This is a genomic window from Nocardia jiangsuensis (assembly GCF_042650385.1).
Lineage (GTDB): Bacteria > Actinomycetota > Actinomycetes > Mycobacteriales > Mycobacteriaceae > Nocardia > Nocardia jiangsuensis.
Genome location: NZ_JBHSAX010000022.1, coordinates 110509 through 223458, shown reverse-complemented (window position 1 = coordinate 223458; position 112950 = coordinate 110509). Strand labels below are relative to the sequence as shown.

At 71.7% G+C, this 112950-nt stretch carries 105 protein-coding genes, 4 pseudogenes and 1 other annotated feature (2 of these 110 cut by a window edge); of the genes and pseudogenes, 54 read left to right on the top strand and 55 right to left on the bottom strand.

The window, feature by feature from the left end; translation table 11 throughout:
- The 5 genes from ACFO0B_RS27165 to ACFO0B_RS27145 form a co-directional block, all read right to left on the bottom strand.
- Window positions 1-185: the 5' end (the start) of a crotonase/enoyl-CoA hydratase family protein gene (locus tag ACFO0B_RS27165; protein WP_378615743.1), read on the bottom strand. It extends 577 nt beyond the left edge of the window; only the first 185 of its 762 coding nucleotides appear in the window; the start codon lies at window positions 183-185; its stop codon lies off the left edge, out of view.
- A gap of 126 nt (window positions 186-311) precedes the next feature.
- Complete coding sequence (locus ACFO0B_RS27160; protein ID WP_378615741.1) at window positions 312-509, bottom strand: ferredoxin; 198 nt, start codon at window positions 507-509, stop codon at window positions 312-314.
- Window positions 506-859, bottom strand: a complete 354-nt coding sequence (locus tag ACFO0B_RS27155) for a hypothetical protein (RefSeq protein ID WP_378615739.1) — start codon at window positions 857-859, stop codon at window positions 506-508. The genes ACFO0B_RS27160 and ACFO0B_RS27155 overlap by 4 nt, the downstream gene beginning before the upstream one ends.
- Complete coding sequence (locus tag ACFO0B_RS27150; RefSeq protein ID WP_378615737.1) at window positions 859-1677, bottom strand: ABC transporter permease; 819 nt, start codon at window positions 1675-1677, stop codon at window positions 859-861. Before ACFO0B_RS27150 ends, ACFO0B_RS27155 begins: the two co-directional genes overlap by 1 nt.
- 121 nt (window positions 1678-1798) lie before the next feature.
- A complete protein-coding gene (locus ACFO0B_RS27145) occupies window positions 1799-2212 on the bottom strand; it encodes an ATP-binding protein (protein WP_378615735.1) in 414 nt (137 codons plus the stop codon).
- A 154-nt stretch (window positions 2213-2366) separates the two neighbouring features.
- Here ACFO0B_RS27145 and ACFO0B_RS27140 point away from each other — a divergent pair, with 154 nt between their 5' ends.
- A complete protein-coding gene (locus ACFO0B_RS27140; RefSeq protein ID WP_378615733.1) occupies window positions 2367-2708 on the top strand; it encodes an STAS domain-containing protein in 342 nt (113 codons plus the stop codon).
- Between the two features lie 75 nt (window positions 2709-2783).
- Window positions 2784-4238 (top strand): MFS transporter, encoded by a 1455-nt coding sequence (locus ACFO0B_RS27135; RefSeq protein ID WP_378615731.1) that lies wholly within the window; start codon window positions 2784-2786, stop codon window positions 4236-4238.
- 165 nt (window positions 4239-4403) lie between these two features.
- Here the strand turns inward: ACFO0B_RS27135 and ACFO0B_RS27130 are convergent, their stop codons facing one another.
- From ACFO0B_RS27130 to ACFO0B_RS27110, 5 genes are all read right to left on the bottom strand, one after another.
- Window positions 4404-5315, bottom strand: coding sequence for a helix-turn-helix transcriptional regulator (locus ACFO0B_RS27130; protein WP_378615729.1), 912 nt, complete (start codon window positions 5313-5315; stop codon window positions 4404-4406).
- On the bottom strand, window positions 5308-6273 hold the full coding sequence (locus ACFO0B_RS27125; RefSeq protein ID WP_378615727.1) for a helix-turn-helix domain-containing protein: 966 nt from the start codon (window positions 6271-6273) through the stop codon (window positions 5308-5310). The genes ACFO0B_RS27130 and ACFO0B_RS27125 overlap by 8 nt, the downstream gene beginning before the upstream one ends.
- A 6-nt stretch (window positions 6274-6279) precedes the next feature.
- The gene (locus ACFO0B_RS27120; protein ID WP_378615725.1) at window positions 6280-6888 is read right to left on the bottom strand and encodes an AraC-like ligand-binding domain-containing protein; all 609 of its coding nucleotides are present in this window, start codon (window positions 6886-6888) and stop codon (window positions 6280-6282) included.
- A 514-nt stretch (window positions 6889-7402) separates the two neighbouring features.
- A complete protein-coding gene (locus tag ACFO0B_RS27115) occupies window positions 7403-8218 on the bottom strand; it encodes an alpha/beta hydrolase (protein ID WP_378615724.1) in 816 nt (271 codons plus the stop codon).
- Between the two features lie 15 nt (window positions 8219-8233).
- Window positions 8234-9061, bottom strand: coding sequence for an alpha/beta fold hydrolase (locus ACFO0B_RS27110; protein ID WP_378615723.1), 828 nt, complete (start codon window positions 9059-9061; stop codon window positions 8234-8236).
- A 208-nt stretch (window positions 9062-9269) separates the two neighbouring features.
- Between ACFO0B_RS27110 and ACFO0B_RS27105 the strand changes: the two genes are divergently transcribed.
- Entirely contained in the window at window positions 9270-10100 is an 831-nt protein-coding gene (locus ACFO0B_RS27105) for an alpha/beta fold hydrolase (protein WP_378615722.1), read from the top strand.
- 15 nt (window positions 10101-10115) lie between these two features.
- Here ACFO0B_RS27105 and ACFO0B_RS27100 read toward each other — a convergent pair whose 3' ends face one another.
- The gene (locus ACFO0B_RS27100; RefSeq protein WP_378615720.1) at window positions 10116-10523 is read right to left on the bottom strand and encodes a roadblock/LC7 domain-containing protein; all 408 of its coding nucleotides are present in this window, start codon (window positions 10521-10523) and stop codon (window positions 10116-10118) included.
- A 1-nt stretch (window position 10524) separates the two neighbouring features.
- Window positions 10525-12897, bottom strand: coding sequence for a nitrate- and nitrite sensing domain-containing protein (locus ACFO0B_RS27095; protein ID WP_378615718.1), 2373 nt, complete (start codon window positions 12895-12897; stop codon window positions 10525-10527).
- A 205-nt stretch (window positions 12898-13102) separates the two neighbouring features.
- Between ACFO0B_RS27095 and ACFO0B_RS27090 the strand changes: the two genes are divergently transcribed.
- Window positions 13103-14560 (top strand): aldehyde dehydrogenase family protein, encoded by a 1458-nt coding sequence (locus ACFO0B_RS27090; protein WP_378615716.1) that lies wholly within the window; start codon window positions 13103-13105, stop codon window positions 14558-14560.
- On the opposite strand, the gene ACFO0B_RS27085 is transcribed toward ACFO0B_RS27090, so the two are convergent.
- The 4 genes from ACFO0B_RS27085 to ACFO0B_RS27070 all read right to left on the bottom strand — a co-directional run bounded on the left by ACFO0B_RS27085 (window position 14551) and on the right by ACFO0B_RS27070 (window position 16959).
- A complete protein-coding gene (locus ACFO0B_RS27085; RefSeq protein WP_378615714.1) occupies window positions 14551-15846 on the bottom strand; it encodes a uracil-xanthine permease family protein in 1296 nt (431 codons plus the stop codon). The genes ACFO0B_RS27090 and ACFO0B_RS27085 overlap by 10 nt on opposite strands.
- A 58-nt stretch (window positions 15847-15904) precedes the next feature.
- Window positions 15905-16096 carry a DUF3072 domain-containing protein gene (locus ACFO0B_RS27080; RefSeq protein WP_378615712.1) on the bottom strand — a complete coding sequence of 64 codons (192 nt, stop codon included), beginning with the start codon at window positions 16094-16096 and terminating at the stop codon, window positions 15905-15907.
- Between the two features lie 78 nt (window positions 16097-16174).
- A complete protein-coding gene (crcB, locus tag ACFO0B_RS27075) occupies window positions 16175-16540 on the bottom strand; it encodes a fluoride efflux transporter CrcB (RefSeq protein ID WP_378615710.1) in 366 nt (121 codons plus the stop codon).
- Window positions 16537-16959 carry a fluoride efflux transporter FluC gene (locus ACFO0B_RS27070; protein ID WP_378615708.1) on the bottom strand — a complete coding sequence of 141 codons (423 nt, stop codon included), beginning with the start codon at window positions 16957-16959 and terminating at the stop codon, window positions 16537-16539. Before ACFO0B_RS27070 ends, crcB begins: the two co-directional genes overlap by 4 nt.
- 177 nt (window positions 16960-17136) lie before the next feature.
- Between ACFO0B_RS27070 and ACFO0B_RS27065 the strand changes: the two genes are divergently transcribed.
- The gene (locus ACFO0B_RS27065) at window positions 17137-18213 is read left to right on the top strand and encodes a PucR family transcriptional regulator (RefSeq protein WP_378615706.1); all 1077 of its coding nucleotides are present in this window, start codon (window positions 17137-17139) and stop codon (window positions 18211-18213) included.
- 137 nt (window positions 18214-18350) lie between these two features.
- Complete coding sequence (locus ACFO0B_RS27060) at window positions 18351-18545, top strand: hypothetical protein (protein WP_378615704.1); 195 nt, start codon at window positions 18351-18353, stop codon at window positions 18543-18545.
- Between the two features lie 9 nt (window positions 18546-18554).
- Here ACFO0B_RS27060 and ACFO0B_RS27055 read toward each other — a convergent pair whose 3' ends face one another.
- Window positions 18555-19202, bottom strand: a complete 648-nt coding sequence (locus ACFO0B_RS27055; protein WP_378615703.1) for a phosphate signaling complex PhoU family protein — start codon at window positions 19200-19202, stop codon at window positions 18555-18557.
- A 109-nt stretch (window positions 19203-19311) separates the two neighbouring features.
- Here ACFO0B_RS27055 and ACFO0B_RS27050 point away from each other — a divergent pair, with 109 nt between their 5' ends.
- Window positions 19312-19767, top strand: a complete 456-nt coding sequence (locus ACFO0B_RS27050) for a hypothetical protein (RefSeq protein ID WP_378615701.1) — start codon at window positions 19312-19314, stop codon at window positions 19765-19767.
- 80 nt (window positions 19768-19847) lie between these two features.
- On the opposite strand, the gene ACFO0B_RS27045 is transcribed toward ACFO0B_RS27050, so the two are convergent.
- Complete coding sequence (locus tag ACFO0B_RS27045) at window positions 19848-20093, bottom strand: hypothetical protein (RefSeq protein ID WP_378615699.1); 246 nt, start codon at window positions 20091-20093, stop codon at window positions 19848-19850.
- Between the two features lie 54 nt (window positions 20094-20147).
- Between ACFO0B_RS27045 and ACFO0B_RS27040 the strand changes: the two genes are divergently transcribed.
- Window positions 20148-20495 carry a hypothetical protein gene (locus ACFO0B_RS27040; RefSeq protein WP_378615697.1) on the top strand — a complete coding sequence of 116 codons (348 nt, stop codon included), beginning with the start codon at window positions 20148-20150 and terminating at the stop codon, window positions 20493-20495.
- On the opposite strand, the gene ACFO0B_RS27035 is transcribed toward ACFO0B_RS27040, so the two are convergent.
- The 3 genes from ACFO0B_RS27035 to ACFO0B_RS27025 all read right to left on the bottom strand — a co-directional run bounded on the left by ACFO0B_RS27035 (window position 20407) and on the right by ACFO0B_RS27025 (window position 23964).
- Window positions 20407-21672 carry an MFS transporter gene (locus tag ACFO0B_RS27035; RefSeq protein WP_378615696.1) on the bottom strand — a complete coding sequence of 422 codons (1266 nt, stop codon included), beginning with the start codon at window positions 21670-21672 and terminating at the stop codon, window positions 20407-20409. The two genes, ACFO0B_RS27040 and ACFO0B_RS27035, sit on opposite strands and share 89 nt — an antisense overlap.
- 90 nt (window positions 21673-21762) lie before the next feature.
- Entirely contained in the window at window positions 21763-22755 is a 993-nt protein-coding gene (locus ACFO0B_RS27030; RefSeq protein WP_378615694.1) for an alpha/beta hydrolase, read from the bottom strand.
- A gap of 201 nt (window positions 22756-22956) precedes the next feature.
- The gene (locus ACFO0B_RS27025; protein ID WP_378615692.1) at window positions 22957-23964 is read right to left on the bottom strand and encodes an alpha/beta hydrolase; all 1008 of its coding nucleotides are present in this window, start codon (window positions 23962-23964) and stop codon (window positions 22957-22959) included.
- Window positions 23965-24246: 282 nt separating this feature from the next.
- Between ACFO0B_RS27025 and ACFO0B_RS27020 the strand changes: the two genes are divergently transcribed.
- The 5 genes from ACFO0B_RS27020 to ACFO0B_RS27000 all read left to right on the top strand — a co-directional run bounded on the left by ACFO0B_RS27020 (window position 24247) and on the right by ACFO0B_RS27000 (window position 28459).
- On the top strand, window positions 24247-25803 hold the full coding sequence (locus ACFO0B_RS27020; RefSeq protein WP_378615690.1) for a glycosyltransferase family 39 protein: 1557 nt from the start codon (window positions 24247-24249) through the stop codon (window positions 25801-25803).
- A 374-nt stretch (window positions 25804-26177) separates the two neighbouring features.
- The gene (locus tag ACFO0B_RS27015; protein WP_378615688.1) at window positions 26178-26636 is read left to right on the top strand and encodes a hypothetical protein; all 459 of its coding nucleotides are present in this window, start codon (window positions 26178-26180) and stop codon (window positions 26634-26636) included.
- The gene (locus ACFO0B_RS27010) at window positions 26633-27436 is read left to right on the top strand and encodes a hypothetical protein (protein ID WP_378615686.1); all 804 of its coding nucleotides are present in this window, start codon (window positions 26633-26635) and stop codon (window positions 27434-27436) included. Before ACFO0B_RS27015 ends, ACFO0B_RS27010 begins: the two co-directional genes overlap by 4 nt.
- A complete protein-coding gene (locus ACFO0B_RS27005) occupies window positions 27405-27731 on the top strand; it encodes a transposase (protein WP_378615680.1) in 327 nt (108 codons plus the stop codon). The genes ACFO0B_RS27010 and ACFO0B_RS27005 overlap by 32 nt, the downstream gene beginning before the upstream one ends.
- Window positions 27692-27820 (top strand) — a sequence feature (AL1L pseudoknot). (Overlaps the previous gene by 40 nt.)
- A complete protein-coding gene (locus ACFO0B_RS27000) occupies window positions 27728-28459 on the top strand; it encodes an IS3 family transposase (protein WP_378615678.1) in 732 nt (243 codons plus the stop codon). (Overlaps the previous feature by 93 nt.) The genes ACFO0B_RS27005 and ACFO0B_RS27000 overlap by 4 nt, the downstream gene beginning before the upstream one ends.
- Here the strand turns inward: ACFO0B_RS27000 and ACFO0B_RS26995 are convergent.
- Window positions 28356-29590, bottom strand: a pseudogene (locus tag ACFO0B_RS26995) (IS30 family transposase). The gene ACFO0B_RS27000 and the pseudogene ACFO0B_RS26995 sit on opposite strands and share 104 nt — an antisense overlap.
- 153 nt (window positions 29591-29743) lie before the next feature.
- On the opposite strand from ACFO0B_RS26995, the gene ACFO0B_RS26990 reads away from it, so the two are divergent.
- Entirely contained in the window at window positions 29744-30034 is a 291-nt protein-coding gene (locus ACFO0B_RS26990) for an integrase core domain-containing protein (protein WP_378615676.1), read from the top strand.
- A 355-nt stretch (window positions 30035-30389) separates the two neighbouring features.
- On the opposite strand, the gene ACFO0B_RS26985 is transcribed toward ACFO0B_RS26990, so the two are convergent.
- From ACFO0B_RS26985 to ACFO0B_RS26975, 3 genes are all read right to left on the bottom strand, one after another.
- On the bottom strand, window positions 30390-31382 hold the full coding sequence (locus ACFO0B_RS26985) for a hypothetical protein (protein WP_378615674.1): 993 nt from the start codon (window positions 31380-31382) through the stop codon (window positions 30390-30392).
- A gap of 450 nt (window positions 31383-31832) precedes the next feature.
- Window positions 31833-32516, bottom strand: coding sequence for a hypothetical protein (locus ACFO0B_RS26980; RefSeq protein ID WP_378615672.1), 684 nt, complete (start codon window positions 32514-32516; stop codon window positions 31833-31835).
- Window positions 32517-32534: 18 nt separating this feature from the next.
- Window positions 32535-32690, bottom strand: coding sequence for a hypothetical protein (locus tag ACFO0B_RS26975; protein ID WP_378615670.1), 156 nt, complete (start codon window positions 32688-32690; stop codon window positions 32535-32537).
- A 150-nt stretch (window positions 32691-32840) separates the two neighbouring features.
- On the opposite strand from ACFO0B_RS26975, the gene ACFO0B_RS26970 reads away from it, so the two are divergent.
- The 17 genes from ACFO0B_RS26970 to ACFO0B_RS26890 all read left to right on the top strand — a co-directional run bounded on the left by ACFO0B_RS26970 (window position 32841) and on the right by ACFO0B_RS26890 (window position 49159).
- Window positions 32841-33494: a sigma factor-like helix-turn-helix DNA-binding protein gene (locus tag ACFO0B_RS26970; protein ID WP_378615668.1), complete on the top strand. Its 654-nt coding sequence runs from the start codon at window positions 32841-32843 to the stop codon at window positions 33492-33494.
- On the top strand, window positions 33494-35686 hold the full coding sequence (locus tag ACFO0B_RS26965) for a sensor histidine kinase (RefSeq protein WP_378615666.1): 2193 nt from the start codon (window positions 33494-33496) through the stop codon (window positions 35684-35686). Before ACFO0B_RS26970 ends, ACFO0B_RS26965 begins: the two co-directional genes overlap by 1 nt.
- Window positions 35687-35876: 190 nt before the next feature.
- Window positions 35877-36131 (top strand): hypothetical protein, encoded by a 255-nt coding sequence (locus ACFO0B_RS26960; protein WP_378615664.1) that lies wholly within the window; start codon window positions 35877-35879, stop codon window positions 36129-36131.
- Window positions 36128-36478: a hypothetical protein gene (locus ACFO0B_RS26955; RefSeq protein WP_378615662.1), complete on the top strand. Its 351-nt coding sequence runs from the start codon at window positions 36128-36130 to the stop codon at window positions 36476-36478. Before ACFO0B_RS26960 ends, ACFO0B_RS26955 begins: the two co-directional genes overlap by 4 nt.
- Window positions 36479-37760: 1282 nt before the next feature.
- Window positions 37761-38288, top strand: coding sequence for a hypothetical protein (locus ACFO0B_RS26950; RefSeq protein ID WP_378615660.1), 528 nt, complete (start codon window positions 37761-37763; stop codon window positions 38286-38288).
- 35 nt (window positions 38289-38323) lie between these two features.
- Window positions 38324-39040: a hypothetical protein gene (locus ACFO0B_RS26945; RefSeq protein ID WP_378615658.1), complete on the top strand. Its 717-nt coding sequence runs from the start codon at window positions 38324-38326 to the stop codon at window positions 39038-39040.
- 22 nt (window positions 39041-39062) lie between these two features.
- The gene (locus ACFO0B_RS26940; protein ID WP_378615656.1) at window positions 39063-39308 is read left to right on the top strand and encodes a hypothetical protein; all 246 of its coding nucleotides are present in this window, start codon (window positions 39063-39065) and stop codon (window positions 39306-39308) included.
- A complete protein-coding gene (locus ACFO0B_RS26935) occupies window positions 39305-39571 on the top strand; it encodes a hypothetical protein (RefSeq protein WP_378615654.1) in 267 nt (88 codons plus the stop codon). The genes ACFO0B_RS26940 and ACFO0B_RS26935 overlap by 4 nt, the downstream gene beginning before the upstream one ends.
- Window positions 39572-40085: 514 nt before the next feature.
- Window positions 40086-40301 carry a TetR family transcriptional regulator C-terminal domain-containing protein gene (locus ACFO0B_RS26930; protein WP_378615652.1) on the top strand — a complete coding sequence of 72 codons (216 nt, stop codon included), beginning with the start codon at window positions 40086-40088 and terminating at the stop codon, window positions 40299-40301.
- Window positions 40302-40483: 182 nt separating this feature from the next.
- Entirely contained in the window at window positions 40484-40957 is a 474-nt protein-coding gene (locus tag ACFO0B_RS26925; protein WP_378615650.1) for an RrF2 family transcriptional regulator, read from the top strand.
- Window positions 40958-40998: 41 nt separating this feature from the next.
- On the top strand, window positions 40999-42216 hold the full coding sequence (locus ACFO0B_RS26920; protein WP_378615648.1) for an MFS transporter: 1218 nt from the start codon (window positions 40999-41001) through the stop codon (window positions 42214-42216).
- A 105-nt stretch (window positions 42217-42321) separates the two neighbouring features.
- Window positions 42322-43329 (top strand): GHMP family kinase ATP-binding protein, encoded by a 1008-nt coding sequence (locus ACFO0B_RS26915; RefSeq protein WP_378615646.1) that lies wholly within the window; start codon window positions 42322-42324, stop codon window positions 43327-43329.
- Window positions 43251-44381, top strand: a complete 1131-nt coding sequence (locus ACFO0B_RS26910) for a pyridoxal-phosphate dependent enzyme (protein WP_378615644.1) — start codon at window positions 43251-43253, stop codon at window positions 44379-44381. The genes ACFO0B_RS26915 and ACFO0B_RS26910 overlap by 79 nt, the downstream gene beginning before the upstream one ends.
- Window positions 44378-45880 carry a lyase family protein gene (locus ACFO0B_RS26905; protein WP_378615642.1) on the top strand — a complete coding sequence of 501 codons (1503 nt, stop codon included), beginning with the start codon at window positions 44378-44380 and terminating at the stop codon, window positions 45878-45880. The genes ACFO0B_RS26910 and ACFO0B_RS26905 overlap by 4 nt, the downstream gene beginning before the upstream one ends.
- A complete protein-coding gene (locus ACFO0B_RS26900; RefSeq protein ID WP_378615640.1) occupies window positions 45877-47112 on the top strand; it encodes an ATP-grasp domain-containing protein in 1236 nt (411 codons plus the stop codon). Before ACFO0B_RS26905 ends, ACFO0B_RS26900 begins: the two co-directional genes overlap by 4 nt.
- 2 nt (window positions 47113-47114) lie before the next feature.
- Window positions 47115-48158 (top strand): GntG family PLP-dependent aldolase, encoded by a 1044-nt coding sequence (locus ACFO0B_RS26895; protein ID WP_378615638.1) that lies wholly within the window; start codon window positions 47115-47117, stop codon window positions 48156-48158.
- Window positions 48155-49159 (top strand): EamA family transporter, encoded by a 1005-nt coding sequence (locus ACFO0B_RS26890; RefSeq protein ID WP_378615636.1) that lies wholly within the window; start codon window positions 48155-48157, stop codon window positions 49157-49159. The genes ACFO0B_RS26895 and ACFO0B_RS26890 overlap by 4 nt, the downstream gene beginning before the upstream one ends.
- A gap of 41 nt (window positions 49160-49200) precedes the next feature.
- Here ACFO0B_RS26890 and ACFO0B_RS26885 read toward each other — a convergent pair whose 3' ends face one another.
- Window positions 49201-50766, bottom strand: a complete 1566-nt coding sequence (locus ACFO0B_RS26885) for a class I adenylate-forming enzyme family protein (protein WP_378615634.1) — start codon at window positions 50764-50766, stop codon at window positions 49201-49203.
- A gap of 308 nt (window positions 50767-51074) precedes the next feature.
- On the opposite strand from ACFO0B_RS26885, the gene ACFO0B_RS26880 reads away from it, so the two are divergent.
- Complete coding sequence (locus ACFO0B_RS26880) at window positions 51075-52586, top strand: 3-deoxy-7-phosphoheptulonate synthase (protein ID WP_378615633.1); 1512 nt, start codon at window positions 51075-51077, stop codon at window positions 52584-52586.
- Window positions 52586-53674, top strand: a complete 1089-nt coding sequence (locus tag ACFO0B_RS26875; protein ID WP_378615631.1) for a tyrosine-type recombinase/integrase — start codon at window positions 52586-52588, stop codon at window positions 53672-53674. Before ACFO0B_RS26880 ends, ACFO0B_RS26875 begins: the two co-directional genes overlap by 1 nt.
- A gap of 495 nt (window positions 53675-54169) precedes the next feature.
- Here ACFO0B_RS26875 and ACFO0B_RS26870 read toward each other — a convergent pair whose 3' ends face one another.
- Window positions 54170-54400: a hypothetical protein gene (locus tag ACFO0B_RS26870; RefSeq protein WP_378615872.1), complete on the bottom strand. Its 231-nt coding sequence runs from the start codon at window positions 54398-54400 to the stop codon at window positions 54170-54172.
- Window positions 54355-54768, bottom strand: coding sequence for a methyltransferase family protein (locus ACFO0B_RS26865; RefSeq protein WP_378615878.1), 414 nt, complete (start codon window positions 54766-54768; stop codon window positions 54355-54357). Before ACFO0B_RS26865 ends, ACFO0B_RS26870 begins: the two co-directional genes overlap by 46 nt.
- A gap of 547 nt (window positions 54769-55315) precedes the next feature.
- Here ACFO0B_RS26865 and ACFO0B_RS26860 point away from each other — a divergent pair.
- The 5 genes from ACFO0B_RS26860 (at window position 55316) to ACFO0B_RS26840 (ending at window position 63510) form a co-directional block, all read left to right on the top strand.
- Window positions 55316-56278 carry a LysR family transcriptional regulator gene (locus ACFO0B_RS26860; protein WP_378615629.1) on the top strand — a complete coding sequence of 321 codons (963 nt, stop codon included), beginning with the start codon at window positions 55316-55318 and terminating at the stop codon, window positions 56276-56278.
- Window positions 56279-56372: 94 nt separating this feature from the next.
- On the top strand, window positions 56373-59936 hold the full coding sequence (gene dnaE, locus ACFO0B_RS26855) for a DNA polymerase III subunit alpha (protein WP_378615627.1): 3564 nt from the start codon (window positions 56373-56375) through the stop codon (window positions 59934-59936).
- 356 nt (window positions 59937-60292) lie between these two features.
- Complete coding sequence (locus ACFO0B_RS26850; protein WP_378615625.1) at window positions 60293-60790, top strand: DinB family protein; 498 nt, start codon at window positions 60293-60295, stop codon at window positions 60788-60790.
- 213 nt (window positions 60791-61003) lie between these two features.
- Window positions 61004-62389 (top strand): DUF2254 domain-containing protein, encoded by a 1386-nt coding sequence (locus tag ACFO0B_RS26845; RefSeq protein ID WP_378615623.1) that lies wholly within the window; start codon window positions 61004-61006, stop codon window positions 62387-62389.
- 605 nt (window positions 62390-62994) lie between these two features.
- Window positions 62995-63510: a hypothetical protein gene (locus tag ACFO0B_RS26840; protein WP_378615876.1), complete on the top strand. Its 516-nt coding sequence runs from the start codon at window positions 62995-62997 to the stop codon at window positions 63508-63510.
- Window positions 63511-63816: 306 nt separating this feature from the next.
- On the opposite strand, the pseudogene ACFO0B_RS26835 reads toward ACFO0B_RS26840, so the two are convergent.
- Both ACFO0B_RS26835 and ACFO0B_RS26830 read right to left on the bottom strand, forming a co-directional pair.
- A pseudogene (locus ACFO0B_RS26835) lies at window positions 63817-64011 on the bottom strand (MerR family transcriptional regulator); the annotation flags it as partial.
- A gap of 251 nt (window positions 64012-64262) precedes the next feature.
- Entirely contained in the window at window positions 64263-64961 is a 699-nt protein-coding gene (locus tag ACFO0B_RS26830; RefSeq protein WP_378615621.1) for a sensor domain-containing protein, read from the bottom strand.
- Window positions 64962-65244: 283 nt separating this feature from the next.
- Between ACFO0B_RS26830 and ACFO0B_RS26825 the strand changes: the two genes are divergently transcribed.
- The gene (locus ACFO0B_RS26825; protein ID WP_378615619.1) at window positions 65245-70707 is read left to right on the top strand and encodes an ATP-binding protein; all 5463 of its coding nucleotides are present in this window, start codon (window positions 65245-65247) and stop codon (window positions 70705-70707) included.
- A 129-nt stretch (window positions 70708-70836) separates the two neighbouring features.
- Here the strand turns inward: ACFO0B_RS26825 and ACFO0B_RS26820 are convergent, their stop codons facing one another.
- On the bottom strand, window positions 70837-72099 hold the full coding sequence (locus ACFO0B_RS26820; protein WP_378615617.1) for a KasA/KasB family beta-ketoacyl-ACP synthase: 1263 nt from the start codon (window positions 72097-72099) through the stop codon (window positions 70837-70839).
- 177 nt (window positions 72100-72276) lie between these two features.
- Between ACFO0B_RS26820 and ACFO0B_RS26815 the strand changes: the two genes are divergently transcribed.
- Genes ACFO0B_RS26815 through ACFO0B_RS26805 form a run of 3 tightly spaced genes read left to right on the top strand, consistent with a single transcriptional unit; the run spans window position 72277 to window position 75517 of the window.
- On the top strand, window positions 72277-73689 hold the full coding sequence (locus ACFO0B_RS26815) for a basic amino acid/polyamine antiporter (protein ID WP_378615615.1): 1413 nt from the start codon (window positions 72277-72279) through the stop codon (window positions 73687-73689).
- Window positions 73690-73702: 13 nt separating this feature from the next.
- On the top strand, window positions 73703-74938 hold the full coding sequence (locus tag ACFO0B_RS26810; protein WP_378615613.1) for an arginine deiminase: 1236 nt from the start codon (window positions 73703-73705) through the stop codon (window positions 74936-74938).
- Window positions 74939-74947: 9 nt separating this feature from the next.
- Window positions 74948-75517 (top strand): NAD-dependent epimerase/dehydratase family protein, encoded by a 570-nt coding sequence (locus ACFO0B_RS26805; protein WP_378615611.1) that lies wholly within the window; start codon window positions 74948-74950, stop codon window positions 75515-75517.
- Window positions 75518-75521: 4 nt separating this feature from the next.
- Here the strand turns inward: ACFO0B_RS26805 and ACFO0B_RS26800 are convergent, their stop codons facing one another.
- The 3 genes and pseudogenes from ACFO0B_RS26800 to ACFO0B_RS26790 form a co-directional block, all read right to left on the bottom strand.
- The gene (locus ACFO0B_RS26800) at window positions 75522-76169 is read right to left on the bottom strand and encodes an MspA family porin (protein WP_378615609.1); all 648 of its coding nucleotides are present in this window, start codon (window positions 76167-76169) and stop codon (window positions 75522-75524) included.
- Between the two features lie 360 nt (window positions 76170-76529).
- Window positions 76530-77447: pseudogene (locus tag ACFO0B_RS26795) on the bottom strand (ADP-ribosylglycohydrolase family protein); the annotation flags it as partial.
- A gap of 106 nt (window positions 77448-77553) precedes the next feature.
- The gene (locus ACFO0B_RS26790) at window positions 77554-77985 is read right to left on the bottom strand and encodes a GNAT family N-acetyltransferase (RefSeq protein ID WP_378615607.1); all 432 of its coding nucleotides are present in this window, start codon (window positions 77983-77985) and stop codon (window positions 77554-77556) included.
- Between the two features lie 128 nt (window positions 77986-78113).
- Between ACFO0B_RS26790 and ACFO0B_RS26785 the strand changes: the two genes are divergently transcribed.
- A complete protein-coding gene (locus tag ACFO0B_RS26785) occupies window positions 78114-79064 on the top strand; it encodes an adenylate/guanylate cyclase domain-containing protein (RefSeq protein WP_378615870.1) in 951 nt (316 codons plus the stop codon).
- On the opposite strand, the gene ACFO0B_RS26780 is transcribed toward ACFO0B_RS26785, so the two are convergent.
- Window positions 79055-79543, bottom strand: a complete 489-nt coding sequence (locus ACFO0B_RS26780; protein ID WP_378615605.1) for a nitroreductase family deazaflavin-dependent oxidoreductase — start codon at window positions 79541-79543, stop codon at window positions 79055-79057. The genes ACFO0B_RS26785 and ACFO0B_RS26780 overlap by 10 nt on opposite strands.
- Before the next feature lie 75 nt (window positions 79544-79618).
- Here ACFO0B_RS26780 and ACFO0B_RS26775 point away from each other — a divergent pair, with 75 nt between their 5' ends.
- The 3 genes from ACFO0B_RS26775 to ACFO0B_RS26765 all read left to right on the top strand — a co-directional run bounded on the left by ACFO0B_RS26775 (window position 79619) and on the right by ACFO0B_RS26765 (window position 82447).
- Window positions 79619-80266: a TetR/AcrR family transcriptional regulator gene (locus ACFO0B_RS26775; protein ID WP_378615602.1), complete on the top strand. Its 648-nt coding sequence runs from the start codon at window positions 79619-79621 to the stop codon at window positions 80264-80266.
- A gap of 100 nt (window positions 80267-80366) precedes the next feature.
- Complete coding sequence (locus tag ACFO0B_RS26770; protein ID WP_378615600.1) at window positions 80367-81197, top strand: alpha/beta fold hydrolase; 831 nt, start codon at window positions 80367-80369, stop codon at window positions 81195-81197.
- Entirely contained in the window at window positions 81194-82447 is a 1254-nt protein-coding gene (locus ACFO0B_RS26765) for a PP2C family protein-serine/threonine phosphatase (protein ID WP_378615598.1), read from the top strand. Before ACFO0B_RS26770 ends, ACFO0B_RS26765 begins: the two co-directional genes overlap by 4 nt.
- Here ACFO0B_RS26765 and ACFO0B_RS26760 read toward each other — a convergent pair.
- Entirely contained in the window at window positions 82426-83439 is a 1014-nt protein-coding gene (locus tag ACFO0B_RS26760) for an alpha/beta hydrolase (protein WP_378615596.1), read from the bottom strand. The two genes, ACFO0B_RS26765 and ACFO0B_RS26760, sit on opposite strands and share 22 nt — an antisense overlap.
- Before the next feature lie 94 nt (window positions 83440-83533).
- Window positions 83534-83965, bottom strand: coding sequence for a MarR family winged helix-turn-helix transcriptional regulator (locus ACFO0B_RS26755; protein WP_378615594.1), 432 nt, complete (start codon window positions 83963-83965; stop codon window positions 83534-83536).
- Between the two features lie 81 nt (window positions 83966-84046).
- Between ACFO0B_RS26755 and ACFO0B_RS26750 the strand changes: the two genes are divergently transcribed.
- A complete protein-coding gene (locus ACFO0B_RS26750) occupies window positions 84047-84682 on the top strand; it encodes a TIGR03086 family metal-binding protein (protein ID WP_378615592.1) in 636 nt (211 codons plus the stop codon).
- A gap of 144 nt (window positions 84683-84826) precedes the next feature.
- On the top strand, window positions 84827-85228 hold the full coding sequence (locus ACFO0B_RS26745; RefSeq protein WP_378615590.1) for a DUF3052 family protein: 402 nt from the start codon (window positions 84827-84829) through the stop codon (window positions 85226-85228).
- Here ACFO0B_RS26745 and ACFO0B_RS26740 read toward each other — a convergent pair whose 3' ends face one another.
- Window positions 85229-85684 (bottom strand): DoxX family protein, encoded by a 456-nt coding sequence (locus ACFO0B_RS26740; RefSeq protein ID WP_378615588.1) that lies wholly within the window; start codon window positions 85682-85684, stop codon window positions 85229-85231.
- A 95-nt stretch (window positions 85685-85779) separates the two neighbouring features.
- Between ACFO0B_RS26740 and ACFO0B_RS26735 the strand changes: the two genes are divergently transcribed.
- Window positions 85780-86541: an alpha/beta fold hydrolase gene (locus ACFO0B_RS26735; RefSeq protein WP_378615586.1), complete on the top strand. Its 762-nt coding sequence runs from the start codon at window positions 85780-85782 to the stop codon at window positions 86539-86541.
- Window positions 86542-86548: 7 nt separating this feature from the next.
- On the opposite strand, the gene ACFO0B_RS26730 is transcribed toward ACFO0B_RS26735, so the two are convergent.
- The 5 genes from ACFO0B_RS26730 to ACFO0B_RS26710 form a co-directional block, all read right to left on the bottom strand.
- Entirely contained in the window at window positions 86549-87685 is a 1137-nt protein-coding gene (locus ACFO0B_RS26730) for a serine hydrolase domain-containing protein (protein WP_378615584.1), read from the bottom strand.
- Between the two features lie 80 nt (window positions 87686-87765).
- Window positions 87766-88773 (bottom strand): NAD(P)-dependent alcohol dehydrogenase, encoded by a 1008-nt coding sequence (locus ACFO0B_RS26725; RefSeq protein ID WP_378615582.1) that lies wholly within the window; start codon window positions 88771-88773, stop codon window positions 87766-87768.
- A gap of 76 nt (window positions 88774-88849) precedes the next feature.
- The gene (locus ACFO0B_RS26720; protein ID WP_378615580.1) at window positions 88850-89500 is read right to left on the bottom strand and encodes a response regulator; all 651 of its coding nucleotides are present in this window, start codon (window positions 89498-89500) and stop codon (window positions 88850-88852) included.
- The gene (locus tag ACFO0B_RS26715; protein ID WP_378615578.1) at window positions 89497-90621 is read right to left on the bottom strand and encodes a sensor histidine kinase; all 1125 of its coding nucleotides are present in this window, start codon (window positions 90619-90621) and stop codon (window positions 89497-89499) included. The genes ACFO0B_RS26720 and ACFO0B_RS26715 overlap by 4 nt, the downstream gene beginning before the upstream one ends.
- A 60-nt stretch (window positions 90622-90681) precedes the next feature.
- Window positions 90682-91170 (bottom strand): SLATT domain-containing protein, encoded by a 489-nt coding sequence (locus tag ACFO0B_RS26710; RefSeq protein ID WP_378615576.1) that lies wholly within the window; start codon window positions 91168-91170, stop codon window positions 90682-90684.
- A gap of 190 nt (window positions 91171-91360) precedes the next feature.
- Here ACFO0B_RS26710 and ACFO0B_RS26705 point away from each other — a divergent pair, with 190 nt between their 5' ends.
- Window positions 91361-93523 (top strand): acyl-CoA dehydrogenase, encoded by a 2163-nt coding sequence (locus tag ACFO0B_RS26705; protein WP_378615574.1) that lies wholly within the window; start codon window positions 91361-91363, stop codon window positions 93521-93523.
- A gap of 54 nt (window positions 93524-93577) precedes the next feature.
- Here ACFO0B_RS26705 and ACFO0B_RS26700 read toward each other — a convergent pair whose 3' ends face one another.
- The 4 genes from ACFO0B_RS26700 to ACFO0B_RS26685 all read right to left on the bottom strand — a co-directional run bounded on the left by ACFO0B_RS26700 (window position 93578) and on the right by ACFO0B_RS26685 (window position 97850).
- Entirely contained in the window at window positions 93578-94114 is a 537-nt protein-coding gene (locus ACFO0B_RS26700; protein WP_378615572.1) for a hypothetical protein, read from the bottom strand.
- Window positions 94115-94205: 91 nt separating this feature from the next.
- A complete protein-coding gene (locus tag ACFO0B_RS26695; protein WP_378615570.1) occupies window positions 94206-95147 on the bottom strand; it encodes an oxidoreductase in 942 nt (313 codons plus the stop codon).
- Between the two features lie 43 nt (window positions 95148-95190).
- Window positions 95191-96465, bottom strand: coding sequence for a cytochrome P450 (locus tag ACFO0B_RS26690; protein WP_378615568.1), 1275 nt, complete (start codon window positions 96463-96465; stop codon window positions 95191-95193).
- Between the two features lie 212 nt (window positions 96466-96677).
- A complete protein-coding gene (locus tag ACFO0B_RS26685) occupies window positions 96678-97850 on the bottom strand; it encodes an aminoglycoside phosphotransferase family protein (protein ID WP_378615566.1) in 1173 nt (390 codons plus the stop codon).
- 227 nt (window positions 97851-98077) lie between these two features.
- Here ACFO0B_RS26685 and ACFO0B_RS26680 point away from each other — a divergent pair, with 227 nt between their 5' ends.
- On the top strand, window positions 98078-99019 hold the full coding sequence (locus ACFO0B_RS26680) for a universal stress protein (protein WP_378615564.1): 942 nt from the start codon (window positions 98078-98080) through the stop codon (window positions 99017-99019).
- A 127-nt stretch (window positions 99020-99146) separates the two neighbouring features.
- Here the strand turns inward: ACFO0B_RS26680 and ACFO0B_RS26675 are convergent.
- The 8 genes and pseudogenes from ACFO0B_RS26675 to ACFO0B_RS26640 form a co-directional block, all read right to left on the bottom strand.
- Window positions 99147-99576: pseudogene (locus ACFO0B_RS26675) on the bottom strand (pyridoxamine 5'-phosphate oxidase family protein).
- A gap of 140 nt (window positions 99577-99716) precedes the next feature.
- Entirely contained in the window at window positions 99717-100061 is a 345-nt protein-coding gene (locus tag ACFO0B_RS26670) for a spore germination protein GerW family protein (protein ID WP_378615562.1), read from the bottom strand.
- A gap of 25 nt (window positions 100062-100086) precedes the next feature.
- Window positions 100087-100986, bottom strand: coding sequence for an STM4011 family radical SAM protein (locus tag ACFO0B_RS26665; protein WP_378615560.1), 900 nt, complete (start codon window positions 100984-100986; stop codon window positions 100087-100089).
- A 4-nt stretch (window positions 100987-100990) separates the two neighbouring features.
- The gene (locus ACFO0B_RS26660) at window positions 100991-102322 is read right to left on the bottom strand and encodes an STM4012 family radical SAM protein (protein ID WP_378615558.1); all 1332 of its coding nucleotides are present in this window, start codon (window positions 102320-102322) and stop codon (window positions 100991-100993) included.
- A complete protein-coding gene (locus ACFO0B_RS26655; RefSeq protein ID WP_378615556.1) occupies window positions 102319-103146 on the bottom strand; it encodes an STM4013/SEN3800 family hydrolase in 828 nt (275 codons plus the stop codon). Before ACFO0B_RS26655 ends, ACFO0B_RS26660 begins: the two co-directional genes overlap by 4 nt.
- Window positions 103134-104297, bottom strand: a complete 1164-nt coding sequence (locus ACFO0B_RS26650; RefSeq protein ID WP_378615554.1) for an STM4014 family protein — start codon at window positions 104295-104297, stop codon at window positions 103134-103136. Before ACFO0B_RS26650 ends, ACFO0B_RS26655 begins: the two co-directional genes overlap by 13 nt.
- Before the next feature lie 5 nt (window positions 104298-104302).
- Entirely contained in the window at window positions 104303-105250 is a 948-nt protein-coding gene (locus tag ACFO0B_RS26645) for an STM4015 family protein (protein WP_378615552.1), read from the bottom strand.
- A gap of 240 nt (window positions 105251-105490) precedes the next feature.
- Window positions 105491-106336, bottom strand: a complete 846-nt coding sequence (locus ACFO0B_RS26640; RefSeq protein ID WP_378615549.1) for a leishmanolysin-related zinc metalloendopeptidase — start codon at window positions 106334-106336, stop codon at window positions 105491-105493.
- 160 nt (window positions 106337-106496) lie between these two features.
- Between ACFO0B_RS26640 and ACFO0B_RS26635 the strand changes: the two genes are divergently transcribed.
- The 3 genes from ACFO0B_RS26635 to ACFO0B_RS26625 form a co-directional block, all read left to right on the top strand.
- Complete coding sequence (locus ACFO0B_RS26635) at window positions 106497-109106, top strand: LuxR C-terminal-related transcriptional regulator (protein ID WP_378615547.1); 2610 nt, start codon at window positions 106497-106499, stop codon at window positions 109104-109106.
- A gap of 320 nt (window positions 109107-109426) precedes the next feature.
- The gene (locus ACFO0B_RS26630; RefSeq protein WP_378615545.1) at window positions 109427-111403 is read left to right on the top strand and encodes a serine protease; all 1977 of its coding nucleotides are present in this window, start codon (window positions 109427-109429) and stop codon (window positions 111401-111403) included.
- 43 nt (window positions 111404-111446) lie between these two features.
- Window positions 111447-112950: the 5' portion of a LysM peptidoglycan-binding domain-containing protein gene (locus ACFO0B_RS26625; protein ID WP_378615543.1), read on the top strand. Its footprint extends 2291 nt past the window's final position; the window shows 1504 of its 3795 coding nt (coding positions 1-1504); its start codon is at window positions 111447-111449; the stop codon falls past the right edge of the window.

Here is a 112950-nt window from a genome sequence, read left to right as displayed (position 1 = left end):
GCGCTGAAGTTGCCGCCGCTGCCTGCGAGGACGGCGACCGAGAGCTCGGGGCTGTCGTCCAGCTCGTCCATGGCCTCGGCCAGCCCCTTGGCCACCGCGAGGTTGATGGCATTGCGCGCACCGGGGCGGTTGATGGTGATCAACAGGGCGCGGCCACGCCGCTCGGTCAGCAGTTCGTCGGACACATCTACCTCCACCGGCTTCGGATACCGTCGGACTCCGTCTCGGTCCAGCCGCACGGCAATCCGCAGGTGCGGAACAGGATTCGCCCGGAGCAGCCGATGTCGTCACCCGTTCTCATATTGTTGACCTTACAGTATTAATTCCAGTCGCAGGGCGGCCTTCGGGCACTGCGCCACCGCCTCCGCGATCTCGGCGCGATCACCGGCCGGTACCTCGGCCTTGCGAATGTGCAGGACATCGTCGTCGTCGAGGTCGAAGACCGCGGGGGCGAGGCCGACGCAGATGCCGTTGGCCTCGCACTGATCGGGATCGAGCACGATCTTCATCGGGTTCCTTCCGCCGGGATGGCGTTCTGCAGGCCACCGACCTCGGTGATCTGCCAGCCGGAGTTCCGGTCCATGGTGAGCGAGTAGGTGACGGTGGTGGCCGCGCCGTCCGGGTTCTGCACGCTGGTGGAGTTCACGGTCAGGTGGGCGTTGACCTTGTAGATGCCGCCGGCTTCGGAGATGACGTCCGCCGAGAGCGGGGTGGCGCCGGTGGTGCGCGAGCGGTACGGCACCGAGGCGAGCACCTGCCGGGCGAAGCCGAGCTCGTCGATCGGCCGGAGCGGGCGCACCCCGTGCGCCATCCGGCTCAGCCGTTTCAGCCCGCTCGGGGCGTACGGCGCGGCCGTCATCACGCCATCCTGACCGGCATGAACATGGTGACCACCCGGGCGATCACCATGGTGAGCACCGCCACCGCGGCCACCGACATCACCACCGCCGCGTTCACCCCGTCGGCGACCCCGCGCGGCCCGCCCTCGGCCTCGAGCCCGCGCTGACAGGCGATGACCACCACCAGGAACCCGAAGATCACGGACTTCATCAGCGACACCCAGATGTCGGCGGTCGTGGTGAAGGAGCCGAAGGACTCCCAGTAGCTGCCCGGGGTGACGTCGAGCGCGGCGACCGCGACCACGAAACCGGCGGCGATGCCGACCACGATGATCAGGATGTTCAGCAGCGGCGCCACCACCAGCATGGCCGCGATCCGCGGAACCACCAGGCGCTGCACCGGATCGACGCCCATCACGCGCAGCGCGTCGACCTCCTCGCGGACGGTGCGCGCACCGAGGTCGGCGGCGATGGCCGCGGCGCCTGCCCCGCCGAGCAGCATGGCCGCCGCCATCGGCGCGCCCTGCTTGATCACCCCGAGCCCGCCGGCCGCGCCGATCATGGTGTCGGCGCCGAGCTGGGAGACGATATTGCCGACCTGCGCGGAGAGGATCACCCCGAACGGGATGGCCATGAGCACGGCGGGCACCGCGGTGACGCTGATCAGGAACCAGGCCTGGGCCAGGCTCTCGCGCACCTGGAAGCGCAGCCGGGCGGCGTCGACGGTGCCGATCCGCACCGCCGAGGTGCCGATCCGCAACGCCCGCTCGAGGGTCGCCAGGCTGGACAGCACGGTTCCGGAAAAGTTGCGGCGCAGCACCGTCGCATTGGACGCCATCGACCCTCCGTCGCACCGGGACACTGATCTGAACTACAGACCAGACAGTTGTCCAGAAGCTACTACGGAGAGGTGATGGAGCGCAATCGAAAAGTCGATTTACGGTGTCGGAAAGAATATTTCAGGCGGCCGGAGCGCAGAGCTCGACGGTGGTGCCGGAGTCCAGGATGGTGAGGCGGGTGTGCGTGGTCAGCTCGCGCATGAGCGCGAGACCGCGCCCGCGAAGCTGGGTCGCCTTCGATTCACGAATCCTCGCCCGCGGAATCCAGCGCCCGCTGTCGGTGACGGTGATCCGGACCTCGCCCCGACGCAGCTCCGCGACCAGGCGGACCGGGCCGCGGTCGCCGCGGTGGCCGTGCTCGACAGAGTTGGTGCAGGCCTCCCCCGCGGCGAGGAGCAGGTCATAGGCGCGGCCCTGGTCCGCCACCGCGCCCGCCAACCAGCCGCGCAGCCTGCTCCGCACCGCGGGCAGTTCGTCGGCGGCAGCCGGGAACTCGATCCGCAGCGCGGCCTGGTCACCATCGGTACCGATCATGCGTCCTCCTCGTCGTTCCAGGGCGTACCCGTCCGCGCCGCACTCACACCTGCCCGCCGTGACCGGCTGTGTGACGCCGCTACCAGCACCGATAGAGCCGCCGGGTACTGGGTAACCCTGCGACAAATCGGCACGGGGGACCACGGCGGAAGGCATGGACGGCATGGGGCAGCAGTGGTCCGGATTCGAGATCGCGACCGAGGCGCGCGACACCGCCGTGGTGGTCACGGCGGCGGGCGAGGTGGACATGGTGACGGCGGCGCGGCTCAGGGAGGCCCTGGACGCGGCGCAGCGCACACCGGAAATTCCGACGGTGCTCGACCTCTCGCGCATCGACTTCTTCGACTCCTCCGGACTGGAGGTGCTGGTCGACGTGCACCACCGCGTCCGGCTGCGGGTCGTCGCCTCGGCGGCGGTGCGCCGCCCGCTCGGCGTCACCGGGCTGGACCGGGTGCTCGACGTCTACGACGATCTGGCGGCCGCGCTCGCCGGTTAGCCGGATCGCGCTACGGCTGTGTAACATACACACGATTCATGTGTATGTTACACATCGGCGCGGCAAGGAGTAGGCATGCGAGTGGGTTCCGGTGCGCCGGCGAAGAATCCCGTGGTGATCCTGGTGGCGCTCGGCTTCTCCAGCCTGAGCGTCTCACTGATGCAGTCGCTGGTCATCCCGATCCAGAGCGAGCTGCCCCGGCTGCTCGGCACCACCGCGAGCAATGCCTCCTGGGTGGTCACCGCGACGCTGCTCGGTGGCGCGGTCGCGATGCCGGTGGCGGGGCGGCTCGCCGACATCGCCGGCAAGAAGCCGGTGCTCGCCGTCAGCGCGCTGATCCTGCTGGCGGGCTCGCTGATCTGCGCGCTCTCCGGCTCGCTGCTCCCGGTGCTGGCCGGGCGGGTGCTGCAGGGGCTGGCGATGGGGTACATCCCGGTGGCGATCAGCTTCGTGCGCGAAGCCGTACCGAAGCACCTGGTCAACACCGCGACCGCCGCGATCAGCGCGACGCTCGGCGTCGGCGGCGCGCTCGGCCTGCCGCTGGCGGCCTGGATCGCCCAGGACAACGACTGGCACTGGCTGTTCTGGGTGGCGACCGCGCTGGCCGTCGCGGTCGCGCTGCTCACCGTGCTCGTCCTGCCGCACGTGCACGACGCGCATGCGGCGCAGCTCGACGTGATCGGCGCGATCGGGCTCGCGGCCGGGCTGGTGAGCGTCCTGGTCGGTGTCACCAAGGGCAACGACTGGGGCTGGACCGCGGGCAGCACGCTCGGGCTGATCGGTGGCGGCGTCGTCGTCCTGCTGGCGTGGGGGCTGTTCGAGCTGCGGCACGACGCGCCGCTGGTCGACCTGCGCACCACCGCGCGGCGGCCGGTGCTGCTCACCAATATCGCCGCCGCGCTGATCGGGTTCGGGCTGATGGCGCAGGCCATCGTGGTGCCGCAGCTGCTGCAGATGCCAGCCGCCACCGGGTACGGGCTGGGGCAGAGCCTGCTCGCGGCCGGGCTCTGGATGGCGCCGTCCGGGCTGATGATGCTGCTCTTCGCGCCGGTCTCCAGCTTCCTGATCACCCGCTTCGGCGGGCGCACCGCGCTGAGCATCGGCGCCGCGGTGCTCGCGCTCGGCTACCTGAGCGGGGCGTTGCTGATGGACGCGCCGTGGCAGCTCCTGCTCGCCACCTGCATCGCCTCGGCGGGCGTCGGCATCGGCTACGCCGCCATGCCGACCCTGGTGCTGGAGAACGTGCCCGCGAGTGAGGCCGCCGCAGGTGTCGCCTTCAACGCGCTCATGCGCTCGATCGGCACCACCGTCGCCGGCGCGGTCATGGCGGTCGTCCTGACCAGCCGGACCACCGTGCTCGCTCCCGGCGGGCCGGAGATCCCCACCGTCGACGCCTTCCGGCTGTGCTTCGTGGTCGGCGCGGTGGCGGCAGCCGTCGGCGCCGCGGTGGTGCTGTTCATCCCGCGGCGCAAGCCCGTGGAACCCGAGGTGACCGCAGCGGCCGCCGACGAGGCCGTTCCGGTGCACTGACCGCCGCAGGGCCGCGCTCCCCACCACCGCGGCCGTTCCGAGCCCCGCACCGCGCGTCGTCGCGATCCGCTCGACGGCGGGGGCGAGGCGGGTAGCCGAGAAGCTGTCGTAGATTCCGGCCGGGGCTTCCAGCACCGGCGCGCCGCTGTCAGCGATCCGAACCGTCTAGGCGTCGGCCGGGTGCCGGTTGCCCCGGCGCCAGGCCGACGGCGGGCAGCCGAAGGCGGCGCGGAAGCGGTGGGTGAAGTGGGTGGGGTGGGCGAAGCCGTGTCTGCGGGCGATCTCGGCGATGGTCAGGTGCGGCTGGGTGAGCAGGGTGAGCCGGGCCCGCTCCAGCCTGCGGGCGGTGATGTAGCCGGTCAGCGGGCCGTTGGCGGCGGGCCAGATCTTGTAGAGCTGGCGCGCGGAGATGCTGTGCGCGGCGGCGATCCGCTCCGCGGTGAGCCGGGGTTCGTCGAGGTGCTCGGCGATGTAGCGCTCGATCGTCGCGATCGGGGTGCGGCCGGGCAGCTCGCCGCGCGCCTCGTCGGCGGCGCTGATCAGCAGTGCGCGGAACAGGGCGATGGTGGAGGTGGCGAGCGTGGGCAGCAACCCCGGCGCGTCCGCCGCGACCGCGCCCAGCTGCTGCAGGTGGTTGCGCAGGACCGGGTAGAGCGCGAGGCCGGGGTGCAGGTGGTCGAGGCCGCGGTGCACCGTCTCGATGGAGAGGGTGAGCCGGGCGTGGCCGATGTGCGCGGCGACCGCCGAGCCGCTGCCGTGGCCGCGGAAGTCGAACGGCGCGGACTGGTCGAGCGCGATCAGGGTCGGCTGCTCGGGGTCGGCGGGGATCGCGGCGCCGCGGCTGGTCAGCGCCCACTCCCCCGGCGTGAGCACGGCGACCGAGATGATCCTGGCCGCGGGGGTGCTGCGGTGCTCGCGGGCCGAGCCGGCCGCCAGCCCGGTGTAGCGCAGCCGGGTCAGCCAGGCGCCGTCGCCGAGCGGGTGGTGCTCGGCGCTGCTCTCGCCGCGACCGCGGTGCGTGCCGGAGACGGTGACGTGCGGGGCCAGCCCCGGGCAGCCGCGGCCGGGCTCAGCCACGCTCGGCCGCTTCCATCCGGGCCAGCTCGCGCCAGGCGCGCGGGGTCATGCCGTAGTGCGCGCGGAAGCGGCGGCCGAAGTACGACGGATTGCCGAATCCCCAGCGGCGCGCGATGGTCTCGATCGGCACCGCCGCCGTCTCCGGCCGCGCCAGCTCGCGGTGGCAGCCCTCCAGCCGCTCGGTGATGATCCACTGCTCCAGGCTGAACCCCGCCGCCCGGCACAGCTCGAACAGCCGCCGCACCGAGATGTCGTGCGCGCGGGCGATCGACTCCGGGGCGAGGTCGTGGTCGCTCAGGTGCTGCCGGACGTAGCCGCGGATCCGCGGCAGCAGCAGCTCGGCCACCGTGGCCCGGCCGTACTCCGGGTCGTAGGCAGAGGCGAGCAGCGCCCGGACCAGGTCGATCGCCGCCGCGCCGACCGCGGGCGCCTCCGGCCCGGCGGCCAGCGCGTCACCGGCGGCGGTCAGGTGCCTGATGTGCGAGCCGAGCAGGTCGTGCACCGGGCTGGCGCGCAGCCGTGATCCCGCCGCGGCCACCACGTGCCGCGGCAGCCCGATCTCGTCGATCGGCACCAGCAGCGCCTGCGAGCTGCCCCTGCCGTTCCAGGAGAAATCGTAGGGGGCGTCGAGGTAGTTCAGCATGAGCTCACCCGGCCGCAGCACGTGCTGCATCCCGAACTGCTCGTGCCTGCCGATGCCGCGCTCCTGGACGCAGATCCCGAGCGTCTCGGCCGGGCCGGTGCGGATCTGCTTCGCGTTGCGCGAGACGTGCATGCCGACCAGGTCCGAGCGGAAGACGCTCGCGGTGCCGAGCCCGGCGGCCTCCAGCACCGAATCCGGGTCGGCGCCGTCCTCCAGCTCGATGGTTGTCGGCCAGGCCGCCGCCAGGATCGCGGTCTTGGCGGCGTCCTCCCGGTCCCGGCGGGGCAGGCTCCCGGAGTGGTAGATGATCGCCACGCCCGCTCACCCCCGTCCCCGGCGGCGGCGGGCGGTGGCGAGCAGCGCGTCCGCGAGCGCGATGGTCGCGGCGCTCAGCGCCTCCCCCGCGGCCCGCGAGACCTCACCGGCCCTGCCGATGTTCAGCCGCCCGATGTGCCCGCGCGCGAGGTCGTAGAGCGGGCTGGCGTGCAGTCCGCCCGCCGCCCCTGCCAGCTCGGCGCGCGGGATCGCCAGCCGGGCGAGCGGGATCCGGACGCACCGCGAGCAGCCACCGCCCGCCCAGCGGAAGGTGTAGGGGGCGTCCAGGTCGGCGAGCAGCAGCTCCCCGGGGTGCACCACGTGCGCCAGCCCGAACTGCTCGAAGCGGCCGATCCCGCGCTCCTGCACGGCGAGACCGAGTACGCCGGTCGGGCCGTGCGCGATGTCGCGCGGCGAACGGGTGAGCCGGATCTCGGACACCGCGGTGCGGATCATGCTGACGCTGCCGAAGCTCCACGATTCGACACAGACCGGAGTGGCGCCGGAGGTGTCGAATTCGACCGCCGAGACGGGGCCGTTGCGGCGGTAGACGCCGCGGGCGGTCGCGGGCTCGGCCGAGCGGTCGCAGCGGGTGCTGCCGACGATGACGGCCATGGGGTTTCTCCTGGTACGACGGGATTTCGCCTACCGTAGGTCCAGGTGTGCGCCCGCACCCGCCCCTCGGCACGCTGAGCACAAAATCGTGCACGCAGGCGCAGCTGCCCGTCCGGGCTCCGCGGCGGCCGAAGTGCGCGGGGTTCACGACGCCCCAGCGCCGCGCGATCACCGCCACCGGCGGCCCGCGCAGCTCCGGCCGGGCCAGCTCGGCCCGCGCGCCGTCCAGGCGGGTCGTCGTGATCGACTGCGAGGCCGAAATCGGCGGCGGCGCAGAGCCGAAACAGCGTCCGCACCGAGATGTGCGGAAGACGACGGCCCCTGCTCGCCTACCGGCCGTTCTCATCGTTCATGCCGGATCTGCCACCATTGCCGCACCCCGATGCCGTAGCTGTCGAGGAAAGCACGATTCAGCGCGTCGTACCCGGTGAACCCGGCGCGCAGCGCGCTCGCCTCGTCCGGCGGGGCCGCGGGTGGCCGGGGCCGGGGGACACCGGCGGTCCGGGCCGCCGCCTCAGCGCTCCGCGTCGGTGCGGGCGTGCTCGACTGCCCAGTTCAGGGCGTAGTCGGCGACCTCCTCCCAGCCGGGCTCGGCGCAGGTCCAGTGCGAGCGGCCGGGGAACTCGCGGTAGTCGGTCACCGCGGCGGATTTCCGGTACTTGCGCTGATTCGCCCTGTTCACCGACGGCGGCATGATGTGGTCGGCGCCGCCGGCGACGAAGAGCAGCGGGGCGCGGTCGGCGCGGCGGTAGTCGACCCAGGTCTCCTGGTGGCCGGGGGTGAAATTGGCGAAGAGGCCGTACTTGAACACCCACGACCCTGGCGCCGGGATCGCGTAGCGGTCGTAGGCCGCCCGCGCCTCGGCCTCGGGCAGCGTGTTGGTGAAGGCGTAGCGGAACTCCTTCTCGGTGAAACCGGCGGCCTCGTGCCGGTTGGACCAGCGCTTCAGGATCGGCAGCAGCGATCTGGCCTGCGAGATCGGGTTGACCCGCACGCCCTCGGTCGGCGCGGAGTCGATGACAACCGCCGCCGCGCCGAGCCCGCGCGCGACGAGCAGCTGGGTCAGGGTGCCGCCGAAGGAGTGGCCCATGATGATCGGCGGCTCCGGCAGCGCCTCGATGATCCCGGCCAGGTGGTCGACGGTCTCCGGCACGGTGAGCCGGGCGATCACCTCCGGCCGCTGCCGCAGCGCCTCGACCTCGATCTCGAAGCCGGGGTAGCCGGGGGCGACGACGCGGTACCCCTTGGCCTCGTAGTAGCCGATCCAGTTCTCCCAGCTGCGGGGGGTGACCCACAGGCCGTGGACGAGGACGACGGTATCGGGTGCCATGGTGGTTCTCCTGTTTCAGGCGGTGCGGAGGAAGGCGAGCAGGTCTTTGTTCAGCTCGTCCCGATGGGTGTCGGTGATGCCGTGCGGCGCACCGGGGTACACGGTCAGCGCGGCGCCGCGGATGCGGGCGGCCGACGCCGCTCCGCCGACCTCGAAGGGCACCACCTGGTCGTCGTCGCCGTGGATCACCAGCGTCGGGACATCGATGGTGTCGAGGTCGGGGCGGAAGTCGGTGGCGGAGAAGGCGGCGATGGACTCGTAGGCGTTGCGCGCGCCGGCCTGCAGCCCCTGCCGCCAGAAGGCGTCGCGCATGCCCTGCGAGGGGTGCTGCCCCGCGCGGTTGTTGCCGAAGAAGGGGCCGTCGGCGAGGTCGCGGTAGGTCTGCGAGCGGTCGGCCAGGGAGCCCGCGCGGATGCCGTCGAAGACCTCGACCGGCACCCCGCCCGGGTTGTCGGCGGTGCGCAGCATGAACGGCGGCACCGCGGAGACCAGCACCAGCTGCGCGACCCGCGCGCTGCCGTGCCTGCCGAGGTAGCGCACCACCTCGCCGCCGCCGGTGGAGAAGCCGATCAGGGTCAGCTCGGTCAGGTCGAGGTGCTCGATCAGCCCGGCCAGGTCGTCGGCGTAGGTGTCCATCTCGTTGCCGTCCCAGCTCTGCGTCGAGCGGCCGTGCCCGCGGCGGTCGTGCGCGATGACGCGGTAGCCGTGCTCGGCGAGGAAGAGCTGCTGGCCCTCCCAGCTGTCGGCGTTCAGCGGCCAGCCGTGGCTCAGCACGACCGGGCGGCCGCGGCCCCAGTCCTTGTAGTAGATCTCGGTGCCGTCGGCGGTGATGTGGATCGGCATGTGCGCTCTCGCGGTCGGGTGGTGGTTCGGGGTCCTGACCCGGCCGAAGGTAGGGCGGGGCGGGCGCCGCGAGCTGTGTCTGCGCGCACGGTTCTGTACCCAGGGAGCAGCTGCGCTGACGGAACAGCGGTGTGCGCGCACAGCCAGCTCGGCGGGCGGGCCCGGTCCTACGTTGAGCGCGACCCAACCGCACGAAAGGGACGAAGCCATGTCCGATTCCAGCTCGATCCGCCTGCGGCGCCTCGCCGCCGCCGTCGCCGTCTCCGCGGCCGTCCTCGGCCTCGCCGCGGCGCCGGCGGCCGCCCAGCCGGGTGCGAAGCCGACCGTCGTCCTCGTGCACGGCGCCTTCGCCGACTCCTCCGGCTGGCGCGACGTCGCCGCGCAGCTCACCGCGCAGGGCTACCCGGTGCGCACCTTCGACAATCCGCTGCGCGGGCCCGCAGGCGACTCCGCCGCGCTGGAGCGCGCGCTGGCCGGGATCGCCGGGCCGATCGTGCTGGTCGGGCACTCCTACGGCGGCGCGGTGATCACCAACACCCACGATCCGGACGTGGTCGCGAACGTCTACATCGCCGCGTTCGCCCCGGCGCGGGGCGAGTTCGTGCAGGGGCTGCTGAACCCGATCACCTACCCGGGCAGCAGGCTGCTCCCGCCCGCGCTGCAGCTCGGCGTCGTCGCCGACGCCACCGGCCCCGGCGGCAGCAACCTGGACGGCTACATCGGCGAGCCGTACTTCCACGAGATCTTCGCCCAGGACGTCGACGCCGCCACCGCGGCGGACATGTTCGCCCACCAGAAGTCGGCCGCGCTCACCGCCAACCTGGAGCCCTCCGGCGCGCCCTCCTGGAGCACCGTCCCCAGCTGGTACCTGGTCTCGCAGCAGGATCGGGTGATCCCGCCCGCGCTGCAGCGCTTCATGGCGTCGCGGGCCGCGCCTGGCACCACCACCGAGGTCGACGCCGCGCACGCCTCGCTGGTCTCCCGGCCCGCCGAGGTGACCGGCGTCGTCGTCGCCGCGGCCCGCGCCACCCAGCGCTGACCGTGGCGCTGAGCGCTACCGCCCGGCGAGCCCGTGCCGCGGGGTGGTGGTGAGGTAGCTGCCGACCCGCTGCACGGTCAGGTTCATCTCGTAGGCGACGGTCCCCAGGTTGGCGGCGTCGGTGGTCTGCAGCGCGAGGCAGGCGTTCGGGCCCGCGGCGGTCACGAAGAGCACCGCGCGATCCAGTTCGATCATGGCCTGGCGCACGCCGCCGCCCTCGAAGCGGGCACCCGCGCTGCGCGCGAGGCCGTAGAGCGTGGAGGACATGGCGGCGAAGTGCTCGGCGTCGTCCTGGGTCAGCGCGTTCGAGCGGCCGAGCAGCAGGCCGTCGGTGGAGAGCACCACCACGTGCCTGACCCCGGCGAGCCGCTCGACCAGGTCGTCCAGGATCCAGTTCAGGTCGGCGGGGTCGGGTCCGGTCATCTCAGCTCTCCTTGCCGTCGGCCTGCTCGGTGGTGCTCGCGCGCCGCCCCTGCCGCGTCCCGTTCTCGATGGTCGAGATCATGTCCCTGGCCTGCTCGGCGGTGAGCCGCGGCCGCTCCGCGGTCCGGGGCGGCAGCGCCGCGGCGCCCTGCAGATGCGGGTCCAGGTTGGCCTGCCGGTTGCGCTTGGGCAGCTCGGGGCGGCCCTCCCCGGGCAGCCGCAGCGGCTGCGAGATCGGCTGCTCCGGCGCCGCACCCCGGTACGGCCGGGACGGGCGGTCGGAGACCGGGCGGAAGGTCTGGGTCTCGGCCAGCGGGTCGGAGACCAGGACCGCGGACCGCCGGGACGGCTGTGCGGAGGGCGATTCCAGCGCGGCGGGCTGCGGCGCGCGGCCCACCGACGCACTGTCGGTGGCCGCCTCGCCGGGCAGCACGCTGGCGAGCAGCGTCGCCGGGATGAGCACGATGGCCCTGATCCCGCCGTAGTCGGACTCGGCGAGCTTGACCGAGATCTCGTGCCGCGCCGCCAGCCGCGCGACGACGAAGAGCCCGAGCCGGGAGTCGCCGGAGAGCGCGGCGACGCCGAAATCCGGTGGCGCGGTGAGCATCTGGTTTGCGCGCACGATGTCGCCGGTGGTCATCCCCATGCCCTGGTCCTCGATCTCGACCACGACGCCGCGCCCGACCACGGCGCCGGTGACCTCCACCCGCGACTGCGGCGGGGAGAAGCTGGTCGCGTTGTCCACCAGCTCGGCGAGCAGGTGCACGAGGTCGGCCACCATGCCGCCGAGGACGTGCACCTGCGGCAGCCGCGCCACCCGGACGCGCGCGTAGTCCAGCGTCTCACCGACGGCCGAGCGCACCAGGTCGATCATGGCGACCGGGTTGCGCCACTGCCGCCCGACCTGGCCGCCGCCGAGGATGATCAGGTTCTCGGCGTTGCGGCGCTCGCGGGTGGCCAGGTGATCGAGGCGGAAGAGCGTCTCCAGCAGCGCCGGATCCTCCTGTCCCCGTTCGGCTTCGTCCAGGATTTCCAGCTGCCGGTGCACCACGACCTGGCTGCGGTGCGCGATATTGAGGAAGACCGACTTCACGCCGTCCCTGGTGCGCGCCTCGGCCACCGCGGCGTTCACCGCGGTGCCTGCCGCGTGCCCGAACGCCTCGGCCACCTGGCCGATCTCGTCGGAGCCGAAGTCGAGCCTCGGGGTGGCGGTGGCGGGGTCGACCGGCTCGCTGTTCTCCAGCTTGCGCATCATCTCCGGCAGCGTCACGTCGGCCAGGGTGAGCGTCTCGGACCGGAGCCGCTTGAGCCGCCGGATGATCCGGTTCGCCAGCACGACCGAGATGCCGATGGCGAGCAGGCTGATCGCGCCGACGCCCGCACCGGCCAGCATGGCGTTGCGCGAGTCGTCGGCGGCCTTGTCCGCGGCCAGCTTCTGCGTCCGCGTGCTCTGCGCGACCCACATGTTCATCAGCCGCAGGTTGACGTCGGCGGCGGCCGCCCGCCACTCGGCGGCCGGGATCGGCAGCGGCGGCAGCGTCGCCTCGCGGCCGGTGCCCGCGCCGCCCTGCTGCGCGGCGGCCGCCGCCCTCGTCACCGCGCGCCAGCCGATGACGTTCTCCACCACGTCCAGCTTGCGCCAGGATTCGCTGTTCATCAGCGCGGCGGCCGCGGCCTTCTGCTCCGGGTCGACATCGCGGCTGAGGTTGCCGATCTCGATGCGGTAGTAGCCGACCTGACGGGCGAACTCCTCCACCGGGACGGTCAGCGCGCCCTGCCCGGACTCCAGCGCGATGGCGAGCGCGAAGCTGCGCGCCATCGACTCGGCGGACTTGAGGATCTGCATGGCCTCGGCGAGCTCGACACCGATCTCGGCGTCCGGCGCGAGCTGCTGGGAGATCTGCGACCCGACCACGACGCTGTCCAGCACCTGGTTGAAGAAGTTGTAGGCGTCGGCGGGCGGCAGCTGCCCGGCGTCGGTCGCGGTGCGCACGCCGGTGAGGTACTGCAGCATGGTGTCGATGCCGCCGACGTCGTCGGTGAGCGAGGTGTCGACCGCGCCGAGCTCGCCCCTGGCGGCGTTCAGGGCATCCACCGCGGCCTGGAAGTCCGTCCGCGCCTTGGCGAGCCCGGCGGCCGCCGCGTCGTCGCCGGACAGCCGCGCCATCGTGCCGAGCCGCTCCGCCTGCATCGACTCGACCAGCAGGCGGCTGGAGTCGATCACGCTGCCGGTCTCCACCGCCCATGCGTGCGTCCGGTCGCTCTCGGACACCAGGTAGGCCGTGGTCCCGACCCCGACCGCGAGCAGGGACAGACTCGGGACGAGGGCGATGGCCAACACCCTGGTTCGGACACCGAGTCGCACTGTGAACATCGCCACAAACTACTGAGTTCGGCCCGCGCAGTCCGCTTCTGTCTCGCTGACCGGGACTGGCATTGACTCCGTCCGGCTGGAATCATCGAGCGAGAATACCACTCTCATTTTTCGAGAGCAAGATATTGACCGACCCTTCGAGGCGGTGCTAAGCATGTGCACAGCGCTCGAGGGCATCGGGGCTCGGCACCGGAAGGGACTCGCCATGACACTGCAGTCGGTACTGGACGAAATTCGTGAGCGCCCCGGCACGGGCGATGTCATTCCGGTGATCGATCCGTCGACCGAGGAGCAGATCACCGAGTTCACCGACGGCGGCGCCGAGGCGGTGAACGAGGCGGTGGCGCGGGCCAAGGCCGCGTTCGAGTCCGGGGTGTGGCACGAGCAGCCCGCCCGCGAGCGCGCCAAGGTGCTGTGGAAGATCGCCGACCTGATGGACGAGCACGCCGACGAGTTCGCCGAGCTGGACTCGCTGAACACCGGCATGCCGCTGGCCCAGGCCAAGATGATCCTGCCGACCAGCGCCGAGTTCTTCCGCTACTACGCCGGCTGGTGCACCAAGGTGAACGGCAACGCCTACGAGGTGCAGATGACCGGCGGCGTCTCCGGCGCCTACGCCAACATGCACGCGTACACGCTCAAGGAGCCGCACAGCGTGGTCGGGCTGATCTTCCCGTGGAACGGGCCGATCTTCAACGCCTGTGCGAAGATCGCGCCCGCGCTCGCCGCCGGGTGCAGCAGCGTGGTGAAACCGGCCGAGGAGACGCCGCTCTCGGCGCTGCTGCTGGACCGGCTGATCCGCGAGGCCGGCGTGCCGGACGGGGTGGTGAACCTGGTGACCGGCTACGGCCACACCGCGGGCGCCGCGCTCTCCACGCACCCGGACGTCGAGAAGATCGCCTTCACCGGCTCGACCGAGGTCGGCAAGAAGATCATCGAGGCGTCGACGGGCAACCTGAAGAAGGTCATGCTCGAGCTCGGCGGCAAGTCGCCGGTGCTGATCTTCGACGACGCGGACCTGGACATGGCGATCTTCATGGCCGCGATGGGCATCTTCGTGCACTCCGGCCAGGGCTGCGTCTGCGGCTCCCGGATCTTCGTGCAGCGCGGGGTCTACGACCGGGTGGTCGAGGGGCTGGCGACCGTCGCGAACAACTTCAAGCTCGGCAGCCCCAAGGAGGAGGGCTGCATGAGCGGCCCGCTGATCAGCGCCAAGCAGCTGAAGCGGGTCATGGGCTACATCGACGAGGGCAAGTCGGACGGCGTCGAGGTGGTCACCGGCGGGTACCGGCTGGACCGCCCCGGCTACTTCGTGCACCCGACCGTGCTCGCCGGCGTCGACCCGGCCACCAGCAGGCTCTACCAGGAGGAGATCTTCGGCCCGGTCGTCACCGTGCTCCCCTTCGACACCGAGGAGGAGGGCGCGGCGCTGGCCAACGACACCACCTACGGCCTGGCCGCCACCGCCTGGACCACGAACCTCAGCCGGGCGCACCGGATCGCCAAGAAGCTGCAGGCCGGCACGGTAACGCTGAACAGCCAGCTGAACTTCGACCACAATGTGCCCTTCGGCGGGTACAAGCAGTCCGGCTGGGGCCACGAGTTCGGCCGCGAGGGCATCGAGGGATACCTCAAGACGAAGTCGGTCTGGGCTCAGCTCTGAGTTCCGCCGGGGTGATCGGCGGCGACCGTTCCGCGCAGGCCGCCGATCACCCGCATGGCGTGGTAGATCACCAGCGCGGCCGGCGCGCCGAGCGCGATGCCGCCGAAGTTCAGATCGCCGATCCGCCAGGTGAAGTCGGCGATCCCGACGACCAGCGGGATGGCGGCGGTGAACTGGTTGATCGGCTTGCCGAAGTCGACCCGGTTGCTCACCCAGATGTGCACGCCGAGGATGCCGACCAGGCCGTAGAGCGCGGTCGTCACACCGCCGAGCACCCCGGCCGGGATCGCGGCGATCACCGCGCCCACCTTGGGTGAGAGGCTGAGCACGACGGCGGCCAGGCCCGCGACCCAGTAGGCGGCGGTCGAGTAGACCTTGGTCGCCGCCATCACGCCGATGTTCTCGGCGTAGGTGGTGGTCGCGGAGCCGCCACCACTGCCCGCCAGCACGGTGGCGATGCCGTCGGCGGCGAGCGCGCGGCCCATCCGTCTGTCGTGGTCGATGCCGGTCATGGTGGTGATCGACTTGACGTGGCCGATGTTCTCCACCACGAGCACCAGCACCACGGGCAGGAACATCGGCAGCACCGCGAGCTGGAAGCTCGGCGCGTGGAACTCCGGCAGCCCCACCCAGGCGGCGTCCGCGACGGCGGCGGTGTCGACCTCGCCGCGGGCGAGCGCGAACAGGTAACCGAGCACCACGCTGACCACGATCGCCAGCCTGCCGAGCAGCCCGCGGAACAGCACCAGGCAGAGGACGAGCAGGACCAGCACCACCGTCGCGGTGAGCGCGTCCTGCTCGTAGCCGGCCTTGGCCGTCGGCGCCAGGTTCAGCCCGATCAGCGCCACGATGGTGCCGGTGACCACCGGCGGCATCAGCGCCTCGATCCAGCCGGTCCCGGCGACCTGCACCACGACCCCGATCACGACGAGCAGCGCGCCCACCACCACGATCCCGCCGAGCGCGGCCCCCGTCCCACCCGACGCGGTGGCCGCGAGCACCGGCGCGATGATCGCGAAGCTGGAGCCCAGGTAGCTGGGCAGCCGGTTGCGGGTGATCAGCAGGAACAGCAGCGTGCCGATCCCGGAGAACAGCAGCGTGGTGGAGGGCGGGAAGCCGGTGAGCACCGGCACCAGGAAGGTGGCGCCGAACATCGCCACCACGTGCTGCAAACCGATCCCGACGGTGCGCGGCCAGGTGAGCCGCTCTCCGGGGGCGATGACGTCGCCGGTGTCGACCTGGGCCCACCGGAACATCGAGCCGGTGCGCGGTTCGGGCGTCGTCATGGGAGCAGTCTGGGGCATCACCCCGGGTTGCGCCGGGTTCGCCGCGCTCCCGGACGGCTCAGGCGCCGCGGCCGGTGCGCTGCTGCAATTCGTCGATGAGCTGCGAGGCCTGCGCCTTCGTCAGGTCGTCCGGGACCTCCTCCCCTGCCTCCTGGGCGAGGGTGTGCACATACGATTCCTGCGGTCCGGTCATCGGCTCGTCCCCGGTGGTCCACTCCTCGGGATCCTTCTCCGGCGTCGGCTGCACCATGGCTTGCTCCTCCCACTCGACAGAACGTGTGTTCGATTCCTGCGGTACCCGGATCGTTGCCGATCAATCACTCCGGGGCTACACCGCGGTGAGCGCCAGTCCGGCGGAGGCGGCGGCCAGGGTGACGGCCAGGCCGCCGAAGGCATAGCCGGCGGCGGCGCGGTAGCGCCGGTCCTGGATGAGCCGGACGGTCTCGACGCTCGCCGTGCTGAAGGTGGTGTAGCCGCCGCAGAAGCCGACGCCGAGCACGAGCTGGAGCTGCGGGGTGGCGTGGTGGTGCAGTACCAGGCCGGTGAGGATGCCGAGCAGGAATGAGCCGGTGGCGTTGATGACGAGGGTGGCCACCGGGAAGTTCGGCGTCCAGCGGTGTTTGATCGTGGAGTCGACGGTGAAACGGGCCAGGGCTCCGGCGCTGCCCGCCAGGGCGATCCAGAGCGTGGTCACGGCGTGGCACCGGGGCGGTGCAGCAGCGCGCCGAGCGCGATCCCGGCGGTGGTGGCGAGACCACCGGCGAGCACGGTGCCGAGTCCGTACGCGACGGCGGTCGACGGGTGACCGTCGCGGAACAGCAGGTCGGTGTCGACGGCGAGCGTGCTGTAGGTGGTGAAGGCGCCGAGGAAGCCGGTGCCGAGAACGAGCCGCGTCCGCTGCCGCCACCCGGTGTCGGGGCCGAGCCGCACCAGCGCCTCCAGCAGCAGCCCGAGCAGGAACGCTCCGGTGACGTTGATCGCGAAGGTGGCGCCGGGCCAGCCGCCCGCCCGGTGCGGGAACCAGACCCCGAGCCGGTAGCGCAGCGCGGCGCCGGCCAGGCCGCCCGCACCCACCAGCAACAGCGAGCGGAGCGGGACGATCGGCGGCGACATGCGGGCCCGATTCCTTCCACCCGGGGAAAAGCAGTGCGGCGAGCCTAGCCGACGGCGATCTCGAAGATCATCCGCACGGCACCTCCCCCTAGGCAGATGGAAGAATCTTCAGTAACTTAATACGCATCGAGCGGGGCCGGACCGGCTCTCGGATAGGACCGATCGGCAGCCACGGACATGACCGCACTTCGAATCGCCGGTAACGACACGCTCGCGCAGACCTGCGCCGAGTGCGCCCGGGCGCTGCTCGACGGGCACGATGCGCCCGGGGCCGTCGCCCGGTTGGAGCAGCTGGCGATCCACGGCGCCCGCGACGAGCTGCCGCTCGGCACCATCCAGCATGCGATTCACGAAGCGGTCGGGACCGCCATCGAAACCGCGGCACCCCGCGGCGACAGGGACCTGGCGGGGCGGCTGGGCCGGGTGGTCGATGTGCTCGATCTGATGATCACCACCGTGGCCACCGGCTACCTGCGCGAGCTGCGGATCCTGATCGACGAGCGGCAGCATGCCGTGCGCGCCCTGACCTCGGCGCTGCTCGCGGGCAACCTGGACGCGGGCCCCGCCGCCGCGCACGGCATCCGGGTCGCCCCGCGCTACCTGGTGCTCGCGCTCGCCGCCGACCTCACCGACGGCGACGAGCCGCACCGGCGGCCGCGCCGGGTCAGGGCGGTGCTGGCCGGGCGCTGCGGCGAGGACGTGCTCGCCCTGCTCGACGACACCGGCGGCATCGTGCTGCTCCCCGCGGACCGCAACGGCAGTGGCGAGCTGCGCGCCCTCGTCGACGCGCTGACCGAGGCCGCCGGGGTCACCCTGCTCGCCACGGTCGAAGCGGCCGCGGTGCCGCGCATCCCGGCCGCCGCGCAGCGGGTGCGGCGGCTGCTCGGCACACTGACCGCGCTGCACTACCCGAGCGGGCTCTACCTCATCGAGGACATGGCGCTGGAGTACCAGCTGACGCTGCCAGGCCCGGCCCGCGACCGGCTCGCCGCCGTGCTGCGCCCGCTCGAGCAGCAGCCGGACCTGCTGACCACCCTGCGCGCGCACATGCGCAACGAGCTGCGCCGCCGCCGCACCGCCCGCGAGCTGCGCATCCACCCGAACACCCTGGACATGCGGATCAAGCGGATCACCCGGCTCACCGGCTACGACCTGACCACCGTCGACGGCGCCTGGACGCTGCGCTCGGCGCTCATCGCGCACGCGCACCATGCCGTCGCGGGGCACCCGCCCGACGTGGGCTTTCCCCCGTAGATGGGCGGAAGCCGACGCCGACGGGGTAGCGTCAGGTCGATCGGCGAAGCCGCTCCCGGTCCCCGGGGCGGCGCCCGCCGTTTCCGGCTTCGGGTGACGGCACCCGGGTTCCCGCCGGGACGAAACGAGGAGCAGCATTGCCCGCGCCCCGCACCACCGAGTCCGACCACAACGAAGTCATGACCTTCGCGCATGTGCGCGCCGCCGAGAAGGTGGCCGACGAGCAGCGGGCCGCGCTGGCGGCCAAGACGGTGGCCGAGTACTCCCGCGATGCCGCCGAGTGCAGCGCGCTGCTGGACATGCTGGGGCTGGACGTGGCCGACCTGCGCTGACCCGCGCGACTACTCCGGCAGCACGGCGCCGGTGGCCATGAAGACGGTGCGGCGCCCGACCTCGACGGTGTGGTCGGCGAAGCGCTCGTAGTAGCGGCCGAGCAGCGCCAGATCCACCGCGGTCGGCGCCCCGTCGTAGAACTCCGGCCCGAGCACGGCGTTGAGCAGGTCGCGGTGCAGCCCGTCCATGACGTCGTCCTCGGCGTCCAGCCCGGCCGCGCCCTCGGCGTCACCGGTGGCGAGCACCCTGGCCGCGCTGCCCGCCATGTGCACCGCGGCCGCGCCCATCCGGGCGACGGTGTCACGCAGCGAGTCCGGCACCACCGGCTCCGGGTGGCGGCGGCGCACCAGCTCGGCGAGGTGCGCGCAGAGCCCGCCCATCCTGGCGAGATTGCCGGACAGCTGCAGCGCGGTCACCACCCGGCGCAGCTCGGAGGCGACCGGCGCCTGCAGCGCCAGCAGCATGACCGCAGACTCCTCGCACTCCTCGCCCATCGCAGCCACCCGCGCACACAGATCGATCGCCCGCTCCGCCTGCTCGATGTCGGCGTTCAGCAGGGCGTCGGTGGCCATGGCGATGGCGTTCCCGTCCCCGAGGCACATCTGCTCGAGCATCACGGTGAGCTGTTCGAGGTCCTGGTGGAAGCGGGTTCGCATCACCCCATACAACCACCCGGTCAGCCATCGTGGGCCGGGAGGAGACAACCGGCGAGGTGGACCGGATGACGGCCGAGCTCTGATCCGAGGAGAATGATATTCTCCTCGGATGCAACGACCGATCGAGACCGCGGCTCTGGCCCGCGCCGATCAGGAGTGCGCGCAGGCCGAGGCGAGCCTGGACTCCTGCCTGGCCGCGGTGGCGGCCGCCATGCCGCGCGCCGACCGGGTCACCCGGTTCATGCAGCTCACCGAGCGGTTCGCCACCGCGCCGGAGACCGAATCGCTTGCCGTCTTCGCCGCCGCCGCGCTGACCCGGCTCAGCGACGCTCGCCAGCACCGGGAAGTCGCCGACGCCGACGAGCGCTCCCGCTCGGCCGCGACCCTGCTCGCACAGACCGAACACAACCTCGCCGACCTCTGCGCGGCCACCGCCGCCACCCCGCTCGACCGCACCCTGCTCTACGTCAACCTGGTCCGGACCTTCGTGCGCGACACCGGGATCGGCCCGCACGCGGCGCTGCCGACGCTCACCGCGGCGGCTGTCCTCCGCCTCTCCAGCTGACGGATCAGCCGAACGGCAACCGCTCGACGCGGCGAGGGCGTTTCGCCGTCGGCACCGGGAGTTCCGGCCCGCGGTGGTGCTCATGCGCCGCGCAGCCGAACCTCCTCGGTCAGCGCGGCGGCGGCGTCCCGCAGCGCGGTGGGGTCCGGGTCGGCGCCGAGCCGGGCGTGCAGGTCGGCGCGGTCGACCACGAGGAGACCGTCCAGGGAGTCGTCGGTCCAGCCGGTCACCTGGGTGACCTGCCCGCCGGTCAGGACGAGCGCGGCGGAGTCGTCGGCGGTGAGCAGGGCGCGGAGCTGGTCCGGGGTCACCTCGTCGGCAGTCATGTGCGCCGGATGCCCGGGCCGGTGCGGGGGAAACCCGGCTCGTAGGGTGGGCGGATGATCGTCGTCGATGCCGCGAACGTGGTCGGTGCCAGGGCCGACGGCTGGTGGCGGGACCGGGCGGGGGCCGCGCGCAGACTGCTCGCCGAACTTGCCGCCGCCGCGCTGCCGGACGAGGTGGTCGTGGTGCTGGAGGGCGCCGCGAGGGCCGCGCTCGACGGCACCGAGTACACCGGATTGCGGGTGATCGCCGCCCCCGGCGCGGGCGACGACACCATCGTCGAGGTGGCCGCGGCGGGCACCGACGTCACCGTGGTCACCGCGGATCGGGAACTGCGGCGCCGGGTCGAGGCACTGGGGGCGCGGACGGAAGGGCCGCGCGCGCTGCTCGACCGGCTCGGCTGACCGGAAGCAGCAGCAGCGGCGTCCCGAGCAGCAGCACCCCGGCGATCCCGAGCGCGGTGCGGGCATCCGTCGCCGCCGCGACCAGCCCGGCGAGTGCGATCAACGCCGCCGTCCCGCCCTTCGTGCCGACCGACCACGCCGCGAGCGAGCGGGTGACCACCGCCGCGGGGAGCGCGTTCAGCCGCACGGTGGCCACGATCGGACCGAACACCGCGCTGCTCAGGACCAGCCCGAACTGCACCGCCAGCACCAGCACCAACCCGCCGGTCCCCGGCCCGACGAACACCAGCCCGATCGGCCAGCACACCCGCGCCACCCCCGCGCCGAGGAGCACCCGGTGCTGTCCGAAGCGGGCGGCGAGCGGCCGGGCCAGTCCGGCGCCGAGCACCCCGCCCGCGCAGGGCAGGGCGAAGGCGAGGCCGTACTGCCACGGGGTGAAGCCGAGCGGGCCGAGCATGAGCACCGCCAGCAGCGGCGCCGTCGCCATGACCAACCCGTTCACCAGCACGACATTGCCGAGCAGCGGCCGCAGCAGCGGGTCGGTGAGCAGCTGCCGCCAGCCCGCGAGCAGGTCGGCCGCGCGCAGCCGCGCTCCCCCGGCGGGCACCGGCGGCTGCTCCGCTGTGCCCGTGCCGCGCAGCGCGGCGGCCGAGAGCAGAAAGCTCACGGCATCGGCGAGCACCGTCACCGCCGGGCCGAAGAGCCCGACGGCGACGCCGCCGAGCGGCGGCCCGAGCAGGGCGGCGGTCCAGGTGGTCGCCTCGAAGCGGCCGTTGGCCCGGAGCAGCAGCTCCGGGCGGACCAGGTTCTTCAGGTAGGCCCCGCTCGCCGCGGTGAAGGTGAGATCGGCGGCGCCGACGACGATCGCCACGACCAGCAGCTGCGCGAACCCCAGCAGCCCGAGCGCAGCGCCGATCGGAACGCTGAGCAGCACCGCACCGCGCAGCAGGTCCATCGCCACCAGTACCGGCCGCTTGCGCCGGAACTCCACCCACGGGCCGAGCGGCAGCGCGAGCAGCGCACCGGCCGCTGGGCCCGCGGCGGCCAGCAGCGAGACCGCTCCCGGCCCGGCGTCCAGCGCCAGGACCGCGAGCACCGCGAAGGCGTCGAAGGCCAGCCAGGTGCCGCAGGCACTGATCGTGTACGCCACCCACAGCCACTCGAATTCGCGTCCCATGAACGGGTATGGAAGCCCGAGCGGCCCGGCGAGTCGAACAACCGCCACGCCCGGCGGGGACAACCGACCGGCTCACCGCCGAGAGCCCCGCTACCGCCCGGCGAGCGCGTCCCGGAAAATCGGCCAGGAGTTGTGCAGGTCCTGCTCCCAGTAGGCCCAGGAGTGCGTGCCCGCGGGGCGGAAGTCGAAGGTGGCGGGGATGTCGAGCGCGGCGAGGCGATCCCGGAGCTGGTGCGTGCACTCGTCGGTGACCGCTTCCAGCACGCCGCCGACGGTGATCCGGTCGAGCAGCTCGCCCGGGGTGTCGCGGGCCGGGTCGACGGTGTCGAGCGGGCCGGGCAGGCCGGTGCCGGTGGTGATGTAGAGCAGGGTTCCGCGCAGCTGGTCGGCGTGCAGGTAGGCGTCGTTCGCCGACCACGCCGGATCGGTGAACGGGCCCCACATGTTCGCCGGGTCGCCGCCCCAGCGCCCGACCACCGCGGCCACCGCCGCCTGCCCGCGCGGGTCGGAGATCCGCACGCAGCCGCTGTAGGAGCCCACCGCCCGGTACAGCCCCGGCTTCGCCACCGCGAGCTGCAGCGCCGAGGTGGCGGCCATCGAGATCCCGGCCACCGCGTTGGCGCCGGTGCCGTGGAAGGCGGCGTCCACGATCGGCGGCAGCTCGCGGGTGAGGAAGGTGGTCCAGCGCTGCCTGCCGAGCAGCGGGTCATCGATCCGCCAGTCGGCGTAGTAGCTGCCCGCGCCGCCGTTCGGGATGACGACGGTGACCTGCTCGCCGGCCAGGAAGTCGAGCACGTCGGTCTGCTCGAGCCAGCTGCTGCCCAGGTCACCGCCGCTGGAGCCGTTCAGCAGGTAGAGCACCGGCGCGGGTGCGGCCGGGTCGTGCGCCGGGAGCACGGTGAGCGCGATGTCCTGGCGCATGGCCGCCGAGTACACGCTGACCTCCAGCGCCCGGCTCGCCGTCCGGTTCGTCGCCACCAGCCGCGATCCGCTCTCGACGATGCCGGGACCGTCCGGCGCGAGCGCGGGCACGGGAGCGGCGGACACCGGCGGGGCGAGCACGGCGGCGGCGAGCAACGGCACGGCGAACCCGCCGCAGCGCGGTAGCGAACGCCGCGCTCTCCTCGCACCGGGAACGGCCACGAGGCACCTCCCGTGCATCATCGAACAGTTGTGAGGGCGAACGCTAGGCCGCGCTCTCCGTTTCCGGCAAGTCGGTTCGCACGAATTTGGGACGGGCGCTGAAACAGCGAGCCGCCCACTGGTAGCCGTCACAACGGGGTCTCATCGGTTCAGCGCCGCGCGGAAGAGCGGCCACGAGTTGTGCAGGTCCTGCTCCCAGTACTTCCAGGAGTGCGTGCCGGTGGGGCGGAAGTCGAAGGTCGCGGGGATGTCCAGTTGCCGCAGGCGGTCCCGGAGCTGGTGCGTGCAGCGCGCGGTGATGGCCTCCAGCGCGCCGCCGAGGGTGATCTGGTCGGCGAGTTTGCCCGGGTTGCCGTCGAGCTCCTCGACGGTGTCGAAGCGGCCGGGCGCGCCGCTGCCCGAGCTGACGTAGAGCGTGGCCCCGCGCAGCTTCTCCGCCTGCAGGTAGGCGTCGTTGGCGGCCCAGGCCGGGTCGGTGAACGGGCCCCACATGTTGACCGGGTTGCCCCGCCAGCGCGCGACGACGGCGGCGACCATGGCCTGGCCCACCGGGTCGGAGGTGCGCACGCAGCCGCTGTACGAGCCCACGGCCCGGTACCGGCCGGGCGCGGCGACGGCGAGCTGGAAGACCGAGGCGGCGGCCATGGAGATCCCGGCGACGGCGTCGGCGCCGGTGCCGTCGAACTCCGCGTCGATCAGCGCGGGCAGCTCGGCGGTGAGGAAGGTGGTCCAGCGCTGCCTGCCGAGCGCGGGGTCGTCCGCCCGCCAGTCGGTGAAGTAGCTGCCCTCGCCGCCGTCGGGGACGACGACCGTCACCTGTTCGCCGGCGAAGAAGCCGGCCAGGTCGGCGTGGTCGGTCCAGCTGCTGCCGTCGATGCCGCCCGCGGAGCCGTTGAGCAGGTAGAGCACCGGAGCCGGGGCGTCGGGGTCGCGGGCGGGAAAGACGGTGAGCCCCATGTCCGCGCGCATGGCGCCGGAGTGCACCGTGACCCGCTGCGCCCTGCCCTCCCCCTGGGTCACGCTCAGCAACCGGGTCGCCGCGTCGGTGCCCGACGGGTCCGCCTGGACCGGGGCGGCGAGCGCGGCGGCGGCCAGCAGCGGGAGCGCGAGGCAGCAGGAGCGCAACAGGGCACGGCCATGATCGAGCACGGGAACCTCCGGGGCGCACTGGATGCGGATCACCGCGACGCTAGAGTCCGCGCATCGCCGGGAAGGGCCGTTTCCCCGGTTCTTGGGATGCGCTGCAAATCGATTTCCGCTGCGCTGGTAGCGATCACAAATTCGCCCCGGAGGATCGATCCCCGCCGGTTCGTGCGGTTCACTCGATCGAGTGCCGCAGTTCTGTGCGTACGAGAGGAGAACGCCCGTGGTCCGTGCCGGATGCGGAGAGCACGGCGCGCCGAACCCGCGAGCGCCGCAGCGGAGCGCCGCATGACCGACCGCACCGCCGTTCGCACCAGGCTCGCCCGCGCGCTCCCGGTCCCGATCACCGGGTACCGGCCCACCGACCCGCTGCCCGCCTTCGCGACCGGCTGGGTGACGGTGATCGCGCTCGGCACGCTCGCGCTCCTGCTGCTGCGCGCCGGGCGCTACGACTGGTACGGCGACGAGCTGTACTTCCTCGCCGCCGGGCACCGGCCCGCGGTGAGCTACGTCGACCAGGGGCCGGCGCTGCCGCTGCTCGCCTACGCCATGGACGCCGTCGCGCCCGGCTCCCGCACGGTGTTCCGGCTGCCCGCCATCCTCTGCGCCGTCGGCTCCGTTGTCCTGACGGCGGTGTGCGCCAGGGAGTTCGGCGGTGACCGGAGGGCGCAGGTGTTCGCCGCGGCCGGCGCGGCCGGTGCCCCGTTCCTGATCTTCCAGTCCGCCTCGCTCTCCACCTTCGCCGTCGACTCGCTGCTGGTGGCGCTGCTGCTCTGGCTCCTCGTGCGCTGGGTCCGCACGGGGGCGGACGGGCTGCTCGTCGGCGTCGCGCTCACCGGGGCGCTCGCCTTCCAGGTGAAGCCGCTGGTGCCCGTGCTGCTCGCCGCGGTCGCCGCGGGCGTCCTGGTCTTCGGGCCGCGCGCGCTGTTCGGCAGGCCGGTGCTGTGGGTGGCAGCCGGGGTCGCCGCACTCACCACCGTGCCCGCCCTGGCCTGGCAGGCCGCGCACGGCTGGCCGCAGCTGGGCATGGGCGCAGTGATCCGGGGCGAGCAGCTGGCGGTGGCGGGCGGGATCGTTCAGCTGCCGGTGCACGTCATCTCGCTGACCGGCCCGCTCGGGACGGCGCTCGGGCTGGCCGGGCTGTGGGCGCTGGTGCGCACGCCGGAGCTGCGCGACTACCGCTTCCTGACCGCGGCCGCCGCATTGCTCGCGGCCTTCGTCGGGCTGGCGGGCGGGCGCCCCTACTACCTGGCCGGGCTCTTCCCGGTGCTGTTCGGGGTCGGCGCGGTGGCGGTGGTGCACAGCAGGGCGCTGTTCCGGCTCGGCGCCGCCGCGCTCGGCGCGATCTCGCTCGCACTCACCCTGGTGCTGCTCTTCGCGCTGCCGGTGCCCGCCGTGCGGGAGCCGGCCCGGACCCAGCGGGAGATGTCGGACCGGCTGCGGTTCACCGGAACCACCGGCTGGGCCGAGTTCACCGCCGCCGTCGAGAAGGGGTACGAGCGGCTGCCGGCGGGCACCCCGGTCGTCACCGAGAACTACTGGCAGGCAGCGGGATTGGAAGCGCTCACCGAGCTGTCCTCGGTGTACAGCCCGAACCGCGGCTACGCGGCGTTCGGGGCGCCGTCGGAGAGCGCGCGGACCGTCCTCTACGTCCTCGCCGGAGCACCGGAGCCCGGCTGGCGCGCGCTCTTCCCTGATGCCACCGCGGTGGCCGCCGCCGATCGCCCGCTCGGCTTCCCCGGGCTCTCCGCCGGGGTCACTGTCTGGCGCTGCGAGCGACCGGCCGACGGCTGGGCCGCGGCCTGGAACACCCTGTCCACGAACCACTTCGACGCGGGCTGGTGACAGCTGAGCCGAGCTTCCGGGCCAGCGCGCCGTCGATCTGATCGGCGACCGCGCGGCGAAGGTGGAAACCGGTCGCCAGGGTGGACCACTCCGGGCAGCAGCTCTGCTACCAGCTCCCCCGACCCAGGTCCAGCGACCCGTCGAGCGAGCGGAGGCGGCGCACGACGCTGCGGAGCCGGCAGCGGAGGGCACGGACGGGTGACACGTCCGGACGACGAAAACGGGCTGTAGCGATCATCAGGCCCCCGTGAGCTGCATCGGAATCGCCTTGTGTCCATTATCTCCCATCTGCGTAGCGAATTCGACCCCACCTGGATGTCATTACGCTGCAACGAGACGGGCCGCGTTGTGGCACCGCCGAGGGAGGCCGGGCGATGATCGGCGATCCCGGATCGGCTCCGGGGCCGGTGATCCCTCCCGCGTCGGAGGCCCGGATCCCGGTGCGTATCGAGAGGACCCCGCCCCCGGCGCTGGCCCCGCTGCGCCACCGCGAACCGATGAGCATGACGTTCGGATTCCGGCGGGTGGACCGCAACGGGCGCCTGAACGCGCGCGGTGTCGTGCGCGTGCTGGGCTGGGGGCCCGATGTGGTGCTGGAGATGGACTGTGCCGGTGAGCAGGTGCTGGTGGTCCGGGCCGCCGAGGAGGGTTCCCGGCCGGGGCATCCCGGTTCGCTGCACGTTCCGGTGCGCTTGCGGCGGCGGCTGGGGATCGAGGCCGACGATCAGGTACTGCCGATGGCCGATCCGGGCGCGGGGGTACTGATGCTGAGCCCGGCGCGGCTGGTGGGTGAGCTGGTGAGCGCGCGGATCGCGGAGGCGGGGCGGGGATGAGCGGCCCGCACACCGACGACCTCGCCGCCGCGGAGCTGCTGCTGCAGCGTCTGGGCGTGAGCCCGGAGGACCTGCTCGACGGCCGTGGTGAGCGCGGGGTGGCGCCGAGCTTCGCCGAGTACGTCCCGGTGGTTCTGGCCTCGATGCCGCAGGGACACACACGCTACAACTACGCCGGTTACTGGCGCCGGATTCTGGCACGCCCGCAGTGGCGTGATCGGCGGATCAACGAGCCGACGACGACGGAGTTGCAGACGCTGGTCCTGGAGTGTGTCGCCGCGCGCACGATCCGGGCCACCGACCGCGGCGGGCGCGGGGTGCACACGATGGTCGTCGCGGCGCTGCGCCAGCTCTATCGCGCCGCCGAGCACGATCGGATCATCAGCAGACGCCACAACCCGGCACGGGGACTGGACAGGCCGAAGACCCCGCCGAGCGGACGGCGTCCACTGCGCAACGCGCTGCTGGCCGAGATCAACCGGGCCGCGGTGGAGAGCGGACACGATCCCGACCTCGACTCCTTGCTGCTGCGGTTCCATACCGAGACCGCCGCGCGGACCGCGAGCGGGCTCGCCCTGCGCCCGCGAGATGTCGATGTGCGGTGGTCCCAGGTGCTGTTGCGGGAGAAGGCGGGACGGGAGCGGCTGCAGCCGATCTCGCCGACGCTGGCGCGCGGGCTGGTGGATTTCGCACGGGAGCGGAATGTGGCGCGAGGTGAACCGTCACGGGTTGGGGACCGCTTCCCTCTAGAGGAAGATGGTTCCCATCATGTCGAAGCGTTACCCGCCCGAGGTTCGTGAGAAGGCCGTGCGCCTGGCTCTGGAACGGCTCGATGAGTACGGCACCCCCTATGCCGCTGCGCAGGCCATCGCGCCGCTGGTCGATGTCCATTTCGAGACCTTGAGAATCTGGATCAAGAAGGCGTTGGCACAGGGCGCCCGGCCGGGCGGAACGACCGGCGCCGGCTTGTCCCCGGCCGAGCGGGACGAGCTGACGAAGCTGCGCCGGGAGAACCGGGAACTGAAGCAGGCCAACGAGATCTTGAAGCTGGCCTCGGCTTTCTCCGCGCGGGAACTCGACCCGCGACACCGGTGATCGTCGGGTTCATCGACGAATACCGCCAGGTCTACGGCGTCGAGTCGATCTGCCGTGCGCTGTCCGCGCACGGAGTCCGGATCGCGCCGCGGACCTACCGCAAAGCTCGTCGCCGACCACCCTCGGCCCGCGATCTGACCGACGCCTACCTCGAGAACGCGTTACGAGACCTCGCGGGTGAGCCCGAGCAAATGTACGGCCGCCGCAAAATGACCCGCTACCTGCGCCGCCAAGGCCACGACATTGCCTTCTGCACCCTCGACCGGATCATGGGCGAGCTCGGGCTCAACGGCGTCGTGCGAGGCCGCAAACATCGCACGACGATCCCGGCCAAAGACGGCGTTCGCGCCGGTGACCGGCTCAACCGCGACTTCACGGCGCCGGCCCCGAACCTGGTGTGGGTGGCGGATTTCACCTACGTCTCGACCTGGACCGGATGGGTCTACGTGGCGTTCGTCTTCGACGCCTACTCCCGGGCGATCGTGGGCTGGACCGCCGCGACCAGCAAGACCACGGTGTTGGTGGACAAAGCACTCAACATGGCCCTATGGCGGCGCGGGCACTACGGACACCCCGTAGAGCCCGGACTCATCTTCCACACCGACGCGGGCAGCCAGGGTGAATTCAACCGGTCGTCGCAACACCGGGTTGTGAGAGTGAGCGTAGCTGTTCGTCGAAGACCTCGGCGGGAGTCTTCCAGTCGAGGCTCTTGCGGGGCCGGTTGTTGAGTGCGAGAGCGACCGCTTCGAGGTCTTGCGCGGACCATCGTGACAGGTCTGTTCCTTTCGGAAAGTATTGCCGGAGAAGCCCGTTGGTGTTCTCCTTCGTCGGCCGCTGCCAGGGCGAGCGAGGGTCGGCGAAGAACACCTTCGTGCCCGTGGCGAGAGCGAACCGGGCGTGCGCGGAGAGTTCTTTGCCGCGATCCCAGGTGAGGGTCTTGCGGAGCTGTTCGGGAAGCTTCGCCAATCGTCGCGACGAGCGCGGCGTTCATCGCGATCGCGCCGTAGCCGCCCAGCGCGGGACCGTTCTTCACGTAGGCCATCTCGCCCCATCCCTGCAGCCGGGGCAGGTGCACCAGCAGTGTCGAGCGGCTCTTGCGTTCGACGATCGTGCCGATCGCGGACCGGCCCGTGCCGATGATCAAATCACCCTCCCAATGCCCGGGGACAGCGCGATCGAAAGCCTCGGCGGGACGCTTGCAGAACACGACCTCGGGGGTGATGTGTCCTTGTGGTCTGTTCTGTGTTCGAGCCCGCGTCGCGTTCGAGCCCACCACGGCCCTGGATGAACAGCGACTGGTAGATCGCCTCGTGGCTGATGCGCATGGACTCGTCGTGCGGCTTGTTGAGCCCTTTCCACACCGGCGGCTGCGGCCCGGCGACGATGCTGCCGTCCGGCCGGCGGATGTTGCCGACCAAGCGCTGCTGGACGTATTCACGCAGTTTGTCGTTGGTCACGAGGCGCGCTGTCTTCGGGCGCTTGGCCGCCTGCTGCGCCTTCCACTGCGCCACCAACGCCCGGTATTGCTGGTTCCCGCCGCGCGTGGCTGCGTTGCGGCGCAGTTCGCGCGAAATCGTCCCCGGATTGCGGCCGATCCTGCGCGCGATCTCACGCACGCCGACCTGCTCGGCGCGCAGCAGCGCGATCTCCTCACGCTCTTCGAAGGACAAGTAGCGGCCGCAGGGCTCGGCCAGCGAGATCGGCGGCATGCCGCCACCGTGGCGAAACCAGCGGGCACCGACCGGAACAGACACGCCCACCGTCAACGCCGCTTGGGCCGAGTTGATGCCCGCCGCGATCAGACGCCAGAACTGCCGCTGCACCGCCCGCGAGGGCTCAGGCCGCCCAGGCGAACGCATCGCCGGCCGCAACGCCCGATCCGCACGCCACTGCCGTCGAGCCCCTTCGGGAACCTCGCTCGTCTTCGCGCCCCAGTCCTTCGTCGCCACTGCCCAACACCTCCACGATCGAGGTGTTTGCAACGACCAATTGAATCCGCCCAGTACGTCTCGGTGAAATTCACCGAATCGCTTGCCCTGCACGGACTGTCAGCGTCGGTCGGATCAGTCGGTGACGCCTACGACAACGCTCTGGCGGAGTCGATCATCGGCCTGTTCAAGACCGAGGTCGTCAACCGGCACGGCCCGTTCAAGACTCTCACCGAGGTCGAGTTCGCGCTCATGGAATGGTGCGACTGGTACAACAACGCCCGCCTGCATTCCCGCCTGGACTACCTGACCCCGGTCGAGTACGAGACCGCCTACTACGCTCAACAACCACGACGCCGACCGGCGCGGGTCTGAAACCGAAGCCGGTCCCCAACCCGTGACGGTTCAGATCACCACCGCAACAGCATCCCCGTCGCTCAACGGACCGAGAGGCGGAGTCGCTGGATACCGTCAGCGTGCCGGGAATTTCCACCGGTTGACCGTGAGAACGGAACAGCCCGAGCGCGCCCCCGGGATGAGGGCTCTCCACGTAAAGCGTTGCGCGAAATGGTCTTCACAGGATTCGGCGCTCGTCGACAATGGGCTGAAGCCAGCTCAGCAGCCCCAGTCCCATCCCGAATCGCGACGGATGTTTTCAAGTCGGAGTTCATCCGGCGGGCATCGACGGCGTCAGACACTCCGGACGCGTTGGCCTCCGCCGTCTGCCCTGTCAGCCCTGCACGAGATGAGCCAGACCGGGAAGCACGCTCAGCGGCCGTTGCACAGCTACGGTGAACAGGCGCGCGAACGAGCCCGGAACCGATCCGTTCTCGGCGATCTCGCAGGTGAATTCCGGTTGCAGGCTGCCGATCTGCGGCATGATGCACGTGCTCACGAACGGCACCGCGTCCCGGCTCTCGACGGTGATCACCAAGCCTGCCCCGCTCGTGCCCTCGACGCCGAACCAGCGGACGCCCGGTGACGGGAGTCTGCCGATCCAGCCGCCATCGCCGGTGGAGGTCGTCGCAGCGAAGTCGGGTGCCACTGTGAGCACTTTCGTGTAGAGATTGGCCAGGTCGCCTGGGCCGTAGACGAGGATGCACTGTGATGCCTCTGTCAGGACCCGGTAGGCGCGCTCCATCGGATGCCCGGGTGGCGGCACCGGCAGCGTCACCCGGGGTTCGTCCGGCGAGGACTTGGGCGGGGGCGCCGACAGGTGGCTCAGACCTGGCAGCGTGTTGAGCGGGTGGAGGACGGCATCGGCGAAGATGTCCGCGAACGGCGCCGGGACTGAGGCACCCCGCCCGAGCACGGTGCCCCAGGTGAAGGGGTCCCGCAGCGGGTGGCGGCTCAGTGGTCCATCGATGCTGTGCTGGCGGAAAAGGTCGTCGCTGGTGGGGCCGAAATTTATCACGATGGCCGAGCCGCGGGTTCCGCGCAGCGCGTACCAGAAGAGGTCCTGCTCGTCCGGGAAGTCTCCGATCAACCCGTTCTCCGACTGTGTGGAGCGGAAGACCGGAGCGACGTCGGCCAGGGTCTCGAAGCAACTGCCGATCGGGCCCGGTCCGAAGATGAGACCCAGCAGGCCGAGGTCGCGCATCACCTCGTAGAGCACCTGTTTGATCTCCCCCGCGGGCAGTCCGGGATCGCGCAGCGTCACGTACTCGTGATCGAATTCAGTGCTTCGCTCCGGTTCTTGTTTCCTGCTGCCGAAAAGACCCATCGAAGTCTCCTATCCAGCCGAGTGCAGTCCTGAGATGACCGTCGAAGCACCGGCAGGCTGGGCCGTTCGACGTCGTAGATCGAGCCTAGAGATTCGACGCCGCCGCGGGCGTCGCGTGTTCGACGGACAGCATGAGTCCATCTGGAGCCGTCGTCGAGGGGAGGCCCGGCGGCGGTTGCGCCGCACGTCCGTGAGGGTTCAGACCTGGCGGGTCCCGTGTTCGATTTCGCCTATCTGGGCAACGGTCTGCCAGGCACCGCGACCCCGGTGACGCTTGCCGACGCCGACCAGAGGGCGGAGAAGAGTCGCTCACCGCCCGACAGGAAGCCACCGCGGGCACCGCACCCTCCAGAGACACAGGCAGACCCCGCCACTACCGTGCGATGAGCGGGTCCGCGTCGTCGGCCCCGCCGAGGCCTCCGTGCCGACCGTGCACCGGGGCGACAAGGTCTACCTCGGTCCCCGACGGCTCTTCTGAGCGAGCCCTCTGACGACCGCATACACGAGGCCGACGACCAGAACCACCAGCGAGAGCAGGGAAAAGCCGACCACCAGCCAGACGACCACCGCCAGTATGAACGAAGCCACCATGATGAGAAAAGCGCTACCGCAACCGAATCGAGTTCGCGGGACCGGTGCGGGCGCCGGTGCGGGCTTGGGCGGGGGGATCATGGACCGGCGAGGCTGCGTGGAGCGGGCGGCGGCGAGCTGGTGCAGGTCGTCGAGGAGCGTGCGGCCAAATGCGGTGGAACCCCCGACTGCTTCACCGTTCATCCGGTTACGCTCCAGTGAGAACACGGCATCCGTAGTGCCCAGCCTTCCGGTGGCGACGAGTTCGTCCCGGCCGACTTGGTAGGTCGTGAATGTCTGCATCTCGTCCTCCCTGCGGGCGGTATACAGGATTCCGTCCTGCCCGAGCACCGAGATATCGGTCCACTCCCAGGTGGTCTTCCCTTCCCGCTCGGTGCCCCGCATGACTCGGTAGGAACGCAGGTACCAGCCGAGCGGCCCGCCATCGGGCAGCGTCACGTCGAACGGGACACCGCGTTGCAGCAGCACCGGCGCCACCGTCGCGGCCAAGCGGGTGATCTCGTCGAGACGGTCGGCGGATACGGTGCGGGCGTACTCGTCCATCGAGAGAGCCATGTGGAATCAGTGGCCCTTGATCGCCTCGCGAGCGAGGTTGCCGAGCGCTCCGGCCTGCCGGGCGAAGTCGTTGACCACTTTCCAGTCGTCGGCGCTGGCGTTGGCGAGTGAGTTCTTCACGCGAGCGATCGCGTTGCGGACGTCCTGCTCCGATTGGGCCACGAGTTCCTCCTGGTGAAAGGGTTGATACCGTGAGATTAGGGCGATGGTAGGGACCGGGAAAGGTTTCGCTTTCGGGGGTATTCGTTAGCGGAGGAAGTAGTCACGCAGGTTCGGCGTGGTCTACTATTTCGGCCGTCGAGGGGGTATGAGATGCGGCGGATCGGCGTCGTCGACGACCAGCGGGACTTCACCGTTTCCGCGTTGCGCTCCTACCTGTCGCCGCATCCGGAGCTGAAGATCACGGCCGCGGCGGAGACGGTGCCGGAGTTGCTGGCGCTCGAGCCCGAACTCGACCTGGTGGTGCTGGATCTGTTGCTCGGTGACGGCTCGACGCCCTTCGACAATGTCGCCGCGCTCGACGCGCGTGGAGTTCCCGCGCTGCTGTTCACCTCCGGCGAAGAACCGGAGCTGGTCCGGATGGCGGCACGGGCCGGTGCGCGGGGAATGGTGAAGAAGTCGGACCCGCCGACGACTGTGGTCGCCGCGATCCGCGCCGCCGCGAATGGCGAATCGGTGGTCTCGCCCGACTTGGCGACGGTGCTCGACGCCGATCCCGCGTTCGCTCCCCACCTCTCCCCGCAGCTGCAGCGGGTGCTGGCGCTGTATGCCGCCGGTGAATCAGAGCGCGACATCGCCGAAATAATGGAGCTGAAACCGAACACGGTGAAGGCCTATCTCGGCCGGATCCGCGCCCAGTATGCCGAACTCGGCCACGACAACCTCTCCCGCTCCGAGCTAAAGCGCGCCGCGCGACTGGGTGCTTTCGTCCGGCGGCCGTGGTTCCAACTGCGCCGAGAATCCTGATGCGCGCAGCCGGTGCAGTCGAGACCCGGATTCTGCGGCTGTACTGCCGGTTCGTCGGCATCGGCTACCTCGCGTATCTAGGAATCGAAGCGCACCACATCCTCGCGGAGACCGTCGTTGTCGCGGCATGGTGGACGCCGCTGGCGGTCGTCGTGATCTTCGCCCCCGGCGTCGCCGTCGGCGCCGCCACCTTCGACCGGTGGCATGGATCTCTGCGGGCGACCGCGACTGTCGCTGCGCTGAGCTTCCTGATACCCACGCTGGGCTGGCTGCTCGCCTGGAACGGCCGGACACCGCCGATCAGCTACCTGTGGCTCTCGGCCATCCCCGGCCTGGCCGGGCTCTGCGCGGCCGCGTTCTGGCCCGCCCGCGCCGCACTTGGCTACACCACGCTGCTGGTGACGCTCACCCAGCTCCTCAACCACATCTCCGGCGCGGCAACCGCGTACCTGATCCCCGATCTGATCACCAACATCAGCTACTGCCTACTGCTCACCGGCGCGGGCTGCGTCGCGGTCCGCACCGGACGTGTACTGGACGACACTCGCGATCGCGACGGCAAGCAGGCCGCCATCGAGGCCGCACGAACGGCGAAACTCCTCGAACGCCGCCTCTTCCTCGACCTCAACCACACCTGGGTGATGGCGACGCTGCTCGCCGCCGCCCGCGGCACGCTCACCGATGGTGAGCTGCGGTGTCACGCTGGCATCACACTCACCAAACTCGCGCAGCTCGACGAGCCGCCGTCCTCCGCCGAGCCGATGCCGCTGACAAAGGTGGCTGAGCGGATCGCGACGGCGGTGCGCGAGGTCGATGCCAGCACGCCGATCCAGGTCGCCGTCGATCCCGAGGTAGGCGAGCATCCGGCCGTCGTCGTGGAGGTCTTCGCCGTCGCAACCACCGAGGCGGTCCGGAACAGCACACGGCACGCGGGATCGGGCACAGTCGTGCTGGAAGTGGGCACCAACCAGATCCAGGTGCGGGTGACCGACGAGGGGCCCGGATTCGATCGCGCCGCAGTCGCCACCGACCGATTGGGGCTGCGGGCGATCGAAGAACGGGTAGAACAGATACCCGGCGGTTCGGTCTCCATCGCGACCGGGGCCGGCCAGGGCACCACCGTGACCCTGAAGTGGCGCGCACCGCGAGCCGAACCCCACGACGTACGCACCCTGCTCGGAATGCGGCAGCCGGTGGCGTGGATCGCGACCGGCGGATTCCTGCTCGGCATGGGATTGCAAGCGGCGACAGCTCGGGTGGGAATCATCACCTGGTGGCCGGTGGGGGTCGCGCTACTGGTGATGACCGCGGCTGCAGCCGCGCTGCTGCTTGTGCCCGGCGATCCCATGCCGATCACGGCCACGCTCGCAGTGACCGCGGCGGGGCCGATCGCGATCGCTTTGGTCTGCTCGGTACTGCCGGTCCCGGTCAGTTCCAGCACCCAACTGTGGCCACTGTTCCTGGCCACGACGGTATATGCCTTCCTATGCGTACGCGGCCGGATCGGATTCGGCTGGGTCGGCTCGGCATTGATCGCCGCCGTGGCTATCACCTGGGCCATCGGGACCGGGCAGGGACTCGGTGTCGGCATCGGCATCACCGCCATCGACCTCGCACCCATGACCATGGCGACCGCCTTCGCCCTGACCGTGCGCCCCGCCGCGCACGACATCTACCAAGTCCGCGCCGCGGCACTGCGCCGCACCGCCGCAGCCGCACATCTCCAAGCCGCGACCACCGAGCGCAGCAACCAGCTCACCACTCTCGACTCTCAACTATTCGCCCTGCTCGAGCGGATTCGCGACGAAGGCAGACTCACCGACACCGATGCCGCGACCGCCGGGCTCTTCGAAGCCCACCTACGCAGCATCGCCCGCGCCCCCGGCCTCGCACAACCACTCATCAGCCAAGCGGCCTGGCAGGCACGGCGACGCGGAATCGAGGTCCGGCTCTACGACGACGGCAACGGACGCGCCGACAACCTCGACGACACCCAACACGACCACTTCGCCGCTTGGGTAGCGACCGAACTCGACGCCTGCACATCAGCTTCCGTCATCACCGTCCGAATCAACCCGCCCCGACGCCCCACCCTGGCCACCCTCGTCGCCCGCGAAGCAGCAATCACACGGCGGAGTTCCTACGAACTCGAAGACAACTCCACTCGCGACAAACCCATCTCGCCGAAATAGCAACCCTGACTACGACCTCTCGCGCCACTCACATCGGCCCTGACCTCAACCTACCGGCCCCCGCTCCGCCCGCTCGGACTCCGAGTGGGCCGCGCGTTACGGCACCCACAGATCGGCGGTGTCCGCGCCGAGCCGAGCAGCAAGGCTGCGCTTGCCGCTGATCAGCCATCGAGGGCTGTGAGGTTCGGGAATGATGGAGATCGGCGTCTTCGGGGGCGCCAGTACCGCCCTCAAGCTGGAGGAGACGATGGTCATCGACGCCGGAACACAGGGCTTCCTGCACACCCAGTTGTCGGCCGCCGAGCAAACGCTGCAGTCGGCGACAGCGACAGTGCGCGATATCGACCACCACCATCCCCACGCCGAGTTGTACCGGCAGAACCGCATGGAGACGGTGCAGCAGCGGAGCGCCCGGATCCAGTACTTGCGCGGGAACCTGGCGTGAACAAGCCGGTCGACAAGGGAGCAGACCGCGCCCGCTTGACTCCCGCACGGTTGCGGGAGGGCGCCGAGGTGATGATCGTGCGCGAGCGCGGAATGGGTCCAGAGCAATTGGCCGGTGTCGTTCACAGCGTGCGGCCGGACCTGACGTGGGGGCACGTACTGGTCACGGCCGAGCGCGGTGGCTTGTTCACCTTCGACCTGACCTCCCAGGGTGTCCTCGGCACGGTGAACGGCCTGGATGCCTGCGGATTTCCCAGCCGTGTACGGTCCCCCGACGCCATCGAGGTAACCCGCGAGGCTCCGTCGATTCCCGACGCGGAACCGCCGCGGCATCGGGAGGCTCGGTGAGACCGAGTGCGCCTGCGTGCCGGACGCGCTGGTCGCCTTGCTGGAACAGCACGTCCTGCCCGCACCCCGTGACGGCGACTGCGAAGCGGTCTCGGCCGCCGTCACCGCCGCGCTGCGCAAACGCGGCTACCCAGCCCGCCAAGCGGTCGTGACCGACTTCCTTGATCCCGGCATCCTGGGGCTTCCAGCATGGTCGCGGCCTCGACGCTCAGATCGTCGCGTTCCTGCATCGCATCACCATCTGCGACGCCCTGGTGCTCGACGGCACCGCCCGTTAGTTCGACCCCGCTCAACCGGCCGCCTGGACCCTCCCGATCCCCGAGCGCGAACGCGAAATCGCCCGCCACCTGCCCGGTATCCCCCACGTCACCGTCGCCGACGCCCCCTCGGACGACGACGCCGGAGCGGAACCGGTCACGACGCCCCTCGTGCAGTCACCGCTTCCTGACCGGACACCGGGCAAAGCTGTGCGATGAACGGCGGCTTCATCCTGACGCGTGAGCCCAAACAGACTCTGGTCCCGCCGGAACTACCGTGCCCGGCATGCTGGCGGCCGCGGCTGCTCGGCCTGGACACCGGCACCATGCTCTGCCGCACCACCGGATTCGAGCGAGCCGGGCTACACGAAGGGCTTGAGTGCGTCCTGGACGCCGGCCCGGTCGACCACAACCCGCCGGGGCCGACCGGCCCACCGACCGCGGCGTCCCGATCCCGTGGATCACCCCGGTCACCGGCGGGCACTCCGGGCTGCACGCGCACTGGCGGATGATCCACCGCCGCCGAATCGCCCGCGCCCAGGCCGACTCGCTCTGCCAGCACTGCGGTCTGGACGCCGACCCGGCAGCCACGGCGCTGTTCATCGACACCGCTGCCCCAGCCCGGCCCCGCTGCACCCGGACTGCGCACGCGTCTCGGTCGCACACTGCCCCTACCTGCTGAGTACCGACATCCGGGCGGTCGTGATCACCCGCGGCCAGCAACAGTGCCAGGGCGAACTCATCCCTGACATCGGAATCTCCCAACCCTGGTCTCTGCACCCGAACTCAGCCACACAGCTCGACCTGCGATAACCACTCCCCCCATCAGCGCACCACAGGCTTGAGGGCCGCCAGGCGGCGTCACGTACTCCACCGACCGCGGCACCGCCAGCGGCGCACCGCCATCGATCGCGGTTCGCCCCGCCCGTCCTGCCTGCGTCGACGATTCCGGCTCTAGGGTGGGACGCGCGGACCGTACGGTCGCATTGGCGGGACAACGGCGGTGAGCGACTAAGGTTCCCGCTATGACGACGCACGCCGACCCGATGGGCCCCGAGGGCTTTGCGGCGGTGTGCGACGCGCTACGCGGGTCGTTGCAGGACATGACCGCCGATGTGGTTCGCAATGCCATCGCTGACCTGACGCCCGCGTTCGACCCCGTCGCTTTCGCCAACGACAGCGTCAACGCGATCCTGGAGGACGCTGGCGGGGGCCCCGCTGGCTTCACCGACTTCGCCGGTGCGTTCGCTGATCCGCACGGGGATGTGGTGGCCGCGTTCACGGCTCCGGCTCACGCTGCGGTGCTGGGATGGGCCGGCGATGCCGCCGTCGTGCCGATGGTGGATCCGGCCCCGGGCTTGCTGGCCGGAGCCGGGTGTTCGGATGCGGTGACTGCGGCGTGGGCAGGCGTGACCGACGGCTGGCTTCCGGCCACGCTGTGGGGGGATAGCGGCAGCGCCGGGTGGCTGCCCGCCCTGGCAGGATTCGGAGTCGGTGGGAGCGAGATTCCGCGAGCCGCTGGTCTCACCACCTGGGTCCGGAACTATCCATGACGGGGGTTGCGGAGCGCTCCGCGGTGGCCGAGCTAATGAGCGATTCGCTGTTCGAGGCGGCCAACTCCTTCGCCGACCGTCATCCCGCGCTCTTCGGCGAGTTGACCCTCACTGGCCTGCCGGCCATCGACCCGTTCGTCCTCGGCTCCGGTGATCCCCTCGGTTTCGGTGCGGCCTTCGGCGAGTCGATCCAGACCGGATCGCTCTTCCCGGACCCGGCCGTGGTCGCACCGGCAACCGATGTGTACCGGAATTGGTTGCGCGACAACTCCATCGGTGCGCCAGGTCAGCACACCGCTGGATTCGGGCAGTGGAGCGAGGCGGCCGGTTCGTGGGGCGGTGAGTTCACACAGGCGACCTCGGGAGTCTGGGCCGAGCAGGGGCTAGCCGTCCTGTTTCCCGGTCTTGCCGGGGCGTGGTACCCGATATTCGACAGGCTGCGCCGAGAGCTGTTCACCCCCCGCCTCATGCTTCGGCAGCGCCGCTGGCGCGGCGGTACCTGGGTGCGCCAGCAGTGGGCAACCATCGGCGCGCGGGTGCGAAGCCGGCTCAATCCCGGAGTGTTCCGGTGCCGGAGCGCGGGCGTCGTCAGCGCGCTGGTCCGGCTGAAGTCGCTGCTGGTGCGCTGGTGTCAGCGCGCCGAGCCTGCCCCCGGTCAGCTCGTCACCGCGCGGTCGCACCCCACACGGGGCCCGGATCATCTGCGAGTCGCTGTCACCCCTATTCGACTCGCAGGATCCTCGCGCGCCTGACCGGCTCCGGGTTGTCCTGCGCTTGCTCAAGGACAACCTCATGGTTACTGATCTGATCCTTCACGCGGGCCGGCCCTGGCTCGCCGTGACCACCGTGCTGGTGCTGATCGCTGTTCCCATCGTCGTGCTCACGCTGTTGATCGCGCGGGCGGGCTGGATCGCCACCGGGCCCGATGCCGCGCGCTCGGCCCGCGCGTGCGCGGCGCTGCGCGTGCTGCTGGCCGCGCTGCGGGCGATCCTGCGCTGCGGACCGGGAGCCGGCCGATGACCGCGCCACGGATCAAGCGCGGGCGCCCGCGGCTGCGCCCCGACCCGGTGACGCTCAAGATCACCAGGACCTTGTACACGCAGGGACTGTCGTATCGGGCGATCTGCGCCGAGCTCACCGCCCGCCAGGCCGCCACGCTCTCGGGCGGGTGCGTATGGCGTCCCCCGCACCTGGAACGGCTCCTGCGCACCGACGAGGCCCAAGCCTTGCGTTTGCACCCCCGCACGTGGAAGGGGCCGCTGATCCCGCCGGGACCACGCTGAGTTCTGGTCACCGACGTCTCGGCCCCCACGGCAGGCGGGAGTTGCAGTGGCGGCGCCCTGCCGTTGCGGGTCGGGATCGTTGGGCAGATATTCGACGGTCGCAACGAGCCGCTCTGCCGGGGCGCCGAGGCCGAGAACCGGGCCCGGGGGCTGTGCAGGCGCGGTGGTGCGGCGCCGGCACGGCACCGGTGCCGCTAGTATTCGGGGCTGATGCACGGACAGTGACAGGTGATGTTGCTTGCAGAGCGGCGGGCCGGGCAGGCACACGGGAACGGCAGCGACTCGACGTCCGGTAGCGACCTTGCGCGACTGTTCCCCGCGATAGCAATCGACAGCGCTACACATGGAGGCTGCGCGCGCGGGTGCTGCCAACCGAGGTCCGCCGCGAGGCGGTTCGAGAGGAACCTCGCCGAACTTTATCCAAGGAGAACGGTGCCGTGCACCGATTGGTGCTCGTGTGGTCGGATGGCGTTGCAGACAGTATTGTTTCGCTCTATGAACACGCCATCTCGGTGTGTCTGCTGCGGTCCACGCACATTTCGTGGTGTTGATCGCGGAAGCGGTCGGCGAACTCCAGCGGCAGGGACAGCTCCGCGCCGACATCGACCCTGAGCGTTTCGCGGTGCTGGCGGTGGCGTTGCTGGACGGCCTGCAGGTGCAGTGGCTGTACGACCCGGAGGTCGACATGGCCGAGCACCTCGCCCACCTCTGGGCCCTGCTCGCCCGCTGACTCCGCCGCGCGCCGCTTTCCGGATGGACACGCACCGGCGCCAACACCTTTTCCCGTGGCTCTGGAGGCGCTCCCAGCGCGAAGCCGCATCACCTCATCCCGATGCGCGTCCGCGGCGCCCACTGCACATCGTTCTCCTGTTGAGCGAGTTAATCTGGATGTGTAATATCCAGATTATGCGGATGAGCCAGGGGGTCGAATGGGGCGCGCACTGTTGCATGCTGATCGGGTGGCTCGGTAGCGAGCAGGCGGTGCCGACGGCGCGCCTGGCCGAAGCCTTCGACCTGCCAACGGCCTACCTCAACAAGTGCCTCCAGGCGCTCACCCGCGCCGGCATCCTCACCTCGACGCCGGGGGCCAGAGGCGGCTTCCGTTTGGCCCGGCCCTTCGATCAGGTCACCCTCCTCGACGTCATCGTGGCGATCGAGGGCCCCGACGACGCATTCCACTGCTCCGAGATCCGGAGGAAGGGAATGGGTGCCCAGCGGCCCGTCGAGGACTTTCTGCAGCCCTGCGGGATATCTCGGGCCTTCCGCCAGGCGGAGCTGAATTGGCGGAAAGAACTCGCCACCCAGACTCTCGCGGATCTGGCACGTCAAGTGCCGAGCGGCGCCCCGGAGGCCGCTCGGCGCTGGTATTCCCGCGCCACAGCCTGATTGCACGACTTCCCGACCGGTTACGCCAGCGAGGAACAAGCATGCTGTCTGAAAATTCCCGAGCCCGGGGAAGCGCGGTGGGTGCTCCCCCACCGGCAGGCGACCGCGGCCTCGACGTCACCCTGATTCTCGCGCTCGGCACCTTCGCGGTCGGCACCGACGCGTTCATCGTCGCCGGTTTCCTGCCCGCCATGGCCGGCGATCTCGATGTGTCGGTCGCGGCCGCGGGGCAGAGCGTCACCGCCTTCGCCATCACTTACGCCGCGTTGGCTCCCGTCATCGCGACCGTGACAGCGGGCGTGCCGAGACGGCGCCTCCTCATGGTCGCGTTGCTCGTGTTGTGCGCGGCCAACGTGGTGGCCGCGCTCGCGCCCACCTTCGCGCTGCTGCTGATCGGCCGGATCCTCTCCGCGGTCGGTGCCGCGGCCTACACTCCCACGGCGAGCGCGGTGAGCGCCTCGCTGGTGCGGCCCCAGTTGCGAGCCCGGGCGCTGGCGGTCGTCATCGGCGGGCTCACGGTGGCGACCGCGCTGGGCGTGCCGTTGGGCAACGTGCTCGGCGGATGGCTCGGCTGGCGCGGCGCGCTCGGGCTGGTGGCCGCGCTGTGCGCGGTCGGCGCAGCCGGGGTGGTGCTGTTGATGCCCGCCGTACCCGGTAATCCGCGGGTGCCGCTGAAGGCCCGGCTGGCCGTTCTGCGTCGTCCCGCCGTGACCAGCGTTCTGTCACTGACCGTCTTCGGCATGACCGCCAGCTACACGGTCTACGCCTACAGCGTTCCCGCTTTCGAATCGGTGGGCGCCGGTGACGCCATACCCGCGGTGCTGTTCCTCTACGGCCTGGGCGCCGTCGCGGGGAACATCTGCTCGGGCTACTTCACCGACCGGGTCGGTGCGGTTCGAGTGCTGACCGGCGCCTACCTTGCGATGGCGCTCGGGCTCGGAATGCTGGCACTGCTTGCCGCCCAGGAGATCTCGGCGGCGCCGCTCGCCATCGTTCTCGCCGCAGTATGGGGAGCGGCGAGCTGGGCTCAGACCCCGCCGCAGCAGCACCGCCTCATCGCCGAGGCGCCACAGGAAGCACCGTTGGTCGTCTCGCTCAATTCCTCATCGATCTATCTGGGAATCGGGGCAGGCACGCTACTCGGGGGCCTTTTCCTTCCGCTCGGCCCGCCGGTCGTGTTCGGCGCCGGTGCCGCGATTGCACTGCTGTCCCTCGGGGCGCTCGGGTTGTCCGTCGATCTGGGCCGAAAGAACTCCTGAACACCATGTCCGCCGGTCGACGCCGACCGGACCAGCAAGAACATCCCGCGAGCTTCTCTATGCCATTCGCGCACGAGCGAACATGACGTCAGTTTGGGGAGGGTCATGAACAGCACAGGCACAGCGGTGACGAACAAGCCGCTGCACAGGATCATTTCGTGGCGGGAGGCGCCTCCGAAGGTCGCTCCGTTCGGCCGGACCGGCACCGGAGCGGCCACCGGCCATCACGGCGAGTTGCTCCAGGGGATGTTCCCCGGAGCCGACGGCAGGCACCACCGAGGGCTTGTGACGCTCCCGCTGGTCGGCTGGGAGAGCATCGCGAGCTTTCGGGCAGACGCTGCTCCCGGATCAGGACAGGTGACCGTCCATCCACAGAACAAGGCCAAAGCCCGCCGGGCCGCGGAGCTCACCATCGAACGTTGCGCCGCTCGCACGGGCACCACGGCCGTGAACGGCCATCTGACCATCGACACGGCGCTGGAGAGCGGATTGGGGATGGGCGCGTCGACCTGCGATGTCGTGGCAGCGATTCGGGCGGTGGCGGACTGCTACCACACCCGGCTGACGCCGCAGGAGGTCGGCGAGTTGAGCGTCCTCGCCGAACAGGCCTCGGACTCGATCATGATCGAGGACCTGGCGGTGCTGTTCGCGCACCGCGAAGGGGTGGTGCTGGAGTACCTCGGCGCCGAGCTGCCGCCGGTGGTCGTGGTCGGCTGCCTCGCCGGCGCGGAGCGAACCGTCGACACACTGGCGCTGCGACCGGCGGAGTTCGACGCTGCCGAACTCGCGCGCTTTCCGGTGCTGCTCGCGGCGTTGCGGCGCGGCGTCCTGACCGGAGATCTCGCCCTGATCGGCCGGGTAGCCACCGCGAGTGCCCGCATCAACCAGCGGTTTCTGGAGAAGCCGGAGCTGGAGACCCTGATCGGCATCGCTGTCGAATGCGGCGCGGCGGGAGTCCAGATCGCGCACAGCGGATCCGTCGCGGGAGTGCTCTTCGACCCCACTCGCGAGACGGTGCGAGCGGACGTCGAGCGATGTGTCGAGGCCGTGGTCGCAGCCGGCATCACGTACACCGCCACCTTCGATCCGACAGTTGTGCGGGCGGCGCTGTGAGAGCGAACCACGCATTCGAGGAAATCGTCGAGGCGACGGTCCGGCCGCACGTCGTCCGGCTGTCGGACAACCTTTACGGCGCGGTCTTCACCCTGATGAAAATGGTTCCGGCACGGCACATCCTGCGCAACGCGATGCAGCGGGGCGAGCTCGGCCCGGAGACCCTCATCGTGGAGACGACCTCGGGTACGTTCGGTCTGGCGCTTGCTATGCAGGCGGCGCTGCTCGGACGACGGCTCGTCCTGGTCAGCGACCCGGTGATCGACGAGAACCTCGCGCGTCGGCTCACCGACCTCGGTGCCGAGGTCGAGATCGTCCGCCACCTCGCCGCGACCGGCGGCTACCAGGGCGCCCGACTGGAGCGCGTGGCGGAAATCCGGGCCCGCGAACCGGATACCTTCTGTCCCGAGCAGTACTCCAATCCGGACAACCCCCGCTCCTACGCGCTGGTGGCGGAGACGCTGTCCGAGGCGCTCGGGCAGATCGACGTCCTGGTGGGCCCGGTCGGCTCCGGCGGTTCGATGTGCGGCACCAGTTCGTTCCTCCGCTCCGTCAACCCCGACATGTGCGCGGTCGGCGTCGACACCCACCGCAGCGTGCTGTTCGGGCACGAGGACGGTCCGCGGCCGCTGCGCGGGCTCGGCAACAGCCTGCTGCCGCCGAATCTCGACCACACCGCCTTCGACGAAATCCACTGGTGCACCGAAGGTGAAGCGTATGCCTCGACTCGGCGGCTGCATCGCAGGCACGCCGTCTTCCAGGGGCCGACCAGCGGTGCCGCGTTCCGGGTTGCCGAACACGTGGCAGCTCGCGAGCCGGAGGCAAAGGTCGTCGTCATGCTGCCCGACCAGGGTTACCGGTATCAGGCGACGGTCTACAACGACGAATGGCTGGCCCAGCGGGGGCACTCGCCGAACCCGGTCTCGACGCCGCCGGTCGAACTCACCCATCCCGCGATCGAACCGCGCCGGTGGTCGTACTTCGCCTGGCGACGCCGTACCTTTCAGGAGGTCACCGCCGCGGCGCAGCCCTCCGTCGAGGTGCTGCGATGAGTGACACCGGCAGGATCAGGGAGCCGCTCGGGCCGCGAACCCGGCACCAGATCTATGGCGCCCCGTCGCAGTACGAGATCGCCACCGAGCTCGACCGGACGAGCCGCATCGATCTGGCCCACGTCGTCATGCTCACCGAGTGCGGGCTGGTCGGTGCCGCAGACGCGCACGCGCTGCTCGCGGCGATTCTGCGGCTGCGCGACGGCGAATTCGCCGCGCTCCGCTCGGCACCGATCCCGCGCGGGCTCTACATGGCGTATGAGCAGTGCCTCGGCACGATGCTGGGCGAGGATGTCAGCGGGCGATTGCACACCGGCCGGTCCCGCAACGACATGAAGGCCACCGTGACGCTGACTCGTCTCCACGAGTGGCTGCTGACCTTCACCGAGGAGAGCACGCGGCTGGTCGCGGTGCTGCTGTCCCGCGCCGGGCGCAACGCCGACGTGGTGATGCCCGTCTACACCCACTTCCAGGCGGCGATGCCGGTCACCTACGGCTACTACCTGATCGGCGTGGCCTCCGCGCTCACCAGGCAGCTCGAAGCCCTGCGGGACACGGCGAGGGATCTGCGCCGCTGCCCGATGGGAGCGGGTGCCGTCGCGGGCACCGATCTGCCGATCGATCCGTCCCGGATCGCGTCGCTGCTCGGCTTCGAGTCGCCGCCACTGCATGCCATCGACGCGATCGCGAGCCGCGATACCGGCACTCGCATGCTGGCGGTGGCCGTGGAAGTCGCCGTGCTGCTCAGCAGGCTCGGCACCGACCTGCAGCTGTGGAGCACCGAGGAATTCGGCTTCCTCTCCTTCCCCGACCGGCTCGTCGGGGCGAGCTCCGCGATGCCGCAGAAGCGCAATGCGTTCCTGCTCGAACATCTCAAGGCGGGCGCCGGTTCGGCGAGCGCGGCGTGGGCGGGGGCAATGGCCTCGATCAAGAGCACGCCCTTTACCAACTCGATCGAGGTCGGCACCGAGGCGGTCGAACTGATCTGGCCGGGTCTCGCCACCGCAACCGACATGGTGCTGTTGGCGCAGGTGCTGGTGAGCGGTGCGCGCCCCCGGCCCGAACGGATGCTCACCCGGGCCGAGGAGGGTTTCGTCACGGCGACGGCGGTGACCAACGAGCTGGTACGCCGGGATGTCCCGTTCCGGAAGGCACACCACGCGGTCGGCGCGGCGGTCCGCGAGGCACTCGAGCGCGGTGCCCGCGAGCTGGCCGCGAGCAGCCCCGCACTGCGGCGGTTCGGCCTGCCGCCTGAGTCGCCCGGACCGCGGGCCGCGATGGCGCGGGCCGAGTTCGGTGGCGGGCCCGCGAGGTGGCGCGCGGCCTACGACGACGTCCATGCCCGGGTGGCCGAGCTGCGGCGCTGGCGCACGACCGAGGCCGCCCGGGTGCGGCGGGCTTCGGCGGAACTGGATGCCGCGGTCGGCGAGCTCCTCGCCCGGCGGGCCGATGCCGGCGTGGTCGTCCCGACGAGCAGCGTCGGCGAGGTGGCCTCGTGAGGCAGGCTGTGGTCGCTTTCGTCGAGAGCAATACGACCGGGACCGGCAGGCTGTTCTGCCTTTCCGCGCGGGCCCGAGCACTGCGCCCCGTCGTCCTGACGCAGGATCCGGCGCGGTATGCGTACCTCGCTACCGAAGGCGTCGAGGCCGTCACCGTCGACACCGCGGATCGGAACGCCGTGCTCGAGGTGTGCCGGGACCGTCTCGGTGCGCTGGCCGGAGTGAGTTCGAGCTCCGAGTACTTCGTCGGCACGGCGGCCTGGGTGGCGAACCGCCTCGGCCTGCCCGCGCCGGATGCCGTGGCGATCGAACGCACCAGGGACAAGGGCGCGCAGCGGGAGACGCTGCGCGCCTCGCAGGTGCCGAGCCCCGCCTTCCGGATCGTGACGACGTCCGCCGAAGCCCTGCGTGCCGTGCGGGATATCGGGGTGCCGGTCGTCGTCAAACCTGTCCGCGGTTCCGGATCCGTCGGCGTGCGGCTGTGCCGCGACCCCGGGGAAGCGGTCGCGTTCGCCGAGTACTCGCTCGCCCGGCGCACGAACGAACGGGGGATGCCGGAGCCCGCGCGGCTCGTGATCGAGCAGTACATCGACGGTCCGGAGTACTCGGTGGAGATGTTCGACGGCCAGATCATCGGCACGACCGCGAAACATCTCGGTCCGCCACCGTCCTTCGTGGAGGTCGGGCACGACTTCCCGGCCACGCTCGACCCGGTATCCGCGGCGGCGATCGGCGACTGCGCCACGGACGCGGTACAGGCGCTCGGGGTCGGGTGGGGCGCGGCGCATGTCGAGATCCGGCTCGGCCCCTCCGGGCCGATGATCATCGAGGTCAATCCCCGGCTCGCCGGCGGCATGATCCCCGAGCTGGTTCGCGCCGCGTACGGCGTGGACCTGGTGGACTGCGTGGTGGCCAGAGCCTGCGGTGCGCAGCCCAAACTCGGCAGGGTCCGCAAGGATCACGCCTCCATCCGATTCCTGCTCGCGCCCGGCGACGGGGAGATCACCGCGATCGACGGCGTGCACGGCGCACGAGCGACCCGAGGGGTCCGCGCTGTCACGGTGACCGCCGCGGCCGGTGACCGAATCAGGCTGACCCGGTCGTTCAAGGACCGAATCGGCTCGGTCGTCGCCACCGGCCCGACCGCGGCGCTGGCCGCGGGCCGGGCCGATGCCGCCCTGCGCCGGCTCACGGTGCACATGCTGAACGACGGAACACGAGGGGAACAGTGACCATGACGATCGAATTGCGCAGCGACACCTTCACCCTGCCGAGTGCGGACATGCGCCGGGCCATGGCCGATGCCGAACTCGGCGACGACTGCTACGGCGAGGACCCGACCGTCCGGCAGCTCGAGGAGCTCGCCGCCGAGCTCGTGGGGCAGCCCGACGCCCTGTTCCTCCCCAGCGGCACGATGGCCAATCTGTGCGGCATCCTCGCACAGGCTGATCGGGGACGCGCGGTGATCGCGGGCCACCGCTCGGACGTGTACCACTTCGAAGCCGGTGGGCCTGCGGTTCTGGGCGGCACCTCGATGCGTGCCGTCCCCAACCTGCCGGACGGGACGCTCGATCCCGCGGCGCTGCTCGGCGAGCTGGCCCTCGACCGGACCGACTCCCAGTACGCCGTCCCGGCCCTGGTGTGCGTGGAGACCTCGCACAACATGTGCGGTGGAGTCCCGTTGAGCCCCGGCTATCTCCAGCACGTGCGCGCGACGGCCGACGAGCACCGGGTGCGACTGCACATCGACGGCGCGCGGTTGTTCAACGCAGCGGTGGCGCTGGGTGTTCCGGCGAGCGAGACCGGCGCCGTCGGCGACTCGCTGCAATTCTGCCTGTCCAAGGGGCTGGGGGCACCGGTCGGCTCGATCCTCGCCGCCTCGGTCGACACCGTCGATCGCGCGCGGCGGCTGCGCAAGATGCTCGGTGGCGGTATGCGGCAGGCCGGTGTATTGGCCGCGGCGGGCCTGCTCGCACTGAAGAATATCGAGGAGCGGCTCGCGGCCGACCACGCCAACGCGGCCGAGTTCGCCCGGCGCCTGGCGGAATCGGCGGTGCTGGAGGTGCGCCACGGTGGGCCGGTGACCAATATCGTGCTGTTCCGCGTCGCGGGAATCGATGACCATCAGGTGTTCGTGGAGCGCTGCGCGGAATCCGGGCTGCGGCTCTTCGCCTGGGAACCCGAGTGGGTGCGCGCCGTCTTCCACGCAGGTGTGACCTCCGCGGAGGCGATCCGGGCGGCCGACATCGCCCGGCTGACCGCGGAAAAGCTCGCGTGAACGGCAGGCCCACCGAACCCGCCGCGGGCGGTGTTGACCAGGTCCCGGTCGAGCTGCGCGCCAGGGTCCGGTCCGGACTCGCGCTCGCCCTGCTGTCGGCCTTCTCCTTCGGCGTCTCAGGCCCGTTCGCCAAGGCGCTGCTCGACGTCGGCTGGACCCCGGCCGCAGCGGTCCTCGCGCGTCTCGCCGGGGCTGCGATCGTCCTGTTCGTGATCGTCGCCCTCACCGAGACCGGGTTCAGGCAGACGATTCGCGCCGATCTCGCCTCGATCGTGCTGTGCGGCGTGCTGGCGATCGCGGGCGTACAGGTCTGTTATTTCAGTGCGGTGCAGCACATGCCGGTGAGTGTGGCCCTGCTGCTCGAGTACCTCGCCCCGGTGCTCGTCGTCCTCTGGGTCTGGCTGGTTCGCCGACGCAGTCCGTCGAGGACAGCGATGATCGGCGGCATCATCGCGCTGATCGGGCTCGGGCTCGTCGTCGACGTCTTCTCCGGGGCCGAGCTGGCCTGGGCCGGGTTGGCGTGGGGCTTGGGCTCGGCGGTCTGCCAGGCGTGCTATTTCCTGGTGGCCGACCGTGCCGAGACCCGATCGAGCCCGATCGTGTTCGCCGCGTCCAGCATGGTCGTCGGCGCGGCGTGTGTGGGCCTGCTCGGGCTCACCGGGGCAATCGCCATGACGTTTTCGACCCGGGTATCGCCGTCGATCGCCGGCACGGAGGTGCACTGGCTACTCCCGGTCCTCGTGCTCGTCCTCGTTTCCGGGGTGACCGCCTACTCCACCGGTTTCCTCGCCATCTCCCGGCTCGGCGCGACCCGCAGTTCGCTTGTCGCGCTCTCCGAGGTCGTCTTTGCCGCACTCGCGGCGTGGCTGCTGCTGTCGCAGACGCCGACTCCGTGGCAGGTCGGCGGTGGTCTGTTGATTCTCGTCGGCATCACCCTGTCTCGTCCCGGCCACCGCGGGGGCGCCGATCCACTCGCGGAGCGCGCGTCCGGACCGGGATAGGTGCGGCACCCGGAGCCGTGCGGTCACGGCCCCGGGATTCGTCACGGGCCGGCCTCGCCCAGGAGCTGCCGGGAGAGCTCGAGGCGCTTGACCTTCCTGGTCGCCGTCTGCGGCAGCTCGGCCAGGGTTCGCTGCGCGGGCGGATGCATCGCGGGCAGGGTTGCGGTCGCGGTCCGCCAGGCGGTGATGTCGAGTGGTTCGTCCGCACGGGTGCAGACCACCGGCTGCGCCATTCCCGCGGCACCAGGCACGATGATCAATTCCGTGAGCTGCTCCATGCTCGCCAGGATTTTGTCCTCGGCGATCAATGTGCTGCCAAATCCGTCGATGACGTCCACTTCACGATCCAGCAGGTGCAGGCAACCCCATTTGGTTCGATAGCCGACATCCCCCATTCGCCACCATTCCCCGGTCTCCATGCGGTCATAGCGTTCCTGCTCGCCGAGGTAGGTGACAGCGCGCCCATCGCTCCGGACCTCGATGAGACCGGGCGATTCCTTCGTGGGAATCCGGCCGTTCCGGCCGATCACCCGGAAGTCGGTCATACCGGGGAAAGGAATGCCGACGCAGCGGCCATCCGATTTCTCGGAACGCCATTTCGTGAAAGCGCGCGCCACGATCGGCCCGGTCTCGCTCTGTCCGTACAGCTGCGCGAAGAGCGGGAAACGGCGGCGGGAGGCATGCAGCAGCCGATGGATCGTCCGCGGGTGGATCGCGTCGAAGGTGCTGCTGAAGTACTTCACGTTCGCGAGCGGTTCGCTCGGGTCGGCCGCCAGCGGTTCCCACGCCATGAACGAGTTCGGATGCGCCTCGAGGATTCCCGGCCGGAAGACCCGGAACAGTTCGGCGACCCGGTCCGGGTCCTCATCGACGAGGACGAGTACCGGGAAACCGCGAATCAGCGCCAGCGTCAGCGCGCTGTACATCCGCGAGTGCACGAAGGACACGTGGACGGCGACGGTTTCCCGGCTGCGAACCAGGCCGACCCCGACCGCTTGCGGCCGGTACCTCGTCTGCAGGCTCCAGCGGGTGTGCACGGTCAGCTTCGGCAGCCCCGTCGTCCCTGAGGTGTGCGTGACCAGTGCGGGATGGTTGGGCGGCGTACTGACTGGCCGTACCCGCGGCGCGCCCGCCCAGCTGTCCAACGGTGTACCCGCCGGATGTTCGCCGCGCACCGTCAGCACGGTCGCGGCGTGCGCCCCGATCGTCCCCGGCAGTTCGTCACGAAGTTTCGCCTCGTCGGTGATCAGATGCGGGCGGTCCGTACGGCGGACGAGTTCGGCCGCGGATGCCCCGTCCAGGAACGGGGAGAGCAGCACCGGAACCGCACCTATTCGCGTCACCGCACAGGCCAGCAGCACGATGTCGAAACCGTTCGACTTGTAGATCACCACACGTTCGCCGGGCCGGACGTCCGCGGCCCACAGCCACGAGGCCAGATCGGCGACCAGCTCACGGAGTTCGGCAACGGTGAGACGACGCCCACGTTCGGGGGCGACGTCCAGATCGTGGTCGAGGACCACCACATTGAGGGGGTGCCTGGCCGCGGCCCGGTCGAACAACTCCCCCAGTCGCATCCCCCTGTTTCCGAGACGCTGCAAAATCATGGCAATAACTCCTCATACACTCGCCGACAGCTCCGCGAACACGAAATGCCGGCGATGGTGAACAAGCTCGGCCCGCCGAGACGCTACAGAAATCGATCCGCCGACGTCGACCGCCGAAGACGCACTCTGTCAACTCACGCCTGACCTGACAAAGACCTGCCCGGCTGCAATTACCCGCCCTCGGCACGCACTAGCGTGATGGACAAATCCTCAGAATTTCCCGCGACGGCAATGCGAACATTCCGCCGGCTCCGCTCCGGTGGTGACGATTCGCGGCGCGCACCATTTCTTGTACGGAGAGGCTGATTTTGAGTACCGAGATCGATACGGCAGCCAGGGTGCCGGACTGGTCGACCGAATTCCTGCCCGCCGCCCGGCAGCAGCCGGAGTGGCCGGACCGCGCTCGGCTGCACCGGGTACGCGCACTGTTGGCCGAGCGCCCCGGCCTCGTGACCGCCGCCGATGTGGACGCGCTGCGGGCGTCGCTGGCCGAAGTCGCCGCCGGCGCGGCCACCGTGCTGCAGATCGGCGACTGCGCCGAGGATCCCGATCGCTGCGGCGGCGCGGATGTCGCCCGCAAGGTCGCCATGCTGCACCGGCTGGCCGCCTACACCGAGGATCGGTGCGGGTACCCGGTAGTGCGGGTGGGCCGTATCGCCGGGCAGTTCGCCAAGCCGCGCTCGAATGTCACCGAACTCGTGGACGGGGTCACGATACCGGTGTATCGCGGACATCTGGTCAACGACCCGCGCGCGACCGCCGAGGCGCGCGTCGCGGACCCGCTGCGGCTGGCCGCCGGCTACATGGCCGCCGACGCGGTCGTGGCCGGCCTCGGCTGGCGGTCCGCGATCCGGCCCGCCCACCCGGTCTGGACCAGCCACGAAGCGTTGCTGCTCGACTACGAACTGCCGCTCGTCCGGCAGACCGCCGACGGCCGATGGATGTGCACCTCGACGCACTGGCCCTGGATCGGCGAACGCACCCGGCAGCTGGGCGGCGCCCACGTCGAGCTGCTCGCGCGGCTCGCCAATCCGGTCGCGGTCAAGATCGGTCCGGCCATCGAGGCCGCGGAACTGCGAGCACTGTGCGCCCGGCTGGATCCCCGGCGGGAACCGGGCCGCCTGACGCTGTCGAGGCAGCCGAAGAGCCGCTTTGTCGGCCGATTTCGGTACTCTGGTTGTTGGTCTGGGGACGGCCGACACGATCGGAGGTTGCCCGTGCCCGGCTCGAGGACAGATGGCGGTGCCGTACCGTGTCTACCGTCACATGATCGATCTCGCGACCATCTTCCGGTCACCGGCCGGGGCGGACTGTCGCAATCTGGTTCCCACTCGCCCGCCGCGCCGGATAGCTCGGCGCTGACTGGGTTGTTCCACTCGGCTCATCGTGATCGGGGCCGTGCTCGACCTTTCGTCCCGGAGTTGCCGTCGCAGCCGTTCGGCACGCCGATCGATCATGTGCGTTTCATTCTCAGTGCCGTCGGCAGGGAGGGCCGCCTCGGCGGACGGGCGGTCTTTCGTGTGCTGTCGTGGCGGCCGGGCACCCGTCTCGAGGTCTCGGTGAAGCGGCGGTTGCTCGTGATCGGCCGTGTCTCGAACGGTCGCTGGTCGATCCGCCCCGACGGTTATCTGCACCTTCCTGCCGGTGTCCGCCGCTCGGCCGGCATACGCCCCCGCGATCAGGTCCTGCTCGCCGCCGACCCTGCTCGCGAGCTTCTGGTGATCTATCCGCCTCGCGACGTCGCCGCCGCATTGTGGGCGCACCGCCCTGATGTCTGGCCCGGCACCAGCGCGAGCGCCGACCGTCCGAGGTGCCGGTGATGAGCTCTCGTGACATCGCCACCGCGCTCGAGCTGATCGACCGGCTCGGGCTGACGCTGGACGACCTCAACAACGCGTCCCGCACACCGGTCCAGGCGCCGATCTTCCGCGACTACATCATCCACCTGCGCGCCGCACTGCCGGCGACCACGACCAGGGCCTACGACAGTTACTGGCGGATCGTGGAGAGACGCTGGGGCGATCGCAGGCTGGATGAGCCCACCCCGCCCGAGATCACCGCCCTGGTCGAGGAGCATCGCCGTGCTGCCCTGCGTCGATCGAACTCGCGAGACGGTCATGGTGCGGCGATGTTGCTCGTTGCCGCGCTGCGGTGTCTGTACCGGCATGCCGAGCAGGACAGAATCATCGCCGCCCGTGACAATCCCGCCGCCAAGGTCGACAGACCCAGGACACTGCCCAGCGCCCGGCATGCATTGTCGCTGAGCCAGATCGACGAACTCGCCGAGGTGACCTCCAGTACCGGCGACGACCCCGAACTCGACATCCTCATCGTGCGGTTGCACCTCGAGACCGCTTGCCGGCGCGGTGGAGCGTTACGGCTCGAGGTCGACGACCTCGATGACCGGCACTGCCAGGTGTGCCTGCGCGAGAAGGGCGGCACCATGCGATGGCAGCCCATCTCCCCCACCCTGGCCACCAATCTGCGCGCGCACGTCGTGACCCGGGGCGGCTCGGCGGCCGGTCCCGGGCTGCTGCGCTACAGCACCGGGCGCCGAGTGGGCCGTGGCCGCTACACCTATCTGCGTGACCGCTGGCACGAGCGGCTGCCGTGGGCGGCTTCGCTGGGGGTGAGCGCGCACTGGTTGCGCCATACCACCGTAACTTTTGTCGAGCGTGAGTTCGGTGCCGCAGTCGCCCATGCCTTCGCCGGGCAGGCCGATCCCCGCCACGGCGGCACCACCGGCCTCTACACCCGTGCCTCCCTCGCCGAGATCGCCGAAGCCGTCGAAGCCATCGCCGGCGAACCCCATCCGCTGGCTCGCAACCGCCGCCACCCGCTGGCGGACCATCGCGCCCCCGGCTCGGAGCCACCTCGATCACCCGCCACCGACAGTGGGGCCGCCTGACTCGGTGAGGGACGGGGCGAACCGGCCGACAGTCGCCGAGCAGGTGTGGCGTCGGCCCGATGCCGGGCTCTCGTCAGCCCGCCGATGTACCTCCGACCGATGCCGTTGCTTTCCGCCCGGGCGAGGCACTCGGCACCCAGGATCGCGTTGGTCCCGAGGGCGGCTGGTGACTCCTGATCGCCATCGCGGATCGGCTTGCGATCCGGTTGTGTGGCTTGATGGTGGTGCCGGTAAGGTTCCGGGCTATGGACACGCGTTCTTGTCGTGTTCGCTACCAGACGGCGGATTTCGGCCCCAGTATGACCGATCCGCGTGACGAATACGACTGCTCGCCGTCATGTCCGTGGAGGTCTGACCGCGATGCTCTTCGCGACCTGCAACAACGCCGTATTCGCAATGGCCTGCGATGATTCGATGCGGGCAGGGTCACGGCCTTCTACTCGGTCGACTCCCTGGGACGGCCGGCGTGCTCGCGGGCGCCGAAAACCGCTGTGATCATTCGGCACGTAGTTCGAGCAGACAACGCTGGTCGCTCAGGTCGACCACCCTGTCGAGGATCAAGCCGTGGTGCGCGGCCAGGGTACGGAATTCGTCGACGCGCCGCTCGCGGCCGCCGAAGATCGCGAGCATGGCCAGGTCGAATTCGGTGCCGGCGTGGCGGTCGCCGACGGGTTCGATGATCAGGACCCGGCTGTCGGAGTGCATGGCTTCGCCGCAGCGTGCCAGGGTCCGGTGGGCTCGCCGGTGGTGACGGTGGGCAGCAATTCGGTGAAGGCGAGCTCGGCGTGCCCGCCTGCGCTGTTCAGATCCAACAGATTCGCCAGAGCACCCGCCGCGTCGCGACACAGCGCATGTCCGGAGACGGTGGTGCGGTAGCCGGTCGGTGCACATTCCGCGAAGCCCAGGCTCGTGAGGTGATTCAGCAGCAGCCGTAGCGCGGTGGCGTCCACACCGAGCTCGGCCGCCAGCGCGGCGGGCGTGGCACCGTCGCCGCGGAGGCGATCGGGCAGTCCGAGGGTGACCGCGACCCGCAGGGCCATCGGGGTGGCCGGCGAGGCCATGCTCTGGATCGCGGTGACGTCGTTCTCGCTCACGACAGCTCACCCTGTCACACCTTCGCGGCCCGGCCGTGACGCCGAAGTCACTCCGCATCGGTGCACGTCCGGCCCCATGCGGTGGCCGCGACCGAACTCAGTTGATCCGATCGCTGTCGGCGGTCACCGAGTCCCGCGCTGAGGCCGGCAACGGCTCGAGATCCGCGCAGTCGAGGACGGTATCCACGCAAGCTCGGGAACCGCCGAGGTAGGCGCTCGGGAAGTCGAAATGCGTCGAGACGAACCATGCCCGGTCAGCCGGCCACCACCGGTGGGCTGGCACTCCCCGCAGACTCCGGGCTGCCCACGTCACCGGCCCCCTCGCCACGTAGTACCGAAAAGCCGTCGATCTCGAGGCCCGGCTCAGCGGTGGCAATCCCCGCTGCCGGCGTCCGGTGACGCGCCTGTCGCCGGAGGTCGGCGCCGTCGAGGTCACAACCCGGCCCGCAGCGCCTCCGTTTGCTCGCCCGTTATCGAGTCGCTAGGACTGAGGCCTACCGCTGCGGCGTGCGCGGTGAGACAACCGTCATGTGAGCGAGGAGCTGCGGTGGACCTGGATCTCGGTGCTGTGCGGGCATTGATCGCCGTGGCCGACCGGCAGCATTTCGGTATGGCCGCGGACGAATTGGCGGTGTCGCAGCAGGCGGTGTCGAAGCGCATTGCCCGGCTCGAGACCGCACTCGGCGCCCAGCTACTGCACCGATCACGACACGGCAGCGTGCTCACCGACGACGGTGTCGCATTCCTGCCTCAGGCCCGGGCCTTGATCGCGCTCGCCGATCAAGCGGTGGAATCACTGCGTGGTCGCCGCCGACCGTTCCGCATCGATGTTCTCGGCACCCGCCTGGCCCCGACCGAGCTGATCCGGATCTTCCACGCCGAGAATCCCGACCTGGAAATTCACATACTGACCTCCACCGGCCTGCGTAGTGCGCGGGAGGCGTTCCGAGCCGGGGCCATCGATGCCGCCTTCGCCCGCGTGGTCGGGGACCTGGACCCCGCTATCGACTATCGGCCCGCCTACCTCGAGCCGCTGCACGTTCTGGTGGGCCGCAACCATCGGCTGGCCGGGCTGCGGTCGGTCCGGATGACGGAGCTGGCCGACTTCTCAGCACGTATGCCGGGCAATGAGCCCGGCAGCGAGTGGGCCGATTTCTACGACGAACTCGCGCACACTTTCGGCTTGACCATCGACACCAGCGGGCCGGACTTCGGCTTGGACCACATCCTCGATGATCTGGCCGGCTCGTCCGAAACCTACGTCTTCTCCGGCGAGAAACTGCGCGTGCCGTGGCATCCCGATATCTGTCGGGTTCCGATTCTCGGCCCGACACCGTGCTATCCGCATGCGTTGTTGTGGCAACGGCACAGCCGTCACAACGCTCTCCCGCGCCTGATCCGGCATATCGCCGACGACTTCGTGCAGCTCGACCGAAACAGCCAGTGGTTGCCGCCGCCGGAAATGGAGTCCGGTCGCTGGGACCGGCCGGCCAGGATCGACAACCAGTAGTTGTTCGAGACGGCGTGTCCCTTGTTTGTGCCTCGCTCGCGGACTCGGCTCGAATAGGGCGATACGAGCCCGATCCGCTGATGGAGGCGACCCGGTGTCATCATTCGTCCACCTGCACGTTCACACCGAATACTCGATGCTCGACGGTGCGGCGAAGATCAGGGCCCTGTTCGAGGAGGCCGACCGCCTCGGCATGCGCGCGGTCGGCATGACCGACCACGGAAACATGTTCGGCGCCGACGAGTTCCACCGGATCGCCACGGAGATGGGCATCACCCCGATCATCGGCATCGAGGCCTACCTCGCACCCGCGAGCCGCTTCCACAAGAAGCCGGTGTTCTGGGGAAAGGCAGGCCAGCGCGGCTCCAACGGTGAAGGCGTCGGCGGTGATGTCTCCGGCGGCGGCGCCTACACCCACATGACGATGCTGGCCCGCACCCCGCGGGGACTGCGCAATCTGTTCAAACTGTCCTCGCTGGCCAGCATCGAGGGCTACTACCGCAAGCCACGCATGGATCGAGAACTGGTCGCCGCCCACGCCGAGGGCATCATCGCCACCACCGGCTGCCCCTCCGGCGAGGTCCAGACCCGCCTGCGGCTCGGCCAGTACGCCGAAGCCGTGCAGGCCGCGTCGGACTACCGCGACATCTTCGGCAAGGACAACTTCTACGTCGAGCTCATGGACCACGGCCTGGCCATCGAACGATCGGTGCGCCGGGGCCTGCTCGACATCAGCGCCGCACTCGGCATACCGCCGCTGGCCACCAACGACTCGAACTACGTCACCGAGGATCAGGCCGAGGCACACGCCGCGCTGCTGTGCGTGCAGGCGGGAAAGACCCTGAACGACCCGACCCGGTTCAAGTTCGACGGCGACGGCTACCACCTGCGGTCCGCCGAGCAGATGCGCGCCTACTGGGACACCGAGGTTCCCGGCGCCGCGGACAACACGCTGCGCATCGCCGAACAGATCGAGCCCTACACCGAGGTCTGGGCGAACACCGACCGCATGCCGCTCTACCAGGCACCCGACGGTCACGACCTGACCTCCTGGTTCCGGGCGGAGGTCATGCGCGGGCTGGCCTGGCGGCTGCCATCGGGTGTGGGCGAGGAGTATCTCCGCCGCGCGGAGTTCGAGATCGACATCATCGTCGACAAGGGGTTTCCGGCCTACTTCCTCATCACCGCCGACCTGATGAACCACGCCAGGCAGGAGGGCATCCGGGTCGGCCCCGGGCGCGGGTCCGCTGCCGGATCGCTGGTGTCCTACGCGCTGGGCATCACCAACCTCGACCCCATCGAGCACGGCCTGCTCTTCGAGCGGTTCCTCAACCCCGAACGCGTCTCCATGCCCGATATCGACATGGATTTCGACGACCGCCGCCGCGGCGAGATGGTGCGCTACGCCACCGAGAGATACGGCAGCGATCGCGTCGCGCAAGTCATCACCTTCGGCAGGATCAAGACCAAAGCCGCGATCAAGGACGCCGCCCGGGTCCACTACGGCCAGCCCGGATTCGCCATCGCCGACCGCATCTCCAAAGCACTGCCCCCGCCGGTCGCGGCCAAGGACATCCCGCTGTCGGGCATCGTCGATCCCGCCCACGAACGCTATCCCGAAGCCGCCGAGGTGCGCTCGCTGATCGAGACCGACAACGACATCGCGACACTGTTCCGGACCGCGCGCGGCCTGGAGGGGCTGATCCGCAACGCGGGCGTGCACGCGTGCGCGGTGATCATGTCGGCCGAGCCGCTCGCCGATGTCATCCCGCTGTGGAAACGCGAGGACGGCTCGATCATCACCGGCTGGGACTACCCCTCGTGCGAAGCCATCGGCCTGCTCAAGATGGACTTCCTCGGGCTGCGCAACCTCACCGTCGTCGGCGACGCCATCGACAACATCGAAGCCAACCGCAGCGAGACCGTCGACCTCGACACCCTCGGCACCACCGATCCGAGAACCTACGAGCTGCTCGGCCGCGGCGACAGCCTCGGGGTGTTCCAGCTCGACGGCAATGCCATGCGGGATCTGCTGCGCCGCCTCGGCCCCACCGGCTTCGAGGACATCATCGCCGTCAACGCCCTGTACCGGCCCGGGCCCATGGCGATGAACACCCACAACAACTACGCCGACCGCAAGAACGACCGCCAGGCGATCGAACCCATCCATCCCGAACTCGCCGAACCACTGCGCGACATCCTCGCCGAAACCTATGGCCTCGTCGTCTACCAGGAACAGATCATGCAGATCGCCCAGCGCGTCGCCGGGTTCTCCATGGGCCGCGCCGACGTGCTGCGCCGGGCCATGGGCAAGAAGAAGCTCGAAGTCCTGGAGAAGGAATTCGAGGGCTTCCGAGCGGGCATGCGGGAGAACGGCTTCTCCGACGCCGCCGTACAGGCGCTGTGGGACACCGTGCTTCCCTTCGCCGGGTACGCGTTCAACAAGTCCCACGCCGCCGGTTATGCCCTGGTCGGCTACTGGACGGCCTACCTCAAGGCCAACTACCAAGCCGAATACATGGCGGCGCTGCTGACCTCGGTCGCCGACAACAAGGACAGATCCGCGATTTATCTCGCCGAATGCCGTCAGCTCGGACTCCGGGTGCTGGCTCCCGACGTCAACGAGTCCTCGCTGCGATTCTCCGCGGTCGGCGGCGACATCCGCTTCGGGCTCGGCGGCATCCGCAACGTCGGAGCCAACGTCGTCGAGTCGATCATCGCGACCCGGAACACCCGCGGCAAGTACACCTCCTTCGCCGACTTCATGGAGAAGTCCGAACTGGTGTGCTGCAACAAGCGCGTCCTGGAATCGTTGATCAAAGCCGGCGCATTCGACTCCTTCGGTCACCCGCGCAAAGCACTCGCCGAGGCCAGCGACGACGCCGTCGAAGCTGTCACCGGACTCAAACGCCACCGGGCGATGGGACAGTTCGACCTGTTCGGTATGGAAACCGGAGGCGAAACCGACGACGACAACGGTTCCTCACCGCTGAGCCACCTGAGGTTCGACGGAGACGAGTGGCCGCGCAAGACCCTGCTCGGGTTGGAGCGAGAAATGCTCGGACTCTACGTCTCCGGGCACCCCCTGGACGGCGCCGACCACATCTTGCGCAAGGCCGCACCGAAACCGATCGCCTCGGTGCTGGCCAACGCACCCCGCGAAGGGACCATCGCCGTCTCCGGCATGATCGCCAACCTGGAACGGCGCGTCAACAAAAGGGGCGAGAGCTGGGCCGTCGCGGTCATCGAAGACCTCGACGCCTCGCTCGAAGTGCTGTTCTTCCCCAAGAGCTACAGCGTCTTCGCCGCGGACCTGCGGGTCGACGCGGTCGTCGCCGTCGAGGGCAGGGTGAATTGGCGGGAGGAGAAGCTGGCGGTGTTCGGCTCGAACCTCACCCCCTTGGACGTCAGCTCGGTCGAACGCGGAGAGCACGGGCCGCCGCTGATGCTCGAGATGAACGCGGAAGCCACCGACCGCGACACCGTGCTCGAACTCAAATCCGCCCTCCGCAGTCACCCCGGCGCGACACCGGTGCGTATCGCGCTGTGCTACCGCGACCGCCGCACCATGCTTGCGGTCGACGACCATCCCGTCGCAGTCACCTCCGCGCTCCTCGGTGAGCTGCGTGCGGTGCGGGGAGTCAGAGTGCTCACCTGACCGCGTGACCAGCGCAGCGCGCAACGTCACCCACCGCTGCCGCGGGCTCTCCGCGGGCCGTCGCGACGACCGGCCCCGCCACCCCGGGCGAGAAGATCACCTTCGCCGAGATGCACGGTGAGCGGCGGATGGTGCCGCTTGTCGCGGTGTCCGACCGTGGCGGCTGCTAGAGTCGGGATCGGCCGCCCCGCACCCGATGCCGGGTCGCGATCCGTCGGCGGCCCGATTCAGGATTCCGGTCGCGAAGCGCGCGACCGCTCGGCACCGGTTGTTCCGGTGAACCGCTATCCGAACCACCACCAGATCGATCCCGTCCGGCGTGTGCGCAGGCGGGCCGAGAAAGGACCGCGTGTCCGATGACCACTACGCGAAGCGCTGCCGGTACCGAGCGGGAAGTGCTCGAAGGCCTGCTCGACCGAGCGCGCGCCGACCTCGTCGACACGGTGCGCGGGCTGTCCGAGACCGATGCCAGGCGTCGGCTCGTGCCATCCCTGACGACTCCGCTCACCCTCGTCAAACACGCCGCGTTCGCCGAGCGACTGTGGTTTCAGCGCACCCTCGGCCGCCTGGCCGATGCCGACTGCGACGGCCCGCTGTGGGCTCACGGCGGTTTCGAGGTGGGCGAGCGGGAGACCGTCGCCGAAGTGATCGCGGAGTTCGAACGCGCGAGCGCCCGCGCCCGGGTCATCGCAGCGGGATTCTCGCTCGACGAGGTCCGCGAGCATCCGCACACGCGAGCCGTGGTCAGCCTTCGCTGGATCTCTGTGTTCATGACCGCCGAGTTCGCTCGACACGCGGGTCACGGCGACATTCTGCGCGAACAGATCGAGTCGATGACCGAATCCTCGAGCTGACCGTACCCGGTGCGGGCGGAGCCGGAGCCGGCCACGGCCGGGGTCCCGACGGAGCCCGCGAGCGGGAACGAGGTGGTGATCGGCTCGGTGAACGCCGACCTCTCGTCCTCATCGGAACATCCGTCCACATCCGCTTCGGCGGCGGATCGTCCGGAATGGCCGGGTCCCGGCGGATCCTCGTTTCCAGCGCGTCCCCGCGGGTAGCTCGTCCAGATGCCGCCAGCCGCCGAATCCGGGACCACCGATGCCCCCGCTGACATCCGGCGGCCGAACCGGGGCTCCGGCTTCCTCGGCCGCATCCGAGCGCGCAGGCAGGCGCTGCGCGACGCCGTGCGCACCCGGCTGTGGCCGGTGCCCGCCGCCGCCGTCGTCAGCGGCATCATCGCCGGCATCCTGCTGCCCGAACTCGATGCCCGCCTCGACCCCGAACTGCCCGCCGCCGTCACCGGCTACCTGTTCGGCGGCGGCGCCGACGCCGCCAGGACGATCCTCGGCACCATCGCCACCGCGCTGATGACCGTGACCTCGCTGACCTTCTCGCTCACCCTGGTCACCCTGCAACTGGCCAGCAGCCAGTACTCGCCCCGCCTGCTCCGCACCTTCTCCGGTGACCCCTTCGTGCAGCGCACCCTCGCCCTGTTCCTCGGCACCTTCACCTACGCGCTCACCGTCCTGCGCACCGTCCGCAACGCCGACGGCGGCGTGAACGAATTCGTCCCGCAGTTCTCGGTCACCACCGCCTATGCCCTCGGCGTCGCCTGCGTACTCGCGCTCGTGTTGTTCCTCGGCCACCTGGTCCGCCAGATCCGCATCGAAACCATGCTCGACCAGGTCGCCACCGAAGCCATCGCCACCGGCCGCCGCCTGCTCCGCCCCCTCGACCCCGACGACCACCCCGCCCCGCCGCCGCCACCCCCGCCGAACCCCCGCATCACCCCCGCCGCCGGGTCCGGATTTCTCGTGGAGATCGACGAACAACGCCTCCTCGACATCGCCGTCGAGTGCGACACCGTCCTCTGGGTCCAGCACACCGTCGGTGACACGGTAGTCGCAGGCACCCCCGCGGTCCTGCGCCCCGACTCCGGCGCCGACATCGACCACCGCATCGCCGGCGCGCTGCACCACGGCCGCGAACGCACCACCACCCAAGACCTCGGCTACGGCATCCGTCAGCTCACCGACGTCGTCGTCCGCGCCCTCTCCCCCGGCATCAACGACCCCACCACCGCCGTGCACGGCCTCAACTCCGCCGCCACCGTCCTGCGCGCCTTCGCCGACCGCCACTGCGGCCCCGTCACCCTCGTCGACCACCACGGCACCGCCCGCGTCCACCTCCCGCGCCCCGACCTGCCCGAACTGCTCGACACGGCCTGCACTCAGCCGCGGTACTACGGCGCCCACGATCCGCTCGTCCTGCACGGCTTGCTGTCGCTGCTGGGAGCGCTGGGCCACACGTGCCGCCGGGAAGGAGATCGGGCGGCCGTGCGCGAACAGCTCTCGCGGGTGGGGCTCACGATCGCCGATCAGGAGTTCGACGACGGAGCTCGGCGGGGGTTGGAGGAACACCTCGCGGTGGTGGCCGCCACAGCGCTTCGATGACCGGTGGGCGGTGCTCCCGGCGGGGCCGGTGCGCGGACAGGGAACAGTGCCCGGGCTCCCGTCGGGATTCGCCGGGCGGGTCGCCGCAGTTCCTGGTCCCGGCACCGCGCAGTATCCCGCTGCGTCGCCTCGGTGGCGGCCGCGCCGGGGCCCGTCTCGGGCGAACGAGGAAGCGTGCGCCGCTCCCGGCCCGATCCGCGCACTCGACGCGGCCGCCGTGCCGGCGTACGGTCGCCGCGACCGGCACGAGCCCCCGCCGGTGCCCGCTACCGGTGGTCAAGCGTTCGAAGAGGCTCTGGCGCTGCGGGTCCGGTACTCCCGGAGCCGGAGCGACTCCGCTTCCGCGGCTTCGTTGCGGGCCAGGAGCATCCGTCGCAGGCGGCCCAGATCGGCATCCCCCAGCCGCAGCGCCTGCGAGGGCCGCTGCCCGAGTGCCCGGCATCGACGCGATCCCCGAGGCCGCTCCGCGATCACCAGCTGTGTCGTTCAGATCCCTTCGAACGCCCTCGTGCATACGCCATCCCGCATCCGAGGAAACTTCCGGCGGCTCCGCCCCGGAATCCGTCGACCTGATTCGGACCGGCCTCGCTGGTTAACCGCTCAGTATGCGCAGGACAACGTTCATGATGCTGACCATCCCGCTCGCGATCGCGGCCGGCGGGTGTGCCGACAACGAGGGCGAGAACTCCAGCCACGCCCGCGGTAGCGAGGGCACGACCGGAGAGATCACGGTGCAGAACGCCTATCTGGTGCCCGCGCTGCTGCCCGGAACCTGCGTCATCCAGTACGACGGGCCCGCTGAACTGTCGTTCACCGCGACCAACAACGCGGGCGAGCCCGACCGGCTCGTCGGCATCGAGAGCCCGGCGGCGGGATCGGTGCGGATTCGAGCCGATCCCGATGATCTGGTGATCTCCGCGGACGGCGCGCTGGCGGCCGGGCAACCGGTCGAGCAGCCGACGCGCCCGGGCAGCGAAGCCCCGATCACCGTCGATGTCATCGAGTTGCAGGACTGGGTGCAACCGGGACGCAACCTCGACATGCGGTTCACCTTCGAAAACGCGGGGACCCTGCAGCTGGCGATCCCGGTCGACGCCTGCCCCACCCAGCAGACACCATGAGCGACCGGCGCCGCGACCCCGGTCTCGTCCCCGGGAAAGCGACGACCCGGAGGCGATGCCTCCCGCCTCCGGCATCGCCGATCGCGCCGACCCGCGACCCCACCGTCGGAGATCAGGTGGAACCCGGTCGTCGACCCCGCACGCGCGAGCGGCCGATCGCGTGACCGGCGCCCTCACCCGCGGCGCCGTAGCCGCCAACGCTGTGACCCGGCTGTGCAGCTCCTGCGTCGCCACGAGTCGCGCGGCCAAGCGATCACGATGCGCGGCCAGTACCGGCGCCACGGTCGCGGTGCCTGCGAGCAGTGCGGCGATCTGATCGAGCCCCAGGCCGAGCCGACGCATCGCGATCACCTGATACAGGCGCGTCACATCCGGTCCGGTGTAGAGCCGGTGGCCGGTCCTGGTGCGCCCGGCCGGACATACCAGGCCGATGCGGTCGTAGTGGTGCAGGGCCCGGACTGTCAGCCCGGTCTCGGCCGCGAGTTCACCGACCTTCCACACCTGCCCGATTTCCGCCTCGTTCACCCTTGTCCGCCCCACTTCCACCCGCGCGCCTCGCGCCGGCCGTGCCGACGTTAGAACCTGACGTCGGGTCGGGCGCAAACTCGCTCCCGTCACCGATCGAGCCTTCGCACCGGTGGTGATTCCACCACCGGGTAGCGGTCGCGATGCGGGCCGGTGCGGTGACCTGCCCGGCCGCGATGGCTGAGGGTCATGCCGCGCGGCGGAGCGGGCAGGCGTGCTCGACCCGCTCAGAGGTGGTGGCCGGGACGGAGTGCCTCTCGCGCCACCGGGGGAACGGCCGCAGCCCCGCCGGTGGTCAGGTACCGGACGGACCCCTGCGTCACGACGATCCGGGTGAGCAGGAGCTGCGCGAAGGCCGCGTGCAGGGCGGCGCAGCCCCGCTGGACGAAGTAGACGGTGAGCAGTGCCCCGACCCCGGCGAGCGAGTAGAAGATCGTCCGATTGCCTGCGGTGTCCGCGCCCGTCATCGTTTCGACGAGAACGTCGTTGTGGTCGCCCCGCGGCAGGAACCGGCCCCAGAACCAGTACGTCAGCCCGCCCGCCGCCAGGGCCCACCAGGTGATCGGCAGCACGAACGTGACGATCGCGATCGGCAGGTTCAGCACGGCGTACAGCAGATCCAGCCAGCTCTGCGGCTGCGTGATCGGGGTGGTGATGCGGCGGAACCAGCCCGCCCCCTCCGGCGCCGGGGCGTACCGCGGCCGCGGTGTCGCCGTGCCCGTCAGCTGCGCGAGGCGCACCCGCTCGATGTCGGCGAACCCGCGCGCCACCAGCAACGTCAGCGCGAGCAGCGGGATACCGACGAAGACCACCACCGTGCCGAGGCTCGCCGCGAACAGCGACACGCCGAGGACGAAACCGAGGACGGCCAGGGGTAGGGCGAGGAGGATGTACGCGAAATCGAGGCCCGAGCGCCGGAGGATCATGCGAGAAAGCTAGGTCCGCGCTTCCCGCGCGGACATCACCCCCGAGTACTGGAACGGGCCGGCACCACGGGGTGACGACGACGGCTCTTGCCGCCAAGATTGCGCGTACCCGGCGCGCCTACGCTGCGAAACGTCGCGCCCCGGCGATAGAAAAGACAACATACGCACGGGTAACCGCAGATCGGGGTGAGGTTACGGCACCGTAGGGTGCACACTGGGCGCACTCGGGAGGCGCGTCCCCCTCGCCCACCGTACCGATCTCAGGAGAGGAAGGATTCGTCGAGTGTTCAGCCGCATCGCCATCGTGAACCGGGGCGAGGCCGCCATGCGCCTCATCCACGCCGTCCGGGACCTGGCCGCGGAGACGGCGGTACCCATCGAGACCGTCGCTCTGTATACCGATGTCGACCGGAACGCGACGTTCGTGCGCGAAGCCGATATCGCCTACGACCTCGGTCCGGCCGCTGCCCGCCCCTACCTCGACCTCAAGGTCCTCGAGCAGGCGCTCCGCGCCACCGGGGCGGATGCCGCCTGGGTCGGCTGGGGCTTCGTCGCAGAGGATCCCGCCTTCGCCGAGCTCTGTGAGCAGATCGGCATCACCTTCATCGGCCCGAACGCCGACGCCATGCGCAAGCTCGGCGACAAGATCGGCGCCAAGCTGATCGCCGAGGAGGTCGGCGTCCCGGTGGCGCCGTGGAGCCGCGGCGCGGTCGATTCCGTCGACGCCGCGCTCGCCGCCGCCGAGCAGATCGGCTACCCGTTGATGCTGAAGGCGACCGCCGGTGGCGGCGGCCGCGGCATCCGGGTGATCACCAACGGTGACGAGCTGGTCGACGCCTACGAGCGCACCAGGCAGGAGGCGGCGCGTGCCTTCGGCAGCGGCGTCGTCTTCCTCGAGCGCCTGGTCACCGGCGCGAGGCACGTCGAGGTGCAGGTCATCGCGGACGGTCAGGGCACGGCGTGGGCGCTCGGCGTGCGCGATTGCTCGGTGCAGCGGCGCAACCAGAAGATCATCGAGGAGTCGGCGTCGCCGGTGCTCTCGGCCGAGCAGGCCGCCGAGCTCAAGTCCTCGGCCGAGCGGCTCGCCGTGCGGGTCGGGTACCGCGGCGCGGCCACCGTCGAGTTCCTGTACCACCCCGGTGACCGGCTCTTCGCCTTCCTCGAGGTGAACACCCGGCTCCAGGTGGAGCACCCGATCACCGAGCTCACCACCGGCTTCGACCTGGTCCGCGCGCAGCTGCACGTGGCATCGGGCGGGAAGCTGGAGGGCACCCCGCCCGCCGAGCGCGGCCACGCCGTCGAGGCGCGGCTGAACGCCGAGGACCCGGATCGCGACTTCGCGCCCGCCCCCGGCCGGATCGCCCGGCTCGACCTGCCCGCGGGGCCGGGCATCCGGGTGGACACCGGCGTCAGCGAGGGCGACACCATCCCCGCCGACTTCGACTCCATGATCGCCAAGATCATCGCCTACGGCAGCAACCGCGAGCAGGCGCTCGGCCGGCTGCGCCGGGCCATGCAGCAGACCCGCGTCGTCATCGAGGGCGGCGCCACCAACAAGAGCTTCGTGCTCGACCTGCTCGCCCAGCCCGAGGTGATCGACGCCAGCGCCGACACCGGCTGGATCGACCGGGTGCGCACCGAGGGCCGCCTGGTCTCGCACCGGCACTCCACCGTCGCCGTGGCCGCCGCCGCCATCGACGCCTACGAGGAGGAGGAGCGGGTCGAGCGCGACCGGCTGCTCTCCACCGCCGCCGGCGGGCGCCCGCAGGTGCAGCACCAGAGCGGCCGCCCGCACGATCTCGAGCTGCGCGGCGTCGCCTACCGGGTACGGGTCGCGCGGATCGGCGCGCACCGCTTCCGGGTCGGCGTCGAGGCGGGCGACGACCTGCGCACCGCCGACGTGGATCTGGAGCGCTTCGACCACCACACCGGCCAGATCGTGGTGAACGGCACCCGCTACCGGCTCACCACCGGCACGCACGGCCCCGTGCACCTGGTCGACGTCGACGGCGTCACGCACCGGATCAGCCGGGCCGAGGGCGGCATCGTCCGCTCCCCCGCGCCCGCGCTGGTCGTCGCGACCCCGCTGCAGGTCGGCGACGAGGTCGAGGCGGGTGCCCCGGTCCTGGTGCTGGAGTCCATGAAGATGGAGACGGTGCTGCGCGCGCCGTTCCGGGCCAGGCTCAAGGAGTCCGCGGTCACCGTCGGCACCCAGGTCGAGACCGGCGCGCCGCTGCTGCGGCTGGAGCCGCTCGCCGAGGAGGGCGACGAGGCCGAGGTCGTCGAGGAGCAGGCCGTCGAGCTGGACCTGCCGGAGCAGCCGGTCCCGGCGCAGCCGCACGAGCGGGTCGGGCGCGGGCTGCAGGATCTGCGCGGCCTGCTGCTCGGCTTCGACGTCGACCCGCACGACGACCGCCGCCTGCTCGCCGAGTACCTCACCGCCCGCCGCGCCGCGGTCGCCGACAACCGGCGCCCGCTGTCGGAGGAGGTCGAGCTGATCGAGGTCTTCGCCGACATCGCCGAGCTCGGGCACAACCGGTCCTGGGACGAGGACGGCGGCGGGCACAACCACGTGCACAGCGCCCGCGAGTACTTCCACACCTACATGCAGAGCCTCGACGTCGAGCGCGCCGGGCTGCCCGAGCCCTACCGGGTCAAGCTGGCCAAGGCGCTCGGCCACTACGGCGTCACCGAGCTGGACCGCACGCCGGACCTGGAGGCCGCGGTCTTCCGCATCTTCCTGGCCCAGCAGCGCCCGGCCGACACCGTCGAGGTGATCACCACGCTGCTGCGCGAGTGGCTGGCCGAGCCGACCCCGGAGCGCGCGCTGCGCGAGCCGGTCGGGCTGGCGCTGGAGCGCCTGGTCGGCGCCACCCAGGTGCGCTTCCCGGCCATCGCCGACCTGGCCCGCGGCCTGGTCTACTCCTGGTACGGCCAGCCGCTGCTGCGGCGCAACCGCGCCGAGGTCTACACGAAGGTGCGCAAGCACCTGCGGCACCTGGACGCCGAGCCGGCCGCCGCCGACCGGGCCGACCGGATCGCCGAGATGGTGCGCAGCACCGAGCCGCTGGTCCGGCTGCTCGGCCAGCGCCTGGTCCGCGGCGATCTGGACAACACCGTCATGCTCGAGGTGCTGACCAGGCGTTACTACGGTAACAAGGGGCTCACCGACGTCCGCACCGCGCAGGCGGGCGGCAGCACCTTCGTCGTCGCCGAGCGCAAGGGGCTGAGCCTGGTCTCGGCCGCGGTGCGCTTCGACGCGCTGGACGCCACGCTCACCGGGCTCACCGAGCTGGCCGGCGGCGCCGCCTCCATCGAGGCCGACATCTACCTGAGCTGGGAGGGGCAGCCGGAGGATTTCGACGCCACCGCCGCCGTCCTGCAGGACGTGCTCGCGACCAGGGCGCTGCCGAACCAGGTGCACCGGATCACCATCACCGTCGCCGGCAGCGGCGGCGCGGTCATGCACCACCACTTCACGTTCCGCCCCTCGGCCACCGGCATGACCGAGGAACGGCTCATCCGCGGCCTGCACCCCTACATCGCGCAGCGCATGCAGATGACCAGGCTGCGCAAGTTCGACCTGACCCGCCAGCCCTCCTCGGACGAGGAGGTGTACCTGTTCCGCAGCGTGGCGAAGGAGAACCCGGCCGACGAGCGGCTGGTCGCCTTCACCCAGGTGCGCGACCTCACCGCGCTCCGCGACCACGAGGGCAGGCTGCTCGCGCTGCCCACCGCGGAGAACACCGTCGCCGCCTGCCTGGACTCGATCCGCAGGGCGCGCGCGCTGCGCCGGTCGGCGGCGAAGTTCAACACCAACCGGATCGTCATGTACATCTGGCCGCCGGTCGACCTGACCAGGGCCGAGCTGGACACCATCGTCGAGCGCATCCAGCCCACCGCCGCGGGCGCCGGGCTGGAGGAGATCCTGGTCATCGCGCGGCACAGGTCGCCGAAGACGGGCGAGCTGGTGAAGGTCGCGGTGCGGATCGCCTTCGAGCCGACCGGAACCACCGTGACCATCGGCGAACGCACCGACGAGGCGGTCGAGCCGCTGGACGAGTACCGGCAGAAGGTGCTGCGCGCCGCGAGCCGCAACACCGTCTACCCGTACGAGCTCACCGCGCTGCTCGGTGATTTCGCCGAGTACGACCTGGACGCGGCGAACGCGCTGGTCCCGGTCGACCGGCCGAAGGGCCGCAACAAGGCCGCGATCGTGGCGGGCGTGGTCAGCACGAAGACCGCGCATCATCCGGACGGCGTCACCCGCGTGGTGCTGCTCGGCGATCCGATCAAGTCGCTGGGCGCGCTGTCGGAGCCGGAGTGCCGCCGGGTGATCGCGGCGCTGGACCTGGCCGAGCAGCTGCGGGTGCCGCTGGAGTGGTACGCGCTCTCCTCCGGGGCCCGGATCTCGATGGACTCCGGCACCGAGAACATGGACTGGGTGGCGGCCGCGCTCAAGCGGATCGTCGAGTTCACCCAGGACGGCGGCGAGATCAACATCGTGGTCACGGGCATCAACGTCGGCGCGCAGCCGTACTGGAACGCCGAGGCCACCATGCTCATGCACACCAAGGGCGTGCTGGTGATGACGCCGGATTCGGCCATGGTGCTCACCGGCAAGCAGGCGCTGGACTTCTCCGGCGGCGTCTCGGCCGAGGACAACTTCGGCATCGGCGGCTACGACCGGGTCATGGGCCCGAACGGTCAGGCGCAGTACTGGGCGCCGAACCTGACCGCCGCCCGCGACGTGCTGATGGCGCACTACGACCACACCTACATCGCGCCCGGCGAGCAGTCGCCGCGCCGGGTGCCGACCACCGACCCGGTGCACCGCGACATCTCCGATTTCCCGCACACCGCGGCGGACAGCGATTTCAGCACGGTCGGCGAGATCTTCTCGGCGGCCAAGAACCCGGATCGCAAGAAGCCGTTCGACATCCGCACCGTGATGCGGGCCGTCGCCGACCAGGACCACGAGGTGCTGGAGCGCTGGGCGGGCATGGCCGACGCCGACACCTCGGTGGTGCAGGACGCGCGGCTGGGCGGCATTCCGGTCTGCCTGGTCGGCATCGAGTCGCGCGGGGTGCCGCGGCGCGGCTTCCCGTCCACCGACGGGCCCGACACCTACACCGCGGGCACGCTGTTCCCGCGGTCGGCCAAGAAGACCGCGCGGGCGATCAACGCGGCCAGCGGCAACCGGCCGCTGGTGGTGCTGGCCAACCTGTCGGGCTTCGACGGCTCCCCGGAGTCCATGCGCAAGCTGCAGCTGGAGTACGGCGCCGAGATCGGCCGGGCGATCGTGAACTTCGACGGCCCGATCGTCTTCACCGTGATCTCCCGGTACCACGGCGGCGCCTTCGTGGTGTTCTCCAAGACGCTGAACCCGAACATGACGGTGCTGGCGCTGGAGGGCTCCTTCGCCTCCGTGCTCGGCGGCGCCCCCGCCGCGGCGGTGGTGTTCTCGCACGAGGTGAACAAGCGCACCGCCGCCGATTCCCGGATCCGGGATCGGGAGGAGCAGCTCGGCACGCTCGCGGGCACCGAGCGGGCCGCGCTCGCCGCCGAGCTGGACGAGCTCCGCGGGTCGGTCCGGGCCGAGAAGCTGGGCCAGGTCGCCGCCGAGTTCGACGGGGTGCACAGCATCCAGCGCGCCGTCCAGGTCGGCTCGGTCGACGCGATCATCTCCGCCGCCGAGCTGCGGCCGAAGATCATCGAGGCGATCGAGGCCAAGCTCCACGCCTGACCCGTTCGACGCCGAGGGCCGCCCGCCGAATTCAGCGGGCGGCCCTCGGTCGTTCCGGTCCCGAGCGGGTCGCCGACAGCGTCGGCACCGGAAAGGTCGCCGCCCCCCAGCCCCGAGTTCCGGTGGGGTTCAGGCCCGCCCGAAGACCAGGGCCGTGTTGTGCCCGCCGAAGCCGAACGAGTTGTTGACCGCGTAGTCGAAGCGGCCGCGGCGCGGTGCACCCGCGACGATGTCGAGCGGGACCGCGGGGTCCTGGTTCTCCAGGTTCAGGGTGGGCGGGATGATCTCGTCGCGCAGGCTGAAGACGGTCAGCACCGACTCCAGTGCGCCGGAGGCGCCGATGGAGTGGCCGAGCGCCGATTTCGGCGCGTACACCGCCGGGTGCGTGCCCACCGCGTTCGCGATCGCCGACGCCTCCGCGGTGTCCCCGATCGGGGTGGCGGTGGCGTGCGCGTTCACGTGCCCGATATCGGAGCCTGCCAGCCCGGCCCGGCGCAGCGCCTTGGTGATGGCCCGCGCCGCGCCCGCGCCCTCCGGGTCCGGCGCGACCAGGTGGAAGCCGTCCGAGGTGACGCCTGCGCCGAGCAGCCGGGCCAGGATCGTCGCGCCGCGCGCCCGCGCGTGCGCCTCGGTCTCCAGCACCAGCAGCGCACCGGCCTCGCCGAAGACGAAGCCGTCCCGGTCGGCGTCGAACGGCCGCGAGGCCGCCGCCGGGTCGTCGTTGCGGGTGCTCATGGCCCGCATCATGGAGAACGCCGCGATCGGCACCGGGTCGATGTAGCCCTCGACGCCGCCGGTCACCACGATGTCGGCATCGCCCATGGCGATCATCTGCCAGGCGTTCGCGATCGCCTCCGACCCGGACGAGCAGGCCGAGACCGGCGTCACCACCCCGGCCCGCGCCCGCAGCTCCAGCCCGACCACAGCGGACGGCCCGTTCGGCATCATCATCTGCACCGCGAGCGGCGAGATCTTCCGATACCCGTGCTGCACCAGCGCGTCCCGCGCGGCGACCACCGCGTCGCCACCGCCCTGCCCGGTGCCGATGGCCACCGCCAGCCGGTCCCGATCCACCTCCGGGCTGCCCGCGGCGGCCCACACCTGCCTGCCGAGCACCGTCGCCAACTGCTCCACGTAGGCGAGCCTGCGCAGCTCGACCCGGGAGAGCTCGGTGCTCGGCGGCACCTTCAGCGAACCGCCGATCCGCACCGGCAGTTCGTGCTCGGCGACCCACGGCTGGTCCAGCGTCGTGATCCCGGACTCGCCCGCGAGCAGCCTGCGCCAGGTCTCGTCGGCGGTGCCCGCCAGCGAGGTCGTCGCCGCCACCGCGGTGACCACCACATCCGGCCAGCTGCCGTCCGCGGCGAACGGATTGCGTACCGTCACAGTCAACTCCCCTTCTCCCGCCCGACCTCCGGCCACCCTACGGATGCCCGCGCGCGGCGCGCAGCCCCCCGGGTTCCGGCTGGCGCGCGGAGTCAGCCGGTACACACAATCAGCGAATTTCCAGCAAAGCTCCCGTATAGTCCGGGGCGACCTCCAGCACGTCCCCGGACCGCACGGAGCTCCATGGACACCGACAAGACCGCGACCCGCACCATGTCGCTGCCGACCCTGGCCGCCATGGTGGTCGGCTCCATGGTCGGCGCCGGGGTGTTCTCGCTGCCCCGCAACTTCGGCCAGGCCACCGGCGGCTTCGGCGCGCTCGTCGCGTGGACCATCGCGGGCAGCGGAATGCTCATGCTGGCCTTCGTCTTCCAGCGGCTCGCCATCCGCCGCCCCGACCTGGACGCCGGCATCTACGCCTACGCCAAGGCCGGCTTCGGCGAGTACCCCGGCTTCTTCGCCGCCTTCGGCTTCTGGGCGAGCACCTGCGTCGGCAACGTCACCTACTGGGTGCTGATCAAGTCGACGCTCGGGCAGGTGCTGCCGATCTTCGGCGAGGGCAACACGGTGCCCGCGGTGCTGCTGTCGTCGGTCTTCATCTGGCTGTTCCACACCATGGTGCTGCGCGGGGTCAGGGAGGCCGCCGCGATCAACCGGATCGTCACGATCGCCAAGCTGGTGCCGATTCTCTGCTTCGTGGTGATCGCGCTCTTCTACTTCGACGCCGGCGTCTTCGCCGACAACTTCTGGGGCGGCGAGGCGTACAGCGAGTCGCTGTTCGAGCAGGTGCGCTCGACCATGCTGGTCACCGTCTTCGTCTTCCTCGGCATCGAGGGCGCCAGCGTCTACTCCCGCTACGCGCGCCGCCGGGAGGACGTCGGCCGCGCCACCGTGCTCGGATTCCTCAGCGTGCTCGCCGTCTTCGCCTCGGTGACCATGGTCGCCTACGGCATCCTGCCGCGCGCCGAGCTGGCCGCCACCCGGCAGCCGTCGATGGCCCCCGTGCTGGAGTCGGTGGTCGGGCCATGGGGGGCCTGGTTCATCAGCATCGGGCTGATCGTCTCGGTACTCGGCGCCTACCTGGCGTGGACGCTGCTCGCCGCCGAGGTGCTCTATGTGGCCGCGCAGGACCACGACATGCCGAAGTGGCTGGCGCGCAGCAACGCGCAGGGCGTGCCGTCGGCGGCGCTGCTGCTGACCACGCTGATGATCCAGGCGGTGCTGGTGGTCACGCTCTTCTCCGAGGACGCCTTCGCCTTCACCCTGCAACTCACCAGCGTGCTCTCCCTCGTCCCGTACCTGCTCGCCGCCGCGTTCGCGCTGAAGCTGGCGCTCGGCGACGGGAAGCCGGGCACCGGCCTCGCCGTGGCAGGCCTGGCCACCCTGTACACCGCGTTCCTCGTGTTCGCGGCGGGCGCGGACAACCTGCTGCTCGCCTGCCTGGTCTACGCGCCCGGCTCGATCCTGTTCGTGCTGACCCGGCGCGAGCAGGGCAGGCGCCCGTTCGCGGGCACCGAGTGGGTGCTGCTCGCCGTCTCGGTGGCCGGGGCGATCGCGGGGTTCGTGGCGCTGGCGACCGGAACCATCACCATCTGACAAGGAGACGGCTGTGACGGAATTCGGTGTGCACTCGGAGGTCGGCACCCTGCGCTCGGTGCTGGTCTGCGCGCCCGGCCTGGCGCACGAGCGGCTGACCCCGTCGAACTGCGACGACCTGCTCTTCGACGACGTGCTCTGGGTGCAGAACGCCCGGCGCGACCACTTCGACTTCGCCGCGAAGCTGCGGCAGCGCGGCGTCGAGGTGCTGGAGCTGCACAACCTGCTCACCGAGACGCTCGCCCAGGACGGTGCGCGGGCCTGGATCCTGGACCGCGCCATCGTGCCGAACGAGGTCGGGCTCGGCCTGGTCGACGACACCCGCCGCTACCTGGAGACGCTCGACGACCGCGCGCTCGCCGTCCAGCTGATCGGCGGGCTCGCCACCGCCGACCTGCCCGCCGAGTTCCGCTCCGGCTACCTGGCGCTGGCCCGCGAGCAGACGGGGGTGCGGGAGTACCTGGTGCCGCCGCTGCCGAACACGCTCTACACCCGCGACACCACCTGCTGGATCTACGGCGGCGTGACGCTCAACCCGCTCTACTGGCCGGCCAGGCACGACGAAACGCTGCTGATGAAGCTGCTCTACACCTTCCACCCGCGCTTCACCAGCTCCCGGATCTGGTGGGGCGACCCCGAGCGGGACTGGGGGCTCGCCACCTTCGAGGGCGGCGACGTCATGCCGGTGGGCAACGGGGTGGTGCTGATCGGCATGAGCGAGCGCACCTCACGGCAGGCCATCACCCAGGTCGCGAAGGCGCTCTTCGACGCGGGCGCCGCGCAGCGGGTGATCGTCGCGGGCATGCCGAAGCTGCGCGCCGCCATGCACCTGGACACCGTCCTCACCTTCGCCGACCGCGACCTGGTGACCGTCTTCCCCGACATCGTCTACGCGCTGCGCACCATCTCGCTGTACCCGTCGGACCGGGCGCCTGGCATCGAGGTGGTGGAGGAGTCGGGTACCTTCCTCGAGGTGGTCGCCGCCGCGCTGAACCTGCCCGCGCTGCGGGTGGTGGAGACCGGCGGCGGCTACTACGCCACCGAGCGCCAGCAGTGGGACAGCGGCAACAACCTGGTCGCGGTCGAGCCGGGGGTGGTCTTCGCCTACGACCGCAATACGCACACCAACACCGCGCTGCGGCGGCAGGGCATCGAGGTGATCACCATCGTCGGCGCCGAGCTGGGGCGCGGGCGGGGTGGCGGGCACTGCATGACCTGCCCGCTCATCCGGGACGCCGTGGAGTTCTAGGCTGGGCCGGTGCGCATCTTCCTCGCCGGCGCCACCGGCGTGCTCGGAGTCCGTTTGCTGCCGTTGCTGATCGAGGCCGGCCACGTCGTCGCCGGGACCACCAGATCGGCCGCGCGCACCGCGCCGATCGCCGCGGCGGGCGCGGAACCGGTCGTGGTCGACGTCTACTGCGCGGGCGCGCTCACCGCCGCGGTCGCCGAGTTCCGCCCGGATCTGGTCGTGCACCAGCTCACCGACCTGCCGGACGCCGCCGCGGACATTCCCGCGAGCGCGGCCGCCAACGACCGGATCCGCACCGAGGGCACCGCCAACCTGATCGCCGCCGCCGGTTCCGCCCGGTTCCTGGCGCAGAGCATCGCCTGGACTCCGGCCGGGCGCGAGGCGGTGATCGCCGGGCACGAGCGGGCGGTGCTCGAGATCGGCGGGGTGGTGCTGCGGTACGGGCAGCTCTACGGGCCGGGCACGTACTACGAGGCCGAGCCGCCCGCGCACCCGCGCATCCACGTGGACGCGGCCGCCGCGCGCACCGTCGCGCTGCTGGACGCCCCGTCCGGCATCGTGCCGCTCACCGAGGACTGACGGGTCAGTTCACCTCGTAGGGCTTGCCGAGGGTGGTGACCGAGTCGCCGGTGTCGCTGACCACGGTCACGTACGGCTGCACGGTCGCGGTGCCGATCACGCCGGTGACGGTGCCGATCGAGTTGGTGAGCCGGACGCTGCCCTCGCTGCCGGTGATCCGGCCGCTGACCGCCTCGATCTGCCGCACGCCCGGCCCGAAGCCGGTCTCGATCTCGCCGGTGACGGTCGGGATCAGGTCGACGTCGAGCTTGGGGCCCGGGATGCCGTTGTCGGTCTCGATACCGACCCGCGGCGAGCTGTAGCCGAACCTGATCCGGCCGTCGACGGTGGCCGGGAAGCCGACCAGGTAGCCGATCTTGATGGTGCCCGCGAACTCGTCGGCCTTGTCGCCCTCGACGGTGAACTGCGCGGTGACGTCGTGGAACCACTGCCGGGTGAGCGGATTGCGGTCCAGCGGCGGCACCGCGCGGATGGTGGTGTCGGCCTGGATGGCGCTGATCGTGCGCTGCTTGCCGTCGATCACCCGGTCGGTGCTGTCCACCCCCGCCCAGGCGGAGCCCGCCCCGGAGGTCAGGGCCAGCGCGGCGGCGAGCCCCGCGGTGAGCAGCCCGGCCCGGTGGCCGCGGGTGGGGTGCGAGGGAACTCGTGTCATTGCTCTTCGTGTCCGTTCTTCGTGGTGCGCGGTGCGGTGACCGAGGCGGACGGCAGCGCCGAACCGGCTTGCCGGGAATTCGCGGAATGCGATCACCACAGGCAGCGTGCCGAATTCCGGCTGTGTGCGCATGCCACCCCGGCCCGACCCGGGAGCGATGCCGTGCGTGGAACCACGCGTGCATCGGGCGATGACCCTTCCACACGTTGGGAAGTCACGCCCGCCGGTTGATTGCCGACCGCTTTCGTTCGCCCAGGTCGGGCGGGGCGGACTGGCGGAAGCGGTAAATCGTTCACTCGCGTTTCAGACCGCGGGGGCGGGGTCTGCATTTCCGCGCCCGGCGCGCCGATGTGAGCCGGGTCACGGTGTGACGGCGGTCCAGTCGCGGTCGCTCAGCACCACGTAGGGGATTCCGCGAGCCTCGTGCCTGGCGATCGCGGCGAAGCCGACACTCGCCAGGAGTCGCCTGCCGCGCGTGTTCCACTCCTGCACCACCGCGCGGATCGAGGTGTCCGGATATTCGCGGCGGACGGAGTCCAGCACCGCATCGGCGAAGGCGCGGCCGCGCCCGCGGCCCACCCAGCGTGGGTGCAGGCCGGCACCGAGGTCGGTGACGCCGGGCATCGCGGCGAGGCCGGGGACGCGGGCCTCGGCACCGGTGCAGTAGAAGCCGAGCAGGGCGCCGTCCGGGGCCGTGACGGCGGTGTAGCCGGTGGGTGGCTCGGTGATGTCGTAGACGGCCGACCGGCCGGGGTAGCGCCAGCGGGCGACGGCCTGCCCGTCGGCGGGCGTCCACGGGCGGACGCGCAGGGTCGGCGGCCAGTGCTCGGCCCACCCCGGCAGCTGCTCCCGTGCGGCGAGCCACTGCTCCGGGATGCCGTGCGGGCCCGTGTGCGCGGCCACGATGCCGCCGACGATGGCGGCGGTGGTGTCGGCGTCGCCGCCCGCCTCGACGCAGGCGGTGACGGCGGCCGGGTAGTCGTGCAGGAAGGTGGCGGCGGTCCAGAGCGTGAACGGGACGGTGTCCTGTGCACTCACCCCGGCACCGTTGCCGAGTTCGTAGGCGGCCTCGGCCACCGACCGGCCGAGCAGGGCGCGGGCGCGCCGGACGCCCTCCGCGGTCATCCCATCGATCAGGTAGGGCTCCACAGCCTTCAACAGATCATCTGCCGGACAATCCTTTTCGCGTGTCGCGGCGGCGTGGCTCGCGGCGACCGCGACCAGCATGGCACCGGCGATCGCCTCGGGATGCCGGTGCGTCACCTCGGCCGAGAGCGCCGCCTGCGCTGTCCAGCGCGAGTTCGAGGGTCATGGCGTTCCTCATCCTGCCGATCCGGGCCGGAACCGGCAAGCAGGGAGACATCCGGACGGACCGGCTCGGGCGCTATCGATTCGAGCGGACGGCGAAGCGCTCGACACCGGGATACTTCTCGCCCAGGGACGTGACCGTGAAGCCGAGACGTCGGTAGAACCCGACCGCGTCGGCGTCGGTCTCCGCCTGGATCGGCAGCGCCGGAAAGCGGCGCCGGACTCCGTCGAGCAGGGCGGCGGCGAGGCCGCGGCGCCGATGTTCCGGCGCGGTGGCCAGGTGCAGCAGTTCGAGGTGGCCGGAGCGACGGCGGTAACCGGCGAGCGCGGCGGGCAGGCCGTGCACGCGGACGACGACGAGTTCGGCCGCGCCGGAGCGGTACGGGACGAGCGCGTGTTCGAGGCGCGATCCCGTCCCGCCGGTGGCGAGTGCGAGCAGGGCGCGAACACGCGGGTCGGCGGTGGACGACGCCGGAACCTGCATTCCCTCGGGGCGGTCGGGGGGCATGGGACCAGTCCGGCCGAGAAGGACGGCGGCGACCCGGGGTGGAACCGGCTCGCTCCCAAACCTTCCGACCTCACCGTAAGGTGGTCGGGGTGGTATCGACCGAGGTCTCCGAGCTGGTGCGCTCGATCATGGAGTCGTATCTGCTCGGTGCCGAGCGCCGCTTCACCAGGGCGGAGGTGGCCGAGCAGGCGGGGGTGACGCCGGAGACGTCGCGCAAGCTCTGGAGCGCGCTCGGCTTCCCGGCGGGCTCGGACGACGACGTCGAGTACACCGGGCTGGACGTGGCGGCGGTCCGGCTGTTCCGCGATCTCACGGTGTTCCAGTCGGCCGATCCGCGGGTGGTGGCTGCCTCGGCGCGCACGCTCGGGCAGAGCATGGCCCGGCTCACCGAGTGGCAGGCCGACCTGGTCGCCACCGAGATCATGGCCAGGGCCGCGCGCGCCGATGGCGAGTCGGCCGAATCCCTGCGCGAGGCAACCGAGTTCACCCTCGACGCCTTCGAGGAGCTGCAGCGCTACACCTGGCGCAGGCACCTCGCCGCCGCCGTCACCCGCTCGCTGGACGGCAGTGCCGGCGCGGACCACATCCGGACGCTGGCCGTCGGTTTCGCCGACATGGTCGGCTACACCCGGCTCACCCGGCACCTGCACCCGGACGAATTGTCGACGCTGCTGGAGGCTTTCGAGTCCACCACCGCGGCGGCGGTCACCGACAACGGCGGCTGGGTGATCAAGAACGTCGGCGACGAGGTGATGTTCGCGGCGGAGACGGTGCTGGAGGCGGCGCGGATCGCGGTGGCGCTGCAGGACTCGACCATGATGGTCGGCGGCACCCCGGACCTGCGGGTCGCCATCGCCTACGGGCCGGTGCTGCAGCGCTTCGGCGATCTGTACGGCTCCACGGTGAACGCCGCCGCCCGGCTCACCGGCGTCGCCCGCCCCGGCACCACCCTGATCGACGACGCCGCGGCCGCCGAGCTGGTCGGCGAGCCCGAGTTCAGCACGCAGAACCTGCGCAGCGTGCGGGTGCGCGATTTCGACCGGCTGCGCCCGCACGTGCTGCAACCGAATCAGCCGTGAACCGGCGTCACGCGGTGCACCCGCAGGCACTGCCGCACCCCGAACACCCCGAGCAGCACCCGCGCGCCGCGCGGTAGCAGCGCGCGCACCTCGGCGGTCTCGACCAGCTCCGGCCGGTCCACCGCGATCCGCTCACCGCGGACGCCGACGGTCGCCGAGCCCGCCGCGAACACGTTGCGCATCCAGTCGGCGGTGGTGCCGTAGGGCAGCGCGATCACGAAGGCGTCACCGGCGGGCACCACATCCACCGGCGTGGCGTACTCGCGCCCGGACTTGCGGCCGACGTGCACGATCACCGCGGTGTGCGAGGTCTCGCTGCCCGCGGTGCCGATGACCCTGCGGTTGGTGACCCGCTTGTTGAGCTGGCGCACCGCGCGCACCACCGGCGGAATCTGCCAGCGCAGCCCGGCCCACAGCACCGCGAGCAGCAGCGGCACCACCGCCACCAGCGCGAGCACGACGACGAGCACGACCTTCATGGTTCCTCCAGCCTCGGACTTACATCGTAAGTATCGTAGGCTTACGCCGTAAGTACCGTCAATCCCGAGGTCTCGATGCCCCCACGCACGCCGCTCACCCGCGAGCACGTCCTGCGCGCCGCCGTCGCCTTCGCCGACGAGCACGGCATCGGTTCGCTGACCATGCGCCGGCTCGGCACGCTGGTCGGGGTGGAGGCCATGTCGCTCTACAACCACGTGCGCGGCAAGAGCGACCTGCTGGACGGGATGGTCGACCTGGTCTTCGCCGAGATCGAGCTGCCCGGCGCCGGCGCGGACTGGCGGGACGCCATGCGCGCGCGGGCCCGATCCGCCCGAGCGGCGCTGGCCAGGCACCGCTGGGCGGTCGGGCTGATGGAGTCGAGGGCGGCGCCGGGGCAGGCGACGCTGCGGCACCACGACGCGGTCATCGGCTGCCTGCGCCGCGCCGGTTTCTCGCTGGAGCTGACCGCGCACGCGTATTCGGTCCTGGACAGCTACGTCTACGGCTTCGCGCTGCAGGAGGCCGCGCTGCCGTTCGACGGCCCCGACGAGACCGCCGAGGTGGCGAACCGGATCATGGACACCCTGCCGACCGGGGACTATCCGTACTTCGCCGAGCTCGCCGAGCACCACGTACTGCGCGCGGGGTACGACCACGGCGACGAATTCGACTACGGCCTCGAGCTCATCCTGGACGGTTTGCGAAGCCGCGCGACGCCCTGAACGAACATGCGCATGATCGAAAACGCTTGTTGGCGAATGATTTCCCCGAAGTTGCTCCGGTGTCGGTGGCTGCCGCGGCTCGGTCTGTCAGGATGGACGGATGAACGTGGTTGCGAGGAACCGGGTGGCGGTTTCCGGGCGCACCGGCGCCCCGGTGGTGGTGCTGGCGCACGGCTTCGGCTGCGACCAGAACATGTGGCGGCTGGTGGCCCCGCTGCTCGAACCGGACTTCACCGTGGTGCAGTTCGACCACGTCGGCGCGGGCGGCTCCGACCTCTCCGCGTGGAGCGCCGAGCGCTACGGTGAGATGCGCTCCTACGCCGAGGACGTGGTCGAGGTGTGCCGCGGGATCGGCCTCGGGCCGGTGGTCTTCGTCGGGCACTCGGTGGCCGCGACCATGGGGGTGCTCGCCGCCGCCGAGGCGCCGGAGCTGTTCACCGGATTGGTGTTGCTCGCACCGAGCCCGTGCTTCCTCGACGACCCGGCCACCGGGTACCGCGGCGGGTTCAGCGCCGCCGACATCGATGAGCTGCTGGAGTCGCTGGACGCCAACTACCTGGGCTGGTCCGGCGCGGCGGCGCCGATGATCATGGGCAACCCGGACCGGCCGGAGCTCGCCACCGAGCTGGAGAACCAGTTCTGCCGCACCGACCCCGCCATCGCGAGCGTCTTCGCCCGGGTCACCTTCCTCTCCGACAACCGCGGCGATCTGGCCGCGGTCCGGGTGCCGACGCTGGTCGCGCAGTGCTCGAACGATGCCATCGCCCCGCCCGAGGTCGGCCAGTTCGTGCACGCCGAGATCGCGGGCAGCACGCTGGTCACGCTGAACGCGACCGGGCACTGCCCGCAGCTGGCCGCGCCGGAGGAGACCGCCGAGGCGATCCGCGCCTTCGTCACCGGGCTGGAGGCTCCGGGGGGCGAGCCGTCATGATCGGCGCCGCCGGGGAGTCCGGCGCCCGCCACACGCGGGATGCCGCGGACGCGGCGGAGTTCTCCGCGCTGCTGGAGGACAGCACCGACGACCTCTACGAGAACGCGCCGTGCGGCTACCTCTCCACGCTGCTGGACGGGCAGATCGCCAAGGTCAACACGACCCTGCTGGACTGGCTCGGCTACCCGCGCGCCGAGCTGGTCGGGCGGCGCTACTTCAACGACCTGCTGACCGTCGGCGGGCGGCTCTACCACGAGACGCACTTCGCGCCGCTGCTCCGGATGCAGGGCGAGGTGAAGGGCATCGCGCTGGAGCTGCGCACCGCCGATGGGGGGCGGCTGCCGGTGCTGCTCAGCTCGGTGGTGAAGTCGGGGGCGGACGGGCAGCCGCAGCTCATCCGCACCACCGTCTTCGACGCGAGGGATCGCCGCGCCTACGAGGCCGAGCTGCTGCGCGCCAGGCGCGAGGCCGAGCGGGAGCGCGAGCGGCTGCAGCGGGTCAACACCATCCTGCAGCGCACCCTGCTGCCGCCCGCGCTGGAGGCGGTGCCCGGGCTGGACGTGGCCGCGCACTACCACATCGCCTCGCTGGACGAGGTCGGCGGCGATTTCTACGATCTGTTCCCGCAGGGCCCGGGGCGCTGGGGTTTCTTCCTCGGCGACGTCTGCGGCAAGGGGGCGGGCGCGGCGGCGCTCACCTCCCGGGTGCGGTACACGCTGCGCGGCGCCGCGGTGCACGACCCGGAGCCGGATTCGGTGCTCAGCAGGCTCAACCGGGTCATGCTCGACTCGCACCACCCGGACGACCCGCGCTTCTGCACCGTGCTCTACGGCCAGCTCACGCTCGGCCGCGACGCCGCGCACGTCGCACTCGCCGGCGGCGGGCACCCGGCCGCGCTGCTGCTGCGCGCCGACGGCAGCGCCGAATTCCTGCCCACCGCGGGCGGCCAGCTCATCGGGGTGCTGCCGGAGGCCGACATCACCACCGTCAGCACCATGCTGCGCCCCGGCGACACCCTGCTGCTCTACTCCGACGGGCTGATCGAGGCGCGCACCGGGCCCGCCGACGTCTACGGCGAGGAGGCGCTGCTCGCCTTCGTCCGCGACCTGGCCCCGGTCACCGCCACCGAGCTCGTCGCCGCGCTCCGCGGCCTGCTCGCCGAGCTCGGCGGCGGCGTCATCGACGACACCGCGCTCCTCGCCCTGCACCTGCTCCCCCCCGAGGTCGGTCAGTTCGTGCCGATGGATTGAGCCAGGAAGGGCCAGCTGGTGCGCAGGTCGTCTTCCCAGTAACCCCAGGAGTGGGTGCCGGTGGGGCGGTCGTCGAGGGTGACGGGGATGTTCAGTTCCCGCAGCCGGTTGGTCAGGTTGATCGTGCAGTAGCGGATGGCGGCTTCGATGGGGCCGCCGAAGGCGAGCTGGACCGGGAGGGGGATGCGGCCGTCCTGGACGCGCGGGTCGGCGGCGTTGTCGTGCGGGCCGGGGAGGCCGCTGCCGGTGCTGAGGTAGACGGCGGTGCCGCGCAGCCCCTCGGCGTTGAGCAGCGGGTCGTTGGCGCGCCAGAGCGGGTCGGCGGCCGGGCCCCACATGTTCTCGACGCTCTGGCCGCCGCCCCAGTTCTCCACCGTGATCCGGACGAATTCGTGGCCGACCGGGTCGGAGGTCTGGGCGCAGCCGCTGTAGGAGGCGACGCTGTTCCAGAAGCCGGGCTTGGCGATGGCGAGGTTCAGCACCGAGGTGCCGCTCATGGAGACCCCGGCGAGCGCGCGGTTGCCGTCGGCGTTCAGGTACGCCTCGATGACCGGCGGGAGCTCCTCGTTCAGGAAGGTCTGCCACCTGTTGTAGCCGAGGACGGCGTCCGCGCGGATCCAGTCGGTGTAGTAGGAGTTGCTGCCGCCGTAGGGCGTGACCACGTTGACGTCGCGGTCGCGGAGGAAGCCGACGGCGTCGGTCTGGGCATCCCAGCCGCTGCCGTTCGGGCCGCCGCCGGAGCCGTTGAGCAGGTACAGCGTCGGCCGCGGGGTGCTCGCGGCGGCGCGGATGACCTGCACGGTGATCGGCCGGTTCATGGCGGGCGAGAAGACCTGCACGTTCTGCTGCCGGTCGTTCACCTGCTCGGCCCCGACGACGCGCGCGCCGGGGGCGGCGGTGGCGCCGCCCGCGGTGCCCATCAGCCCGGCGGCGCCGAGCGCGCCCGCCAGGGCGAGGCGCATGAGCGCCGTTCGTGCCGATCGCGGTGACATCACGATGAAGGTCCCCTCTCGTTCGCTGCGAATTCGCGAGGGGATTCGGCTGGCCCGGTGGGGCGGCTGGGTCCGGGTTCGACCGGCCGGCGGCTCAGTCCGGGTTCCGGTTCGCCTCGTGGAGCACGCGCAGGGCCCGGAGCAGCGCCGTCCGGTCGGCGGCGGTGAGCGGTTCGAGTACCGATTCCTCGGCCCGCTGGATGTCGCGCTGGACGCGGTCCCGGGTGGCGCGGCCCGCGTCGGTGAGGGCGACCAGGTTGACCCGGCGGTCGGCGGGGTCGGGTTCGCGGCGGATCAGCCCCTGCCGCTGCAACTCGTCCAGCACCGGGATGATCCGGGTCTTGTCGGCGCCGATCCGCCTGGCGAGCGCGGACTGGGTGTGGGTCGGCTCCGCGCCGAGCCCGAGCAGCACCGAGTACCCCCACATGGAGATGCCGTGCCGGTCGAGCACCGGTTGCTCGGCGGCCATCAGGGCGCGGCCGAGCGGGACGATCATGGCGGCGAGGTCGGGGCGGCGGTCGGGCACCGTTCGAAAATAGCGGTTGACAGATCGTAAGCATCTGCACATGATAGGTGGCAGCCTACTAATTCGCCGGAGAGGTACACCATGACCGCCGATTCCGCGGTACACCCGCTCGCCGCACTGGACGCCCTCGCCGCCCGCACCGACCTGCTCACGCACCACGCCGCGGCCGTGCGCACGAGTGTCGAACTGGTCGCCGGGGTGCGCCCGGCCGACCTGCGGCTACCGACGCCGTGCGCCGACTGGACCCTGCACGGCCTGCTCACGCACTCCATCGCCCAGCACCGCGGCTTCGCGGCCGCCGCGCGCGGCGACGGCGACCCGGCCGTATGGAAGGTCGGCCCGCTCGGCGACGATCCGGCCGGTGAGTACCTGGCCGCCGCCGAGACGGTGCTGGCCGCCTTCGGCGAGCCGGGCGTCCTGGGGCGCCGGGTTCCGCTGGTCGAGTTCGGCGGGGAGTTCTCCGGTGCGCAGGCGGTGTGCTTCCACTTCGTGGACTACGTGGTGCACGCCTGGGATATCGCCCGCACGCTGGGGCTGCCGGTGCGCTTCGACGACCGGGTGCTCGCGGCGGCGTACCAGGTCGCGGCGGCGGTGCCGGGCGGCGCGGCCCGCACCGCGCCCGGCTCGGCCTTCGGCCCGGAGGTGCCGTGGTCCGGCGCCGACGGGCTCGATCGAGTGGTGGCGTTGCTCGGCCGCGACCCGGCGTGGCGCGGCTGACCCGATCCGGCCTCGGTTCGGCAACGACGGCGTGCCGGGCGGCGTGAACCGCGAGGGCCGGGGTATCGAGGGGGCACCCGATCGAACTCGCCGGGATCGGGGGTGCGCGCGCCGAACCCGGTGCGGAGTCGAGGGAGGTCCGGAGTGAGCGCTTCGATCGCGGCGGTGATCCGGTTCGGGTTCCGGCCGGGCCAGGTGGTGCGCGAGATCGGCCACGGCACGGACGCCGACGAGCCGCTCCGGGCCGAGGTCGCGGCGGTCACCGGCACCGCCCTCACCGGCGGCTCGACCCTGCGGGCGCCGGACATCCTGCTGGTCTGGTGGCGCGGCGCCGACGGCGACCTGGAGGATCGGCTGCTCAGCTGCGCCGAGGCGATGGCCCCGCGCACCCGGCTGTGGCTGCTGACCCCGACCGCCGTCCGCCCCGGCCACCTCGACGGGCAGCAGGTGGCGGCGGCCGCCGGGCGGGCCGGACTGGCGATCATCGGCCGGGTCGAGGTCTCCGGCGACTGGCACGCCGCGGGCATGCGGCTGCCCGACCACTGATCAGCGGCGCACGCGCTCCCGCAGCCAGCTCCAGCCACCGGTCGACCACAGCGCGATGGCGATGAGCACCGGCTGGAAGAACAGCCGAGTCAACCGCTCGGCGTCGGTGTCGAGCCCGAAGGCGTCGACCCCCTCGCGCCATTGACCGATATTGCCGGGGAACACCGCGACGAAGAACAGCGCGGCGACCACCCCGACGATGGGCAGCCAGCGCAGCGGGGCGAAGAGCAGCGCCGCGCCGAGCACGATCTCCACCACGCCGGAGGCGAGCACGACGAAGTCCTCGTCCAGCGGTACCCAGGCGGGGACCTGGGCCTGGAAGTCCTGCCGCGCGAAGCTCAGATGGCTGATGCCGGCGAAGACCAGGCTGATGCCGAGCCAGAGCCGGGCCAGCAGGCGCAGCGCCCGGACGACGGGCGAGGACGGGGTGCGGTCGGCGACCTCGGGAGTACTCACCCCGTGATCGTGCCGCACGAATTGTGCACAATCAAGTGACGAGCCATCGAAATCGGGGTTGGCGCCGCGCCCCTGTGCGGGTGGACAATTCGAGCGTGGTCTCCGCACGCTCCGATCTGGTCCTGCTGCACGGCGTCGTCATGTCGGGGGCGGTGTGGCGCGAGGTGGTTCCGCTGCTCGAACCGCACCACCGGGTGCACGCGCCCACCGCGCTCGGGCATCGCGGCGGCGCGGCGGCGGTGCGCCGCCCGGCGCGCTTCGCCGACGTGGTCGACGATGCCGAGCGGTTACTGGACGAGCTGGGGCTGGACCGGCCACACCTGGCGGGCAACTCCATGGGCGGCTGGGTCGCGCTCGAGCTCGCGGCCCGCGGCCGGGCGGCGAGCGTGTGCGCGCTCTCCCCCGCCGGCCTCTGGCGCGACGACGCCGCGCACTCCAGCGCGGTGCGCAAGCTGCGCAGGGTGGTGTGGCTGGCCCGGGCGACCCGGCCGGTGGCGCCGCCCTTCCTGCGGATCCCGGCGGTGCGCAGGCTGGTGCTGCGCGATGTCGCCGTGCGCGGCGACCGGCTCTCCCCCGCGGACGCGGCGCGCACCGCCGTCGACACCGCCCAGTGCGCCGTCGCCGCCGACCTGCTCGGCAGCGACGAGGCGCTGACCGCCTTCACCCCGGACTGCCCGGTGACGGTGGCCTGGTCCGAGCACGACGCGATCCTGCCGGTCGAGCGGTTCGGCCCGATCGCGCGGGAGCGGTTGCCGCTGGCCACCTTCCGGGTGCTGCCCGGCGTCGGGCACGTGCCGATGATCGACGACCCGAATCTGGTGGCGGCCACCGTGCTGGACAGCACGCACGCGGGCTGAGCCGGGCTCAGGGCAGCCGCGGCGGGCGCTCCGGCACCAGCGCGCCTGCGACGGCGGCACCGATCGGGATGGCGGAGTTGGCATTGCCGTCCGATGCCGGGCCGTCGGTGGTGTAGACGACGACGGTGGTCCGGCTGGTGGTGTCGTAGAGCGCGACGCCGTCGTAGCCGCCGTAGGCGGGGTTCATGTAGAGCCATTCGCCCAGGTGCACGACGCCGAAGGCGAAGTAGCGCTCGGTGGTGAACGGCCCGAGCCCGGCCGTCGACGGCCCCATCATGGCGTCGAACTGCGCCGGTTCGAGCAGCTCGCCGGTGCCGAGCGCGCGCACCCAGCGGCCGATGTCGGCGACCGGGGCGTTCATGTTCCCGGAGTGCAGGAAGGCGGTGGGGTTCCAGAAGGTGGAGTCCTCGAAGACGCCGCGCTCGGTGGTGTAGCCGTGCAGGTAGGGGGCGGCGATCTCGGAGGTCAGCACCACCGCGCTGTCCTGCATGCCGAGCGGATCGGCGATGCGCTCGGCGATCAGCTCGCCGAGCGGTTTGCCGGAGGCGTGCTGGAGCACCTCACCGAGGAGTACGAGGTCGCTGTGCGCGTAGGACCAGCCCGTCCCCGGCTCGAAGAGCGGCGGCCGCGCGTTCGCGAGGTCGAGCAGCTCCTTCGCGGTGTAGGGGCGGATCGGGTTCGCCTCGAAGCGGCGCAGGAACTCGGGGTCGGTGACGTAGTCGGCGACGCCGCTGGTGCTGTCGGCCAGCATGCGCGGGGTGATGGCGGCGGCGCGCGGGAAGTCGGGGAGCCAGCGCGCGATCGGCTCGTCCAGCGTCAGCATGCCCTCGCGCTCGAGCTGGAAGAGCACGGTGGAGAGCATGGGCTCCATCGGCTGCCCGACCCGGACCCGCTGGTCGGCGGTGGCGGGCACGCCGACCGGGGATTCGCCGAGCGCGCCGAGCACGATCTGCTCGTCCCCGCGCCACACCCCGAAGACCGCGCCGGTGACGCCGGCCGCGGTGACCTTCCCGCGGATCGACTCGGTGATCCGCGCGGCTTCGCCGTCGGCGGCGGGCGGAGCGGGGGCCGAGCCGCCGGAATCGTCGGCAGCACACCCGGCGAGCACGAGGAGCAGGGCGAACGCGACGCAGAGCGATCTCATGGCGTGCTCCTCCGAGCCGTCCCGACCGAGGTGGGTCGACTCTACGCCCGGCCATAGCCGATCGGTAGCTGATCGCCGCGTCACATCGTGATCACGATATTGCCCCTGGCCCGGTGCCCGAGCATGTGCGAGACCGCCGACGCCGCCTCGTCGAGCGGATAGCTCCGCTCGACGATGGCGGTCACCTCGCCGGTGCCGAGCTGCTCGGCCACGGCCGCCAGGTTCTCCCGGTTCGGCACGCAGGTGACGGTGCGGACGCGGGTACCGGTCAGGCGGAGCAGCGTCGCCGCCCGCGCCATGCGCGGCAACCCGGCCAGCAGCCTGCTGCCGCTGCCCACGCTGTTCGGCACGTACACGCCTGCGGGCGCGAGCATCCGGGCGCTCGCGGCGGGCGAGTGGTTCAGCACGTTGTCCAGGATCGCGTCGTAGCGCTCGGTGCCGCGGGTGTAGTCCTCGACGGTGTGATCGATGACGTGCTCGGCGCCGAGCGCGCGGACGAACTCGGCATTGCGGCCGCTGCACACCGCCGTGACCCTGGCGCCCGCCCTGGCCGCGAGCTGCACCGCGAAGGTGCCGACCCCGCCGGAGGCGCCGTTGATCAGCAGCCGGGTGCCCGGCCCCGCGGCGATCACGTCGCGGACCGCGGTGAGCGCGGTGATCCCGGACATCACCGCCGCCGCGGCCTCGGCGAACGGCAGCTCCGCCGGTTTCCGCAGCAACTGATCGGCGGGCGCCACGGTGTACTCGGCGAAGGTGCCTGCCCCGCCGCCCGCCCGGTTCTGCCACCCCGACCCGAACACCGCGTCCCCCGGCGCGAGATCAGTGACGCCGGGGCCGACCGCCGCGACGGTTCCGGCGACATCACTGCCCCGAACCGGAGCGGACGGGCGGCGCAACCCGGAGCCGAGCCGCAGGACGGTGGGGGTGCCGGTGACCAGGATCCAGTCCGGAGTGTTGACGCTCGTCGCGTGCAACCGCACCAGAACCTCGCCCGCCCCCGGCACCGGCCGTTCGATCTCGGTGAGCTCGAGGACGTCGTCCGGCCTGCCGTAGCCGCGCTGTACGACGGCGCGCATGATGTCTGTCATATCGGAGATGCTTCCGTGTCACGGGTGCGCCCCACATCGGCCCGGCGGCCGGGGATGCCTCGGCCTTTCGGCCGAGTCAGCGCCGCCCGGTCTCGTACGCCCAGATGACGATCTCCACCCGGTTCCTGGCGCCGAGCTTGGCCATCAGGCTGGCGATGTGGGTCTTCACCGTGCTCAGCCCGATGTGCAGCTCGGCGCAGATCTCGGCATTGGTGCGGCCGCGCGCCACCGCGGCGAGGATCTCCTCCTCGCGGGCGGTGAGCGGGCTGAACGGTTGCGCCGGTGCGGATTCCGGAGCCGTGCCCGCGAAGGCGGCGAGCAGCCGGGCAGTGACGTTCGGCGCGATCAGGGCGTCGCCGTTGGCTGCGGCGCGAATCGCCTGCACCAGCAGCTCCGGGCCCGCCTCCTTGAGCAGGAAGCCGCGCGCCCCGGCGCGCAGTGCCGCGTAGACGTACTCGTCCAGGTCGAAAGTGGTGATCACGACGACGGCGAGCGGATCCGCGACCTCCGGCCCTGCCAGCCTGCGGGTGGCCTCGATGCCGTCGGTGCGCGGCATCCGGATGTCGAACAGGCAGACGTCGGGGCGCAGTTCGCGGGCGAGGGCGACGGCCAGGTCGCCGTCCGCCGCGGCACCGACGACCTCGATGCCGGGCTGGGCGTCGAGGATCATCACCAGCCCGGTGCGCACGATCTCCTGATCGTCGGCGACCAGCACGCGCAGCGTCACGGCGCCACCTCCCTCGGCAACACCGCGGTGACCGTCCAGCCGCGGCCGGGCGCCGGGCCGCTCTCGCAGCTGCCGCCGAACAGCGCGGCCCGCTCGCCCATGCCGAGCCGGCCGAGCCCGGGTGGCGCGGCGGGGCGGTGCTCGCCGTCGTCGTGCACCGAGAGCCGGACGGCGGTGTCGTCGGCGCGGACCCGCACCTGTACCCGGGTGGCCGCGCGGGCGTGCCGCAGCGCATTGGTCACCGACTCCTGGGCGAGTCGGTAGACGGCGGCGCCGAGCGCGGGCGGGAGCTCGCCGACCGGGCCCGCGACCCGGACCTCGACCGCGGGGCCGTCGCCCGCGGGGCGGGCCAGCCGGGACAGGTCGCCGATGCCGGGATTCGGCTCCAGTTCGGCGCGGCCGGCCCGGAGCGCGCGCACGATGGCGCACATCTCGGTGAGCGTGCGGGCCGCCTCGGCCTCGATCACCCGCAGGGCGTCGGTGGCGGCCTCCGGGCGGGCGGGCGCGGTGGCCAGTCCGGCCTGGGCGCGGACGGCGATCGCGGAGACGTGGTGGGCGACGGTGTCGTGCAGGTCGCGGGCGAGCCGTTCCCGCTCCAGCAGCTTGACCTGGTCCAGCTCGCGGGCCTTCGCCCCGGCCCGGTAGCGGTTCGCCAGCCCGAGCGCGGCGGCGGCGAACAGCACGGTGAACCCGCCCGCGGCGTCGGCGGCGGGGAGCCCGCTGCCGACGGTGCCGATCGCGGCCCCGGCGAGCACGATGGCCGTGCCGAGCACGGTGTCGCGCCCCGAACCCCAGCGGAAGAGCGCGTACGGCAGCAGCAACAGCGCGGTGAGCGTGGTCAGGCCGGACTGTTCGCCGCCGAGCAGCACGGTGACGGCGGCGGACAAACCGAACGCGAAGACGACGGCAGGCAGCGGCCGGGTGCGGCGCCAGGGCAGTGTGGGCAGGATCAGCGCCGCCACCGCCAGCCAGATCCACCGGTGCGGCACATCGGGTCGCAGCGCCACCTCCAGCGCGGTGAGGGCGAGCAGCGCGGCGACCAGCGCGCGATCCCGCCCGCGCGGCCGCGGCGGGTCCGGCGGGGCGGGCTCGGTCCACACCGACCGCACGAGGTGACGCACCGTTCGATCGTACGAGACGGAGCTGTCGCGCCGCGGCGACGCCCGGTGCCGCGGCCCGGCTCAGGAGGTGCTGTACTCGGACCGGCTCGTCGGGAGCGGGAGCACGGCTACGCTGGTGTGCCGCTCGCGCACCTCCCAGTAGTCGGTGTGCTTGCGCAGGATGTGCAGGTAGCTGCCGAAGATCTCCTCCATCTCCTTGCGCATCCCCGGCCCGCGCATGGCGCACACGTAGTCGAACTCCTCCTTGAGCACGACCAGGTCGTTGTAGATGACCTTGCGGCGCATCCAGTACTTGTCGATGCCCCAGAACATGTTCACGCTCGCGATCAGCGTGAGCGCGGCGCTCAGCACCAGCGCGAGATTGCGCGAGACATCGAGGTACGCGCCGTCGATGTGCAGGCCGAGCAGGACGGTGGTGCACGCGCTGAGCGCGATCGCGCCGACGTTCAGACCCCAGCTGGCCTTGCTCAGTTCGTCCTTCCGCCTGCGATGCTCGGCGACCGCCTCGTTCAGCAGAGTGTCGAGATGAGCCTCGAGATCGTTCGTCACCGCGCCAGCATACAGTTGGACACCGCGTACCCGGCATTCGCCAATTCGTCCTCGGCGCAACCACTCTCGAGCGGATCCGGCGCGGCGGCGGGCCGCCCTCCACCCCCGCCCCCGACAGGGTGAGAGATTCCGCCATCCACGATGCCACCTCTCGCCTACCGTGGATCGGGCACGAGGACAGGAGGCCCCGATGGGCATTGCCGTGACCGACGACCACCGTGAGCTGGCCGGGGTGGCCCGCTCGCTGCTCACCGCGCACGAGGCGCGGGATGCGGCGCGCGCGCTGCTGGAGGCCGAGACCGAGCCGACACCCCCGTTCTGGGCCGAGATCGCGGGGGCGGGGTGGCTCGGTCTGCACCTCCCCGAGGAGCACGGCGGCTCCGGGTACGGGCTGCCCGAGCTGGTCGTCGTCGTCGAGGAGCTGGGGCGGGCGGTCGCGCCGGGGCTGTTCCTGCCGACCGTCATCGCCTCGGCGGTGATCGCGGCCGTCGGCAGCGACGAGCAGCGGGCCCGGCTGCTGCCCGGGCTGGCCGACGGCTCGGTGACCGCCGCGGTCGGGCTGCGCGGCCGGATCACGGTGTCGGGCGACCGCGCCGAGGGTGAGGCCGGGGTGGTACTCGGCGCCGCCGCGGCCGACCTGCTGCTGCTCACCGCGGGCGACGACGTGCTGATCGTGCGGCGCGGAGCGGACGGCGTCACCGTCGAGGCGCCACAGAACCTGGACCCGACCCGCCGCTCCGGCCGGGTCACCCTGGCCGATGCCGAGATCGCCGAGGTGCTGCCCGGCGCCGGGGACGCGGCGGTGGCGCGGGCCCGCGCCCTGCTCGCCGCCGAGGCCGCTGGCGGGGCGGGCGACTGCGTCGAGGCGGCGGTCGCCTACGCACAGGTCAGGGCGCAGTTCGGCCGCACCATCGCGACCTTCCAGGCGGTCAAGCACCACTGCGCGAACATGCTGGTGGCGGCGGAGTCCGCGGTCGCGCTGGTGTGGGACGCGGCCCGCGCGGCCGGCGAGGACGAGGAGCAGTTCCGGCTGATCGCGGCCGCGGCCGCGGCCATCGCCTTCCCGGCGTATGTGCGCAATGCCGAGCTGAACATCCAGGTGCACGGCGGCATCGGCTTCACCTGGGAGCACGACGCGCACCTGCACCTGCGCCGGGCGCTGACCCTGCGCGCGATCTTCGGCGGCGACGGCCCCGCCGAGGACGTGCTGGCCCGCACCGCCGCCGGGGTGCGCCGCGCGGACAGCCTCGACCTGCCGCCGGAGGCCGAGGAGCTGCGCGCGAAGGCGCGCGCGGCGGCCGCCGAGATCGCCGCCGCCGGCGACGAGGCGGCGCAGCTGGACCGGCTGATCGAGACCGGCTACGTCATGCCGCACTGGCCCGAGCCCTTCGGCCGGGCGGCGGGCGCCGTCGAGCAGCTCGTCGTCGAGGAGGAGTTCCGGGCCGCCGGGATCAAGCGGCCGGACTACTCCATCACCGGCTGGGTGGTGCTCACCCTGATCCAGCACGGAACGCCCTCGCAGATCGAGCGTTTCGTCGATGCCGCGCTGCGCCGCGACGAGATCTGGTGCCAGCTCTTCTCCGAGCCCGCCGCCGGCTCGGACGCGGCGGGCATCACCACGAAGGCCGTCCGGGTGGACGGCGGCTGGCGGGTCACCGGGCAGAAGGTCTGGACCAGCGGGGCGCACTACTGCCACCGCGGTCTCGCCACCGTGCGCACCGACCCGGCGGCGTCCAAGCACGCGGGCATCACGACGGTGATCATCGACATGCACGCCGATGGTGTGACGGTGCGGCCGCTCCGGATGATCACCGGCGGCGCGGAGTTCAACGAGGTCTTCTTCGACGACGTCTTCGTGCCGGACGAGGACGTGGTCGGCGCGCCGGGCGCGGGCTGGACCGTCGCGCGCGCCACGCTCGGCAACGAGCGGGTCAGCATCGGCGGCGGCTCCGGCGCCGCCATGCTGCCGGTCTCGGCCATCGTGGCCGGGGTGAACGGGCACCCGGAGCCGCCCGCGGGCAGCAGGGCGCGGGCCGGGCGCTACATCGCCGACGAGCACGCGCTGCGGCTGCTCAACCTGCGCCGGGCCGCCCGCAGCATCGAGGGCGCCGGGCCGGGGCCGGAGGGCAACATCACCAAACTCGCGCTGGCCGAGCACATGAACGAGTGGGCGGCCATCTCCGGCGCGCTGCTCGGCGAGCAGCTGGCCCTGGTGGACGGCCCGGCGGCGACCGTCGCGCTGGCCACGCTCGGCGCCCGCGGGATGGCCATCGCAGGCGGCACCTCCGAGGTGACCCGCAATCAGATCGCCGAGCGCATCCTCGGCATGCCGCGGGACCCGCTGATCAAGTAGGCCCGTTCGGGCCGAGGGGCCGCTGCCTCCCGGCCCGATCCGCCGGAGCGGCCGCTACTTCGCGGTCCGGCTGCCGCCACCGGGAGTCGGTGCGCGGCGGACGTGCAGGTACAGGTGCAGGACGCCGGCCGGGCCGCCGACGACCCGGACGGCGGTGACCCCGAGTGCGCGGGCGAGCACCGGGGCGGCGCCCGCGTAGTCGGGGACGTGGTGCCCGGGGCGGCGGCGGATCCGCAGCGCGGCACCGTCGGCGGTGGGCACCACACCCCAGTCCCCCGCGCGGTCCACCAGGATCGGGCGGGAGAGCCCGGCGGCGGCCCAGGCGCGGCCCGCCCCCGCTTCGTCCATCACCACGGCGAGCGCGTCCCGCACCGGCGGTGTGAACTGCCGGGCGAAGCGGCGCCAGCGCCGGACCGGCGCGGCGGCGGCGTAGCGCCAGGCGCCGAGCAACCCGAGCACGGCGAGCACCCCGAGCACGTACGGCGTCGCCGAGCCCGCCGCGCCGAGCAGCGTGAAGAAGGCGAGCCAGAGCGCGCCGACGACGGCGAGCCCGGCCGCGACGGCGGCCCGGTGGAACAGCTGGTCGAACACGCGGCCTCCCCGACGGTCGCTTCCCCGGCACATTCTCCGCCATCCCCGGCGGCCCCGCCACCGGTTCGGCGCTGGAGCATGCCGTGCCGAGCTACGGGCCGAGGTAGCGGATGCCGGTGAGCTTCTCGGCCTCGGCCCAGAGCCGCCCGCCCAGCACCGGGTCCAGCGCGGGCCGGGTGATCGGCACCCGCTCCGGCGGCCCGACCAGCGGATTCCGGCCGCCGGGACCGAAGTAGTCGCCGCCCTGCGCCTCGGGGTCGAGCGCGGCGCGCAGGATGGCGCGGGCGCCGTCGGCCGGGCTCTGGCTGAACCAGTTGGTGAGCCGGGCGAGGCGTTCGTCGAAGGCGGCGCGCAGCAGGCGGTTCTGCTGGTTCAGGATGCCGGTCCGCACCCCGCCCGGGTGCGCGCCGAGCGCCCGGACGGACGACCCGGCCGCCGCCAGCCTGCGGTCCAGCTCCACCATGAAGGTGGTGACCGCCAGCTTGGAGCGGGCGTACGTCCGCGAGGTGCGGAAACCGTTCTCGCTCTGCAGATCCTCGAAGTCGAGCCGGGCGGACGGGGTGCGGTCGGTGTGGCTGCCGACGGTGACGATCCGGGCGGCGGGCGCGGCGGCCAGCCGGTCGAGCAGCAGCCCGGTGAGCGCGAACGGCCCGAGGAAGTTGGTGCCGAAATCGGTCTCGAATCCGTCCGCGGTCTCCCCGCGCGCGGAGGCCATCACCCCGGCATTGTTGATCAGCAGGTCGATCGCGGGATCGGGCAGCCGCTCGGCGAACTCGGCGATGGAGGCCAGCGCGGCCAGGTCCAACCGCTCGACCCGCACCTCCGCATCCGGCGCCGACTCCGCGACAGCCGCGCGCGCCGCCTCCGCCCTGCCGACATCGCGGCAGGCCAGCACCACCGTGGCGCCGGCAACGGCGAGCGCCCGCGCGGTCTCCAGCCCGATCCCGCTGTTGGCGCCGGTGACCACCGCGACCCGGCCGCTCTGCTCGCCCGCCTGCGCCGGCGTCCACCCGCGCGCCTTCGACTGCACCACGGTCCGATTGTCGCGGACGACGGCCGGACCGAGGCCGGAATCGTCAGGACGGAGCGGCGGCGGCCGGATTCATCGGCGGGGTGGGCGGGAAGGTGACCGGGAGCGAGGTGAGCGCGCGGTGGAACGGGCCGGGCCGCCAGACCGGGCCATCCGGCAGGTTCGGCCGCAACTCGGGCAGTGCGTCCAGCAGCTGGTCGATGGAGTCCTGCGCGATCAGGTAGGCGATGCTCTGCGCCGGGCAGGCGTGCGGGCCGATCCCCCAGGCCAGGTGCGAGCGGTTGCCGGTGATCTGGTCGGTGCGGCGGACCATCGGGTCGTTGTTGCAGGCGGCCATGCTGATCACCACCGGCTGGTGCGCGGGCAGCCAGACGTCGTCGATGAGCACCGGCTGGCGCGGGTAGGTGATCAGCAGGTTGGCCAGCGGCGGGTCGTTGAAGAGCACCTCGTCCAGGGCGTCCCTGGTGGAGAGGTGGCCGCCGAGCACCCGGCCGCCGAACCGGTCGTCGTTCAGGATGAGCAGCAGCGTGTTCACGATGAGGTTCAGCTCGAACTCGATGCCGGTGCCGTACACCTGGGAGACGTGGTGCGAGGCCTCGACGTCGTCCAGCCCGGCCCGGTGCAGCAGCAGGTCCGAGGTGATGTCGCGGCGCGGCTGGCCGCGTTTGAGCGTCACCAGCTGCATGAGCGCCTCGCCGAGGAGCCGGTTGCCCTCCTCGGCGTCGACCCCCTCCAGCAGCGCGGCGGTACCGGCCGCCACCTTGGCGCCGATCTCCGGCGGGCAGCCGAGCAGGTAGTTCACGATGCCGAAGACCAGCGGGTAGACGTACTGGCTGATCAGCTCGGCCTCGCCGGCCCCGCAGAAGGAGTCGATCAGCGGCAGCGCCAGCGACTCCACCACCTCGTGCAGGGCGTAGAGGTCGACCTGGTCCATGCTCGCGGTGATGGCCCCGCGGTAGCGGGTGAAATCGGCGCCGGTGCTGCGGCTCGCCATCGGGCGCCACTCCAGCAGCGGCAGGATCGGGCAGTCCGACGGCACGGTCTGCTGCCAGGTGCGCGGGTCGGCAGGGAAGTGCTCCGGATCGTTCAGCACCCGAACGGCGGTGCGGTAACCGAGGACGAGGGTGGCGGGCACACCCGGCGCCAGCTCGATCGGCGCCATGGCGCCGTAGCGGCGGCGCATCTCCTCGTAGTAGTAGTGCGGGTCGGCCGCGAAGTCCGGTGTGTGCAGCGGTACGCGCGGCTCGTCGGAGTCGCCGGGCGCGCCGTGCGCCACCGGGCACGATCGAACCGGAATCCCGGCCTGCGACGTACTCGTCACGTTCTCTCCCTGCTGATCGGCTGCGGTACGGGCGGGCCGCGTACCACAACGCCGTGGCACGGCCGCTCCCCCTCGAATGTCGACCGGCGCGAGCCGGGACCGCACGATGCTATCGAGCCCGGTGCGGAGCCGTGCACCGGGCCGAAAACATACTTCGCAGAACGTAATTCGAGTCGGCGGAGCACCGCGGAAACAGGGCGGGAGCCGGGTACTCAGACCTCCAGCGCGGCCAGCGATTCGTGGTCGTCGATGGCGGCCGTGATCCGCTCCAGCAGGGTCAGGCAGGTCTGCTCGGACTGCATCTTCGGCTGGTACACCGCGCGTCCGATCGTGAAAGCCCAGGCCGCGTAGGCGAACAGCGCCTGCTGCCGGTACGCCGTCCAGGCCTGGTCGAAGGTGGGCGCCTCGCCGCCCACGGTGCCGAGCTCGTCCAGGTAGGCGGCGAGCAACTCGCGGTCCCACGCCCGCCGGTCGGCCGGGTCGCAGCCGGAGTTCACGGTGTAGGCGAAGTCGTGCGCCCAGCCGCCGCGCATCACCACCTGCCAGTCCACGTACCCCATCCGGCCCGCGCCGGTGACGTAGGTCTGGCCGATGTGCGGGTCGCCGTGCAGCAGCGTCGGCGGCAGCTCGTCGGTGGCGAGCGCGATCGCCCGCTCGACCCCGGCCCAGAGCCGGTCCGCGTCGCCGCGCAGCGATTCCGGGATCACCGCATCGGCGCGGCGCAGCCCGACCTCGCAGCGCTTGCGCATGTCGATGGCGGCCAGGTATGCCCGCAGCGCCTGCCTGGTGTTCTTGAGGTCGGCGATGTCCGGGTGCCGCCAGAAGGTGCGGTGCAGCTTGGCGAGGTTGCGGACCAGGTCTTCCATCCGGTCCCGGCCGATCCGCGCGGTCGGCTCGATGAACTCGGCGCCGCGGGTCTCGGCGATGTCCTCCATGAGCGCGATCGAGCGCCAGGAGCCGGGGTCGGCGGCGCCCCAGTAGCCGATCGGCGCCTCCATCTCGACCTGCGGGCGGAAATCGCGGAAGAACCGGGTCTCGCCGTCGATCATCTGCCCGCCGCCGAGCAGGATGCGCTGGGCGAAGGCGGTGGTGGTCTTGGCGAAGAGCGCCTCGGGCAGCCCTGCCTCCTGCCCGGCGTCGTTGTAGGTGACCCGCAGCGCGGTCCTGGTGGCGGTGCCGACGCTGCCGCCGGCCACCTCGTACCCGGTCACCTCGGCGCCCGGCACCGCGGCGCAGAGCACCGCCGTCAGCCACTCCGGGGTGAGCGTGGCGCCGGAGACCGGGACGTCGTCCGCCGCGCGGGCGCGCGGCCGTGTCACCCGCTCCCCCAGGATGTGCGCGCCGACGCCGATGGACCGCCCGAGCAACCAGACCTTGTGGTTCATGTGCAGTACCCTATCGGCCGAAGATATTGCCGCGCAGACTATTCCGTGAACCGCACGCAACAACGCCGCCGATCGGGTGCCTTCCGCGATGGGCCGACCGGCACTGCGAGCGGGGACCAAAGCCACCACCGGATCGGGGCACACGGCCGTACCGATCGGTCAGCGCGCGGCCGAGACTCGAGGGTACGGGCCGACCCGCGGCCCGCCGTGCCTCCGGGAGGACCACCATGACCGTTCGCTCCGACGAGTTCCCGCCCCGGGTCGCGGCGCCTGTCGTGGCCGGGGTCGACGGCTCGGCCGGCAGCGATCGCGCGGTGCGCTGGGCGGCCGCCACCGCCGCCGCCCGCGGCCGTACGCTGCGGTTGGTGCACGCCGTCGACCTGGAGCCGGTGCGTGCGCTGACCGGGGCGGCGCCGCTGGTCGGCACGCTCCGCGTCCGGGCGGGCGCGGTGCTGCTCGCCGCGGCCGAGCTGGCCGCCCGGACCGCCCCCGAGGTCCGGGTGCGGACCGAGCTGGCCGAGGGTGCGCCCGCGGGCGCGCTGATCGATCGTTCGGCCGGGGCGCACATGGTCGTGCTCGGCGCGACCGGGACCGGCGGCACCGCGGCGCACCTCGGCTCGACGCTGCTCGCGGTCGGCACGCACGGCCACGGCGCGGTCGTCGTTGTCCGCGACCGCGAGTTCGACCGGCGTTGCGGCCCAGCGGGTCCGGTGGTGCTCGGGGTGGACGGCGGCGCCGCGGGCGCGCCCGCGATCGCGACCGCCTTCGCCGAGGCGAGCGCGCGCGGCGCGGAACTGCTCGTGCTGCACTCCTGGATCGACCTGCCGTACGGCGAGTTCGCCGGGGCGTCGGACGGCGTCGACGACCCCGACCTGGCGGACACCGCGAAGCGCATGGTCAGCGAGCAGCTGGCGGGGTGGGGCGAGAAGTACCCGGAGGTCGAGGTGCACCGCGAGCTCTACCTCTCCGGGCCGCGGCACCACCTGCTGCGCTGGTCGCGGACGGCGCAGCTGCTCGTGGTCGGCAGCAGGGGAAGGGGCGGCTTCGCCGGGCTGCTCTTCGGCTCCACCAGCACTGCGCTGGTGCAGCGGGCGCACTGCCCGGTCCTGGTGGCGCACGGCGGCCGAGCCGGGACCGATGGCCCCGATCTCCGGTCTCGAGTGCCGTAGATCGGGGCGCTGCACCACGCCAGGACCGTCTTCCGCGCGCGGCTACCGCACCGACCCGGTCCGGCTGCCCTCGCCTCCGGTGGTGGGGCTGCCGCGGTGCCGGTCGGCCGGAGCTTCGCCGTGAGCCTCAGGCGGCAGCGGCCTCGACCAGCGCGGTGCCGGTGATCAGGGTGGGCTCGATGGCGATCAGCGAGTCCGTCTGCCGCTGCACCCACGGCCGCAGCCTGGTGCCGTACTCGGCGAGCAGCGACGGCGCGGTGATCGGGTACGCGAGCCCGGTCACCACCACCGACCAGCCGAGCCGAAGTGCCGGGGTCGATCTCGTCGGCCTCGTAGGCCACCACCATCGACCGGTCCTCGCGCACCGAGTGCGAGAACCCCGAGCTCAGCGCGGTGCGCACCACGATGACCTGGTTGTCGACCAGGTGGTTCACCGGCCGGATGGCGGGCAGCGCGTTGTGCGTGAAGACGATCCGGCCGTAGGGCACGCTCGCCAGCAGCCGCATGGCCTCGGCGCGGCCCAGTTCGACGGTGTGCCGGACCGGGTCACCGGTGATCGGACTCGGCTCGCGCTCTGCCACCGGCCGCCCGCCTTCCTGCTCGGAATCAACGTCTCCATGCCACCACGCCGAGGCGGCCCGCCGCAGTGCCGAAGGTCATCGCGGCGACGGCCGATCGACTCGTGCTGCGGGGACCTCTACCGGCTGCCCCGGATCGCGGTGATCGAAATGACGACCCCGGCCAGCACCCCGGAGAGCACGAGCCCGGCGCCGACCAGCACCGTCCTGTTCACGTCCAGCGCGGGACGCCAGCGCACGCAGCCGTCCTTGACGACGAAGGCCCCGACCGGCTTGGCGCTCAGCCCGAACCCGGTGCCCTCGCCGTGCTCGCCGTCGGCCTTGGCGCCGCCACCGCCGCCACCGCCGCCGCTCACCGCGGCGGCCGGGATCACCAGCACCCCGTCCCGCTCGATCGGCTCGCCGTAGACCCGGCGCACCGTCATCGAATCCGTCGCCGCCGCGAGGATCTCGTTCGCGTCCATGCTGCTCCCTTTCGTAGCGGCCGCGTCAGCGACCGCCACCAGTCTCGGTGCGGTGGCCGATCGGTGCCAGCGACAGGGCCGTCGGCGCGGCCGGGATGCGTTCCAGCACACCGCCGGCGAAGACGTCGTAGAGCGGCAGCGTCGCCAGGTGCACGTAGCCGATGTGGCAGTCGCAGGCGGCGAGCGGGCAGCCGCGCGGCCGCAGCGCCGCCAGGAACGAGCCGTCGTAGAGGTTGCCGAGCTCCTCCGGGACGAAGTGACAGCGCCGCACGGTGCCGTCGCCGTCCACCGAGATCACCGTTTCGCCGGTGCGGCAGGGCCGCCCGGCGGAGGTGTGCGGGAAGCGGCTGTAGCCGAAGAGCGGGTCGAGCTCGGTCCAGGCGGCGGCCTCGGCGTCGGTGAGCGGGTGCCCCTCCGGTGCGTTCACCCAGAGGTAGACGTGCTCCGGCAGGTCGGCGCGCAGCCTGCGGCCCGCTTCGAGGTGCGCGGGGAAGCCGACGATGCCGACGCTGTACCGGATGCCGCCTGCCGCCAGCTCGCGGCATTTGCCGAGGAAGCGGTCGTGGGGGGTCTGGCCGGGGTGGTAGGTGCACCAGAGCGCGAGCGTCTCCGGGTCGGCGTCGGCGGTCCAACCGGTGCGGCAGCTCAGGTTGGTCTGGATGGCGACCCGGCGCACCTGCGGCAACCGGGAGAGCTCGCTCAGCGTGCGCCGGTACCAGGAGCGCACCAGCCCCTCGCCCCACGGGGTGACGAGGATCGAGAGCCGGTCGCCGTGCCGCCCGGCCACCCAGGTGGCGAAGCGCTCGAGGGCTTCGCGGTCGGCGCGCAGCTGCTCGCGGCTGTCCCGGCGCTTGGCGAACGGACAGTACGGGCAGTCGTAGTCGCAGGAGGCCAGCGGGCCGCGGTAGAGGATGGTCAGCTCCACGGCGTCACCGCGGCCGGTAGGCGGCCATGGCGGCGCGAACGCCTGGCGAGAAGAGCAGCGGGCCGAGCGCGTCCGACCAGGCCAGCCCCTCCGGGCTGAGCCGGAGCAGCTCCGGACCGGTGCCGGAGTCGAGCCAGCCGCGTTCGGCGAAGCCGGCCAGCTCGGCCGGGAAGTGCTCGTGCGGGCCCGCGCCGAAGCGGGCGCGGTAGTCGTTGACGTCCATGCCGTCGGCCTGGAGCAGCGATTGCAGCAGGTGCCTGCGGCGCCGGTCGTCGACGTCGAGCGCGCGGCCGACCTCGGCGCGGGTGAAGTCGGTCGTCGCCGTGTACTCGTCGACGATGCCGCGGACCTCGCGGGTCTCCACCGCGTAGTCGAAGGAGTAGTGCAACCCGGCGGTGTAGGAGCGGGCGCCCGCGCCGAGCCCGACCATGCCGTCGGTCTGGCAGGCGTGGTCGGCCGGGGTGCGCGGGGCGTCGGCGCGCCGGAACATGCGCATGGACACCTGCTCGTAGCCGGCGGCGAGCAGGTGGTCGCGGCCCGCGGCGTAGAGCGCGAGCCGCTGCGCGTCCCACTCCCGCTCGGCCACCGGGGTGCGTTTGCCGAGGCCGGTGAGCGGGCGGACGTAGAGCGGGTAGAGGTACAGCTCCTCCGGGCGCCAGGCCAGCGCGGCGTCGAGCGACCCGCGCCAGGTGGCGGCGGTCTGGCCGTCGATACCGTAGATCAGGTCGATGTTCAGGATCGGGATGCCGGACTCCCGGATGGCGGCCAGCGCCGTCTCCACCTCGTCCCGGCGCTGCGGGCGCACCGCCGCCCGTGCCTCCGATTCCACGAAGCTCTGCACGCCGATGCTTGCCCGGGTGGTGCCGCGCTCGGCGAGCACCGCCAGCCGCTCCGGGGTGGCGGTGCCCGGCGAGGTCTCGACGGAGAGCGGGACGGCGCGCAGGTCGACGCCCATCCGCCGCTCGGCGATGTCGCAGAGCCGGGTGAGCTCGGCGGCGCTCAGGAAGGTGGGGGTGCCGCCGCCGAACGCCGCGGTGGCGAACCGCACCTCCCCGTCGCCGAGCGCCTCGCGGACCGCGATCGCCTGCCGCTCGACGGCGTCCAGGTAGCGGGTGGTGAGGTCGCCGGGGGCGCCGATCCGGGTGAAGAGATTGCAGAAGCCGCAGCGGAATTCGCAGAACGGCAGGTGGGTGTAGAAGGAGAGCGCATCCTTCGGCTCGTCGGCCCAGAGCTCGCGCAGCGCGGGGCGGGCCGGGCCGAGCGGCCGGTACGCGGTCTTGTGCGGGTAGCCGTAGATGTAGCTCTGGTACGGGCGCAGGGCGAGAGCGGTGGTCATGCGGGTCCCCCGAGGAAGAACTGGGCGTAGGGCACGGTCCACACCGACTCGTGGCCGAGCCGGTGGCCGGTGTAGCCGTCGTCGCCGTAGGCGGTGCCGTGGTCGGAGCAGACGATGGCCCAGCAGCGGCGCCGTGCGCTCGCGGCCGCGAAGAGCCTGCCGATGTGCCGGTCCACGTACTCCAGCGCGGCGGCGTGCGTCGCCCTGCTGTCGCCGTCGGCGCGGGTGGCGCCGGGCAGGTGGAACCAGTTGGGCTGGTGCAGCGCCGACACATTCACGAAGAGGAAGAGCCTGCGCTCCCGCGGCAGTGCCGCGACGATCTCCTCCACCTTCGCCACCTGCGCTTCGAAGGACGCGGGCGCGGCTACCGAGAACTCCGGGGACCAGTGGCTCTCCTGGAAGTAGCCGGGCAGCACCGACCCCATGGGCCCGCGCTTGTCGAAGAACCCGACCCCGCCGAGGCACACCGTGCGGTACCCCTCCGCGGCCAGCCCGGTGACCAGGTCGGGGGTGTCGTACACCCAGGTGCGGGGCGCGGTGGTCTCGCTGCCCTCGAAGCGGGCGGCGAAGAGCCGTGGGTGCGGGCCGGGTTCGGCCGGGGTGGGCAGGAAGCCGGCGAACATGGCCTGGTGCGAGGCGAAGGTGAAGTTGCCCGGCGCGTGCCGCTTCTCCCACTCCCCGCCCGGCAGGTGCCTGGCCAGGTTCGGCAATCTTCCGGCGGCCAGCAACTCGGCGGCCACGTCGTAGCGCAGTGTGTCCAGGGTGACAAGGAGCAGGTCGTCGTGGCCGATCACGGCGTTCATGTCGGGGTTCACACCGGGCACGGCCGCCTCCGGAGCGCGGCGAGCTGCGCCGCGTAGGTGTCGAGCCCCTCGGCGCCGCTGCCGGGCAGCCCGGTGAGCCGGGGAAGCAGGTCGCCGAAGGCATTCACCTCGCCGACCGCCCAGCGGCGCCAGCCGAGCCCGGGCAGCACGTCCACGCCGACCCGGGAGAAGCCGGGGAAGCACGCGGCCGCCGCCTCGGCGACCGCGAGCGCACCGGGCCAGTGCTCCCCCGCCGCGGCGACGACCGCGGCCAGATCACCGCGCGCACCGCCCAGGTGCAGGTTGGTGATGGCGGAGCTTCCGGTCCGCACCACCACGTGCGTCGCCCGCCCGGCGACGACGAGCACCCGCAGGTCGGCGCTGCGGCCGTGCAGCGCGGGCTTGGGCAGCCAGCGCTCGACGTGCAGCCCGTCCGGGGCGAGCGCGTCGATCACCGCGGCCACCTCGCGCTCGCTCCGGTAGCGGTGCAGCCGCAGCGAATTGAAGAGCCTGCCGCGCTCGTCGCGCTGCACCGAGGTGAGCGCCTGCACCCGGCCGCCGCCCGCGGTCTCCACCGCGAGCACCCCGGAGGCCGACGAGCCGTGCGCGAGCTTGACGAAGGCGCGGCGCATGCCCGGCTCGGCCAGCAGCGCCCGCACATCCGCCCAGCCGCGCACCGGCGCGGCATCCTGGCCGGAGGTGGGCGAGGCGGGCACCGGCACCCCGGCCGAGCGCAGCACCGCGTGGCAGCGGCGCTTGTCGAAGAGCACCGCGAGATCGGCGGGGGCGTCGAGCAGTTCGGCACCGTCGGCGGCCGCGCGCTCGGCCACCGCGTGCGCGGCGGCCAGGAAGCGGCGGTACCAGCGGGCGGTGCCCTCCACCCGGGTGGAGTCGGTGTGGCCGCGCAGCAGCCGATCCAGCTCGGGATCCTCGCCGGGCGAGTCCAGGCGGACCAGTTCGCCCGGCTCGAAGGCGGCGGTGCCCGCCAGTACGGAACCCCAGCACAGCAGCCGCGGGGCAGGCAGCCCGGACGCGGCGGCGGCCGCGGCGAACAGCGTGCTGCGCCGGTTGGCCGGCACGCCGACGACCGCGATCCGCGGGGCGGGGTGACCACCGCGCCCGACTCGACCGCCACCGCGATCGGAACGGGGACCGCCACCGGGACCTGGCACCACTGTCACTCCGAGACGGCGGTGTAGCGGTCCTCGCGGCCGCGGTCAGCGGCTTCCCGGCCGGACAGGTCGACCTCGACGCCGTCGGCGGTGAGCTCGGCGAGCAGCCGGTCGGCCAGCGGCTCGCCGATGAAATGGTGGTGCAGGTCGAGCTTGCGCAGGTGGGTCAGCGGCTGGCCGCCGAGCAGCGCCTCCACCCCCTCGTTGCCGAGCGTGCCCATGGACAGGTCGAGCGTGTGCAGCCGGGCGACCACCGGCGCGCCGGCCAGTGCGGCGGCGACGTCGTCCTGGATGTCGCTGTTGCGCAGCGCGAGATGCTGCAGCTTGGGCAGCCTGGTTCCGGTCAGGAAGGGCTCCAGGTCGTCGACCGTGGCGTCCGCGCCGTACCAGGAGGTGCCGAGCCAGATGTCCAGGTGCTCGAGCTCGGGGAACTCGCTGGCGCCGATCCCGCGCACCACGTCGGCGCCGAGCCCGCCCGCCTCCACGATCAGGGTGCGCAGCGACTGGTGCGCGACCGCGGGGAAGGCCAGGTTCTGCCCGCCGCGGACGCCGAAGGCGAGCAGGTCGGGGAAGGCGTCGAGCAGCGGGGTGATGTCGCCCTGCTCGATCCAGGTGATCTCGGCCTGCTCGAAGGTGATGTCGCCGATGAAGAGCGCGCGCAGCGCCGGGAACCGGTCCCGCGCGGCGGTCAGCGCCTCGACCACGATGTCGACGCTGACGTCGTACGCCTCGCCCCACTGGCCCACGATCAGCGCGGTGACCTCGGTGGTGTCCACCGCGGCCAGGAAGCGGGCGAAGGCGGCGGGCCACTTCTCGGGGTCGTCGTCGTAGGGATCGACGGCGATCCGCCACGCCGCCTCGGCGGCGGCGGGCAGCTCGGTCGTGCTCTTCGCGTCGGGAAAGTCGAACACGGGCAGGCCGTGCCACTCCGTGAGGTGGGCACTGACGGTCATACGCGGGGCTCCCAGCGGCCGGGGTCTCGGTGTCGCAGAAGTTCTACCAAGCCGCCCCGACACACCGACCGTCCGGTCGAACCAGCCTCCCGTTTTCCGGAGGGGTCGGCGACGCCCGCAGGCGGGAGCGAATATCCGGTTGCCGGCGCCGCGCGCGACCGCCGACTGCACCGCGGGGTGGCCGACGCCGCCCGGCGCCCCGCTGACGAGCACCCGCCGGCGATCACAGGCCGAGCGGAATCAGACGCGCCGCGGCAGCGTCGGGAGCATGAACCCGTGCTGCCTTCTGATCCGCTGGTGTTGCCTGCCGGATTCCAGCAGTGCGAGCACGTCGGGCAGCTCGAACGGATCGGCACCGTCGAAGTCGACGATGTAACCCATGTCGGCGAGGCTGCCGACGGTGACCCTGCTGAGCGGATTGGCGACGCCGGCGCCGGAGATGAAGCCGGTCATCAGCTCGGTCTGGAAGATGGCGTCGCGCCAGTGCCCGTCCCTGGTGCCGGGGCCGCCCTCGTTCTCGACCGGGACCGGCTTCGCGCTCGAGCCGCTGAGGATGCCGTACTCGTCCATCGCGGCCACGCCGACGAAGGTCGGGTTGTCGGTGCCGGGATCGCTGAGCAATCCGAGCGATTCCCAGAGCGTTCCGATGCCGAGCACGTGTCCCATCTCGTGCGTGATGGTGTCCTGCAACCGGCCGTCGTCCTCCAGCCCGGCGAGATCGGCGATGTCGAAGGTCATCTCGCCGGTGATCGGGAGCAGCGAATCGCTCCGGATCAGGGTCGGGCCCGCTTGCCCGAGGACGCTGCCGGGGCCGTCGATGGAGCGCCCCTCGGCGAAGATGAGCACGTCGTCGACGAGTTCGGTGCCGCCGGCGCCGTCATCGATCTCGACGTCGGGCAGATCGCCGACGATCACCGACGCCCAGCGGTCGGCGGCTGCGGCGAAGGCGGCCTCCTGGGTGCCGGTCAGGCCGCCGAGGAATCGCACCTCGATGGTGAACGGCGACTGCGTCACCGCCAGTTCCCTCGCCCGCACGGCATTCGCGCGCGCGAAGTGGGAGTGGAACGTCGTTGCTGTCCGGGTCATGGTCTCGTCCTTTCCGGTGATGGCCGGCCGCAGCCGGAGGAATTCCAGCCTCGGTGACCCGGCGCCGGTCTTCTAGCGTGGACCCCTACTCGAACCCGGACCCGCACCACCCGGTCCGACCCGCCTCGTGTGGGCAGGGCACGGCCTACACTGTTCGATCATGGGTGGCAGCTGGCGACTGCTCGAACGCCCGGTCGAGTACGACACCGTCCACTCCGCGCTGACCACGTCCGCCGCGGGCGGCATCGTGCTGGTCGGTGCGGCCGGCGTCGGCAAGACGACCCTGGCCCGCACGGTCACCGCCGACCTCGACGCGCCGGTGCGCTGGGCGGCGTGCACGGAATCCTCGCGCGCGATCCCGCTGGGTGCCTTCGCGCCCTGGATCAGGGACCCGGCGTCGCGGGATCCGCTGGCCCTGCTCTCCTCGGCGCGGGAGAATCTGATCGCCGGAGCGCGTCCGGTGGTCGGGGTCGACGACGCGCACCTGCTCGATCAGCTCTCGGCGACCCTGCTGCACCAGATCGCGGTGGAGGGCAGCGCGCGGATCGTGGCCACCGTGCGCGCCGGGGAGCCGCTGCCCGGCGCGGTCCTCTCCCTGTGGAAGGACGGCTACCTGGAGCGGTACGAGCTGGCGCCGCTGGCCGAGCGGCAGTGCGTTGAGCTCGTGGAGGCCGTGCTGAGCGGGCCGCTGGAGGGATTGAGCGCCGATGTGATGTGGGAGCGTTCCGCGGGCAACCCGCTGTACCTGCGCAATATGGTCGAGGCGGCGCTGGCGACAGGCGGACTGAGCCGGGTCGACGGGATCTGGCAGCTGCGCGGGCCCGCCGCGGTGCCGTCCGGGCTGGCCGAGCTGCTGCACGAGCGGTTGGCCCGCGCCGAGCAGCCGGTGCGCGACGTCCTCACGATGCTCGCCCTGCACGAGCCCTTCGACCTCGAGCTGCTCGTCGACCTCGAGGGCGAGGAGGCCGTCGACGCCGCCGAGCTGGCCGGGCTGATCACGATCGGGCCGGACACCGGCGGCGAGGCGGCGCGCTTCACCCACCCGCTGCTCGGCGAGGTGGTGCGGAGCAGGCTCGGCCGGGTCTCGGCGCGACGGCGCCGGGGCCGGATCGTGGCCGCGCTGCGCGACCATCCGCTCGACACCGCCGCCGAGCGGATCAGGATGGCCCAGCTGTGCGTCGACAGCGATCAGCCGGTGGACACCGGGCTGTTGATCGCGGCCGCGAAGGACGCGGTGGCGCTCTCCGATCTGCCGCTCGGGGAGAAGCTGGCGCGGGCGGCTCGCGACCGGGGCGGTGGCCTCCCGGCGGCCGAGCTGCTGAGCCGGGCGCTGCTGTGGCAGGGGCATCCGCGCGCCGCCTACGCCGAACTGGCGGGGTTCGATCCCGCGCAACTCGACGAATTCGAGCTGCTGATCTGGGGGCTGCCGGTGGCGAGCCTGCGCTTCTGGGCCTATGGCGATGCCGCGGGTTGCCGCGCCGTCCTCACGCTGATGACCGATCGCGTCGAGCATCCGGCGCTCCGGCTGGCCGTCGATGCCATCCAGGCCATGGTCGCGGTGCACGAGAACCGCATCGACGACGGCATCACGCTGGCCGAACATGTGCTGGCGCAGCCGAATTCCCCGCGTCAGGCGGTCGACTTCGCGGCCTTCGCGGCCGGACTCGCGATGCCGCCCGCCGGGCGCGGACTCGACTTCGCGCCGATCGCCGTCCGCTGCCGGGCCACCCGGAAGCCGACCGACGGCATCATCCGGGCGATGATCCGCTACGGCGAGGTGCTGGCGCTGATCTCGGTGGGCAACCTGGACGCCGCCGAGCGGCGGGCCTGCGAGTCCGGGCAGTTCGCCACCTCCGGCCAGTTCGCGGGCTGGGCGATCGAGAAGATCTCGGTCGGGGCGGTCGCGGTGTGCCGCGGCCGGCTCCGCGACGCGGTCCGCGCGCTCGAGCAGGCGCTGGCGGCGCTGGCCGCGGAGTCCGCGCTGCCCTGGCAGTTGCCCGCCCAGCTGCTGCTGGCCCGCGCCTACGCCACGCTCGGCGATGTCGCCTCCGCCGAACAGATCCTCGTCGCCGCCGACCGGCACAGCGGCAGCCACACCGCGGTGCACGAGCCGCATCGGCTCCTCGCCCGCGCCTGGGTCGCCGCGGCCGACCACAACTGCTACACCGCCGTCGAATTCGCCAGGGCCGCGGCCGATCTCGCGCACCGCAGCGGTCAGTACGGCTTCGAGGCCGAGGCGCTGCACCACGCTGCCCGTTTCGGTGACCGGACGGTCGCCGCCCGCCTCGACGCGTTGCGGACCCGGGTGCAGGGGCCGCTGGCCGGGCTCTATGCCAGGCACGCCGCGGCGGTCGCCGAGCCCGGCACCCGCGGGCTCGCCGCGGTCAGCCTCGAGCTCGAGCACGCGGGGCTGCTCCCGGCCGCCGCCGATGCCGCCGCGCAGGCGGTGCCGCGGCACGACCATGCCGGGCAGCGCAGGCTCTCCGCCGAGGCGACGGCGCGTGCGCTGCGGCTCGCCGCGCGCTGCGACGGGGCGACCACCCCGGCGCTGGTCGCGGTGGCCAGGCCGCTGCCGATCACCGCGCGGGAACGCGAGATCACCGCGCTCATCGCCCGCGGGCTGACGAACCGGGAGATCGCCGAACGGCTGGTGGTCTCCACCCGGACCGTCGAGGGCCACATCTACCGGGCCTGCGGCAAACTCGACGCGACCGACCGCGAGCACCTCGCCGCCCTGGTCTGGCCGCACGATCCCCCCGAGCTGGGGTAGGGGCATACGCGCGCCGCCGCGCGCCGGGCGGGCGTAGCGTCCGAGCCGGACGCTTCGGTGCCGGTCGCCCCGCACGCCCCTCCCGCCCGCGCGTACCGATTCCCGCCGTACCGGACTTCCGCGAGCGGGATTCCGCCCCAGGGGCGAGATCGTGCCGCGCACACCCCGCCGGCGGTCGTCGCGGAGTGTCCGGGTGCGGTGCGATTCCGGCCGACCGGTGCACCGCGACGCGCGTACCCCGCTACTCGTGATCGCGGCGGCGCGGCGGCCCACGCTGGGCGGACATCAATCGCACCGTCGGCCACGCAGAGGTGATCGGAATGGATACCGGCAGCACGGCACAGGCCACCGCGTGGCGGCGGCAGCTCGACGCCGCCTCGCGGCGTTTCCGCGATCACGCGGGCGCTCGCGCGGAGGTGGATCGGCTTCGAGCGCACCGGCACACCGCGGTCGTCGACGCCGCCGACCAGATGGCGGCGCGCGCCGAGCGGCTGCTCGCCCACGGCGAGGTGCCTGCGCGGACCGTCGTCGAACTGGGCAGGCAGGCGCCGGTGGACTGCGCGCACGCGCTGGAACGCATCATCGACGACACCAACGAGCTGCAGGCGGTCAACTTCCTCACGCGCGGGGTGCGCGCCGCCGACACCGTCGCGCGGCTCTCGCGGATCCGCCACGGCCGGGAGCTGCCGCTCGGCACCGGTGTCCTGGTCTCCCCGCAGCTGCTGCTGACCAACAACCACGTGCTCCCCTCCGCCGAGGAGGCCGCGTCGGTGGTGGTCGACTTCCGCGCGGAGGCGGGCGTGGACAACCACCCGATCACACCGGTGCGGCTGCGGCCCGCACCGGACGACTTCTTCGTCACCAGCGAGCGCCTCGACTACACGCTGGTCCGGGTGGCGCCCGGCCCGGACGGCGTCGCACCGGGCACGGTGTTCGGCTGGAATCCGCTGATCGCCGAGCAGGGCAAGATCGTGATCGGCGAGGCGATGAACATCGTCGGGCACCCGATGGGGCGGCTCAAGGAGATCTCGATCCGCGACAACCGCCTCGATCTGCAGCTCGACGACTTCCTGCACTACTCCTCCGACACCGAGCCGGGCAGCTCGGGCTCGCCGGTCTTCAACGACCAGTGGGAGCTGGTGGCGCTGCACCACGCCGGGGTCCCCGCGAAGGACAGCGACGGCCACACGCTGCGCTGCGACGGGGCGCGGTGGCAACCCGGCGACGGCGAGGACGCGGTGCGCTGGGTCGCCAACGAAGGCGTCCGGGTCAGCGCGCTGCTGACGGATCTGCGCGGGCGCGACTACAGCTCGGCCGAGCGGGCCCTGCTGGACGAACTGGGCCCCGCCGCGGCGCTGTCGGCCGGGGCCGGGAGCGTCCGCATTCCGGTCGACTCGGCGCCGGGGAAGTCGGCGCGCGCCACCGGCCGCGGAGTGCGCGGCCGGACCGGCGCCTTCGGCGGGCGCCGTACCCTGGTCTTCCTGCACGGCCGCGGCCAGCAGGGCCGCGACCCGGCGGAGCTGCGCCGGACCTGGACGGCGGGGTTGAACAAGGGGCTCACGCTGGCCGGCCTGAGCCCGGTGGACCCCGCCGACGTCTGCTTCCCGTTCTACGGCGACCGGCTGCTCGCGGGCATGGCGCGCGAGCGCGGCGCCGAGTCCGTGCTGTACGAGGATGTCGTCGCCGAGGCGGCCCGCCGCATCGGCATGCCCGAGACCGGCATCGGGACCGGCGATCTCGCGACGGCCGAGAGCATCGGCGGGGCCGGGGTCGCGGTGCTCAGCCGGGTGCGCGACGGGCTGTCCTGGATCGCCGCGCACAGCGCGCTGGACGCGCTGCTGATCCGGGCGATCTTCGGTGACGTCGCCGCCTACCTGGACAACGAATCGACCCGGCAGCGCGTGCTCGACGCCGTGCTCGCCGACCTTCCCGCGCACGGCGAGTTGCTGCTGATCAGCCACAGCCTCGGCACCGTGGTGGCGCTGGACCTGCTCACCGTGCTGCCGCCCGAGGTGCGGGTGAGCCTGCTCGCCACCGCGGGCAGCCCGCTGGGGCTGGACACCGTGCAGCAGCGGCTGCTGACCGGCGGAGCGAACCGCCCCGAGCGCGTGGGGACCTGGGTCAACACCTGGTACGGCGGCGATCCGATCACCATCGGCTGCCCGCTGCACCGCGCCTGGGGCCCCGACCTGGACGACCTGCCGGTCGAGAACCCCTCGGAGCGCGCCCACGACATCGACGAGTACCTCGCGCACCCCGCCGTCGCCGCCGCCATCGGCGGGCACCTGTTCCGCTGACCCCCGTACGACGATCCGCCGCACGCCACGAAGGGATGGACCGATGGCACAGCTGTACACGGTGGTGGAGGGCGACACGCTGTGGGCGATCGCGATCCGGTTCTACGGGGACGGAACCGCGTTCGCGGTGATCGCCGCCGAGAACCGGATACCGGACCCGAACCACATCGTCCCCGGCCAGGTGCTGCGGATTCCGGAGCTGCCCGCGCCCCCGATGCCGCCGCCACCCGCTCCGGCGACCATCACCTTCCGGCTGCTGCGCCCCGCCGACCTGGTCGACCTGCGTTGTGCGGCACACGAATTCGCGTTCGCCACCGATCATCGGCCGACCGTCGCCACCCATGTCGTCGCCGAGGGCGACACGCTGTGGGATCTGGCCACCCGCTTCTACGGCGACGGCACGAAGTTCACCCTGATCGCCGCCGCGAACCACCTCGCCGACCCCGGCCTGATCTTCCCCGGCCAGGAGCTGATCATCCCGGACCTCGCCGCACCCGCCGCCGAGCAGGTGCACGAGGTCGTCGGGGGCGACACGCTGTGGGATCTGGCGGCGCGCTTCTACGGCGACCCCACCCTGTTCCCGCTCATCGCGGCGGCCAACGGCATCGGCGACCCGCACCGCATCCACCCGGGTCAGCGGTTGGTCATCCCGGACGTGCGGCCCGCGGAGCCGGGCACCCCGCGCATCCCCCGCCTGGTCGCGGTCGGCGACGACGCGCACCTGATCGTGCGATTCGGCAGCCAGAACCTGCTCGAGCAGCGGTTCGGGGCCGCACCGGGCGTGGTGGCGCGGATTCTGGCGGCCCACGATTCCCGAGTGGTGTTCGCGGTGGCGAAGGGCACCGAGATCCCGTTCACCACGGCGGGGGTGCTCGCCGCGCTGCGCACCTTCCCGCTCCGGGTCCCCGCCCGGGCACTACCCGCCGGTGAGCGCGGCGAACCCGGCGTACCGGTGCCGCCGGAGCCGGACCGCACCGCGATCGAGGCGCCGTTCCGGCTGGTCGTCTCGCCGAGCCGGCTCGGCGGATTCACGCACAGCCCCGGCATCGGCTCCGCGCCGGGCGATCCCGGCCGCACCGAGCTGTGGACGACGCTGCTCGGTGTGCGGACCGAACGGGACGGGCAGTTCGCCGACGTCGACCCGGACGCCGCCGATCAGCGCATCGTGCGCGCGGTCTGGACCCGGGACGCGGATCCTGGCGTCACCGATCCGGGGTTCGACGCCTCGCTCACCCCCTCCGATCGGCACTGGATCGTCCGCCAGACCTCGGAGACCGGTATCCGGAACGCCGCCGACGTCCCGGTCGAGCCCGCCCCGCTGACCGTGCGCAGGCTCCGGCTCAGCGCGGTGGGCGCCTGGGTCGACTGGAGCGGCCGGTGGAACGACGAGGACTATCGGAGTGCTCCGCCGCCGCCGGGTGCCCTACCGGGTCCGCTGGTGGCGTACCGGCATTCGGCACCGATGGGGCGCGATGCCTACGTCCGCGTCGAGAAGGCCGGGTATCTGTTCCCCTTCGGGCACCGGGTGACGCTGGTGAAGGTCACCG

Coding starts and splice junctions, on each gene's coding strand:
- ACFO0B_RS27160 (WP_378615741.1), bottom strand. CDS start 509: ATGAAGATCGTGCTCGATCCCGATCAGTGCGAGGCCAACGGCATCTGC.
- ACFO0B_RS27155 (WP_378615739.1), bottom strand. CDS start 859: ATGACGGCCGCGCCGTACGCCCCGAGCGGGCTGAAACGGCTGAGCCGG.
- ACFO0B_RS27150 (WP_378615737.1), bottom strand. CDS start 1,677: ATGGCGTCCAATGCGACGGTGCTGCGCCGCAACTTTTCCGGAACCGTG.
- ACFO0B_RS27145 (WP_378615735.1), bottom strand. CDS start 2,212: ATGATCGGTACCGATGGTGACCAGGCCGCGCTGCGGATCGAGTTCCCG.
- ACFO0B_RS27140 (WP_378615733.1), top strand. CDS start 2,367: ATGGACGGCATGGGGCAGCAGTGGTCCGGATTCGAGATCGCGACCGAG.
- ACFO0B_RS27135 (WP_378615731.1), top strand. CDS start 2,784: ATGCGAGTGGGTTCCGGTGCGCCGGCGAAGAATCCCGTGGTGATCCTG.
- ACFO0B_RS27120 (WP_378615725.1), bottom strand. CDS start 6,888: ATGGCCGTCATCGTCGGCAGCACCCGCTGCGACCGCTCGGCCGAGCCC.
- ACFO0B_RS27115 (WP_378615724.1), bottom strand. CDS start 8,218: ATGGCACCCGATACCGTCGTCCTCGTCCACGGCCTGTGGGTCACCCCC.
- ACFO0B_RS27110 (WP_378615723.1), bottom strand. CDS start 9,061: ATGCCGATCCACATCACCGCCGACGGCACCGAGATCTACTACAAGGAC.
- ACFO0B_RS27105 (WP_378615722.1), top strand. CDS start 9,270: ATGTCCGATTCCAGCTCGATCCGCCTGCGGCGCCTCGCCGCCGCCGTC.
- ACFO0B_RS27100 (WP_378615720.1), bottom strand. CDS start 10,523: ATGACCGGACCCGACCCCGCCGACCTGAACTGGATCCTGGACGACCTG.
- ACFO0B_RS27095 (WP_378615718.1), bottom strand. CDS start 12,897: ATGTTCACAGTGCGACTCGGTGTCCGAACCAGGGTGTTGGCCATCGCC.
- ACFO0B_RS27090 (WP_378615716.1), top strand. CDS start 13,103: ATGACACTGCAGTCGGTACTGGACGAAATTCGTGAGCGCCCCGGCACG.
- ACFO0B_RS27085 (WP_378615714.1), bottom strand. CDS start 15,846: ATGACGACGCCCGAACCGCGCACCGGCTCGATGTTCCGGTGGGCCCAG.
- ACFO0B_RS27080 (WP_378615712.1), bottom strand. CDS start 16,096: ATGGTGCAGCCGACGCCGGAGAAGGATCCCGAGGAGTGGACCACCGGG.
- ACFO0B_RS27070 (WP_378615708.1), bottom strand. CDS start 16,959: ATGTCGCCGCCGATCGTCCCGCTCCGCTCGCTGTTGCTGGTGGGTGCG.
- ACFO0B_RS27065 (WP_378615706.1), top strand. CDS start 17,137: ATGACCGCACTTCGAATCGCCGGTAACGACACGCTCGCGCAGACCTGC.
- ACFO0B_RS27055 (WP_378615703.1), bottom strand. CDS start 19,202: ATGCGAACCCGCTTCCACCAGGACCTCGAACAGCTCACCGTGATGCTC.
- ACFO0B_RS27050 (WP_378615701.1), top strand. CDS start 19,312: ATGCAACGACCGATCGAGACCGCGGCTCTGGCCCGCGCCGATCAGGAG.
- ACFO0B_RS27045 (WP_378615699.1), bottom strand. CDS start 20,093: ATGACTGCCGACGAGGTGACCCCGGACCAGCTCCGCGCCCTGCTCACC.
- ACFO0B_RS27040 (WP_378615697.1), top strand. CDS start 20,148: ATGATCGTCGTCGATGCCGCGAACGTGGTCGGTGCCAGGGCCGACGGC.
- ACFO0B_RS27035 (WP_378615696.1), bottom strand. CDS start 21,672: ATGGGACGCGAATTCGAGTGGCTGTGGGTGGCGTACACGATCAGTGCC.
- ACFO0B_RS27020 (WP_378615690.1), top strand. CDS start 24,247: ATGACCGACCGCACCGCCGTTCGCACCAGGCTCGCCCGCGCGCTCCCG.
- ACFO0B_RS27015 (WP_378615688.1), top strand. CDS start 26,178: ATGATCGGCGATCCCGGATCGGCTCCGGGGCCGGTGATCCCTCCCGCG.
- ACFO0B_RS27010 (WP_378615686.1), top strand. CDS start 26,633: ATGAGCGGCCCGCACACCGACGACCTCGCCGCCGCGGAGCTGCTGCTG.
- ACFO0B_RS27005 (WP_378615680.1), top strand. CDS start 27,405: ATGTCGAAGCGTTACCCGCCCGAGGTTCGTGAGAAGGCCGTGCGCCTG.
- ACFO0B_RS26985 (WP_378615674.1), bottom strand. CDS start 31,382: ATGGGTCTTTTCGGCAGCAGGAAACAAGAACCGGAGCGAAGCACTGAA.
- ACFO0B_RS26980 (WP_378615672.1), bottom strand. CDS start 32,516: ATGGACGAGTACGCCCGCACCGTATCCGCCGACCGTCTCGACGAGATC.
- ACFO0B_RS26970 (WP_378615668.1), top strand. CDS start 32,841: ATGCGGCGGATCGGCGTCGTCGACGACCAGCGGGACTTCACCGTTTCC.
- ACFO0B_RS26965 (WP_378615666.1), top strand. CDS start 33,494: ATGCGCGCAGCCGGTGCAGTCGAGACCCGGATTCTGCGGCTGTACTGC.
- ACFO0B_RS26960 (WP_378615664.1), top strand. CDS start 35,877: ATGATGGAGATCGGCGTCTTCGGGGGCGCCAGTACCGCCCTCAAGCTG.
- ACFO0B_RS26950 (WP_378615660.1), top strand. CDS start 37,761: ATGACGACGCACGCCGACCCGATGGGCCCCGAGGGCTTTGCGGCGGTG.
- ACFO0B_RS26945 (WP_378615658.1), top strand. CDS start 38,324: ATGAGCGATTCGCTGTTCGAGGCGGCCAACTCCTTCGCCGACCGTCAT.
- ACFO0B_RS26935 (WP_378615654.1), top strand. CDS start 39,305: ATGACCGCGCCACGGATCAAGCGCGGGCGCCCGCGGCTGCGCCCCGAC.
- ACFO0B_RS26925 (WP_378615650.1), top strand. CDS start 40,484: ATGAGCCAGGGGGTCGAATGGGGCGCGCACTGTTGCATGCTGATCGGG.
- ACFO0B_RS26920 (WP_378615648.1), top strand. CDS start 40,999: ATGCTGTCTGAAAATTCCCGAGCCCGGGGAAGCGCGGTGGGTGCTCCC.
- ACFO0B_RS26915 (WP_378615646.1), top strand. CDS start 42,322: ATGAACAGCACAGGCACAGCGGTGACGAACAAGCCGCTGCACAGGATC.
- ACFO0B_RS26910 (WP_378615644.1), top strand. CDS start 43,251: ATGTGTCGAGGCCGTGGTCGCAGCCGGCATCACGTACACCGCCACCTT.
- ACFO0B_RS26905 (WP_378615642.1), top strand. CDS start 44,378: ATGAGTGACACCGGCAGGATCAGGGAGCCGCTCGGGCCGCGAACCCGG.
- ACFO0B_RS26895 (WP_378615638.1), top strand. CDS start 47,115: ATGACGATCGAATTGCGCAGCGACACCTTCACCCTGCCGAGTGCGGAC.
- ACFO0B_RS26885 (WP_378615634.1), bottom strand. CDS start 50,766: ATGATTTTGCAGCGTCTCGGAAACAGGGGGATGCGACTGGGGGAGTTG.
- ACFO0B_RS26875 (WP_378615631.1), top strand. CDS start 52,586: ATGAGCTCTCGTGACATCGCCACCGCGCTCGAGCTGATCGACCGGCTC.
- ACFO0B_RS26850 (WP_378615625.1), top strand. CDS start 60,293: ATGACCACTACGCGAAGCGCTGCCGGTACCGAGCGGGAAGTGCTCGAA.
- ACFO0B_RS26845 (WP_378615623.1), top strand. CDS start 61,004: ATGCCGCCAGCCGCCGAATCCGGGACCACCGATGCCCCCGCTGACATC.
- ACFO0B_RS26840 (WP_378615876.1), top strand. CDS start 62,995: ATGCGCAGGACAACGTTCATGATGCTGACCATCCCGCTCGCGATCGCG.
- ACFO0B_RS26830 (WP_378615621.1), bottom strand. CDS start 64,961: ATGATCCTCCGGCGCTCGGGCCTCGATTTCGCGTACATCCTCCTCGCC.
- ACFO0B_RS26815 (WP_378615615.1), top strand. CDS start 72,277: ATGGACACCGACAAGACCGCGACCCGCACCATGTCGCTGCCGACCCTG.
- ACFO0B_RS26800 (WP_378615609.1), bottom strand. CDS start 76,169: ATGACACGAGTTCCCTCGCACCCCACCCGCGGCCACCGGGCCGGGCTG.
- ACFO0B_RS26790 (WP_378615607.1), bottom strand. CDS start 77,985: ATGCCCCCCGACCGCCCCGAGGGAATGCAGGTTCCGGCGTCGTCCACC.
- ACFO0B_RS26785 (WP_378615870.1), top strand. CDS start 78,114: ATGGAGTCGTATCTGCTCGGTGCCGAGCGCCGCTTCACCAGGGCGGAG.
- ACFO0B_RS26780 (WP_378615605.1), bottom strand. CDS start 79,543: ATGAAGGTCGTGCTCGTCGTCGTGCTCGCGCTGGTGGCGGTGGTGCCG.
- ACFO0B_RS26775 (WP_378615602.1), top strand. CDS start 79,619: ATGCCCCCACGCACGCCGCTCACCCGCGAGCACGTCCTGCGCGCCGCC.
- ACFO0B_RS26770 (WP_378615600.1), top strand. CDS start 80,367: ATGAACGTGGTTGCGAGGAACCGGGTGGCGGTTTCCGGGCGCACCGGC.
- ACFO0B_RS26765 (WP_378615598.1), top strand. CDS start 81,194: ATGATCGGCGCCGCCGGGGAGTCCGGCGCCCGCCACACGCGGGATGCC.
- ACFO0B_RS26760 (WP_378615596.1), bottom strand. CDS start 83,439: ATGTCACCGCGATCGGCACGAACGGCGCTCATGCGCCTCGCCCTGGCG.
- ACFO0B_RS26750 (WP_378615592.1), top strand. CDS start 84,047: ATGACCGCCGATTCCGCGGTACACCCGCTCGCCGCACTGGACGCCCTC.
- ACFO0B_RS26730 (WP_378615584.1), bottom strand. CDS start 87,685: ATGAGATCGCTCTGCGTCGCGTTCGCCCTGCTCCTCGTGCTCGCCGGG.
- ACFO0B_RS26725 (WP_378615582.1), bottom strand. CDS start 88,773: ATGACAGACATCATGCGCGCCGTCGTACAGCGCGGCTACGGCAGGCCG.
- ACFO0B_RS26705 (WP_378615574.1), top strand. CDS start 91,361: ATGGGCATTGCCGTGACCGACGACCACCGTGAGCTGGCCGGGGTGGCC.
- ACFO0B_RS26685 (WP_378615566.1), bottom strand. CDS start 97,850: ATGAACCACAAGGTCTGGTTGCTCGGGCGGTCCATCGGCGTCGGCGCG.
- ACFO0B_RS26680 (WP_378615564.1), top strand. CDS start 98,078: ATGACCGTTCGCTCCGACGAGTTCCCGCCCCGGGTCGCGGCGCCTGTC.
- ACFO0B_RS26670 (WP_378615562.1), bottom strand. CDS start 100,061: ATGGACGCGAACGAGATCCTCGCGGCGGCGACGGATTCGATGACGGTG.
- ACFO0B_RS26660 (WP_378615558.1), bottom strand. CDS start 102,322: ATGACCACCGCTCTCGCCCTGCGCCCGTACCAGAGCTACATCTACGGC.
- ACFO0B_RS26645 (WP_378615552.1), bottom strand. CDS start 105,250: ATGACCGTCAGTGCCCACCTCACGGAGTGGCACGGCCTGCCCGTGTTC.
- ACFO0B_RS26640 (WP_378615549.1), bottom strand. CDS start 106,336: ATGACCCGGACAGCAACGACGTTCCACTCCCACTTCGCGCGCGCGAAT.
- ACFO0B_RS26635 (WP_378615547.1), top strand. CDS start 106,497: ATGGGTGGCAGCTGGCGACTGCTCGAACGCCCGGTCGAGTACGACACC.
- ACFO0B_RS26630 (WP_378615545.1), top strand. CDS start 109,427: ATGGATACCGGCAGCACGGCACAGGCCACCGCGTGGCGGCGGCAGCTC.